Raw genomic sequence first — 115,343 nt, forward strand, 5'->3', positions numbered from 1 at the left:
GCCGGCCATTTGCCATTTGTCGAACCACAGACCCTTGACCGGCGTGTCGAGGAAAGGCTGCAGCGCGCCGATGGCCCTAAGGCCGGAGGTGAGGTAACGCTGCCGCTCCTCGCCATTCGTGACGCTCGCCAGCCGCACCGCCGCCTTCAGCCATTCCGTCTGCGGCCACAGCCGCGCCAGCCCGTCATGCACCGAAAAATCGTCAAAGAGGCTCATCACCGCCACCTTGCGGCGCGGGCAGATGCCATGCCCTTCGCCGATCTCGAACAGTCTCTTGGCCTTTTCAATCGCCTCGCTATTACCGCGCAGGCTGCCCCAGCGCACCAGAAGCCAGGCCCATTCGAACTGGTGGCCCGGCTCCATGATGCGGCCCTTCTCGGCCTCGTAGGGTTTCCAGTCATGGCCGAAGAATTCGCGCAGGCCACCATTGCCGCCATCGATGAAGCGGGTGAGCGCCAGGTCGGCGATCTCGTCGGCCAGCGCCGACCACGGACCATCCGGATCCTGTTCTTCCCATGCCAGCATCGCCTCGAAAAGATGCATGTGTGGATTGGAGCAGAGCGGTGCGCGCGGCGGGTTTTCCTCCTCGAAGCCGGCGAGGGGGTGCCTATAGTCGCGTTTAAGGAGCGCAAGAATATCGAGCGCCCGGCCACGCATCTCGTCCCGGCGCTCAGGCAGGCTCGTGGCGGCCTGAGCGGAGACGAAAAGCGCAAAAGCCTGATTGTAGAGATCGAAGGAGGGATCGATCAGCCGGCCGGTCTGGTCGGCAAGGTTGCCGTAAAGGCCGTTATCGAGGCGGTAGACCTTCTCGAACCAGCTTAAGCCATGCAGGAGTGCGTCTTTCCACGGCCCCTGCCAGCCATGCTGGCCGGCGGCGGCGAAACAATAGGCCTGGCGCGGCTGCACACGGGCGCGGCGATCGTCGGAAAAGACCGGTTTCGCATCCTGGCCGAGGCGCTCGTAAAATCCGCCATCCGGGCGGGCCGCTCCTGCCTCCCACCACAAAGGCAGGGCGTCCTTGTCCAGCCATTTGCGTAAGGCCGCGATCTCTTCGGCAAGCGTCTGCGCGATGCTCGGAAATTGCACAGTCATCCGGTAACTCTCTGTTTTTAAAGCGGAATGAAAAAATAGACCAATAAAAATACGTAATTATGGAGGCAAATAGATCATGGGACATATTGCGCTGCAACCGTAAAAATTATCGATCCTACGCTGGGCCAACCCATGGCGGCGTGAATGGTTCCATTATTGTGCAAGTCTGGACTGCTGCGCAGATGATTCGTAAGCCACAAAGTATCAGAAATTACAACGCAAATTTGAGATTGCTTATTCGTAGTCCTCACGTATTTCGTAACAATGGTCTGGTCATTAGTGATTCGGTCTCCTTTTAACCTGGGCGGCGTTGGGGAAATAAAGGGGCGCAAGGCAGTGAGATTTTCTGCCTATACTTCATTGCTGTTCTCCATTGCGGTTCTTTCGGGCTGCAATACTCCCGCGGGCGTTCGATCGTTCGGGGGGGCGCAGATGTTGTCGCCGTCCGAAGCGCTGGTTTTTCCGCCGCCGGGCGGTCCTGAAATCGTCACCGTGGTCAACCGCACCTATTCCAACGCGGTGGCGCAGCAGGTCATCTTGCGCTCCGAGGCCGCCACGCCCGGGCAGAATTATATCAAGGCGGAGTTTTTCGGTCCGCAGCAGGCCGGCGATACCGATGGTGACGCCCTGGCTTTCACCGGTTTTAGGGCATCCTCCGTCGCCCGTGAAATCCGCGCCGAATTTCCGGGCGAAAGCATCGCCATGTCGGCAAACTACTTTCAGAACGGTTATGGCGCCTTTTCCTATGCCGCCGGCAAGGGGCGCGGCGACGATACCTGTCTTTATGGCTGGCAGGACATACGCTCGCCGGAGAGCATGCGGCAGGATTTCCGCAACCTCGGACGCATCAAGGTGCGACTGCGCCTTTGCCAGTCCGGCGCAAGCGTCGAGCGGCTGCTGGCGGTGATGTATAATTACACGATCACCGGCACCTATGCTTCGCCAAGCTGGAACCCCTACGGCACGCCGCAGGCGGTTGACAAAAATCTCGGCCGGCCGGGTCATCCGGTCTATCCCGTGAAGGCGGAAGATGTGCCGATGCGGCCGGGTGGTGGGGACGTGACGGCCAGCGTGCCGCCCCGGCCCGTTCGTCGCGTCGTGGCCGTCGCGCCAGTGCAGCCGGAACCGCAGCCGCTGCCGCCCGTTGCTGCAGTCAGTATTCCGTCGCCGGCCTCGGCCGGGGCGCCCGTCCAGCCGGCAAGGCCAGTGATGACGGGAAGGCGCATGGATGGCGGGGTGATGGAAAGCGGGCAGCAGCCATCACAGGTTCCGCAGGTATCCATTCCTTCGCCCTCATGTCTGTCCGGTTCGGGGGCGGTGCAGGGATGCAGATGATCGCCGGAGCCAGCGGGAAAGACGGCGCAGACGTGCAATTCGTGGTGATTCCGGGCCGAAACTCCGGGTGGGGAAGACAACGGAAAGTTTCTGGATGAGCAAGGCCATTACAATCATTGTCTGGTTACTTGTATCGCTTTGCGTTCTGGCCATCATCACGATGCCGGTCAGCCTGCAGACGCACCTGGTCGCCACCGCGATCTCGCTTATCCTTCTGGCGACGATCAAAAGCTTTAACGGGCAGGGGCCATGGCGACTGGTGGCGCTCGGTTTCGGCACGGCCGTCGTTCTGCGCTATGTCTACTGGCGCACCACCAGCACATTGCCGCCCGTCAACCAGCTCGAAAACTTCATTCCCGGCTTTCTGCTTTATCTGGCGGAAATGTACAGCGTCGTGATGCTGGGCCTCAGCCTCGTCATCGTGTCGATGCCATTGCCGTCGCGCAAGACAAGGCCCGGTTCTCCAGAATATCGGCCAACGGTCGATGTCTTCGTGCCGAGCTATAATGAAGATGCGGAACTTCTCGCCAATACGCTGGCGGCGGCTAAAAATATGGACTATCCGGCCGATCGGTTCACCGTCTGGCTGCTGGACGACGGCGGCTCCGTGCAGAAGCGCAATGCCAGCAATATCGTCGAGGCGCAGGCGGCGCAACGCCGCCACGAGGAGCTGAAAAAGCTCTGCGAGGACCTCGACGTGCGGTATCTGACGCGCGAGCGCAACGTCCATGCCAAGGCCGGAAATCTCAATAACGGTCTTGCCCACTCGACCGGCGAACTCGTGACGGTGTTTGACGCCGACCATGCGCCTGCCCGCGATTTTCTTCTGGAGACGGTGGGCTATTTCGAGGAGGATCCCCGGCTCTTTCTGGTGCAGACACCACACTTCTTCGTCAATCCCGATCCTATCGAGCGCAACCTGCGCACGTTCGAGACCATGCCGAGCGAAAACGAGATGTTCTACGGCATCATTCAGCGCGGCCTCGACAAATGGAACGGCGCTTTCTTCTGCGGTTCCGCCGCCGTGCTGCGGCGCGAGGCGTTGCAGGAGACGGAAGGCTTCAGCGGTGTCAGCATCACGGAAGATTGCGAAACGGCGCTGGCGCTGCATTCGCGCGGCTGGAACAGTATCTATGTCGACAAGCCGCTGATTGCCGGGTTGCAACCCGCCACCTTTACGAGCTTCATCGGCCAGCGCAGCCGCTGGGCGCAGGGCATGATGCAGATCCTGATCTTCCGTCAGCCCCTGTTCCGGCGTGGTCTCTCGTTTACGCAGCGTCTTTGCTACATGTCGTCGACGCTGTTCTGGTTGTTCCCGTTCCCGCGCACCATCTTCCTGTTCGCACCGCTGTTCTATCTGTTTTTCGACCTGCAGATTTTCGTGGCCTCGGGCGGCGAGTTCCTGGCCTATACGGCGGCCTATATGCTCGTGAACCTGATGATGCAGAACTATCTCTACGGCAGCTTCCGCTGGCCATGGATTTCGGAACTTTACGAATATGTGCAGACGGTTCACCTGCTGCCAGCGGTGGTTTCGGTGATCTTCAATCCGGGCAAGCCGACCTTCAAGGTAACGGCAAAGGATGAATCCATTGCCGAGGCGCGGCTTTCGGAAATCAGCCGGCCGTTCTTCGTCATTTTCGCGCTGCTTGTCGTGGCGATGGCCTTTGCCGCATGGCGCATCTACAGCGAGCCCTACAAGGCGGATGTCACGCTCGTTGTCGGCGGCTGGAACCTGCTCAACCTCATCTTCGCGGGCTGCGCGCTCGGCGTTGTTTCCGAGCGCGGCGACAAGTCGGCGTCGCGGCGCATCACCGTCAAGCGGCGCTGCGAGGTCCAGCTCGAGGGCAGCGATGCCTGGCTGCCGGCTTCCATCGACAATGTCTCGGTGCATGGCCTGCTGATCAATCTCTTCGACGGCGCCACAGGCATTGAAAAAGGTGCCACCGCCATCGTGAAGGTCAAGCCGCATAGTGAAGGCGTGCCGGAAAGCATGCCTGTTAACGTGGTGCGCACGGTAAAGGGCGAGGGCTTCGTCTCGATCGGCTGCACCTTTTCGCCGCAACGTGCCGTCGACCACCGGCTGATCGCCGACCTGATCTTCGCCAATTCCGAACAATGGAGCGAATTCCAGCGCGTGCGCCGGAAAAACCCGGGCCTCATCCGCGGCACGGCGATTTTTCTGGCGATAGCGCTCTTCCAAACCCAGCGCGGCCTTTATTATCTGATCCGGGGCTTTCGGCCCGCTCCCAAGAGCGTCAAACCCGTCGGAGCCGTAAAATGAGCGGCCGCAAATCCATCCGGGATTCTCTGACAGTGCTGATGTGGGGAGCCGTTGCGACCGGGGCTTTCGCGCAGTCCTCGCCCTTCGACATGTCGCCCGAAAGGCCGGCGCAGACGACGCCTGCGCCCGTGCCGCCGCCCGCCATTCCACCTGTCGCGCCGCGCCAGCAGCCTCCTGCCCAGATACCGGCCCAACCGTCGGCCCCGCCGCCCTTTGCGGTTCAGCCGCCGCCGCAACGCCCCGCTGTTCCGCCATCGCCACCGGTTCAGGTTCCTCCGCGCCAGGAAGGTGCAAGACCCGCCTCGACCTCGGCGCTCAATGCCGACAGCCGCCGGCGATATATCCTGCCCTATGAGAAGCTCAGCCTTTCCGGTGAGATAGACCGGCGGCAATGGAGCATCTATCTGACGCCCGAGCAGGTGAATGCCGCCGTCTCGCTGAATATCGGTTATCAGAACGCCATTGTGGTGGCGCCGGAAAGCTCGAATTTTCAGGTCAGCCTGAACAATGTCGCGCTGGAGGTGGCCCGCATCGAAGCGCCCGACAGCGAGGGGAACGTTTCCCTCAAGATTCCGCCGGGCGTGTTGCAGGTCGGTGCGAATGTCGTGACGCTCGGCGTGCAGCAGCGCCACCGAACCGATTGCACGATCCAGTCCACCTACGATCTCTGGACCGATGTGAACCCCGCGAACAGCTATATCGGCTTCAACGCGGATGTTGCCGGCAGTTTTGCCAACATAGACGACATTCAGGCGACGGGAGCGGATGGCAAGGCGGCAACGTCGATCGAAATTGTCGCGCCGGCGCTCGGCAACCCGGCCTTTGCGGATTCTCTTCTGCGCCTTTCGCAGGCGCTGGCACTGAGAACCCAGATGCCGAACCAGACGATCCGTTTCGTGACCGCCCCTTCCACTGAGCGCAAGGCGGGAACGCTCTCGGTCATCGTCGGTACCGCCCGCGAGATTGCCGGTATGGCCGGGACATTGCCGCCCGAGGCATCGGCAGGCGCCTTTGCCGGCTTCGGCGCGGCAGCGCCCGGCGGTTTTTCACCGCTGTTCGTCAGCGGCCCCACCCCGCAGGCGGTGCAGGCGGCAATAGAGACGCTGTTTTCCTCGATCTCGCGCACGCCTGGCACCCAGAGAACTACCTTTTCGACCCGCAGCTGGCATGCGCCGGATGTGCCGCTCGTCATGTCGGATCGCCGCATTGCGCTTTCCGAACTCGGTCTCCAAAGCACCGAATTCGGCGGCCGGCGTTTCCGCAATGAATTTTATGTCGGCATGCCCGCCGATTTTTACGCATCGGCCTATGGTGAAGCGTCGCTGCTGCTTGATGCCGCCTATTCGTCGCAGGTCCTGCCTGGCAGCCATGTCGATATTTACGTCAATGACCAGATCGCCTCGACCGTGCCGATTTCCAACAATGGCGGCGGCATTTTCCGGCATTTGCCGATCAAGGTGACAATGCGTCACTTCAAGCCGGGGCCGAACAGGGTGACCATCGAGGCGGTGCTGATGACGGCGCAGGATCAGGCCTGTGCGCCGGGCGCGCCCGCCAACACGACCCCGCGTTTCGCATTGTTCGATACGTCGGAAATTCATATTCCGGACTATGCCCAGATCGGCCGCAAGCCGGATCTCGCCGCTATGGCGGGTGCCGGGCAACCCTACCGAAGCGGCGGCGCGCCCGTTGCATTGTCGCTCGACCGTTTCGACACCGACACCATGTCGGCGGCCGCCACGCTCGTCAGCCGGCTGGCGAGTGTCGCGGGACATCCCATCAATATCGAGACCGTCGCCTCGCCGCTGGTGATCGGCGACCGCGACGCCCTGTTTGTCGGGACGATTTCTCAGTTCCCGCAAGCTTTGATCAGCCAGTTCAATCTTGTTCCCTCCAGCCAGATATCCTGGAAGGCGGGGACCGGCGTCCAGCAGCCCGCGCAAAGCAGCGAAACCCTCTTTAATGACTGGCGGGAACGGGTGGATGGTGGCGTCTGGGAGGGGCAGGTGTCCTCTCTCGAGGAATGGATGAAGCGGAATTTCGACCTGAGTTCGGATACGCTGCGCTTCCTGCCGGCGGCCGAACAGCCCTATGCGCCGCCCGGCAACGTTTCCTTCATGCTGGCGCAGGGGCTCAGCCCCTCCGGCGGTGGGGTCTGGACGCTTGCCACCGCGCCGACTTCGGCGGAACTTCTCGACGGCATGGCGGCGATGACGCGGGAAAACCGCTGGCGTGATGTTACCGGGCGTGTCGTGGCCTACGATGCCGCTGCCGGAAAGGTGGAAACGGTGGAGGTGGAACGGCCGTATTTTTATGGCACGCGGGCATTTTCACTCTCGAACGCGAGGTTGATCGCTGCCAACTGGCTGTCTTCCAATGTTCTGTCCTATTCGCTGGCATTCATCGGCTTCGTGTCGCTGCTCGGCTTCGCCACCTTCGTGATGCTGCGCCTGATGGGGCGGCATCGATGAAGAGCGGAATTTCAAAACTTGCCAGTCTTTTCTGCCTGTCGGTCATGATGCTGATTACGGGTATCTCCGTCAGTCGCGCCGCTTCCATTACGCCGGAGGCATGGGCGTCCTATAAAGGTGCGTTCCTCGATCCTGGCGGGCGCATCATCGATACCGGCAACGGCAATATCAGCCATAGCGAAGGGCAGGGTTACGGCATGTGGCTTGCCGTGCTTGCCGACAACCTGTCCGATTTCGAGCTGATCTGGAGTTTCACGCGCACCGAACTGCTGGTGCGCGACGACGGCCTTTCCGCCTGGAAATGGGATCCGCGCACCAGACCGCACGTAACAGACATCAACAACGCCACGGATGGCGATATCCTGATCGCCTATGCGCTGGCGCTGGCCGCTGGGCAATGGAACCGGCAGGATTATGCCGAGGCATCTTCTGTCATCGCATCCGCCATCCTCAGGAAGGCCGTGGCGCAGCGTGGCGGACGCACGCTGCTTTTGCCGGCTTCCAGCGGTTTTGGCGAGGGTGACCGGGATGATGGTCCGGTGGTCAATCCTTCCTATCTGATTTTTGAAGCCTTTCCGGTGCTCAATCTTGTCGCGCCATCGCCGCTCTGGAAAGCGCTTGCCGATGACGGCGTGGCGCAGATCGGCGCATTCGCCTTCAGCGATAAAAAACTGCCGGCCGACTGGGTGTCGGTGAAGACAAAGCCGCAGCCGGCCTCGGGTTTCCCGCCCGAATTCGGTTATAATGCGGTGCGCATTCCGCTTTATCTTGCAAGGGCACATATGGGCTCACCGGAGTTGCTCGCCCGGCTGAAAGACGGCATGACGTTGGAAAGCGGCGCTGCCGGCACCTTCGATCTGAAAAGCGGTGCGGTGAAGGATGTTCTCTCCGATCCCGGTTATCGCATCATTCCGGCGCTGGCGGCCTGCGTCGCGGGCGGTCCGGCCATTTCCGCCGAACTTAAAAATTTCCAGCCAACACTTTATTATCCTTCCACATTGCATCTTCTGGCATTGTCGTTTCTGGCAGGAAATAACGGGGAATGCCGATGAACAAGCCACTGTCGACCTCGGCTCTCATTCTGCTTCTGATCGGGCTCGCGGCCTTCCACTGGCGCGACAGCATTCTCGGTCGGGTGTCGGATGTGCATACGTCAGCGGTCGGCGATAACCGGGCGGTGCAGCGCATTTCGCCTGCCGTGGCCAATCCGGCGCAGATCAATGCTTTCCTTAAAGACCGCGAGATGGCGCAGCTAACCCAGCCTGCGACACCGCCGGTAACCGTGCCGGCGAGCGATCCGCTGCCGGTGACGCAGCCCGCCGGGCAAGCGCCGCAAGCGCAGATCGCGCAGGCACCGGTCTCCCGAGCGACGCAGCCGGCAGCTGGCGATATGCCGGAAGTCGATCTCAGCGCTTTGCGTTATTTCGCGGCCAAGGGCGATACCCAGCGCCTTCAGGCCGAAATCGCGCGTCTTCGCACGCTTTATCCCAACTGGACGCCGCCCGCCGATCCTCTTGCCATTCCCGAAAATGGCGACCCCAAACTCGATGCCATGTGGCAGCTTTATACCGATGGCCGCTATGCCGAGGTGAGAAAGGCGATCGCCGAGCGCCAGCAGGCGGAGCCCGGCTGGCAGCCACCTGACAATCTCATCGGTATGGTTTCGCTCGCCGAAGCCCGCCAGCGGCTCGTCAATGCTTCCGATCTCAAGCAATATGCGACGGTGGTGGATACGGCCGCCAATAATTCCGGCCTGCTGACCTGCAGCGAGGTCGATGTCCTGTGGCGGGTGGCGGATGCCTTTGCCAATACCGATCGAATGGGACGGGCGCGCGACGCCTATCTTTACATCCTCAACAATTGCACGGCCGCCAGCGACAGGCTCGCGACGATACAGAAGGCTTCCGCACTTTTGCCGGCGGAGGTGATGGATGAGTTGCTGGCCAAGGAGAAACCCGGAGCGGACGGCCAACTGGAATTCGAACCGGTCAAGAACGATCTCGCCCGCCAGTTCGTGGCCAAGGCCGGAGAAAAAGCGAAAGAGGGTGAAAAGGAGAGTGTCACCGTTCCTTCCGCCTATCTGATGCGGCTTGAGAGGCTTGCCGAGACCGACAAGCTTGCAAGCGACGCCCTGCTGCTCGGCTGGTACAATATCCGCCAGAAGAACATGACGGAGGCGGAAAAATGGTTCCGCAAGGCGCGCGAGGAAGAAGACAGCGCGTCGGCCTCGCAGGGGCTGGCGCTGGCGCTGATCGACCGTAACGAGCCGCGTGAGGCCGAGGACATCATGTATAAATGGCGCACGGCCTCCGACGATGCGCTTGCGACCTATCTTGCCGCGACGGCCAATCTTCTGGCGTTGCAGCCGCCTGTCGTTTTGCCGCCGGATGTGCTGCAGCGCATCGCGGCCCAGACGGTGGCGCGCAAGGATGCGGCGACCGCGCAGCAATTCGGCTGGTATTCGCTTGCATTCCGCCAGACGCCGCTTGCCTTGCAATGGTTCAGCACGGCCCTTGGCTGGAAACCCGATGATGAGCCTTCAGCCTACGGCATGGCCGTCAGCTATCACGATCTTCGCAATCTTGCCGGTCTGCGCGGCATCCAGCAGCAATGGGCCAGCCGCTCCCAACGTATCGCGGATGTCGGGACCGCGCGTATGGTTGACCAGTCCGGTCGGACGATTGCCCCCACAATCGCACCGCCCGCTGCCGCACAAATAACGGCGCCCGCGACGACCTCTGCGCCGCAGGGTGAGACGGTGGTGGTCTATGACCAGCCTGTCGTCCAGCAGCCGGAACCTTCACGCAAGCAGGCGCGCCGACCGGTGCAGGTGCAAAGAGAAACCAGCGCCGCCTCGCGCCCGCGTTCCTGCGCGGCCTATCCCGATCCGCAGCGTCTGCCGCCGCAGCAGGCGCTTGATCTCGGCTGGTGCCTGATGGAAACAAACCGGCCGGCAGAGGCGCTGAAAGCATTCGAATCCGCTATTGAAGGCGGTCAGTCCAATGTCAAAAGCGATGCGGCCTATGGCCAGAGCCTTGCCTATCTGCGCATGGGCTTGACGGACCACGCCGCCGTTTCGGCGACGAAATCGCGCATGGATCGCCCGCGCGCGACCGAGTTGCAGGTTTCGATCCTGGCCGACAGGGCAGTTTCCGCCTTCCAGTCGAAACGTTATGCGGAAACGCTCCTGCTGCTTGACCAGCGGGCGCGGTTGGCTGATGAGCGCGCGGACCTGATGGTGCTGCGTGGTTACTCCTACCTCGCCATGCGCCGTTATGGCGAAGCGGCGCAGATTTTCGAAAGCCTGACGGCCATCGGAAATCAGGATGGCATCAGGGGGCTGGCGGCCGTGCGCGCCGCCCGGCCGAGCAACGGCCCGCAGGGCGGGTGAGAGCAGTCGGTACAGTGCTGGCTTGCTGCTTACGCCACGTCCGTCAGGTTGCGGATGATGCGCATGAAGATGCGCGCGCCGATGCCGATCAATGCATCCGGAAAATCATAATCGGGATTGTGCAGGTTGGGGTAATCCCTGCCTGCGCCCAGAAAGAACATGGCTGATGACGAGACGGCGCGGAACCGGCCGAAATCCTCGGATGCCCGCATGGGCAGGCCTTCCGAATTGTGGGAGATTTTCTCCTCGTCAAGCGCCCGTCGGATATGCCCGACTGCTTCAGGTACATTTTCGCAATGCAGGAAAATATCGTCATAGGCGATGGCGAGCGTCAGCTGCTGTTCCTCTGCCACCTTTTTTGCCAGTGATTCCGCTGCTGCGCAGAGCTTTTCCATCCGGTCGTCGGTCAGCGTTCTGAGCGTCGCCCAGATTTCCGCATCGGCCGGGGAGATGCCGAAGGCGGCTTCGCCCATCACGGCATGGGTGATCGTGACCATCGAAAAATCGGGTTCGGGCGGGAAGCCGGAACCGAGCTCGGCCAGGGCCGGCATCAGCTCGGCCATCGCCCGCATCGGCGAAACGCCGTGTTCCGGTGAGGAAGCATGCGCGGTCTTGCCGGAAAGGCGGATTTTGATGCCGCGCGATGCGCAATTGACCGGTCCTTCCACCACGCTGACATGACCGAGCGGCAGGCCGGGCAGGTTGTGGAGCGAAAAGGAATAATCCGGTTTTATCTCGTGAAAGCGCGGATCGGCGAGAACCGCGGCGGCGCCCGCGCCGGTTTCTTCCGCTGGCTGGTATAAAAGGATGACGCTGCCGGTCTCGGGCCGCTGCCGGGAAAGGCCAAGCGCGAGTGCCGTCAGAATGGTGGAGTGGCCGTCATGGCCGCAAAGATGCCCCTTGCCGTCGATGCCCGAGCGGTATTCTGCCTCGCTTTTTTCATGAATGGGCAGGGCATCGAGTTCCGAGCGGATGAGGATCGCCGGACCGCTCTTGCCGCTGTCGAAGACCGCCGCCACGCCATGGCCGCCGAGATCGGCAAGAAGCCGGTCGGGCTTTGCCTGTTCGAGGAAGGTGCGGATGCGCTGCGCCGTTTCCTTTTCCTCCCCGGAAATTTCCGGATGGCGGTGCAGATCATGGCGAAGCTCGACAAGATCGAGCATGTCCTTGTTGGTCAGAAACATCGAATATCCTTGCAAGCCGGCCGGGAGGTTTTCCCGGCCGCAACTTACAGGGCATTGCCTTCAATGCAAAACCTTTGGCGGGTGCCAGCGCTTGGCCGTCGTTTTCGGTTTGACGGCGAGCGTGACGACATCGGCCGGCAGCAAAACCTTGGCCTTTGCCAGTTCCAGCCGCGCAAGCGCCGCACGGGCTTTCTCCGCATATTCCAGATGGGCCGCGTCATCCGAATGATAGTGCTGCAGCCTGTCGAGGATTTCCGCGCCTTCCACCGTTCTTTCGGCGGCAATCAGCGCCACGGCGCATTTATAAAGCGCTTCACGATGGAAGGGAGCACGATTGGTTACCTGGCGGAAGGCCTCGGATGCCTCATGATAATGCTGTTGAGCCATTCGCGTTTCGCCGATGCGCAGCCACAGGACAACGGGTTCCTGCCCGGCGGCCAGAAGGGAGAGGAAGGCGATTTCCGCTTCCCGGAACTCACCCCGGTCGAAGGAGAGATTGGCGAGGCCGAATTGCGCGCCAAGATGGTCGGGCGCTGCGGCCAGCACCTGCCCGAAGGCAATATGGGCTGCGGCCTTCTTGCCGGTCTTATAAAGTTTGAGGGCCTGTTCGTAAACGAAGCGGACGCTGCGCGGGTGCAGCCGGCCGCCGAGATTGTCGCCCGAGCGGGTGCGGAACAGCGTGCAGCTCAGCTTCTGCTCCTCTGGGCCGAAGAAATATTTATAGGGTTCGTTGCCGCGCAGGAAATCATAGGTTCTGAAGCCCTGCTCGATCGCCCTGCGGATGCAGTGCCCGTGCAGCACGAGACCGGGGGAAGGTGTCTTCCAGTTCTCGTCGCGGCCGGTGATGTAGAAGAGGACCGATTTCTTCTGTCGGTCGATGATGTTGGCGAGCGCGCCGAGCGGCTGGTCGCCGAACCAGAGCACCGGCACTTCCAGATCACCACGAATATAGACATCCATCAGCATTTGCCGCGTCGCGCCGATCAACAGTTCCGTGCGCTCCTTGCCCTTGTGCGGCGCCCAGCGGATGCGCCAGAAATCGAACAGGATGTCCATGTCCCGCTTGATCGTTTCCTTTGTCGCGAAGGTGATGCGATATTCGTCGCCGCCCTCCACCTTTCTCAGGAAGCGCCGGAGCTTCTGCCGTGTCTGGCTGCTCATATGGCTGTCGAGATAACCGTCGAACGTATCCGGCAGGGCCACTACCGGGCAGATGCAATTGTTGATGTTGTAAGGATTGGTCGGCATGTTGTCGCGGAACATGACGAGCGGACCCTGAAGGGCGCGGATCATCGCGTCGCGCCGTTCCGGCGGGCCGGAAAGATAGTCGAGCTTCAGCTCGGTCCAGTTCTGCTGGCGTATATAGGAGCAGAAACCGGCAACGGCGTGATTTTCATAGTCCGGCAGGGTGATGAAACCGGTGTAGTCCGCCGCTGCATTGCCGGCCATGACGATGCTGTCGTGAAAGTAGCCGGTTTTCTTGTCCGGTTCTGTGACGATGCGCAGCGGGAAAAACGCCACATAGGGTGAGCCTTCCGGGCGTTCACGGAGCGCGAGGATGAACCAGCGCCTGCGGCGCGGCATATAATCCCTGAGCCAGCCCCAGGAAAGGAAATGCCGGGCGTGGGGATCGGCCATGAACACCGCGTCCCAGTTTTCACGGATCGCCTCGAAGCCGGCATCCGTGTCGATGATGTCGATGCGCATTCGTCCCCCTCCCAATACTGATCACACATTCGGGAGGCCTCATTTTATGGGCAAATGGCAGGCTTCAAATATTCCCTTCGGGTGAAAGCTTCGCATCAAATAGGATTAGCCCGCCGCACGTTTGCCACCGCCACGCCGCGACAAAAAAGCCCTTGTCCGCCGGTTGTAACTCTCTAACATGCGGGCGGAATGCGCGGCCGGCTCAACGGTTCGCATGGCACGGGAGTTCTCGAATGGCTGTTCCTTTCATGCTTCTGACCGGCGCGAGCCGCGGAATAGGGCATGCCACCGTCAAGCTGTTTCAGGAAAAGGGCTGGAGGATTCTCACTGTGTCCCGGCAACCTTTTTCGGAGGAGTGCCGCTGGCCGTCCGCGCGGGAAAGCCATATCCAGGCCGATCTCGAAGATCTGTCGCGGATCGATGATCTGGCAGACGAGGTGCGCTCGCGCCTGCCGGAAGGCAAGCTTGCCGCTCTCGTCAACAATGCCGGTATTTCGCCCAAGGGCGAAGGCGGAAGCCGTCTCGGTGTGATGGATACGACGGCCGATATCTGGATGCGGGTGATGAATGTCAATCTCATCTCGACCGCGCTGCTTGCGCGTGCGCTGCTGCCGGAACTGGAGGCCGCCAGGGGTTCTGTCGTCAACGTCACCTCCATCGTCGGGTCGCGCGTTCACCCATTCGCCGGTGTTGCTTATGCCGCTTCCAAGGCGGCGCTTGCGGCGCTGACGCGGGAACTGGCGCATGAATTCGGCCCGCGCGGCGTGCGTGCCAACGCCATTGCGCCGGGTGAGATCAATACCGCCATCCTGTCTCCCGGAACGGCCGAACTGGTGGATGCGCAGGTGCCGCTCGGCCGCCTCGGAACCACCGCCGAGGTGGCGCAGACCATTTATTTCCTGTGCTCGGAACAGTCGAGCTACATCAACGGCGCGGAAATTCACATCAATGGCGGCCAGCACGTCTGACGCCTCAGCCCATCAACCGAAACGGAGCCCTTATCGATGACCATCCTGCCGAATTCCGTCGAGGCACGCGATATCGCCTACCAGATGCACCCGAATGTCAATCTGCGCAAATTCGAGAAGACCGGCGGTCTGGTGATCGAAAGCGGCGACGGCATCTATGTCACCGACAGCAGCGGCAAGCGCTATATCGAGGCGATGGCGGGGCTGTGGTCGGTGGCGCTCGGTTTCGGCGAAAAGCGGCTGGTGGAAGCGGCAACGAAGCAGATGCAGAAGCTGCCCTATTACCACACCTTCTCCTACAAGACCCATGGCCCGTCCGTCGATCTGGCCGAGTTGTTGATCGAGCTTTCGCCGGTACCGATGTCCAAGGTGCATTTCACCTCCTCCGGCTCCGAGGCCAACGACCTCGTTGCGAAGATGGTCTGGTATCGCTCGAACGCGCTGGGCAAGAAGGACAAGAAGAAGATCATCGGCCGCATCAAGGGCTATCATGGCGTGACGATCGCGTCCGCCTCGATCACCGGCCTGCCGCGCAACCATGAAAGCTTCGACCTGCCGCTGGACCGCATGCTGCACACGGCCTGCCCCTCCTATGTGCATTTCGGTAAGGATGGTGAAAGCGAAGCGGAATTCACCGCACGTATCCTGAAGGAGCTCGAAGACCTGATCCTGCGCGAAGGCCCCGAGACCATCGCCGCTTTCTGGGGTGAGCCGGTTATGGGCGCCGGTGGGGTCCTGTTGCCTCCGGAAGGTTATTGGGAAGGCGTGCAGGCAATCCTGAAGAAATACGACATTCTTCTTGTCGTGGATGAGGTGATCTGCGGTTTCGGTCGCACGGGCAGTATGTTCGCGTGCGAGACCTATGACATCAAGCCGGATGTGCTGGTGGTTTCCAAGCAGATCTCGTCGTCCTACATGCCGCTTTCGGCGATCATCATGAACGACAATTTCTACCAGCCGATCGCCGATGAGTCAGACCGTATCGGCTCCTTCGGCCATGGTTACACCGCCTCCGGCCATCCGGTCGCGACCGCGGTAGGCCTCGAAAACCTCAAGATCATTCAGGAGCGTGATCTTGTCGGCAATGTCGCCCGGCTGGAGGGCAAATTTCTCGATCATCTGAAGGCGCTTGCGGATCATCCGCTCATTCATTCGTCACGCGGCATCGGCCTCATCGGTGCGCTCGAAGTGAAGCCGTGGGAGGGCATGAAACCGGGCGATACGACGCTGGCGCTCGCAGCGGCCATAGAAAGCGAAGGCGTTATCACCCGGCCGATCGGTGAATCCATCTGCTTCTGCCCGCCGCTGATCATCACGGCCGAGCAGCTGGATGAGCTGTTTGCAGGCGTCAAGCGCGGTCTCGACAAGGCCGCGGCTGCCCGCAGCTAAAGGTTCTATGGAGCACGTCAGCCGGGAACATGTGATAGGGGACGAAACCTCTCCTCCGTCATGCCGGCCTAGAGCCGGGGTGACGGAGTGAGGATGATGCGTTGCACCAAAGGCTCCGGGTCTGATCTATCCCCGGTAGGCCACAAGCACCGCGCCGCAGGCGATCAGCACGACGCCGAGCCAATTGGGCAGTGATAGCCTTTCTCCCAGAAACAGCACCGCAAAGACCGCGACGAAAACGACGCTCAGCTTGTCGATGGGGGCAACGCGGGCGGCATCGCCGAGCTTCAGCGCCCGGAAATAACATATCCACGAGGCACCGGTCGCCAGACCCGAAAGCACGAGGAACAACCAGGTTCGCCCGGAAATGCTGGAAGGCTGCTGCCAGTTGCCGGTGACATAAACCATCAGGCCCGCGGCGGCGAGAATGACGATGGTGCGGATGAAGGTGGCGAAATCCGAATTGACGTTTTCGATGCCGATCTTGGCGAGAATGGCTGTCAGCGCCGCGAAAGCTGCCGATAACAGCGCCCAGAATTGCCAGGCGAGAAACAGGTTCTTCATGCGTTGCTCCGTCCATCGTATTGCGCCCTGTCTGGCTCTATAGCACCGTCAGGCTGATAAAACCGTTTTCGTTCAGGGTCGGAACGATGAAAGGCCGGTGCATCCACAGGATACACCGGCCTTCATGCGAGGCCCGCCCGGACGGACCGGGACAGGCAGGACCTTGGGAGGTCGTATTATTCGGCGGGCTGTACCGATGCCGGCAGGGAATCCACATCGGCGATGCCGGTGAATTCTTCCTGGCCGCTCAGCACGCGGGCGAGCTGGTCCTGATCCAGTTCGCCTTCCCAGCGGGCGACGACGATGGTGGCGACAGCATTGCCGACGAAGTTGGTGAGCGCGCGGCATTCCGACATGAAGCGGTCGATGCCGAGGATGAGCGCCATGCCGGCGACCGGAACCGAAGGCACGACGGAGAGCGTGGCCGCAAGTGTGATGAAGCCGGCGCCGGTGATGCCGGCCGCACCCTTGGAGGAAAGCATGGCCACGAGTAGCAGCAGGATCTGCTCACCGAAGGAGAGGTGGATACCGGTTGCCTGGGCGATGAAGAGGGCCGCCAGCGTCATGTAGATGTTGGTGCCGTCAAGGTTGAAGGAATAACCGGTGGGAATGACGAGGCCGACGACGGAGCGCTTGCAGCCGGCCTTTTCCATCTTGCTCATCAGGCCGGGCAGGGCGGCTTCGGAAGACGAGGTGCCGAGAACCAGTAGCAGTTCTTCCTTGATGTAACGGATCAGCGCCACGATGGAGAAGCCGTTATAACGGCAGACGGCGCCGAGAACCACGAACACGAACAGGAAGGACGTGATGTAGAAGGTGCCGATCAGCATCGCGAGGTTGGTGACGGACGAGATGCCGTATTTGCCGATGGTAAACGCCATGGCACCAAAAGCACCGATGGGGGCGGCCTTCATCAGGATCGCGACCAGCTTGAAGATCGGATACATCAGGGCATGCATGAAATCGGTGACAGGTTTGCCCTTTTCGCCGACGACGCCGAGCGCGATGCCGAAGAGTACGGAGAAGAACAGCACCTGCAGAATGTCGCCGCTGGCGAAAGCACCGACGATGGTGGTCGGGATGATGTTCATCAGGAAGCCAGTGATGGTCTGCTCATGGGCCTTGTCGGCGTAGGTCGCGACGGCCTTGGCATCCAGCGTGGACGGATCGATGTTCATGCCGGCGCCCGGCTGCACGGTGTTGGCGACGATGAGGCCGACGATCAGTGCAAGGGTGGAGAAGACCAGGAAGTAGATCATGGCCTTGCCGGCCACGCGGCCGACCTTCTTCATGTCGTTCATGCCGGCGATGCCGGTTGCGACGGTGAGGAAGATGACGGGAGCGATGATCATCTTGACGAGGCGGATGAAGCCGTCGCCGAGCGGCTTCAGCTGTTCGCCGAAGGCCGGATAGAAATGGCCGAGCGCGATACCGGCGATGATGGCCACCAGAACCTGAAAATACAGGTGCTTGTAAAATGGCTGCTTGGCGTGGCCTGCGGCCACGGTTGTCGTATCGATCATGTTTTTTCCTCCTCGGCCTCACCCTGCCTTGATTGGCCTCCCGGGATCGCCGTGTCGTTGACGGCGTCGCGCCGATTGCGGAGTCATGTGCAATACGCATGCCAGACTTGCTTATTTGCCGTAACCGGCTGATTTCAAAAGTAGTTTTTATTGAAGCTTTGCTGGCTCACGGCCATTTGTGCGGAATTCCGGACAAAATCTCTTGCGATCCGTGCGTAAATCCGCACAATTATCCCATGACCTATCAGGATCGGGCACCTCATTCCCAGGCGAAACGGCGGGCGCAATGGCTGGCGCTGGCCGGCCTGTGGCTGCTGGTCAGCCTGGGCGTGCTGCTGGTGGCTGACGAGTTCGCCCGTCTTCAGGCGATGCGCACCGCTGCCTCCGAGGCTTCCACGGATGCCGAACTGAAGATCGCGCTCCTGAATGTCGCGCTAGAGCGGCCGCGCGCCATTCCGCTGGTTCTGTCCGGCGATCCCGATCTCGCGGCTGCGCTTGACGGCGGCGGTCCGCCCGCCCTCAACCGGCTGAACCGCAAGCTGGAAGGCCTGATCGAAGGCACGCAGTCCTCGGTGATCTATGTCACCGGGCCGACCGGCCTGACCATCGCCTCCAGCAACTGGCGACAGGACGACAGCTTCGTCGGCTCCAACTATGCCTTCCGCGAATATTTCCAGGCGGCGATGAAGACGGGCATGTCCGAACATTATGCGCTCGGCAATGTCAGCCGCCGGCCGGGTCTTTACATCTCCCGCCGCATCGATGCCAGCGACGGGCGGCCGCTGGGCGTCGTCATCGCCAAGGTGGAATTCAACCGTCTGGAAACGGACTGGAACATCGGCGGCAAACCGGTCTATGTGGTCGACGGGAATGGCGTCGTGCTGATGACGAGCGTGCCGGAATGGCGTTTCAAGACCGTTGCGCCAATCGACGAGGCACAGCGGAAGATCATTGCCGAAAGCCTGCAATTCGGCAATGAGACGCTCGCAACCCTGCCGTTCCGCGCTGCTCGTTCGTCGGGTGATGGCGTTCCACTCATCCATGTCGATGGACCGGGGCGCGAGCGCGGCGATTATCTGCAGCTGGAAATGCCGGTGCCGACGACGTCATGGACCTTGCATTATCTGCAGCCCGTCGCACCGGCGCTGAATGCCACAATCCGTGAGGGCAGGGTGGTGGCGCTGGCGACGTTGATGCCGCTGATGGCGCTTTCCGCACTCTGGCTGTGGCGCAGGCACAAGGCGCTCCGGGAGAAGGAAGAGGAACAGCGCGCCCGTGCGGAACTGGAAATGAAGGTGCAGGAGCGAACCCGCGACCTGACGAAAACGCGCGATCATCTGCAGGCCGAAATCGCCCTGCATGAAAAGACCACCGGCGAGTTGCGCAATGTGCAGCACGAGCTGGTGCAGGCCAACCGCCTGTCCATTCTTGGGCAGGTGGCGGCGGGCGTGGCACATGAAATCAACCAGCCTGTCGCCACCATCCGCGCTTTCGCCGACAATGCCCGCACTTTGCTGAAACGCGATCGTCTGGCCGAAGCCACCGAGAATTTGCAAGACATTGCCGCCCTCACCGAACGTATCGGCACCATTACCACCGACCTGAAGATACTCGCGCGCAAGGGCCGCACCGCCGCCGAACCTGTAAGCGCCAGGTTGGTCATAGAAGGCGCGGTCATGCTGTTGCGCAGCCGTTTTTCCGGGCAGATGGATGCGCTGGATATCGCCTTGCCGGATCAGGATCTGAAGGTGCTCGGCAGCCGTATCCGGCTCGAACAAATCCTCATCAACCTTCTGCAAAACGCGCTGGAAGCCACGGAAACAATTGAGACGGCGCGTGTCGAGGTGCGTGTACGAGAGGAGGGCGACATGGTCGTGATTTCGGTCAGCGACAATGGCAGCGGCATTCCGGAGGCTATCCGCGCCCAGCTTTTTTCACCCTTCAATACATCAAAGGAAAGTGGCCTCGGCCTTGGTCTCGTCATCTCCAACGATATCGCGTCCGATTATGGCGGACGTATCGAGGTGGTAAGCAGCGCGGCCGGCACGGCTTTTTCCGTATATCTGAAGCGAGCGAGCATGACATGACGACGGATGGAACCATATTCCTGGTGGATGACGACTCGCAGCTGCGCAAGGCAATGGTGCAGACGCTGGAACTCGATGGGTTGCCGGTCACTTCTTTTTCAAGGGCCGAACAGGCGCTTGCGGCTTTGAGTGAGGATTTCGACGGCGTCGTCATCACCGATGTGCGCATGCCCGGCATGACCGGGCTCGAATTTTTCGACCATGTGCGCAAGATCGATGCCGATCTGCCGGTCATCCTCATCACCGGCCATGGCGATGTGCCGATGGCCGTCGATGCGCTTCACAACGGCGCTTATGATTTCATCGCAAAACCTTTTCCCGCCGAACGCATGGTGGAAAGTGCACGTCGGGCACTGGAAAAGCGCCGTCTCGTGCTGGAAAACCGCGCTCTTCGCCGGGCCGCCGGGCAGGCGGAAGACGATCTGCCGCTGATCGGCCAGACGCCGGCCATGGAGCGCTTGCGCACCACGCTGCGCCATATTGCCGATACGGATGTGGATGTGCTGGTGGCGGGGGAAACCGGCAGCGGCAAGGAAGTGGTGGCGACGGCGCTGCATCACTGGAGCAAGAAACGCGCGAAGGGTAATTTCGTGGCGCTGAATTGCGGCGCTTTGCCGGAAACGGTGATCGAGAGCGAGCTTTTTGGCCATGAGCCGGGGGCTTTTACCGGCGCGCAGAAAAAGCGCGTCGGCCGCATCGAACATTCCAGCGGCGGCACCCTGTTTCTGGATGAGATCGAAAGCATGCCGCTTGCGGTGCAGGTGAAGATGCTGCGCGTACTGGAAATGCGTGAAGTTTCACCGCTCGGGTCGAACGAGGAGCGGCCGGTCGATATCCGCGTGGTGGCGGCGGCCAAGGTCGATCTTGGCGATCCAGCCGAGCGCGGCAGCTTCCGCGAGGATCTCTATTATCGGCTGAACGTGGTGACCCTGTCCATTCCGCCGCTGCGTGAACGCAAGGCGGATATTCCGCTGCTGTTCTCGCACTTCGTCACCAAGGCGGCCAACCGTTTCAACATGCCGGTGCCGCAGATCAGCGCCGGCATTTCCCGCCGGCTTCAGGACCATGACTGGCCGGGCAATGTGCGCGAACTCGGCCATTTCGCCGAAAGGGTGGTGCTGGGGCTGGAGGCGGAACCTGCGGCTGCGCCCGCTTTGCAATCCGCGCTGCCTGCTTCCGGCACCCTGCCGGAGCGCATGGATGAGATCGAAGCGCGTATCATTCGCGAAACATTGGAACAATCGAACGGAGACGTGGCCGCGACCATCGCGTCGCTCGGTATCGCCCGCAAGACTTTTTACGACAAGCTGCAACGCCACGGCATCAACCGGGCGGATTATGTGAAGAACGGCATGGCGTGAGGCGGCCGTGACGTATTGGAGGCCTTCGGCTTGATCCGAAAACCTCTCCTGCGCCATGCCCGGGCCTCTCCCTACCCATTTACGATAGGTGACCAAATCCTCGGCACGAGGCCGAGGATGATGGAGAGCGCAAGGCAACAAGCCTTAAGCTGCGGTTTTACCCGATCAGCCGGCTACGCAGAAATGACGCTGGCCGTCATAATCCGTAAAGGTGCCGGTGCGGGAGTTGAAGCTCCGGTAACGCTGCGAGCAATAGTCGTACCAGGCATTGGTCCAGGGTTCGATGGTGCGATAGGTGCGGCGCTGGTTATAGACCGGGCGGCTGTCATAGACCGGCTGCGCGCGATAGACGGGCGCGGGGCGATAAACCGGCTGTGGTGCCGCACGATAATAACGGTAGTCCGGCTCATCATCGACATAACCCGGCTCATAGGCCTGGTAGCGGCGCGGTGCCGGATCGACATAGACGCGTTCCTCATACACCGGTGCCGGGCGGGAAAGGGCCGAGCCAACGGCCACGCCGGCGGCAAGGCCGAGCACACCGCCCACAATGGCGGCATCGCGACGGTCGTGACGGTCCCAGTCGCCAGCGGATGCGCTGTTGAAAGGAACGATGGCGGCGGCGGCGACGGCGATGGCCATAACGGTTTTGGCTGCAAAGGACGACATGTTGTGTTCTTCCATACAGGTGGCAGGGCGCTGCCAGTTGCAAATTCGATGGTTAAGGAAATACAGCCCGCCTGCTGAACGGGTGCTGAATGAATTGTGGCAGAGCGGTGCAGGCCCGCAATTCCTGTTTGCGCGGACCGCGCTTCGCGCTAGAACAAAGAACAAACAGGACACGCCCATGAGCCTTGCCCACATAACCGTCAGCCCCGATTCCTCCCATGAAGACCGCGCCCAGGCCATTCGCGACACGCTGCGCGATGCCATTGTCGACCGGCGGCTGGCACCGGGAACGAAATTATCCGAATCGGAAGTGGGAACCCTGTTCGATGTCAGCCGCACGGTGGTGCGCGCCGCCCTTCAGATGTTGGCCTATGAAGGGCTGGTGAAGGCAGAACGCAACCGGGGTGCTTTCGTTTCCAATCCGACGCCGGACGAGGCACGGCAGGTTTTCGCTTCGCGCCGGCTGATCGAACCGGGGGTCGTGGATGCTGCCATTGAAAAAATCACACCTGCGGCGGCGGCGCGGCTGAGGGAACATCTGGTGCAGGAAAGCCGCCATCAACACGAGCGCGGCCCGAACGCCAGGCGCGCGGAAATCAAGGCATCGGGCGATTTTCACCTGATGCTGGCTTCGCTTGCCGGTAATGCCATTCTCGAAAAGTTCATGGACGAGCTGGTCGCCCGCTCGTCGCTGGTCATCGCGCTCTACGGACGCTCGGGCGTTTCAAGCTGCGGCCACAACGATCATGCCGATCTGCTGGATGCGCTGGAGGCGAAGGACGGCGCAAAAGCCCGTGCGCTGATGTTGCGGCATCTCGACCATATCGAAGCCGATCTCGATCTTCGCATGAAGGAAGGGCTGGCGCTGAAGGATGCGCTGGCGCTTTGATCGCCGCCCATCCCGCCTTTCCGGCGGGAGTGGGCGTTTCTATTCGCTTCGGGCCGCGTAACGGCTGATGGCCAGATCGTGCGTGTCGATCTCCGGTTTTTCGCCACTGATCAGATCGGCGAGTACACGGGCCGAGCCGCAGGACATGGTCCAGCCGAGCGTGCCGTGGCCGGTGTTGAGATAAAGATTGCTGTAGCGCGTGGCGCCGATCACCGGCGTGCCATCCGGCGTCATCGGGCGCAGGCCGCACCAGAATTTCGCCTGGCTTTGATCGCCCGCACCGCCGAACAGGTCTTCCACTGAATGGGCCAGCGTTTCCTGGCGCGCGGCCGGCAAATCCTTGCTGAAACCCGCAATTTCCGCCATGCCGCCCGCGCGAATGCGCGAGCCGAGCCGGGTGATCGCCACCTTGAATGTTTCGTCCATGACCGTGGAGACGGGCGCGCGCTCCTCCTTCACGACCGGAACCGTGATGGAATACCCTTTCACCGGATAGACCGGCAGGGTCAGCCCAAGCTGCCGCACGAATTGCGGCGAATAGCTGCCAAGCGCCGCCACGAAGATATCCGCCTCCATCAGTCCGCGCGTGGTTTCCACGGCCTTGATGCGGCCGCCTTCAACGATCGGGCGCATGATGCCGGTATCGTAAAGGAAGGTAACACCGGCCTCTTCCGCCATGCGGGCAAGTTCGGTGGTGAACATGAAGCAGTCGCCGGTCTCGTCGCCGGGCAGTCGCAGGCCACCGACGATCTTCTCCTTGGCGGGCGCAAGGCCCGGCTCGATGGCGGCGCAACCGTCGCGGTCGAGAATCTCGAAAGGCACGCCGCCCGCCGTCAGCACGTCCACATCCTTGCCGATGGCGTCGAACTGCTTCTGGGTGCGAAACACCTCGAGTGTGCCCTGCATGCGCTGGTCATATTCGATGCCGGTCTCTTCGCGCAGCGCCATCAGGCAATCGCGGCTATATTCGGCAACGCGCACCATGCGGCTCTTGTTGATGGCATAACGTGCCGAGGTGCAGTTGCGCAGCATCTGGCTCATCCAGCGCCATGCCGCAGGGTCCGCCGTCGGGCGGATAATGAGGGGCGCGTGTTTCATGAACAGCCATTTCATCGCCTTGACCGGGATGCCGGGTGCCGCCCATGGAGAGGAGTAACCGGGGGATACCTCGCCCGCATTGGCGAAGCTGGTTTCGAGGGCTGCGGCCGGCTGGCGGTCGATCACCGTCACCTTGTGCCCGGCTTTGGCCAGATACCAGGCGGATGTCACGCCGACGACGCCGGCTCCGAGGATAGTGACGTTCATGATCGTCTCACTTGTGATTTGCTGATGTTGAAGCGGTTGCCGGGGTTTCGCCCGGCTGAATGTAACTACGGCGATAACGGCGACCGAGGCCGGTCAGGATTTCATAGGCGATCGTGCCCGCGTCCTCGGCAATATCTTCCAGCGTCTGGTCTGGCCCGATCATCTGCACGAGGCTGCCCTGGGTCAATGTTCCCTCGGGCAGGGCGGATATGTCGAGAATGATGCTGTCCATCGAAACGCGCCCGGCAATCGGCAGGCGCACGCAGTTATACCACGCCGCGCCGCGATTGCTGAGAGAGCGTGGCAGGCCATCGGCGTAACCGGCGGCGATGGTTGCAAGACGCGTCGGGCTGGTCGCTTCGAAAGAGCCGCCGTAACCGACCAGCGAGCCGGCAGGGACGGTACGGGTCTGGATGACGGCGAGATCGAGACGGACGACTGGTTTCATCGGGTTGGGGCGGGCAGCGGAAGGGGCGCCGCCATAAAGCGCGATGCCCGGGCGCAGCAGAGCGTTGTGATAGTCATTGCCGAGAAAAATGCCGCCCGAATTGGAAAAGCACACCGGCACATCCGGGAAGGCCCCGGCTGCTTTATGCATTACCGAAAGCTGCGCGGCATTGGCGGCATGATCCGGCTCGTCGGCGCAGGCGAGGTGGCTCATCACGAAGGCGATGTCGATACCATCGAGCCGTTGCGGCTGCGCGGCAAGGACTTCAAGCTCTTCGGGTGACAGCCCAAGGCGGCACATGCCGGTATCGATCTGCACGGCGGCGGGGAGCGTCTTGCCAAGCTTTCCGGCACGGGCCGACCATTGCGCGATCTGCTCCAGCGAATTCAGGACCGGGGTGACCGCCATGGCGGCGCAGGAGGTCTCATTGCCGGGCTGAAGCCCGTTGAGAACGAAAATCCGCGCCTCTGCCGAAAGCCGCAGCCTGAGAGACAATGCCTCATCGATATGGGCGACGAAGAAATTGCGGCAACCCGCCTCGAACAGGGTCTGCGAGACGATATCCGCACCGAGGCCATAGGCATCGGCTTTCACGACCACCGCCGTCTGCGAGGCTGGCGCCATCGCCGTCAGGGTCAGATAATTGTCGCGCAATGCGCCGAGATCGATGGTCAGATGGCCGCTTGCACCACCGGCTGCCTGCTGGCGGCTGATCTGCATGTCCATGGTCGTTCACCCTTATTTTTATCCTCTGAGGGTATTGCAACGATTATCGAATTTCTTGGCGATTGTTCGAAGAAAATGCGATAGAATTAGAAATCACGCAATTTTCGTTGATCAATTGGAATCTTCTATGTCGTCACTGGATGCGACCGACCGTCACATCATCCGCCTGCTTCGGCTCAATGCCCGCATCAGCAATGCAAAACTGGCAGTGGAAGTCGGACTTTCGCCCTCCGCCTGCCTTCGCCGGGTCGATATTCTCGAGCGGGAGGGGATTATCCGCGGTTATACCGCGCTGACCAGCGGCCTTGCCGGCGGCGAGGTAATTTCGGTCATCGTGCAGATCACGCTCGACCGGCAGACGGAGGATTTTCTCAACCGTTTCGAAAATGCGGTGCGGCGCTATCCGGAAATCCGCGAATGTTATCTGATGACCGGCGGCTCGGACTATTTCCTGCGCTGCGAGGCGGAAAGTGCGGGGGATTTCGAGCGGATTCACAAGGAGATATTGTCGAAACTGCCAGGGGTTTCGCGCATTCATTCGAGTTTTGCGATCCGGAATGTGCTGGCGACGCCGAAGGCGCGGTGAGGGGGGCGTTGAGTCTGCGGCCACCCCCCCTCTGTCCTGCCGGACATCTCCCCCTCAAGGGGGGAGATCGACAAGCGGCTTGCTGATCATCCAGCAAAATATCTCATATTGAGAGGATTGCGTGGGACTGAGGCACAAGCCCCATCTAATCTCCCCCCTTGAGGGGGAGATGTCCGGCAGGACAGAGGGGGGTAAGCCGCAAACTCCAGGGGTTGATATCACCCCCACCACCGGTAAAAATGATGCACCGGCCCCCGCCCATGTCCAATGGCAAGCCCCCGTCCGGCATCGAGCGCCCCGTTCAGATAATCCTTCGCGAGCCCGACCGCTTTCCGCAATTCGTGCCCCATCGCCAGATGCGCCGTAATCGCAGCCGCCAGCGTGCAGCCGGTGCCGTGGTCGTTTTTCGTCTCCACCCTCGGCGCAGAAAGTGCCTGCATGGTCCCGTCCGCAAACAGATAATCCGTGCTTTCCGGCCCGTCGCCATGGCCGCCCTTGATGAGCACGGCCTTCGCACCAGCCTTCAGGATCAGCTTGGCCTGGCGGGTAATCTCCCGCTCCGTCTCCGCCATCGGCGTGCCGGTCAGCAGCGCCGCTTCCGGCAGGTTCGGCGTGACGATGGCGGCGAGTGGCAGCAGGTCGCGCCGCAGGGTCTCGATGGCATCCTCATGCAGCAGCCGGTCGCCGGACGTCGCCACCATGACCGGATCGAGCACCACCGGCTGCGATTGCCGCCGGAGCCGTTCCGCGATGGCTGTGATGGTTTCGATCCGCGAGACCATGCCGATCTTCACGGCATTGACCGCGAGATCGGAAAAAACCGCATCCATCTGTGCGACGATGGTGGCGACCGAAATATCCTCCACGGCAGTCACGCCCCTGGTGTTCTGGGCGGTGATGGCGGTGATGACGCTGGCGGCATAGGCGCCGAGTGCGGAAAAGGTCTTGATGTCGGCCTGGATACCTGCGCCGCCGCCGCTGTCGGAGCCGGCAATGGTCAATGCAATGGCTGTCATGGCTGTCTCGCTTTCAGCGCGGCGTCAATTGCGGAGCGGAAATCCCTGGTTGCGCTGGCGATATCGGCTGCGCGGAAAATTGCGGAAATGACGGCGACCCCATCTGCGCCGGCGGCGACAACGGCGGGCACACGGGCAAGATCAATGCCGGCGATCGCACCCACCGGCATATCCGGCCGCCACTCCTTCAACAGGGCGCGCAGCGTCGTAAGGCCATCGATGCCGACCGGCTTGTCCGGGTTGACCTTGGAAACGGTCTCGAACACGCCGCCGATGCAGGCATAGTCGGCGGACATGGAGGCTGCCCGTTCGGCATCGGCGCGGTTCTTGACGGTAAGGCCGATAATTGCCTTTTGCCCGAGAATACGCCTTGCGGTCTTTGCATCCATATCGTCGGCACCGAGATGCACCCCATCGGCCCCCGAAGCGAGCGCCACATCCACCCGGTCGTTGATGACCAGCGGCACGCCAGTGCCAGCGATGGCCTCGCGAATGGCACGGGCATTTTCGATCATCTCCCGCGTCGAGCCATGCTTGTCGCGATATTGCAGGATTGTTGCCCCGTTGAGCGCGGCCGCCAGAGCAAGCTCCGGCAACGGCGCGACATCGGCAAGACTGGTATCGACCAGCGCATTAAGGCGGTAATCAACCTTGTTCATGCTCAATCCTCGCGTGATTTATGATGTCCTCACCGGAGATTTCGGAAAGAGCATCCAGAAATGCCGGTTCGAACGTACCGGGGCCTTTGGCCTGTTTCGCGGCGAGCTCGGCGGAAACGCCTGTCACCGCAAGGGCGGAAGCCGCTGCCGTCAACGCGTCTTTTTCCACTGCCATGAAGGCGGCGACGACACCGCCCGAAAGGCAGCCCGTGCCGGTCACCTTCGCCATCCACGGGTGACCATTGACGATCCTGACATTACGCGTCGTGTCGCGGAGATGATCCACCGGTCCGGTCTCGATCCGCACCGCGCCCGGCACACCGCCGATCAGGCTCATTTCTGCGCGGTTGCCACGGACGATGGTGGGCGAATGGGCGATAAGTTCCCGGGCGAAATCCAGCCGCGAGGGTGAATAGTCGACATGCACGGGGTCGACGATCCACGGCTTGCCGGATGCATTGGCGATCTCGATCGCCAGCCGGATGACCTTGCGTCGTTCGGCGTCCAGCGTGCCGAGATTGACGGTCAGTGCATCCGCCTTGGTGACGAAGCTCTCGATCTCTTCCAGCGAGGTGGTCATCGAGGGAATGCCGCCGATGACGGTGATGCCGTCGGCGGTGAATTTCTGCACCACGGTGTTCATCAGGCAATGCACGCGCGGACGCTTCTGCCGCACGCGTTCCAGAATCTCGGCGGCTTTTGCCGCTGTCGGAAAATTGCCGGTCATGGCTGTTGCAGCTCCACGGCGATATCGTCTGCTGCGGGCGCCTGCTTGATCAGCTGCATCTCCTGCATGAAGGCGCCGAAACGGGCATAACGGGCGCGGTCCAGTGCGGCGGGACGCTTGGCGAAACGTGGCAGCGTGTCGAAAAAGGCCTGTTTGTTCAGGGCATCGTCAAGGTTCGGATAGGCCTTGATGAAAAGCTGCCAGGCATCCTGCGGATGGTTGGTGATAAAGATCGCGGCTTGCTCCACGGCGGAGAGGAAACGCGGCAGACGGCTGTCCTTTGCGAGATCACGATGGGTGACGAAGATCAGCTCGTCATAGGCCGGTACGCCATGTTCTTCGGGGAAGAAGGAGCGGCCCTCATGTCCTTCGAGTTTCATCTGAGTCAGTTCGAAATTGCGAAAACCGCCGAGCGTGGCATCCACCTTGCCGGCGATCAGGGAAGGCGACAGCGAGAAATTGACGTTGACCAGCTCGACGTCGTCCTTCGTCAGCCCGTCCTTCTCCAGCATGCGCTTCAGCATCGCATCCTCGAAACCGGAAACGGAAAAACCGACCTTCTTGCCCTTCAGATCTTTCAGGCTCTTGATCGGCCCATCCGCGAGAACCGTGACGGTGTTGAGCGGGGTTTCGACCAGTGTGCCGAAACGCACGAGCGGCAGGCCGGCTTCGTGGTCGAGATAGAGGTTCGGCTGGTAATGCACGCCGATATCGGCCTGTTTTGCCGAGACGAGGCGCGGCACCGTGGAAGGGTCAGCCGGAGGAACCAGCTCCACTTCCAGTCCCGCATCGGCAAACAGGCCGCGTTCCTTGGCGATCACCATCGGTGCATGATCGGGGTTCACGAACCATTCGAGCAATACGGTCAGCTTGTCGGCCGCCTGGGATTGCATGGGCGCAAGCACGCTTGCCGCTGCGATGGCGAGGGAAAGAAGCGTTCGTTTCATGGTCCCGAAAGTCTCCGTAAATATCTGAAAGGAATGGTGTGTTCTGTTTCTTTGGCCCAGGGGGCGAGATTGGCCGTCGCCTGGTCGACGATGAGCCGGAGCAGCACGGCCATGACGGCGAGAATGGCCATGGCGGCGAACATGGTGTCGGTCTGCATGCGGGCATTGGACTGGATCATGACGAAACCGAGCCCGGCCGATGCGCCCACCCATTCGCCGATGACGGCCCCGAGCGGGGCAAGCGGCGCAGCCACCCTCAAGCCTGAAATCAGTGAGGGGAGCGCCAGCGGCACGCGCAACCGGGTGAGGATCTGCCAATGGCTCGCCTCCGTCAGCGAGGCGGCGTCGAGGATGGCGCGATCCGTGCGGTTGAGGCCGTCGGTGAAAGAGGAGGCGACGGGGAAGAAAATGATGATTGCCGTCATGACCACTTTCGAGGCCATGCCGAAGCCGAACCAGAGGACGAGAATGGGGGCGAGCACGAAGACCGGAAAGGCCTGCAACACCAGAACCATGGGCCAGACGAGGCGGCCAAGGCGCGGGATGGCGGCCGTCGTGAAGGCAACGAGAATACCAGCGGCAATGCCCGCGGCAAGCCCGAGCGCCATTTCGCCAAGCGTCACGAGGGCCTGACCGAACAGGAAACCCGGTTGGCGCAGGAAGGCGGCGGCGACATCGGCGGGCGACGGCAGGATGTAACGGGGCGGCGAAAACAGCCACGTTCCCGCCTGCCAGAGAAGGAGCAGAAGACCGACACCGTTCAACGCATGGGTGGCACGCATGAGCCGGGCCTCAGATGCAGATGCACCATGTGCGAAGGGCAGAAGGTTTCAGCATCATCGGTCGTCTCCAGATGTGGCAATCACGGAGATCAGGCATAGCGGAGAAGAGAAAGGGCAGCGCCTCCATGGCGCGACAGTTCCGTTCCTACGCCGGCATGACCCGGATCAGGTTCAAGGGTCCGGCTCATCGCCATCTCAGCACCGTGCGGTGCTCCCCTCGGAAGAGCTTGTTTTGTAGGTCAAGTTTTAAAAATGTCAACGGTCTCTACCAACCGGTGATCGGTACCCCGCCATTATGCGGCCGGGGGAAATATAGTTATTAGGTATATCGAATTTATCGACAATTAGTTATATCAATAAACTATATTGCAACGTCGTTCGAGTAACTAAGCCCGCATTCAGAGAAGCTCGGAGACTAACTTGAAAAGCATCTGGCGGGACAAGTCCGGAAATTTTGCCATTCTCAGCGCCTTGTTGATCATACCGCTCATCGGATCCGCCGGTGTTGCGCTCGACATAACACGCGGCCTCAGCGTCAAATCCGATTTGCAGATGGCGGCCGATTCCGCTGCTCTGGCAGTGGTTGCCGATAGTTCGGCAAGCGCCCAGGCTGCAAAACGGATGGCGAGCAATGGCGTCATTGCCGTCGGCGAAGAAGAAGCCGCCGCTTTCTTCCATGGCAATCAGCGGGGCAACCGGGACTATCAGCTATTGTCTCTCGATATATCTGTCATCAAGCGCGGGACCATCATCGAGTCTTCGGTCAATTTTACGGCCTCAGTGAATACGACGCTTTCCAGAATTCTCGGAAAGGACTTCCTGACGGTCTCGGGGAGTGCAACCGCCAAATACGAGACGGAGACCTTTACCGATTTTTACCTCGTCCTCGACAACTCGCCTTCCATGGGCGTGGGCGCCACGCCTGCCGATGTCGCGGTGATGGAAAAGACGATAGGATGCGCCTTCGCTTGCCATCTCACAACGAAAGACGGCGCGTCAGACCCGACCAGCACCTATTTCAGGATCAAGAACAAGGACACCGATGCCAAGGGTCGCATAAACGCGACCACGCGCATCGACGTGGTTGCCAAGGCAACCGCGAGTTTGATGGATACGGCAGCTGCCACGCGCAAGAGCAACGATCAATATCGTATTGCCGTCTACACTTTCGGGAAAACGGCAGTCGATGTTGCGTCAGGCGGGGATTTGCTCGAAGTTGTGCCGCGGACTTCGGATTTGCAGGAGGCCAAGAAGAAGATTGCCGAAATCGAACTCATGTCGGTTCCTTCCCATATGTATAAGAACGATCAGCACACCGATTTCGACCGGGCGCTTACCAAGATCGAGAAAAAGATGGGAAATTCGGGTAGCGGCGCCAGTTCAGCCAGCCCGGAAAAAATAGTGTTTTTCGTCTCTGACGGTGTTGCCGACAGCTACAAGCCAAATAACTGCACAAAACAAACGACGCAGGGCGGGCGTTGCCAAGAGCCGATCGACACAAGGCTCTGCACCAAGCTCAAGGAAAAGGGCTTCCGTATCGCCGTGCTTTATACGACCTACCTGCCGCTATCGGGCAATGGCTGGTACAGGCTCTGGATACAGCCGTTCCAGACGGAAATCAGTTCGCGCATGCAGGCCTGCGCTTCTCCGGGGCTGTTCTTTGAAGTCAGCCCTTCGCAGGGCATCAGCGATGCGATGTCGGCCCTTTTCAAAAAGGCAATCAGCACGCCGCGCCTGACGAGTTGAATGGCCGCGCGTCCGATGCCGGGCTGCTGTTCAACACGCTGTCCATCGCGCCTGTCGGTGTGACGGAAAACGCTTTTGAGCGCAATATTAGTTATTCCGGAAATTAGATTTATCGAAAATTAGTTATTCCTTGAAACTGCCTTTCAATAATCTTTGGCTAAGTCTCGCCTCCAGCAGGGTTCCGGGGGCGAATTTGAAAAATATCTGGCAGGATGAATCAGGGAATTTTGGCATTCTCAGCGCCTTGTTGATGGTGCCGTTGATCGGAGTGGCCGGCGTGGCCCTGGATGTGACACACGGCATGGCCGTGAAGTCCGATTTGCAAATGGCGGCCGATGCGGCGGCCCTCGCGGTGGTGGCGGATACGTCGGCGAGCGTCAAGGCTGCAAAAGAAATGTCGGGAGATGGCGTCATCAGCCTTGGCAGTAGCGAGGCCTCGGCTTTCTTCGAAGGCAATCAGCGCGCCAATGCCGACTACAAGCTTCTGTCGCTCGATATATCGGTGATCAAGCACGGTAATGTCATCGAGTCTTCCGTCAGTTTCACGGCTTCCGTCGGCACGACGCTTTCGCAGGTTCTCGCGAAGGATCTCATCACTGTTTCGGGCAAGGCGACCGCCAAATACGAGACGGAGACCTTCAGTGATTTTTATGTCCTTCTGGATAACACGCCCTCGATGGGTGTCGGCGCCACCCCCGCCGATGTTGCCACCATGGTTGCGAATACCAGCGACAAATGCGCTTTCGCCTGTCACATCGTGAAAAACGGGGTGGTGGACACGGGCAGCTATTATTACAGGGCCAAAAGCCTTGGGGTCACGACGCGCATCAATGTGGTAGCACAGGCCACGGCAAGCCTGATGGACACGGCAAAGGCCACGCGGAAAAGCAGCAATCAATATCGCATGGCGGTCTATACCTTCGGGGAGAAGGCGGAAGACACCAAGCTGCTCGAAGTTGTTCCCCTGACGTCGGATCTGGCGACCGCGAAGAAAAAGGCGGGCGAAGTCGACCTGATGTCCATTCCCTATCAGGGATATAATAACGACCAGCAGACCGATTTCGATCGGGCTTTGACCCAGATAGGCGACAAGATCGGCAGTTCGGGGACCGGCGCGAGTTCGGCGAGCCCGGACAAGATCATTTTCTTCGTTTCGGATGGTGTCGGCGATAGCTACAAGCCGTCCACATGCACCAAAAAAACGACAAGCGGCCGCTGTCAGGAGCCGATCGATATCAAATATTGCACGAAGCTGAAGGAAAAGGGTTTCCGGATCGCGGTGCTCTACACCACCTATCTGCCGCTGCCGACCAACGACTGGTATAATAGCTGGATCAAGCCCTTCCAGTCGGAAATCGGCGCACGTATGCAGACATGCGCTTCACCCGGCCTGTTCTTCGAGGTCAGCCCGTCGCAGGGCATCAGCGACGCGATGTCGGCGCTTTTCAAAAAGGCCATTACATCGCCCCGTCTGACAGGCTGAGCGCGGCGTTTCCACTGGAATCCGCGCAGCCTTCTTCAACCGATGGTGCGAAACTGCTCAAACAGCGGCACATGGAGGCTATCGGCACGGTAAAAGACCGCCGGCTGACCGAGCGGAGCTTCGACGATGATTTCGCGCCCGCCGGAATGGCGTGCGCCACTCCACAGATGCACCCATTCGCCGTCGCCCGGAAGATAGAGCGCACGTTGCGTTTCGCCTGCCTTCCAGACGGGGGCAACCAGCATGTCGGCACCGTAGAGATAGCAATCCTGAATGGCGTAGGTCTGAGGTTCATCCTCATAATGCAGGAAAAGCGGGCGCTGCACCGGCAGGCCCGTCTTTGCGGCCTCGGCGGAAAGTGACTTCAGATAGGGGGCGAGCGCGACATAGATCGCCGTCATGCGGGCAAAATGGGAAAGAACCGTTTCATCCTGATCGATCTGGAGGTTGTCGCGTGGCCGGTTGCCCTCATGAGTGCGCATGACCGGGGTGAAGGCGGCCATCTCCGTCCAGCGCATGATGAGTTCGGCCGTCCGGACATTGCCGAACAGGCTGGTATAACCGCCGATATCGGAGTGGTGATAGGCATTGCCCATGAGCCCGGAGGAGAGCGCACCGCAGATGACGGTGACAAGCCCATCATGGCGGGAGAAGTCGACAGACTGGTCACCGCCCCAGATCAGCGGGCAATGGGCCTGAACGCCGGTGAAGCCTGCGCGCATGAAGAACAGCGCCTCGCCGGTCTTGCCACGACTTTCGACGCCCTTCGCATTGACCTCTGCCCAGAGTGTGGGCCAGGCATTGTGCATCAGCCTGGCGTCGACACCATTCGAAAGCTTGATGTCGATCGGCAGATATTCGCCGAAATCCGCCATCCAGCCGGAAAGGCCGAAATCCAGCATGTTCCTGCCGATGATCTCTTCGGCGAACCAGTCGGCGGCAGCCGGATTGGTGAAGTCGACCACGCCGCAATGGAACTCGCCGAAGTCCACCAACGCCGTCTTTCCATCCGCATCGGTGGCGAAATAACCGGCCGCTTCAGCGACAGGAAAGAGTGGGCCGTCGACGCAGAGATAGGGGTTCACATAACCCAGGAAACGAACGCCCTGATCGGCAAGCTCGGCGATCTTCTGGCGCAGATGCGGGTAGCGGGTCTCATTCGCCTGCCAGTCCCAGAAGAGGCGAGCGCCAAAGGACGTCTGGCGAAGCCCCACCCAGTCCTCACACCAGAGGCCGGACACCTTCGTTCCGGCCGCACGGATTTTCTCCAGTCGCGCAAAGGAGTTGGCGCCATCCTTTAACCCAATGATCGCGCCGTTATAGACCCAATCAGGCAATTCCGGCTGGCGTCCGAACCGCAGCGACAGGGCCGAGACGATATCGGTGAAGTGGTCGCCGGCGAAAAATTCGATCTTTTCGGGGATGGCCCAGATTTCGATCTCGTGGAAGTCGCCATTGCGGAAGTCGAAGACCGAATAGGCACTCGTTTCCACATGCAGGGCATATTTGCGCGAGGAGAGCCAGGTCGGCTGCGGATAGTTGGTGTTGTAATAATCACCGCCCGCCTTGCCGCTGACATCAGACTTGAAGGTGATCTCGGTGGTCTTGTCGCGACCGACCCCGGGCTCGGAGGTCCAGAGCGGGAAACGCCGGCCGCGCATGTCGAAATAGGACATCTGCTCGCCGCCGCCCCAGACATGCTCGTCCGTTTCCGCGACGATACGCAGCCAGAGGCGATTGATGGTCTCATCCAGCGCCGTCAGCATGACGGCGTTGCCATCGAGCGTCAGGCGAAGGCGCGGCGCCTGTCCCGGTGCGGATGAGAGCGTGACGCTGTCGCCACTCACCTCGGCATGGCGCAGGGCTGTTCTCTCGATGACATAGTCTTCGATCTCGAAATTGCCGCGATACATATCCATCCGTTCCTTGCCGAAACCGGCAAAGAAGACTGGGTTTTCGGGCGAATGGGAAAGGATGGTGCGATTGCCGATCGCAAGCGTGAAGCCGTCTTTGGTCGTTTCGAAATGCATGACTTACCCTTTTAGCCCTTGAGACCACCGGCGGTGAGGCCTGAGACAACCCGTTCCTGGAAGATGACGATCAGGATCGCAACCGGCACGATGCCGACCACGAGTGCTGCCGAAATCACCGGCCAGGGGAAAGCGAACTCGCCCTGATAAAGCTGGATGCCAACGGGCAGGGTGCGCAGTGCCGGGTTGGAGTTGAAGGAGAGCGCCAGCAGGAACTCATCCCAGGCATTCACGAAGGCAAGAATGCCGGCGGTGAAGACACCCGGCGCGCAAAGCGGCACGACGACCTTGAACAGGGCGCCGATGCGGGTACAGCCATCGATCATGGCGGCGTTTTCGAGGTCGCGCGGAATGCTTTCGAAGAAGGAGACCAGCATCAGCGTACAGACCGGCAGCGACAGCACCGTGTAGGGCAGGATCAGCGCCGTCCAGCTGTTGAGCAGGTTCAAGGCACGCATGATTTCGAACAGTGGCACCAGAAGCGTGACAAGCGGGAAGGTGGAAACGGCGATGATGAGCGACAGGATCAGCGCCCGGTATTTGAGGTTCAGCCGCGCCAGCGCATAAGCCGCCAGCACAGAAATCAGGATGGTGAGCGCGGTGGAGAGCAGCGCCACCATGAAGCTGTTGAACAGGAAGAGATGCAGCGGCTGGTCTGAAAAGGCCTGCATGTAGTTGGCGAGCGTCGGCGCGTGCGGAAACCAAGTGATCGGTTTGACCGTCAGTTCCGCTTCGGTCTTCAGCGAGGTGAAGAGAATCCAGATCGCAGGGAAGAGGCCATTCACCAGAAGAATGGAGGCAGCGATGAAGCGCAGCGGCTTGCCGGAGAAAAAGGAGGACAGACCGGAGGAGGTGGCAACGGTGCTCATGGCTTTAGTCCTTCGTCCTGATAATGCGGAGGTAAACGGCGGTGACGCACATGGAAAGGGCAAACATCATGACCGCCAGCGCCGAGCCATAACCGAGATCGAGGAAGGACACGGTGTTCTGGTGGATATACATGGCAAGTGTGGTGGTGGAGGTACCGGGGCCGCCGCCGGTCATCATGTAGGGAATATCAAAGGTTTGCAGCGCCGTGATCGTGCGGAAGATGAGGGCGACGACGATCGAGGGCTTCAGCAGCGGCAGGGTGATCTCGAAGAACTGCCGGATCTTGCCGGCGCCATCCACATCCGCTGCCTCGTAAAGCGAGCGCGGAATGGTCTGCAGCCCGGCAAGGATCATCAGCGCCATGAAGGAGGATGTCTTCCAGATGATCGTCAGGCAGATGGCCGCAAAAGCCCAGTTCGGCGAGTTGAACCAGATGATGCCTTCAAAGCCCAGCCGGTTCAGCACATCGTTGACCACGCCATATTCGTAATGGAAGAACCACGCGAAGATGAGGCCGGCAAAGGAGAGCGGCAGCGCCCAGGGAATGAGAAGCGAAAGCCGCATCGGCCACTGCATGGAGAAAGGCAGGTTGGCGAGCAGCGCGAGGCCAAGGCCCATGAAGAGCGCGCCGGGCACCGTGATCAGCGTGATGAGAACCGTATTCCAGGTCGTTTCCCAGAAGATCGGATCATCGAACATCGCCGTGTAATTTTCAAAGCCGATAAATTCCGCCGGCAGGCCTGAGGTCAGCGAAAGGCTGAAGAAGCTCGTGTAGACAAGTCTTGCCACCGGATAAACGATGATGAGCGACAGCAGGATCGCGGCCGGCGCGAGCAGAAGCACGGCCAGTGACCGGTCGCCGAGATCGAGCCACCGCGTCCAGCGCGGCAACTTCTTTTCGTCCACCCGGACCATGGTTCTTTCCGGCATCGTCACGTTTGCCGCTCCCGCAACTGGATTCACGTCATCGTCTCCCGATCGGACCGGTTTATGCCCGGCCCGTTTATCGCGCCGTTCAGGCGGCTTTATTCCTGTCAGTCGAAACGGCCGGAAAGGGCATGGCACGCATGCCGCCTTCCGGCCTGAAGTTTAGCGCAGAACGCGCCGCAGACGGCTTTCCATCTGTTTTGCGCCATCCTCCGGTGTCATCACGCCGGCAAGCACACCGTTGACGGTGGTGCGGATCGTTTCGCTGACCTCGTTGTAACGCGGCGTCACGGGGCGGGCCTTTGCCGTTTCAACGACGGGCAGGGCATCCGCGAACCACGGGATGGTCTTGGTCACATCCGCATCCTTGTAGAGTGCGGCATAGGTGGGCAGAAGCGCTGCGTTGATGGCCATGAACTTCGAAACATCCTGACCGGAGAGATATTCGACAAGCTTTTTGGCTTCATCCTGCTGCTTGGAATAGGCGGAGACGCCGAATTCCCAGCCGCCGAGGCAGGTCGTCTGCTCGCCACCCTTGACGGCCGGCAGGCGGGCGACGCCGACCTTGTCGTTCACCTGCGATTCCTTGCCCTGGAAATGGGTCCAGGCGTAGGACCAGTTGACGGCGAAGAGCACCTTGCCGGCCTGGAATTCCTTGCGGGTGTCGTCGGTCGCGACTTCCGAAATGTTCTTCTTGGAAATACCTTCGTCGACAAAGCTCTTCCAGAGCTTCAGGGAATCCACCGCAGCCTTGTTGTCGAAATTCAGCTTGCCGTTTTCAACTAGAGACTTGCCTTCGCTCCAATAGGGCAGGAGGAAGGTGCAGACCGCGCCTTCGATCGCCTTGCCCTGGAAGGAGAGGCCCTGAAGTTCGGGGTTCTTCTCACCTTCCATCACCTTCTTGGAGGCTTCCTTCAGCTCATCCCAGGTGGTCGGCGGCTTGATACCGTATTTGTCGAGCAGGTCCTTGCGGTAATAGAGGAACATGGAGTCGGCGAAGGCGGGCAGCGCTACGATCTTGCCATCCACCGTGTTGGCTTCGGCATAGGTCGGCAGATAGGCCGACATGTCCTTGCCGGAAAAATCGCTGGTCCAGCCGGCGGTGGCGAATTGTGCGGGACGGATGACGTCGAGCATCAGCACGTCGAGGCTCGAATCCTTGGCCGACATGACGGTGTTGAGATATTGCGCCTGCATTTCCGAGGTGTTGCCGCCGGTCTCGATGACCACCTTCACGCCCGGCGTCTTTGCCTCATATTGGTCCAGCGCCTTGCGCCAGACATCAGGCTGATGCTGGCTGGAAACGAAAATCTTCAGTTCGGCATCGGCAAAGGCCTGTCCCGAAAAGGCAAGCATGGTTGCGCAGAGTGCGGCACCCATCAGGGCTTTGCCCCGGATAGCTTTGAATGTCATGTGTTCCTCCCGTTATTAAATCCTTGGTCGCAGCGTTTTTCGCCCGGCAATCAGTGGATAGAGCGTTCCGTCGTCGCGTCGAAAAGATGGACCTTGGATGGATCGACGCCGATCCGCAGTTCCTCGTTCGGCGTTGGCCGAAGCTGTGGCGGCATCCGTGCGGTCAGCGCTGCATCGCCAAGGCTGAAATGGACGAGCGTGTCCGAACCCAGCGGCTCCACCACCTGCACCTTCACGGCAAGCTGGCTGTCGAAGCCCTCGGCAGGACCGAAATGTTCCGGACGAATGCCAACGATGACTTCGCGGCCTTCGAGCCCCGTTTCGCGCGATGGCCGGATGGCCGCCATCGGCAGTGAATTGCCGTCGGAGAATGTCAACCGGTCGCCGTTCACCTTGGCGCGGGCAAAATTCATGGCGGGCGCACCGACGAAACCGCCGACGAAGACACTTTCAGGGCGGTTGTAGACCTCATCCGGCGTGCCGACCTGCTCGATATCACCGCCGCGCAGGATGACGATGCGGTCGGCGAGCGTCATGGCCTCTACCTGGTCATGGGTGACGTAGATGATGGTGGTGCCGAGTTGCTGGTGCAGGCGCTTGATTTCCGTGCGCACCTGTCCGCGCAGCTTGGCGTCGAGGTTGGAAAGCGGCTCGTCGAACAGGAAGACCTGCGGGCGGCGCACGATGGCGCGTCCCATGGCCACACGCTGACGCTGGCCGCCGGAAAGCTGGCCGGGCCGCCGGTCGAGAAGATGCTCGATGCCGAGCATCTTCGCCGCTTCATCGATGCTGGCATTGGCCTGGGAGGCGCTGACGCCGCGTACCTTCAGGCTGAAACCCATGTTCTCACGCACCGTCTTGTGCGGATAAAGCGCATAGTCCTGAAACACCATGGCGATGTCGCGTTCGCGCGGCGGGAGCTTGTTGACGACGCGGTCGCCGATCTTCACCTCGCCGCCGGTAATGCTCTCCAGCCCCGCGACCATGCGCAGCGTCGTGGATTTGCCGCAGCCGGAAGGGCCGACGAACACGACGAATTCGCCATCGTTGATTTCAAGGTCTATGCCCTTGACGATGCGAAGCGCACCGTAACTCTTGTCCAGCTTGCGCAGGCTGACCGAAGCCATATTTTCCTCCTCACGACCGGCGCGCCCGAATTTTGAATGGACGCAATAGCCGGTATCAACCTTCAAGTTCCCCGTATCGCATCTTCGAAAATCGATCCCGATTGTCCGGCGATATCGTGGGATGGCAAAACGCCTGTCTCCCTGAGGTCGTGATATTACCTTTCATAAAAAGGAAATCAATAGTGTATCAATTTTATTTCTGACAGAAATCAAAAACTACTAAGCCATTGATTCGAAGAAATATAACTGCAAAACTACCTGCTGAGCAGGCAACGGCTTGCTTGCCTCCCGTCAAATTCCTTCACCCATGTAGATCACGCGAAATTTGCGCAATCTCAACGTATGCGAGAAACATAGCGCGCCACGGTATGGTCGAACCAGGTCCATGAAACTTCAGCCACCGCGCCATCCTGCGCCTGGCTGAGGCGCAACACCCTGGGCACAGACACGCCCGGTTTCTGGCCGAAAACCTCAGGCGCCCATTCGGGCACTTCACCCAGATCGACGCGGTCTTCGGCCTTCGATATCCAGAGATTGAGGCGGGTACGGTAATAAAGATAAAGCGATTCCGACATGTTCTCGATGGCGATCGCATCGACATAGGAACCGTCCAGCCAGATTTCCTCTATAGCCGCCGGTTTTCCGGCGATGCGGCGAAGGCGGCGAATCCTGTGTCCCTCGGTCGATGTGCCGAAGGCGGGCAGGTCGGCTGGCTTGGCAAGGCGCGCCACATCCAGAACCTCCGCCGTTGGCAGGCCGCCGCCCTCGATCAGTTCAAGCCGGAAGAAGGCGTAGACGCTCTGCGGGTCACTGACCGCGCGGATGTAGTTGCCTGACCCTTGCACGCGCTCGAGAAGGCCGCGCTCCTGCAATTCGGCAAGCGCCTTGCGCAGCGTACCGACGGCAATGCCGAGATCGGCCGCCATATCGCGCTCAGGCGCTAGCTTTTCGCCGTCGATCAATCGGCCGGCAGCCACCTCGCGCACCAGCATTTCGGCGATCTGCATATACATGGGCAGGCTGCCGCCAGTGTGTTTCATGATGCCGTTTCCTCCCCGAAACAAAAATTGATACATCATTGATTTACATATTTCTTGATGTTATGCAAGAAAAACGAGAGCGGCCTTGAGGAGGAATTGCATGACCGTCGTACCCGTTACATCCGCTGATCTCGATGCTGCCGAGGTCTCCTGGTTTTCCGCTTTGTGTTCCGATGACTACGCCTATCTCGGCGTGCCGGATGGCAGCCTGCGTTCCAGCTTCGAACATTGTTCCGATATCGTCAAAAAAGCAGAGGAACTCGGTTTCCGCAACATTCTCTGCCCTTCGTCCTATCAGGTCGGACAGGACACGCTGAGCTTCGTTGCCGGCTGCGCGCCGATCAGCGACCGCATCAACTTCCTTGCGGCAATCCGCTGTGGCGAGATGCAGCCGATCATGCTGGCGCGGACCGTGGCAACGCTCGACCATATGCTGAAGGGTCGCCTGACGCTCAACGTCATCAGCTCGGATTTTCCCGGCGAAGTTGCTGACAGCGCCTTCCGTTACAAGCGCAGCCACGAGGTCGTCGAGATTCTGCGTCAGGCCTGGACGCGTGATACCATCGACCATGACGGTGAAATCTACCAGTTCAAGGGCGTCTCCACCGAACCCGCAAGACCGTACCAGCAGAATGGCGGGCCGCTTCTCTATTTCGGCGGTTACTCTCCGGATGCGCTGGAACTCTGCGGCGCACAATGCGACGTCTATCTGATGTGGCCGGAGACCAAGGACCAGCTGGCAGACCGCATGCGCGCCGCCAATGAGCGCGCCGCCGCCCATGGCCGCACGCTGGATTATGGTCTACGCGTTCACATGGTGGTGCGTGATACCGAAAAGGAAGCCCGCGAATATGCCGACCATCTGGTGTCGAAGCTCGATGACGAATATGGCCAGCTGATCCGCAACCGCGCCCATGACAGCGGCTCGCTCGGCGTCTCGCATCAGGCACGGGCCCGCGAACTTGCCGACAAGTTCGGTTATGTCGAGCCCAATCTGTGGACCGGCATCGGCCGGGCACGCTCCGGCTGCGGTGCGGCGCTGGTGGGTTCGACGGATCAGGTCCTTTCGGCGCTGGAGGAATATCAGAAGATGGGTATCCGCGCCTTCATACTCTCCGGTTATCCGCATCTTGACGAGGCGGAACATTTCGGCACCAAGGTTCTGCCGCAGATGAAAACCTGCTCCCTGCCGCATGCTTACGGCCGGGTACCTTCTGAAACGCCAGCCACGCCGCTCGGCAACGGGGAACGCCACTGATGGAACGTATCGCTCTTTCTGACAAACTCGAACTCAGCCGCATTGTTTATGGCATGTGGCGCATTGGTGACGATACCGACACCTCGCCGGCGCATGTGCAGGCGAAGATCGAGGCTTGCCTCGCGCAGGGCATCACCACCATGGATCAGGCCGACATCTACGGCGGATATACGGCGGAAGCCATTCTCGGCGATGGCCTGAAGGCGGCCCCCGGACTGCGCGACAAGATCGAAATCGTCACCAAATGTGGCATCGTTGCACCGGCCGGCCGTCACTCCGCCGCCCGCGTCAAGCACTACGATACGACGGCTGGCCACATCAATGCTTCGGTCGAGGCATCGTTGCGCGACATGGGAACCGATCACGTCGATCTGCTGCTCATTCACCGTCCGGACCCACTGATCGACGCGGAAGAAACCGGCAAGGCGCTCGATGCGCTGGTGGCTTCCGGCAAGGTCAAGGCTGTTGGTGTATCGAACTTCCGTCCATGGGATTTTTCGCTGCTGCAATCGACAATGAGCAACCGGCTCGTGACGAACCAGATCGAAATGAGCCTTCTTGCCACCGATTGCTTCACCAATGGCGATCTGGCCTTCCTGCAGGAAAAGCGCGTCTCGCCCATGGCATGGTCGCCGCTCGGCGGTGGCTCACTGTTCTCCGGCGCGCATGGTGGCACCATGGCTGCCCTGCAGCGCATCGGCAAGGAACAGGGCGTCGATGCAACAGCTGTTGCGATCGCCTGGCTGCTGCGTCATCCGGCAAAGATCGTGCCGGTACTGGGCACCAACAATATCGAGCGTATCAGAACCGCTGCCGATGCGCTTCGCGTGACGATGGACCGCCAGACCTGGTTCGAACTCTACACCCTCGCGATTGGAAAAGAGGTGCCGTGATGACAGTTGCAGAGGCGATGAAAATGCCCAATGAGCATGTATTCGTTCCCGGCGGCGAAAACAGCCGCAGCTTTCGCAATGCGCTTGGCGCTTTCACCACTGGTGTCACGGTGGTGACCGCCACGACGCCGAACGGTCCTATCGGCATGACGGTCAACAGTTTCGCGTCCGTTTCTCTCGATCCGCCGCTGGTCCTGTGGTCACCGGCGAAAAGCTCGTCCCGTTATTCAGCTTTCAGTGATGCGACCCATTTCGCCATTCATGTGCTGAGCGCCGATCAGGACGTTCTGAGCGCCCGGTTCACCCGCAATGGCCGTGCCTTTGATGATCTGGACTGGGAAATCAACGACGAAGGTGTGCCGGTCATTCCCGGAACGCTCGCCCGTTTCGAATGCCGCCGGGCTGCGGCCCATGATGCGGGCGACCACACCATCATCGTTGGCGAGGTGCTGCGTGCCGCCCATCGCGATGGTGATCCGCTGTGCTTTTCGGGCGGGGCCTTCGGCCGGTTCTCCCGGCAATAGGCAGGGGTGGTCCTTTCTGCCGTTGCGGTAAAATATCTACTGGAAATGCAAGGCGTGATGCCTGCTTTTCTTTCGCTTCATCTTGGCATCGATAGTAAAATAGGGTCGTCATGATGTTATAGCTGGCGTTAACCTTCCGAAATGGCTTAATGCACTTGGTTCGGCGAAAAATGATTCGCCGAATCATAGACATAGTGCGCCGCTCCATTGAGGAAGATTGAATGTCCGGTTGTTTCTGCCTCTTTTTGGAAAGGGAAACCTCTCCGGAAAGACGCGCGCGCAGAACGGCGTTCGGCCGGATCGCGACCAGCGGCGCGACCGGATTTTTGTCAGTCGTGCTTTGCGTCGCCGCCAGCCAGAACGCCACGGCGCAAACACTGAACTGGGCCGGTGCTGCGGGCGGCGATTGGTCGACCGGTACGAACTGGGCCGCTTCACCCCGCGTGCCCACGGCCGCCGACGATGTGGTGATCGACAGCGGTGGGCCGACGGTCGCAATCGGCTCGGCCGCCGTCGCCAATGCCGTTTCGGTGGGGCAAAGCGCGTCCGGCACTCTGGTTGTAAACGGCGGCCTGCTTTCCAACTCGCTCAGCCTCGGCATCGCCAATGGTGTTTCCGGTACGGTGACGATGTCCGGCGCGGATATGGAGAATCGTGGTGTGTTGTCCATTGGTGGCGATGGGACTGGCAGACTTGACCTCCTGCACGGAACTACCGCGTCGTCCGGCACCGTCTATATCGGCGAAGGGCCGACGGGAAGCGGATCGCTCACGCTGGACAATTCGTCCAGCCTCGCCAGCTTCGGTACTGTTTTCGTGGGGTACGGTGGCAGTTCCACACCCTCTGGCACTGGCGGGCAGGGTAATCTGAACATCCTTGCAGGGAGCACGGTTGGCGGTAATAAAGCCGTCCTGGGGCAGGGGCTCGGGACGGAAGGCACGGCGCTCGTCTCAGGTGCAGGCAGCCGCTGGACGGTCGCGGACGGCATGGTTGTCGGCAATGCCGGTATAGGCACACTGACGGTCACGGGCGGCGGGAAACTCGTCAGTCAGACCACAACCATCATCGCCAATCTTGCCTCCGCATCGGGGGGCGAAGTTACGCTCAGCCGACTTGGTTCGTCACTGGAAAGCGGCGGGCTGATCGTCGGAAATGAAGGGGACGCGCGCCTGACCGTTGAGGCGGCAGCGACAGCCACCAGTGGCAGCGCGATCATCGGCCGCCATTCCACATCCGTGGCGACGGTAACCGGTGACGGTTCGAGCTGGACGACCGGCGACCTGCAGGTCGGCGGCGATGTTGCCGTTTCCGGCGGGGCGGCAGGGAACGGGACCTTGAACATAACTGCGGGCGGAACGGTACAAAGCACCTCCGCCCGGCTCGGCGCGGTTGCCGGGGCAACAGGGGTCGCCGTCGTTGACGGGCAGGGGTCGGCCTGGAATGTCGGTAGCGGCGGCCTGAATATCGGCGCCGAAGGGGCGGGATCGTTGGCCGTCACCGGCGGAGGCCTCGTCGAAGCCCAAAACGTTGTGCTTGCCAACGGTGCCGGCAGCAGCGGCTCCGCCCGGATTTCCGGCGCTGGCAGCACGCTGCGCAGTGACGGTGACCTCACTGTGGGACGCGGCGGCAACGGCACGCTGGTGGTCGAGGCTGGTGGTACTGTGGAGAGCAATGACGGTATCGTTGCTGCGCTCGGCGGTTCCTCTTCATCGGTCACCATCACCGGCGGCGGTTCCAGCTGGAAGATGACCGGCACCTTGATTGCGGGTTATCAAAACACCTCTTCGGCAAATGTCATGGTTAGCGCTGCAGGAAACATCCGGGCAGGACAGGTGGTCCTTGGTGATCTCATCGGTTCTTCCGGGACAATGACCATTACCGGCGCAGGCTCGAATGTCACCGCCTATGTCGATAGCGGTCTCGGCACTTCCGGTCGCATGACGGTCGGACAATCCGGTTCCGGCGATCTGACGGTCACGAATGGCGCATCGCTGAATGCCTATCAGCTTTATGTCGGCTCGGCGGCGGGGTCGGATGGAGCCGTGCTCGTCAATGGCACGGGTTCGCGCGCTTCGGTCGGGGACATGCTGGTGATCGGCGCTGCCGGAAGTGGCTCCGTCGAGGTGACGGGCGGGTCGGCGCTTGCCGCATCTACGGTCGTCATTGCCTCGGCAGCGGGTTCGACGGGTGTTTTGAACATTGGTGCCGCGTCCGGGCAGACGGCCCGTTCGGCTGGCACCGTGGATGCGCGGACAATCAGCTTCGGCGCCGGCAATGGCAGGATTGTGTTCAATCATTCCGAGACGGCTTATTTGCTCTCGGCCGATGTTTCCGGGGCGGGCAGCGTCGTTGCGGAAAACGGCGTCACACGGCTTGCGGGCAATAACAGCTATTCCGGTGGCACCACGATTTCGGGCGGTACCTTGCAAGGCACGGCAGGAAGTTTCGGTTCAGGCGATATCGCCAATAATGCGCGGCTCATCGTGGAGGGGGCCGGCACGTTTTCGAACATGATGAGCGGCAGCGGCAGTTTTGAAAAGACCGGCGAGGGCAATCTGGTCCTGACGGGAGACAGCACCTATACCGGTACGACCGCCGTTTCAGCCGGAAAACTTAGCGTCAATGGTTCGCTCGCAAGCGCGGTTTCGGTGGCGAGCGGCGCGACGCTCGGCGGTTCCGGCACGATTGGTGGCGTGACGGTCGGCTCGGGCGGCACGCTCGCACCGGGCAATTCGATCGGCACGCTGACCTCCACGGGTAACGCGACATTTGCGAGCGGCTCAGGCTATGCGGTTGAAATAGACGCCAATGGCAATTCCGACAAGCTCGCCGTGACCGGCACCATCACCATCGATAACGATGTCAGCCTTGTCGTCACCCCGCTGACGAACCATTCCGCCTTCAGTCTCAATACGCGCTATGCGATATTGACCGCGACGGGCGGCGTAACCGGCACCTTTTCCCGCATCGACGAAAATTTTGCCTTTCTTACCGCCAGCGTCGCGAAAAGCGCCGATACGGGCACCGCTTATCTGTCGTTCAGCCCGACATCTAAGGCTGCCGGCTTCCTTGCAGCGGGAGAATCGACAGCCAACGCACGTGCCGCCGCCAATGCGGTCGAAGCGCTTGGAGAAAACGCGCCTTTGTACCAGGCCGCCGTCTTTCTCCAGGAGGGCGAAACGCAATCGGCCTTTTCGCAGCTTGCCGGAGAAATCCATCCTTCACTCGCCATGGCCTTGATCAATCGCAGCGGGCAAACCCGCGATGTCATTCTCAACCGGCTGCGCAGCGCTTTCGAGGGGGTCGATGCGCGGCCGATCCTGCCGGTGGCTTATGCGGAAGGCGGTGAGAACCCTGTCGCCCTTGATGAAGGCGCGCTTACCTTCTGGTCCAGCGGTTTCGGGTCGCGCGGGCGTATCGATGGTGACGGCAATGGTTCGTCCGCCGATATGAGAGGCGGTGGTGTTCTCTTCGGTCTGGATGGAGAAGTTGGTGAAAGCTGGCGCGCCGGGGTGGCGGCCGGTTATGGCCATGACGATATCAACCATACGGCGCTTGCCGCCTCGGCCGATGTCGACAGCTATTATGTGGCCGCTTATGCGGGCACGGCGATAGGTCCCGCCTCGCTGCGGCTTGGCGCAATCCACGCTTTCCAGAATGTCGAAACCCGTCGGTCGATTTCCTTCTCCACGCTGGAGGAAAGCCTTTCCGCCAACTACGGCGGCTCCACCTCACAGGTCTTTGCCGAAGCCGCCTGGCGCTTCGATTTCGACCTCACCCATATCGAGCCCTATGCCAATATTGCCTATGTGAATAGCCGCACGGATTCCTTCCGGGAAAATGGTGGCATTGCAGCGGTTTCCGCCGGCTCCGCGCGCTACGATCAGTTTTACACCACGCTCGGTGCGCGGATCAGCCGCGATATCGCGCTTGAAGGCATGCTTGGCCGCGCGATGTTCGATCTGGCGTGGCGCCACAATTATGGCGACCCTGCCGTGGGCAGCAGCCTGTTCTACGAGGGTGGCGGTTCATTTTCAGTCTCAAGTACGTCGAGCCCGCGCGATGCCGCAATATTGAACCTGGGGCTGAGCTACGATCTCATCCCCTCCGCCACTTTGACATTTCGTTATGGTGCGGTTTTCGGGGCTGGCGTGCTGGATCAATCCGCTGCTGCGGAACTTGGAGTTCGTTTCTGATGGGACATCGTCGAAACCGCATCGCGAAAACGGCCCTTGCGGTTCTTTTTCATGCCGGTGTCACGGCGAGTGGCGCGGCTGCGCAGCAGGCGGCGGAAAGCGCAGTGCCATTACATGAGGCTTACGGAAGCTGGCAGCTTGCCTGTGCGGCTCCCGCAAAAAAAGACGGCGCCGATGCCGCACCCTCCACAGGGGGAGAGACGAAGCCGGTTTGCGCCATCGCCCAGGTGCAGCTGGAGGAAAAAACCCGCAAGCTGGTCGTTTCCGTCGAGTTCCGGATAGACAATGCGGCAGCGCCGGACAAACTCACCGGCACCATGGTGCTGCCGTTCGGCCTGGCCGTCACCAAGCTGTTTTCGGTGAAATCGGGAAATATGCGCCTTCAGGAAGTACAGGTCAGCACCTGTCTGCCGGTTGGCTGCATCGTGTCCTTCACGCCGTTCATCGAGCTGGTGTCGGCGCTGAAGGCGGAACAGACACTCACCATCGAGGCGCCCGATCTGCAGGGCCGTATCGTGTCGTTCCAGCTGCAGGGCAAAGGTTTTCCCGAGGCGCTGAAACGCCTCGGGGAAGTGCGTTAGGCCGCCACGGAATCCGGCTCGGTCTTGCCTTGCGGTTTTTGCTGCTCAGCATGGGGTTCGACGTTCTTCCGGCGGGAAAATAGCCCGGTGAGGAAGTGGCCGAACCGGTCCATCTCCACGAAGATGACGGGTGTGATGAACAGTGTCAGCAATTGCGAGACGATGAGACCACCGACCACGGCGATGCCGAGCGGCTGGCGCAGTTCCGAACTTGCGCCGGAGCCGAGCGCGATGGGCAAAGCGCCCAGCAATGCGCAGAAAGTCGTCATCATGATCGGCCTGAAACGGCGCACGCAGGCCTCGTGAATGGCGGTTGCGGGCGGTTCCGCTTTTTCGCGCATCAGCTCCACCGCCACGTCGATCATCATGATCGCGTTTTTCTTCACGATGCCGATCAGCATCAGCAAGCCGATGAGGGCGATGATCGAGAAATCCATGCCCATCACCTTCAGCGCCACGAGAGCGCCGAAGGCGGCGGCCGGCAGGCCGGAAAGGATGGTCAGCGGGTGGATGAAGCTTTCATAAAGCACGCCCAGCACCACATAGATAGTCAGCACCGCCGCCAGAATGAGGATGCCGGTATTGCCCTGGCTCTGCTGGAAGATCGCCGCCGTGCCGCCATAGCTGGTGAACACATCCTGCGGCAGGCCGATCGTGGTCTTGATCTGGTCGATCCGGCTTGTGGCATCGGAAAGCGCCACACCATCCGGCAGGTTGAAGGAGATGGTGGTGGAGACGAGCTGGCCCGTCTGGTTGATGGTAACCGGTGCCTGCGTGCGGGTCAGCGAGGCGAAGTTGGAAAGCGGAACCAGAACCCCGGATTTCGCGGAAAGAATGTTGATATCGCTGAGGAAATCATCATTCCAGGGTTTCGAACTGTCGAATTCCACGATGACATCGTAGCTGTCACCGGTCGACTGGATTTGCGCCGCCGTATAACCGCCAAAGGACATTTCCAGTGTCTTGCGCAGCTGGTCATTGGTGATGCCGAAGGCAGCCGCCTTTTCTGAATCGACAGAGATCGTGGCGGCGATCGCACCGTTCTGGGCGTCGGAGGTGACCGAGGTGAATGTATGGTCGCGGCGCATTGCCTCCATCAGCTTGTTCGACCATTCATTGGTCGTATCGGCATTCAGGCCCTGAACGACGAGCTGGTACTGGCTGGCGGAACTGCGCCCGCCGAAACGCAGGCTTTGCTGCGGGTTGATATAGGTGCGAATGCCAGCCACTTTCGAGGTGGCCTGACCGAGTTCGGTCAGCACCTGGCTGAGCGGCGCGCGTTCTTCCTTGGGTTTCAGTTCCACGAACATCGAACCGTTGTTCAGCGGATTGCGCGAATTGCCGCCGACGATGGAGGTGACATGCACCACGGCCGGGTTCTTGCGGATCTGATCGGCAACCTGTGCCTGGAGATCGCGCATTGCCGTGTAGGAAATATCCTCACGCGCCTGTGTCGAGACCGAAAGACGGCCGATATCTTCCTGCGGGAAGAAGCTGGAGGGAAGGGTTTCGAACAGGAAGACCGAAGCAGCGACCGAGGCGAGAAACGAGGCAAGCACGGTGCGGCGATGGGAAAGGCACCAGCCGACCGCCTTGCCATAGAGGCGAAGCGTGCGCTCGAAGCCGGCATCGAACCAGCGGATGATGGCTGGCGGCCGGGAGGAATGGCCCGACAGGCGCGAAGCGAGCATGGGCGTCACCGTCAGCGAAACCAGTGCCGAGGCCATGATCGCCAGCGTGACGACCATGCCGAACTCGTTAAAGAGCCGGCCGATCACTCCGCCCATCAACAGAATGGGAATGAAGACGGCCACCAGCGAGATGGACATGGACAGGATGGTGCCGCTGACTTCTGCCGCACCTTGCAGCGCCGCCTCGCGCATGGGCAGGCCTTTTTCATGCAGGCGCAGGATGTTTTCCAGCATGACGATGGCGTCATCCACCACCAGACCCACCGATAGTGTCAGCCCGAGCAGCGAGATGTTGTCGATGCTGTAGCCCAGAACATACATCATGCCGAAAGCGGTGATGAGCGACAAAGGCACGGCAAGGCCCGGAATGATGGTCGCCGTCAGGTGCCCGGTGAAGAGATAGATGACCGCAACCACCAGCCCGATGGTGAGGAACAGGGTGAACTGGACGTCCGAGATCGCATCCTTGATCGCGGTCGAAGCGTCATTCATGACGTGGATATTGACGGATGGCGGCAATTGCTGGTGAAGCGCCGGCAGCTTGGCCTTGATGGCATCAACCACTTCGACGGTATTGGCGTCCGGCTGACGCTGCACGGCGAGAATGATGGCCTGTTCGCCATCGAACCAGCTTCCGGCATTGGTATTGTCGATGCTGTCGGTGACATTGGCGATATCGCTGAGATGGATGGGCGCGCCCTTGTTGGTCGAGACGACCAGCGAGCGGAAGGCGGCCGCATCGGTGCGCTGGGTATCGGCCTCGATCGTCAGGCGCTGGTTATCGTTCTGCAGGGCGCCAACGGGCACCTGATTATTCGCCTGGGCGATGGCCGTTGTGACGGTATCAACGCCGAGCCCTCTTGCCTGAAGCTGCGTCGGATCAAGGCCGATACGCACGGCATAGGTCTGTGCACCATAGATGCTCACCTGCGCAACGCCGGAAATGGTGGAGAGAAGCGGCGAGATGATGTTCTCGGCGATTTCATCCACCTTGCTGGTCGGCATTTCCTTGCTGTTGACGGCAAGCAGCAGCACCGGCGCATCGGCCGGATTGGTCTTGCGATAACTCGGCGTCGTCGTCATGTTGCTCGGCAATTGCCGTTGCGCGCGAGAAATCGCGGCCTGAACATCGGCCGCAGCCGCATCGATATTGCGGTTGAGATCGAATTGCAACACGATCGAGCTGTTGCCGAGCGTGTTGGTGGCGCTGATTTCGCTGACGCCCGGAATGGTCTCGAACTGCTTGACCAGCGGCGTGGTGACCGATGTGGCCATGGTTTGTGGCGAAGCGCCGGAGAGCGACGAAGAGACGTTGATCGTCGGAAAATCCACCTTCGGCAGGGCGGCAACGGGCAGCAGGCGGAAGCCGGCAAGCCCGGCGAGCACGAGGCCGATGGCGAGAAGTGTGGTGGCGACGGGCCGGTTGATGCAGAAATTAGGGATCATTGGCCGCCAACCTGTTCCTGCGGAATATTGGCGGCCAGATTGCCGGCCGCTCCGCCCTTGTCGGAAAATTGCTCGACCACGAACTGGCCGTCGGCAAGTTCGGATTGACCCTCGACGATGATATGTTCGCCGCCATTGAGGCCGCTTGCAATGGCGGTGAGATCGCCATTCGAGCGGGCGACTTCCACCGGCGTCATATGGGCATGGTGGTCGCTATCGACGGTATAGACGAAATTGCCCTTTGGACCCGGCCGCACTGCAACCGTCGGCACCACGATCATTTCCACATCCGAAATGAAATGCGCGGTGACATTGACGGATTGGCCGGGCCATAAAAGACCGCGATCGTTCTTGAATTCCGCCTTGGCCAGCACGGTGCCGGAGGTCTGGTCCACCGTGTTGTCGTAAAACCGCAGCACGCCGCGCATGGGCTCGCCGCCCGTCGCGGCGGGGTCGACATCGACGGCGGTGTCCTTCGCCACACCTTCGCGCAATTGCGGCAGGTAACGCTGAGAAAGGCGGAAACTGACCGAGATGGGATCATATTTCGTGATTGTCACGATATTGATGCCGGCGCTGAGATAGGCGCCGGGACTGACGCTGATATCGCCGAGTCGCCCGTCGAAGGGGGCACGGATTTCCATATGTTCGAGCGCCACTTCGTCGGAGGCAAGCATTGCGCGGTCGGCATCGATCTTGGCGCTGGCACTATCGCGCGCCGCCCTTGCCTGATCCAGCACCTGCTGGGATTCGGCGCTTTGCTTCACGAGATTGGCGGCGCGCTGGAAGGCGGCTTCCGTCTGCTCCAGCGTTGCCTGATCGGCGGCGATATTGGCCTTGTCCTTGTCGACGGCGGCACGGGCGATGCGGTCATCCATCTTGAGGATCAAATCGCCCGCCTTGATATGCTGGCCGTCCTTCGCTTCGATTTCGGTGACGAGACCAGCCTGAAGCGGTGCGATATTGGTGATGTCGGCGGCAATCGCCCACCCCGTCGCCGTTGCATCCATCGGCAGCGTTGCCTTGCTGACCGCGATGGTGCTGACGGTGGGTGGTCCGCCATTGCGCCGTCCGCCGCCCTGTCTTTGTCCCTGCTGCCGGGCTGGCTGGCCGCTCTGGGAGGACTGTGTTGCAGTTTCGGTGCCGGCCTGCGGAGAAACGCTGGCGAATTGTTTAAGGTAGGGAATTTGGTCGAGCGGCAGGCGGTCCTTGAAGTACCAAGCGCCGGCGGCGGCGATGGCAAGAACGCTGAGGGCGGTCCAGAAACGTTTCATCTGACGATTCCGCGAAATGAGAGCGATACATGTTTCCCGAACATGTGCGGCAAGCCTTGGGAGCAGCTTTCCCCCACAAGACACCCAATGCGCTGCGAAATCACCTTAAACTTTTGTAATGGCCGCGACAATGTCCGTGGCTCGATCGCCCTGCGATGCAGGGGCTGGAGTGATTTTCGGGCCAGGTGCCGGCCTACTCTGTCGCGCTTCCTGTCGCCGCGGGTTCTGGCCAAAGAAAAAGCCGCCTCGTTTCCGGGGCGGCTTTGGTATGCGTATGGGCATGCCGAAGTCAGAAGGCCCGGATGGCGTTGCGCGTCGTAACCACGTCGTCGGCAATATTGCCCGTCGTTGCCGGAACAGAGCCGACAAGATCCAGGAACTTGTAGAGTTCGGTGGCCTGCGAATTGGTGACGTAGATGATGTCGCGATCCTGCATCGGGAACTTCGTGCTGGCGAAGAAGGTCGACGGGTCGCGCAGATTGGCGCGGAAGATGACCGGAACGTCCTCCCCGGGGAATTTCGACGTATTGATGCCGAGCTTCACGAGAAGGTCGCGTTTGACGATACGATAGACATAGACCTGTGCAGGGTCCGCACGGGAATCGACCAGTCCGCCCGCTTTGCCGAGCGCATCCGAAAGCTTGAGATCGGCATCTTCGAACTCGAAACGTCCATTCAGGCCGGAAGCGCCAAAGGCGAGATAGGTGCGGCGTTCCCGCTCCACCATGATCGTATCGCCCGGAACCACATAGATGTTTTCGGACGGCGTGCTGACCAGGTGGTTATAGTTGACGCGGGCGGTCTTTCCGCGACGGATCAGCGTGACGTAGGATTCGATGTTCGGCGCGCTGAGGCCCTTCGCATAAGAAATGACGTCGAGAACACGGTCACCCGCTTCCGAAAGCTGAACCTTCGTTGCTTCCTTGACGTCGCCGAGCACGGAGGCCTGCGCGGAGCGGCTGGAAATCTTGGTGATGAGAACCTGCGGTTCGATGGCGCGGTTGGCCAGCCGCTCCTCGATTTCGCTCTGCACGTCCTCGACATTGCGGCCGGTGGCGCGGATCTTGCCGGCATAGGGAACGCTGATATTGCCTTCGCGGTCCACCGTCTGGTTCGGCAGGCTGATGAAGTTTCCGGGACGGCTGCCGGCGTCGTTTGGAATGAACAGGCCACCCGCCTGGCTTTCAAAGATCGCAACCTGGACCACGTCGCCGACACCCATGGGCAGCGCCGGAACGCCACCCTTGCCACCGCCGAAGCTGCCGAGCAGGGTAGAGGAGGTGGTATCGCCGACGTAATTGAGAACGGAGCTGTTTATGTCGATCAGCGCGTAGTCGACACCTGCGGTTTTCTTCTTGTCCTTGGAGGTGAACTTCACGGAGGCGTTGGATTCGATTGACGCGGCATCGGGGCCGGATGCCGCGGTAACCGTGCAACCGGCCAGCGCTGCAGAGGCAAGCAGAATCGAAACATTCAATAAACGCATTTGGTCCTCAAAATGAATATCGTCCAAAAAGCGGGAACAATCCGGACATCGTATAGGTTTCTAAAATAATCACTTTATAAAATAATTTGGTAAAGAAACCCCCGCCGACATTACCAATCGATCAGCAGAATCGCATTGTGAAATAATAACGCTTTCCTCAGGGCATATGCCCAAGTTCTGGCGACGCTTCAAGTTTATTCATTGCTAAATCGCGTTGGAAGAATCCACGCCATTTTCAATATTCGCGTTCCCGAATGTTTTCAGTATCGCCGCTCGTCAATATTCGGTTGTCTGCAATAATCCCCGCAATGGCTACATTGCGCTAGTGCAGTTTTGTCACGCTTGCGAGGTTTCTTACCTGTCGGTCTAAAAATCTTTCTAATTAATTGTTGCGTAAAGATTTTTTAATTTTACCAGCGCTGGTCAGGCCCTTTCGGCGAGCGCAAAATTCACGGTATCGGCGAATTCCCGCAGGAACCTTTCGCGTGAGAAGCGTGCGGCATTGTCGATGCAGGCGCTTTTGTCGAAACTGTCTGAATTGTCGACGAATTCCTGCACGGCGCCACGGATTGCTTCGGGCGTCTGTTCGCGGAAATAAAGACCGGTCGGCTGATTGGAGGCGCCGAGCGGGATGACGGTTTCGAGCGCGCCGCCCTTGCCATAGGCGATAACAGGCGTGCCGAGCGCCTGGGATTCGACCGGTACGATGCCGAAATCGTCTTCAGCCGCAAAGACGAAGGCCTTGGCTTCGGCCATGTATTTATGAAGCTCCTCATTGCCGACAAAACCAAGGATTTCGACATTGGGCGTCGCGATTTCGCGAATGCGTTTCATGTCCGGCCCGTCGCCGATGACGACCAGTCGCTTGTCGGGCATCTTCGCAAAGGCTTCGACGATGAGGTGCACCTTCTTGTAGGGCACCAGCCGGGAGGCGGTGACGAAATAGTCGCCCTTGCGGTCGGAAGGAGACAGGTGGGAGGTGTCCACCGGCGGATAGATCACGGTGGAATCACGGCCATAACACTTGCGCACCCGGTTGCGGATGAACTTGGAGTTGACCGTCATCAGGTCGACGCCATTGGCGGTGCGGATATCCCACATGCGGATATAATGAAGAATGGCGCGGGCGATCCAGGAGGTGAAGCCGCGCGTGAGCCGCGTTTCCTTGAGATATTGGTGTTGAAGATCCCAGGCGTAGCGAATGGGACTGTGGATATAGGAAACGTGGAACTGGCCCGGGCCGGTGATGACGCCCTTGGCGACCGCATAGCTTGAGGAAATCACCAGATCGTAGCTGCTCATGTCGAATTGCTCGATGGCAAGCGGCATCAGCGGCAGATAGGAGCGATATTTTTTTCGGGCGAAGGGCAGTTTCTGGATGAAGGAGGTGTGGACCTGCCGGCCGCCGAGAAATCCCCGGTCGCGCTCGCTCATGAAGTCGACAAGGCAATAAATATCCGCGTCCGGATAAATCTCCAGGAGATTGTGAAGCACCTTTTCGGCCCCACCCCTGTCGGTGAGCCAGTCATGCACGATTGCCGTCTTCATGATTTCCTCAATAATTTCAACGTAATAAAAAATTTATGATCCGCCTTTGGATAAAGTTCGGCGGTGTGGAATATCGGCTTTGTCTGCAGCCCTTAAAAACACGGCTGATGGAAACGAATGACGTAATTATAATATCAATGGCAGGCGATGTCTGTCGGAATTTTGTCTTTCCAGCTATTCCAATAGCACTTTGTTCGCAGATGCGAAATATCCCGCCTTCTTAATTCGCTGTCTGCCATCGATCTTTATCGTCCGGCTTCCTTGAGCCCCCTGTCGATGCGGCGTGCAGCCACTCGTTTTCCAGCAAAAATCACCGTTATTTTTGCCCCTTGTCCTCCCTTCTCGCAAAGCCTCCTTCTCCTATCGGCGCCCCCCGGCTTCCATCTTCCCCGGTGAGGGTCATTGACAAGGCGTCTTATCGGGATATTCTGTTATAAAGATGCATATAACATAATAATGGAACATCAGGTTGGAACAAAGAGCTGGGAGCTTGACCATGAGACGTAAACTTGCATTTCTCGCCACCGCCGCCTTGCTGCTTGCGCCGGGGGTGATGATGGCTCAGGAAAAGGGCGGCGTGATCAACGTCGCGACGATCGGCGAGCCGCCGACACTCGACCCCATGGCCTCGACCGCCGATCTCGTCGGCATCGTCACGCAGCATATTTTCGAGACGCTCTATACCTTCGACAAGGGCTGGAAGGTGACGCCGCTTCTGGCCGAAAGCCTGCCCGAGATCAGCGCGGACGGCAAAACCTACACGATCAAGCTGCGCCAGGGCATCAAGTTCCATGACGGCAGCGACATGACGTCTGAAGACGTCGTCGCCTCGCTCGGCCGCTGGATGAAGATCGCCTCGCGCGGCAAACAGGCCGCCGGTTTCATCGACAACATTTCCGCACCCGATGCCGGAACGGTGACGATCACCCTCAAGCAGCCCTATGCGCCGCTGGCCTCGCTGCTCGCCTTCAACAATTCGGCGGCCATCATCCTGCCGGCGGAAAAGCAGGCGGAGCCGATGGCCGAATTTATCGGCACCGGTCCCTATATGCTGAAGGAACGCAAGGCGGATCAATATATCCAGCTCGTCCGCTTTGACGGCTACAAGTCCCGCGAGGGGGATAGTGACGGTTACGGTGGCGCACGCCACCAATATCTCGATGAAATTCGCTTCGTTCCGGTGCCTGATCCGAACACCCGCGTCGAAGCCGCCGTTTCCGGGCAATATGATTACGTCGATTCCATTCCGGTCGAATCCTTCGACAAGGTGAAATCCTCGTCGGCCTCGCAGCCGCTGATGCTGAAGCCTTTCGGTTATCCGGTCTTCGTGTTCAACACAAAGGAGGGGCTGTCTTCCAAGCTTGAGGTCCGCAAGGCGGTAACCGAAGCGCTGAACATGGAAGACATGCTGGCGGCCGCTTTCGGCAGCACGGATTTTTATGCGCTTGATGGCGCCTATTATCCTGACAATTTCTCCTGGCATTCGGAAGAGGGTGTCGAGGGCAATTATAATATCGGAAACCCGGAGGCCGCTGTCGAAAAGCTGAAGGCGGCCGGTTATAATGGCGAGCCGCTGCGTATTCTCACCAGCCGGCAATATGAATTCCACTACAAGATGGCGCAGGTCGCCGCCGAATATCTGAAGCTTGCCGGTTTCAAGGTGGACATGCAGGTGGTGGACTGGGCGACGCTGACGCAGCGCCGCGCCGATTCGAAACTCTGGGACATCTACATCACCCACAGCCCCTTCCTGCCGGAACCGGCGCTGATCGGTGCGCTCTCCACCGGCTCGCCGGGCTGGTGGGATACGCCGGCGCGCAAGGCGGCGGTTGATGCCTTCACTTCCGAGGCTGATCCGGACAAGCGCGTCGCACTCTGGGCCAATGTGCAGAAGACGATCTATGCGGAGCTGCCGCTCATCAAGATCGGCGATTTCAACGCCGTGGCCGCCAAGTCCAACAAGCTGGAAGGCGTCGATCCGGCTCCATGGCCTTATTTCTGGAACGCCTCGGTTAAGAAGTAGGATCAGCTTGGTCTCGGGGTGCAGGGTATTACATCCGCACCCCCGTCATCCCGGCCTTGAGCCGCGATCCAGCGCGATCAAGTCCTTGATCGCAAGAGTCTCTTTCACCACGCGGACGCGTGGTGGCTGGATGCCGGATCAAGTCCGGCATGACGGAAGCAAGCGTTTTTCCCGACCCTGAGTGCGAGGTGCCGACACTCATCGTCAACCCAGTTCAACCGTCGCCTGGTTGCGGCAATCACGCGCTTCGGAGCTTTCATACGTGATACGCTATATTTTCCAGAGACTTGCGGGAATGATCGTGGTGATGTTCCTCGTCGTCACCATCGTTTTCGTCATCCTGCGCGTCACACCCGGAGACCCGGCCGCCGTGATGCTGGGGCCGGATGCCTCGGCGCAGGACATTGCGGAACTGCGCACCCGGCTTGGTCTCGATCAGTCGCTCGGGGTGCAATATGTCTATTATATTGGCCAGTTGCTGAAGGGTGATCTCGGTCAGTCGATCTTTCTCAACATGCCGGTCGGCTCAGCGCTTCTTGACCGGGCGGAACCGACCTTCTTCCTGACGATATTTTCACTGCTGATTGCCAGTGTCATCGCCCTTCCCATCGGCATCTATGCCGCTTACCGGCGCGGTTCTTTCGTGGATCAGGCGGCGACCACGGTGGCGATGCTGGCGGCAAGCATTCCGAGCTTCTGGCTCGGCCTCATCCTCATGCAGGTCTTCGCCGTCCGGCTCGATATGTTCCCGGTGTCGGGTTACGGCGGGCCGGGCGCAAGTTTCCTCGAGCGCATGTATCACCTGACCCTTCCGGCAATCGCGCTCGGCCTCGTTTCCTCTGCCCTCATCCTGCGCTTCACCCGCGCTTCGATGCTGGATGTTCTCGGCGACGATTATGTCCGCACCGCCAGAGCCAAGGGCGTCAAGGAGCGCCGGGTGGTGATGAAACATGCGCTGAAGAATGCGCTCATTCCCATCCTCACCGTGCTTGGCCTCACCGCCGCCGTGCTGATTTCCGGGGCGGTCGTCACGGAAACCGTCTTCGGCCTGCCGGGTGTCGGCAACCTCGTCGTCTCCGCTGTGCTTCGGCGTGATTATCCGGTCATTCAGGGTGCGCTTCTCGTTATCGCCGGGCTTTACGTGCTCATCAATTTTGCAATCGACATGCTTTACCTGCTGGTCGATCCGAGGGTTCGTTACTGATGGCCGATATTGTTTCCACCACCCCACCGGCGCGCAACCCGACCATCCTGTTCCTGCGGCGCTTTCTCAAACGCAAGACTGTGGCCGCCGGCGTCATTGTTCTCTTCGTTTTCGTGCTGCTCGCCGTCTTCGCGCCGATGATCGCACCCTATTCGCCATCGAAATTGTCGATCGTGAACCGCCTGAAGCCGCCAAGCGAACTCTACTGGTTCGGCACCGACGAGTTCGGCCGCGACGTCTTTTCCCGCACCATCTATGCCGGAAGGTTGTCGCTTCTGGTGGGGGCCGCCGTGGTGGCGCTTTCGGCGCTGATCGGCATCACCCTCGGGCTGCTTGCCGGTTTCTTCCAGAAGCTGGACACGCCGATCGCCCGGCTGATCGATGCGATGATGGCCTTTCCGGATATTCTGCTGGCGATTGCGCTGGTGGCGGCACTCGGCCCGTCGCTCACGACTGTCATCATCGCGCTGGCTGTCGTCTACTCGCCGCGCCTTGCCCGCATCGTGCGCGCCTCGACACTGGTGATCCGTGAATTGCCCTATGTGGAGGCGGCCAAGGCGCTCGGCATTTCCACCTTCCACATCATGACGCGGCATGTGCTGCGCAATCTGGTCTCGCCGATCCTCGTGCAATGCACCTTCCTTTTCGCCAGCGCCATGCTGGCCGAGGCCGGCCTGTCGTTCCTGGGGCTTGGCGTCAGCCCTGAAATACCGACCTGGGGAACCATGATTTCCGCCGGCCGCCAATATATCGGCCAGGCCGACTGGATGACCTATTTCCCCGGCTTTGCCATCATTCTTTCCGTACTGTCGCTGCAAATGGTTGGCGACGGGCTGCGGGACATGCTCGACCCAAGACTGCGAAGGGATTTGTAATATGTCGTCCGGCGAACAGGCGAAAACGCCTCTTCAAGCTCCCATTCTTCTCACCAATGTCAAACCCGTCGGTTTCGGAAAGGGCGCATCACAGGCTTCGACCGATATTCTGATCGGCGGAGACGGCAAGATTGCCGCGGTAGGCTCTGCCCTGCAGGCGCCTGCGGATGCCCAGCGCATCGATGCCAAGGGCGCCTTCATCTCGCCCGGCTGGGTGGATCTGCACGTGCATATCTGGCATGGCGGCACCGATATCTCCATCCGTCCCTCCGAATGCGGAGCTGAGCGCGGCGTGACCACGCTGGTGGATGCCGGCTCGGCGGGCGAAGCGAATTTCCATGGTTTCCGGGAATATATCATTGAGCCTTCGAGAGAGCGCATCAAGGCCTTCCTCAATCTCGGCTCCATCGGCCTTGTTGCCTGCAACCGCGTGCCGGAACTGCGTGATATCAAGGACATTGACCTTGATCGCATTCTCGAAGTTTATGCCGAAAACAGCGAACATATCGTCGGCATCAAGGTGCGGGCGAGCCATGTCATTACCGGCTCCTGGGGTGTGACGCCGGTCAAGCTCGGCAAGAAGATCGCCAAGATCCTGAAAGTGCCGATGATGGTGCATGTGGGCGAACCGCCCGCACTTTATGATGAAGTGCTGGAAATTCTCGGCCCCGGTGATGTCGTGACCCATTGCTTCAACGGTAAGTCAGGCTCCAGCATCATGGAAGACGAGGACCTGTTCAACCTTGCCGAACGCTGCGCCGGTGAAGGCATCCGGCTGGATATTGGCCATGGCGGGGCATCCTTCTCCTTCAAGGTGGCGGAAGCGGCGATTGCGCGTGGCCTTTTACCTTTCTCGATCTCGACGGATCTGCACGGCCATTCGATGAATTTCCCGGTCTGGGATCTGGCAACGACCATGTCGAAGCTGCTGTCGGTTGATATGCCCTTCGAAAATGTCGTCGAGGCCGTTACCCGCAATCCGGCCTCCGTCATCCGCCTCGATATGGAAAACCGTCTCGATGTTGGCCAGCGCGCCGATTTCACGGTTTTCGATCTGGTGGATTCCGATCTGGAAGCGACGGATTCCAATGGCGACGTCTCGCGTCTGAAGCGCCTGTTCGAGCCGCGTTACGCGGTCATCGGTGCCGAGGCGATTGCCGCCAGTCGTTACATTCCAAGGGCGCGCAAGCTGGTGCGCCACAGCCATGGTTATTCCTGGCGCTGAACCCGAATGGAAAGGCGGGAGCATGCCCTCCGCCTTCCGCAGACATTACGGGATACAAGTCCCGGCATTATGAGGAATTCGCGTGAAACAGTCTTCGCTTGATGCAGAAGGGCACCTTTCGCCCTATGACCGGCTCGCTGCGCTCGGCATCTCCCTGCCGCCGCCGCCGCCGCCGATTGCCAATTTCGTCACGCATGTGGTGGAGGGCAACATGCTTTATCTCTCTGGGCAGGGACCGCGGGAGGAAAACGGCCATCTTTACGCCGGCAAGGTGGGCGCGGAAATCGGGCTGGAAGAGGCCTATAATCATGCACGCCTCACCGGCATCAACCTGCTTGCCGTCATGCATGAGGCGCTGGGCGATCTGTCGCGGGTGAAGAAGGTGGTCAAGCTGCTCGGCATGGTCAATGCCGTCAGCGATTTTCGCGATCACCCGAGCGTCATCAACGGCTGTTCCGATCTCTTCATCGATGTGTTCGGCGATGCCGGGCAGCACGCCCGCTCCGCCGTGGGTTTTGGCTCGCTGCCGGGCAACATCACCGTCGAGATCGAAGCCATCGTCGCACTCAAGGGTTGAGGCTATTCAATGGTTGCGCCAGCCCATCAGCTTCTCGATCCGTTCCGCCGAGACCCTGACCTGTTCGGTATAATGGTTCTCGTCCGCCAGAACCTTCTGTTCAGGCAGCACGATCGAAATCGTCGCGACGCATTCGCCCCTGTTGTCGCAGATCGGCGAGGCGATACAGGCGACGGCATAATCGGATTCGGCGACCTGTATCGACAGCCGGTCATGAAAAGCGGCTGCGGCCGATTGCGACAGGGTCTCGGGATTGATTTCCGCACGGCCGGTCGGCGAGGAGCGGGCGCAGCGCCGGAAAAGTTCGAGGCGCTCCGCCTCCGGCAGATGGCCGACGAGCAGACGGCCGGACGCCGTCCAGTTCAGGGGAACGCGGGTGCCGACGCGGGACGCAACCTGAAAATGGCTGGGCCCATCGGCCATGGCCAGCACAAGCATATGGTCGCCATCGCGGCCGCAAAGCTGCACGGTCTCGCCCGCATGGCGGCACAGATCGTGCATTTCGTGGGTGGCGACACCCATGAAATCCAGAGAGCGGGCATAGGCAAGGCCATAGTGGTAAAGCCGCGCGCCGAGCCAGATGTTGCCATCGGCATTACGCGCCAGCATGTTCTTTTCGACGAGATCGTCGATGATCACATAAACGGTGGAAAGCGGCGCCTTGATCGCCTTGGCGATGGCGTAAGCGCCAGCAGGAGAACCGGTTTCGTAAAGATAATCAATCACCTGAAGAGCGCGGTCGATGCCGCTGACGCGCGAGCGCTTGGCCGCCTTCGTGTCCGCGTTTTCAGCGGCGTCGGGCAGGGCGGTTGAAGGCATTTCGTCCAGTTTATGGGCGTCCAATTTTGGCTCCTCATGAATTCTGAGAAGCTATTACATTATTATGGCATATATGTCGATGCCCATCGCATCGCAAGAACAGGAGAAAGACATGACCGAGGATATCAGAAGCAGGATCGGTCTTCGCCCGGTCATCAACGTCTCGGGCACCATGACCTCGCTCGGCGCTTCGATTGTCGTTCCCGAGGCCGTTCAGGCCATGGCGGCCATCCTGCCGCAATTCGTCGAGATCAACGATCTGCAACGCAAGGCGAGCGCGGTAATATCAAGGCTGACGGGCGGCGAGGCCGGTTTCGTCACGGCCTCCTGCTCGTCCGGCATCAGCCTTGCGGTGGCGGGTGCGATCACCGGCAATAATCTGCTGGCCATCGAAAAGTTGCCCGATGCCGCGCCTGAGAAGAACGAAGTGCTGGTGCAGATGGGTCATGTGGTGAGCTATGGCGCGCCGGTGGATCAGGCGATCCGGCTCGGCGGCGGCAAGGTAGTGCTGATCGGGCAGGCGACATCGACCCACCGTTTTCACATGGAAAACGCCATCACCGAAAAAACTGCGGCGGCGGTTTATGTCGTCTCGCATCATGTGGTCGACTACGGCCTGCTGCATCTTTCCGAATTCGTCGAGATTGCCCATGCCAGGGGCGTACCTGTTATCGTCGATGCGGCTTCCGAATATGACCTGAAACTGTTTCTGGCCACCGGCGCGGATGTGGTACTTTATTCCGGCCACAAGTTCCTCGGCGGCCCCACGTCGGGCATCGTTGCCGGCAAGAAGGAACTGGTGCGCCATGCCTTCCTGCAGAATATGGGCATCGGCCGCGGCATGAAGGTCGGCAAGGAAAGCATCTATGGCGTCATGGCCACGCTGGAAGCGTGGGAAAAGCGTGACCATGCCGGTATTCGCGAGCGGGAAACAGGTTATCTCAACCTCTGGAAAAAGACGCTGGACGGACGCCCGGGCGTGACGGCGCTGATCGAACCGGACCCGACCAACAACCCGCTCGACCGGCTGCGCGTCATCATCGATGCCGAAGAAGCGCATATCACCGCGTGGGACCTGACGACGGCGCTGGCGAGGGGTAATCCGCCGATCATTACCCGTGATCACGAGGTCGAGCATCGCTATTTCTATCTCGACCCCTGCAACCTGCATCCCGGCCAGGAGACCATTGTTGCGTCTCGTCTGGCGGAAGAGCTGGATAAGGCGCGCGCCTCCAACGAGGTGATCGCCACGCCGTTCGAAGACCGCAGCCGCCACCGTTTCGACGGCATGCTGCGCTGGCCGGACTGAGTGGAACGAGCGGGTGCCGCGAGCTTCTTCTCCCCGAGGGGAGAAGTCCGCGGCAGCGGGATGAGGGGGCACCCCCGCCGGATTTCGGAAACCTTGCCCCCCTCATCCGACTCTTCGGGCCACCTTCTCCCCCCCCCCCGGGGAGAAGAAGCAGGCCGCGACGCCGTGCCTGAATTCAAACGAGAAGAAAAGAAGGGAACGATCATGACAATGCCGCAGGTCGCACCGCTTGGTGCCGAAGATGCCGTGCTTTCCGTCCGCAATCTCACCACGTCCTTCTTCGTGGATGGTGGCTGGAAACCCGTTGTGCGTGATATTTCCTTCGATGTGGGCCCCGGCGAGACGGTCGCGATCGTCGGCGAAAGCGGTTCCGGCAAAAGCGTAACCTCGCTCTCCATCATGCGGCTGCTGGACCGCGAAAGCAGCAGGGTAAAGGGTGAAATCCTGCTTGGCGGTCGCAACCTGCTCTCCCTTTCCGAAGACGCCATGCGGCGGGTCAGGGGTAACGAGGTCGCCATGATCTTTCAGGAGCCGATGACCAGCCTCAATCCGCTCTTCACCATCGGCGACCAGATTTCCGAAGCTTTGCTGTGCCATCAGCCGATGTCGAAAGCAGAAGCAAGGGCGGAGACGGTCCGCCTTCTCGAAAAGGTACGCATCCCTTCCGCCGCCTCGCGTTTCGATGAATATCCGCACCGCTTTTCCGGCGGTATGCGCCAGCGTGTAATGATCGCCATGGCGCTGGCCTCGCGGCCGAAACTGCTCATCGCCGACGAGCCGACGACGGCGCTCGATGTGACCATTCAGGGCCAGATTCTCGACCTCATCAAGACGCTGCAGGAAGAGGAGGGCACCTCCGTCCTGTTCATCACCCATGATATGGGCGTGGTGGCGGAAATCGCCGACCGAACGGTCGTCATGTATCGCGGCGAGCAGGTGGAAGTCGGCGCGACGGCGGATATCTTCCATCGCGGCAAACATCCCTATACCCGGGCGCTTCTGTCCGCCGTTCCGGTTCTGGGGTCGATGAAGGGCGAGGAAAGACCGCTGCGGTTTCCCATCGTCAACACCACCACGGGGGAAACACAGGAACCGGCCCGCCCGGCCGATACCGTCGATGCCAGCGCGCAGCCGGTGCTCAAGGTGGAGGGGCTGACCAAGCGCTTCGACATCCACTCCGGCCTATTGGGACGACTCAGCGGACGCGTGCATGCGGTGGAGAATGTGTCGTTCGATCTCAGGGCTGGTGAAACATTATCTCTCGTTGGCGAAAGCGGTTGCGGCAAATCGACGACCGGTCGCGCCATCATGCGACTGATCGAACCGGATGCCGGTTCGGTGGTGGTCAATGGCGAGAATATTCTCACCCTCGACAAATCAGGCATGCGTGAGATGCGCAAGACGGTGCAGATGATCTTTCAGGATCCTTTCGCCTCGCTCAATCCGCGCATGACGGTGGGGGCGGCGATTGCCGAACCGTTTCTGGAACACCGCATGGGAAGCACCCGCGAAGCGAAGGAGGTGGTGGCCGACATGCTGAAGAAGGTCGGCCTCTCGCCCGATATGGCGGCGCGTTACCCGCATGAGTTTTCCGGCGGCCAGCGGCAGCGTATCTGCATCGCCCGCGCGCTGGCATTGCAGCCGAAGGTCATCGTCGCCGATGAAAGCGTTTCGGCACTGGATGTTTCCATCAAGGCGCAGGTCATCAACCTGATGCTGGATCTGCAGCAAAGCCTCGATCTCGCCTTCCTGTTCATTTCCCATGACATGGCCGTGGTGGAACGCGTCAGCCATCGGGTGGCGGTAATGTATCTCGGCGAAATCGTCGAAATCGGCCCGCGTGCTGCCGTCTTCGACAATCCGCAGCACGACTATACCCGCAAGCTGATGGCCGCCGTGCCGGTGCCGGACCCGGACCGCCGCAACACAAGGCGCGGTGCGGCGAATGACGAGCTGAAAAGCCCGATCCGCGCTGTCGATTATGCCGTCAAGCCGCGTGAATATCGCGAGGTTTCGCCCGGCCATCTCGTGGCGCTCTAACTGCTGCCCCGTTTTCCCAGAGCGCGGCGCTTTACACGGGGGGACATTCTTCTATACCGCTTCTGGCCGCGTGACACCGATCACGCGCGGAAGGCGGATTATGGCTGTGGCGGAAAAGCAGTGGCGCAAAAGCTTCGAGACGGCAGCGGCGGTGATGCTGTCACGTTTCGATGCCGTGCTTGGCGCGGTGGCCGCATTGATCCTTGCGGCCCTTCTCGTGGTGGTGCTGGTCAATGTCACCCTGCGATATCTGCTCCATACCGGCTTCATCGGCGCGGAAGATCTCGGCATATGGCTCAATGTGGCGATGATCGCCGTCGGTGCACCGCTCAGCCTCAAAAGCGCATTGGCAATGCGGCTCGATGTCTTCGTGCGCTTCCTGCCGCAGCGGTTTCATGCCGTCACTGAAATTCTCGCCGATGCTTTCTCCTTTGTTGCCGCACTCATCCTTGCTTTCGGCGGGGTGGAGATCGCGGCCATGCTGGGCGGTACTTCGCCGACGCTCGGCCTGCCGGAATGGGTGCGTTTCGGCTTTCTTGGCGCGGGCGGCGGGCTGATTTTTGTCTATCTGGCGTTTCAGCGTTTCAGCGAAGGCAAGATGCTCGCCGTCCTGCTGTCCATGGCCATCGCACTTGCGACCTATGTTGGCCTGCCGGCGGTGTTTATCGATACGAGCCTGCCGCCGAGCTTGTTTCTGGCACTGACGGCGGCGTTGGGACTGGTTCTGGCGGCACCACTCGCTCACGCTTTTCTTGCCGCTGCTTATGTGGCGATTGCCTTCGGCAGCACCTTGCCGGAGCCGGCCATCGTTTCCTCGACCGTGACCGGTATGTCGAAATTCCTGCTGCTCGCCATCCCCTTCTTCCTGCTGGCCGGCAGCCTGCTGACGGTATCCGGTGTCGCCAACCAGCTCGTCCGCTTCGCCGCTTCCGTCGTTGGCCACCGCCGGGCGGGTCTGGCGCAGACAACGCTTCTGACCAGCGTGCTGTTTTCCGGCGCATCCGGCTCATCGGTCGCCAACGCCGCCTTCGGCGCTTCCACCTTCCAGCCGGAACTCGTCAAACATGGCTATCCGCCGGCGCAGGCGGGCGCGATCATCGCCGCGACATCCGTGCTGGACAACGTCATTCCGCCCTCTATCGCTTTTCTGATCCTCGCCACCGCCACCAATCTTTCGGTCGGTTCGCTGCTGGTCGGCGGCTTCTTCGCCGGCGGGCTGATGGCAGCCTGCCTCGGCGTGGCGATCCATTTGAGCGTGCGCAGCGTCGATACCCTGCCGCGCGCCACCGGGGCAGAGCGATGGCGCTCAGCCATCGCCGCGATACCGGCCTTCGGCCTTGGTGTCATCGTGGTGGTCGGCATCCGTATCGGCATCGTCACCACCACGGAAGCGGCCGCCCTTGCGGCACTTTATACGCTGCTTCTCGGCCTCGGTTACCGGCTGGGCGCCGGCCGCATTTTCGCGACCTTCCGGCAATCGGCAGGGGAGGCGGCGGCGATCGGCCTTCTGATCGGTACGGCCGGTCCTTTCGCCTTTCTGCTGGCGGTGGACAATGTCTCCGGCCTCGTCACGGATTTTGTCACTTTGCTTGGCGGCAGCAAGATCGCGGTGCTGCTGCTCTCCAACCTCATCCTGCTCGCGGTCGGTCTGGTGCTGGATATCGGCGCGGCGATCCTGCTCTTCGGGCCGATCCTGCTGCCGGCTGCTGTCGCAGCTGGCATCGATCCCATTCATTTCGGTGTCATTCTGGTGGTCAATCTGATGATCCACGGCCTGACGCCGCCGCTCGGCATGCTGATCTTCGTGGTCAGCGGCGTGACCCGTGTTCCGGCTTCCGCACTTTTCCGGGCGGTCATTCCCTATCTCGTTTCGCTGCTCGTTGCCCTCGCCATTTTGTGTGTCTGGGCCATATTCTTTTAAGTCAGGGGTTTTCGTCATGACCATTACCAATCGCCGTCATCTCCTCAAGCTCTCCGCCCTCGGTGCGGCGACGCTCGCCGCACCGGCCCTGGTGCGCACGGCGCATGCCAGAACACGCAGCCTCACGGTCGCGTCGCTGTTTGCCGACGATAAGCCGGAGACGAAAATCTGGGTCAAGATCAGCGAGCTGGTGGAGGCGAAACTGCCCGGCCGTTTCCGCTTCAACATCGTCAAGAGCGGGGCCCTGGGTGGCGAAAAGGAAGTGGCGGAAAACATCCGCCTCGGTTCGGTTCAGGCCAGCCTCTCCACCGTCTCTTCGCTGTCCGGTTGGGTGCCGGAACTGCAGATACTCGATCTGCCCTTTCTGTTCCGCGACGGCGAGCATGTGCGCAAGGTGGTGACGGGTGAGACCGGCGAAGAGCTGAAGGCGAAGCTCGCTGCACAGCAATTCATTGCCGCCGGTTTCATCAATTACGGCGCACGCCATCTTCTGACCAAGGAGCCTGTGACCCGGCCGGAACAGTTGAAGGGCAAGAAAATCCGCGTCATCCAGAGCCCGCTGCACACCAGATTGTGGAGCGCTTTCGGCATGACACCGGTCGGTATTCCGATCACTGAGACCTATAATGCGCTGGCGACCGGCGTGGCCGACGCCATGGACCTCACCAAATCGGCCTATGCCGGTTTCAAGCTCTACGAAGTCGTGCCCTATCTGACAGAGACCGGACATATCTGGGCCTCGGGCGTGGTATATTATGGCGCAGCCTTCTGGAACCAGCTGGATGACGAGGAAAAGAAGGTACTCACGGAAGCCTCCAGCGAAGGTGCCCGTTATTTCAACCAGTTGATCGTTGAAGATGAAGTAAAGTCCGTCGACCTTGCGCTCTCGAAAGGCGGCAAGGTGCTGCAGCCGGAAATGCCGGATGAATGGCGCAAGGGCGCGCAGGGTGTCTGGCAGGATTTTGCCGGAATTGTCGGCGGCCTCAAAAAGATCGAGGCGATACAGCAGGCCTGAGGCCAGCGCATCGGAACTGAAAGGGAAGGCGCTTTTGCGCCTTCCCCTTTGTTTTAGCGGATATCCTGCGGCAGAACGTCCGAAGGAATATTCTGGTAGGAAACCGGGCGCATGAAGCGGCGGATCGACATGGTGCCAACAGAGGTTGCGCCGAAGTTCGTGGAGGCCGGGTAGGGGCCGCCGTGAACCATGGCCTCGGAGACTTCAACGCCGGTCGGGAAACCGTTGGCGAGAACGCGGCCCGCCTTGCGCTCCAGGATCGGCAGCAGCTTGCGGCCGAGTTCGGCGTCGCCGGCATCGAGATGCAGGGTTGCCGTCAGCTGGCCTTCGAAGCTCTTTGCCACTTCCAGCATTTCTTCGGCGCTGTCGACTGTCACGATCAGGCCGAGCGGTCCGAAGACTTCTTCAGCAAGCGCGTGGTTGGCAACCCAGTCCTTGCCGGAAACCCGGTAGAGATAAGGCGTTGCGTTGCGCAGGTTGCAGGTGGTGGTCAGCACGTCGCGCACGCCATTGCCAGCGGCGATACGGTCACGGCCGTCGCGATAGGCGGCGGCGATACCGTCCGTCAGCATGACCTGCGGGCCGACTTCGGAAAGTGCTGCGCGGGCGGTTTCAGCAACTGCGTCCGCCTGCTCGGAGAGAATGACGGCAATGCCCGGATTGGTGCAGAACTGGCCTGCACCCATGGTGAGCGAACCGGCCCAGCCCTTGGCGATGGCTTCGCCACGGGCGGCAACGGCTTCCGGCAACAGGAACATCGGGTTGACCGAACCGAGTTCGCCGAAGAAGGGGATCGGCTCGGGGCGCTGGGCGCAGAGATCGAACAGCGCGCGGCCGCCGGCGAGCGAACCGGTGAAACCGACCGCCTTGATGCGCGGATGCTGCACGAGCGCGGAACCGACATCGCGGCGGCCGCCCTGGATCAGCGAGAAGACGCCGGGATGCAGATTGTGCTTCTTGACGGCTGCGAGAACGGCTTCGGCAACGATTTCGCCGGTGCCGGGATGGGCGGAATGACCCTTGACGACAACAGGGCAGCCGGCTGCGAGCGCGGCGGCCGTATCACCACCTGCCGTGGAGAAGGCGAGCGGGAAGTTGGAAGCGCCGAAAACGGCGACGGGGCCGATCGGGCGCTGCATTAGGCGGATATCCGGGCGCGGCAGCGGCTGGCGATCCGGCAGGGCTTCATCGTGGCGGCGGTCGAGATAGTCACCCTTGCGGATATGCGACGCGAAAAGGCGGAGCTGGCCAACGGTGCGGCCGCGCTCACCCTGCAGGCGGGCAGCGGGCAGGCCGGTTTCCGACGAGCCGATTTCGGTGATGGCGTCGGCGCGGGCTTCGATCTCATCGGCGATGGTGTCGAGGAATGCGGCGCGCTCTTCGCGGGTGGTGTAACCATAGCTCCAGAAAGCGTCTTCGGCTGCCTCACAGGCGGCGTTCACCAGATCGACGGTGCCGACCGAAAAATCGAAAGCTTCGCCATGTGCAGGCTCGCTGCGGAATTTTGCTTCCGTTGCGACCCATTCTCCTGCAACCAGATGTTTGCCGTGCGGCTTGAAACTCATTGTGCTCTTCCCTGAAAATCTGATCCTGTGTGGAAAATCCACCCGACACCGTGACATCGCACCGAAAGGCGACAGCGCCAAGGCCATCAGCCGCGATCCTTGTCCGGTTGCCTTCTGCCTTAGCCCGTGTGAGGCCTGAGCGAAAGCCGGTTTTTCGACTATTTGGCCAAAAAGTGTGATTAATTGGGCGAGACGTAAAAAAGACCTGCTTCCGTTTACGCGCACGGCGTTTTATATGACGTCATGATGACAAACAGACTTCCGAAATATGTCGCCTGGTCGGTTCTTCTGCTGATCGTGATCGTTACAATCTGCCCGATCGGCTTTCGTCCGCACACGCTGACGACTGTTGGCCTCGACCGCGCCGCCGCCTTCGCCTTCTGTTCGGCGGCCTTCGTGCTGGCCTATCCGCGTTATTGGCTGGCGGTCATCGTGACGGGTATTGTCGCGGCTTTCGGTATCGAGGCGCTGCAATTCCTCTCGCCGACGCGTCACCCGCATCTGATGGACGCCGCCGTCAAAGCCGCTGGAGCGGTTGCCGGCGGACTGGCAACCTTCTCCTATCTCACGTTGCGGGCACGGTTGGCTGCAGGCTGACGTAATAGCCCGCGGTCAAGTTTCCCTGCTCAGTCTCTGCCGCTCGCAAGCCCGAAACGGCCGTGGGACAGCGTGCGCTCGATACCGCGCAATTCCGCCAGCCCCTTCAGCCGACCGATGGCGGGGTAACCGGGCTGCGCGCCGCGCGTCAGGTCGTCGAGAATTTCCTGTCCATGGTCGGGCCGCATCGGAATTTCGTGGTCTTCGCGCCCCTCCGCCCGGCGACGGGCCTCTTCGGTGAGGAGTGCGGCGATAACGGCGACCATGTCGGTTCCGCCTTCCAGGTGCTCGTCCTCGAAGAAGGAGCAGGGCACGGTATCGGTATCGCGCGTCACATTGCGCAGATGCACGAAATGGATGCGATCGGCAAAACGGCTGGCGATGAAGGGCAGGTCGTTATCGGCCCGTGCGCCAAGGGAACCGGTGCAGAGCGTCACGCCATTGGCGCGGCTGTCGACTTGGGACAGCATATGGGCATAGTCCGCTTCCGTTGACAGAATGCGCGGCAGGCCGAGCAGCGGCCACGGCGGATCGTCGCCATGGGCGCAGATATTGATGCCAACCTCTTCCGCAACCGGCGTCACCGCGGAGAGAAAGTCGATCAGGTTCTGTTGAAGCCGTTCCCGGTTGATGCCGTGATAGGAACGCAGCTTTTCCAGAAGCTCAGCAAGCGTATAACCATCCGCCGAACCCGGCAGGCCCGCGCCGATGTTTCGCCCGAGCGCGGTGATTTTGGTGTCCGGCATCTCGGCGAAGCGTTTTGTCGCTTCTTCGATCAGCCAGTCCGGGTAATCGGCCTTCGCGTTTGGGCGCTTCAGGATATGGATGTCGAAGGCGGCGAAATCGGTGAGATCGAAACGCATCGCCTTGGCGCCGTGCTTCGTTTCCCAGCGCAGGTCGGTGCGCGTCCAGTCCAGCACCGGCATGAAATTATAACAAACGGTGCGGATGCCGGAGGCGGAGAGGCGGCGCAGCGTCTCCTGCCAGTTGGCAATGTGGCTTTTCCAGTCACCGGTCTGGGTCTTGATATCCTCGGAAACCGGCACGCTCTCCACAACGTCCCAATATAGCCCGCCGGCCTTGATAGCCTCATGCCGTTTGGCAATCTCGTCTACCGGCCAGACATCGCCGGTGGCGATGTGATGCAGCGCGCTGACGATGCCTTCCGCACCCGCCTGAGCCGCATCCTGAACCGTGACCTTGTCGACCGGGCCAAACCAGCGCCATGTATGTCTCATCTTTTATCCTCAAATATCATTCTGCGGAAAATGTCAGTTGCACCTTGCAGGCGGCGGAGCGGTCTCCGGCCTGTTCGAAGGCTGCTTTGGCTTCCCCGAGGGGAAAGCTGTGGGAAATGATCGGTCGCACATCGATCTTGCGCGACGAGATGAGCCCGGCGGCGATGGCGAATTCATCATGAAAGCGCTGCGAGCCACGCCAGACGATCTCTTTGCCCACCAGCGCATTGAGCGGAATGGTGATGTCACCCGTGACGCCCACCTGCACGATGGTGCCTCGCGGGCGCACGCAGGCGAAGGCGCTGCGAAGTGCGGGGCCGGCCGCGGAGCAATCGAAGATGACGTCGAAATAACCCTTATTGTCCTGATAGGGCAAAAGCGGCTCGGCGTCCTTCGCGACATTGATGGTGCGGTCGGCACCCATGGCGGGCGCGCGTTCCAGCGCCGCATCGGTAAGATCGGTCGCGACGATAATGCCTGCACCAGCATGACGGGCAGCGGCGATGGTCAACAGGCCAATCGGGCCGGCGCCCGTCACCAGCACTTTTGCGCCCGTCAGGTCACCTGCCTGGGTGACTGCATGCAGGCAGACCGCGAGTGGCTCGGTGCAGGCGGCCTCGGCGGGTGAGGTGGCATCTGAAAATGTGGCGCATTGTTTCGCGGGAACCACCAGCCTGTCGCGGAACATGCCCTGTTCATGCGGCAGGCGCATGGCGCTGCCCATGAAGCGCATGTCGAGGCAATGGATCGGCTGGCCCTTCAGGCAGAACTGGCAATGGCCGCAGGGTTGCGAAGGGTTGACGGCGACGAGCTGACCAACGGTCAGTCCGCTCACACCCGCGCCCAAAGCCGCGACATGGCCGGACGCCTCGTGGCCGCAGATGATCGGTTCGCGCACCCGCACAGGGCCGAAACCGCCATCCTGATAATAATGCAGATCGGAGCCGCAGATGCCGCCCGCCGCCATGGCCAGCAGCACTTCGCCGGGGCCGGGGGCCACCACGTCCTGCGTTTCGACGCGGATATCTTCACGGGAGTATAGACGTGCCACGCGTGTCTGCATGACGATGCCCTCATATATATGGAATGAAAGAAGCCCGCGCGGCGAACCGCGCGGGCAGGGATGTTTTCGTTAGCGGATCAGGCCCATTTCCGTCGGCAGCCACAGTGTGATGGCCGGAATGAAGGTGATGAGCAGCAGCGCCACGAACAGCGGCACCAGCCAGGGCAGGATGGCCACCGTCGTGCGTTCGACGGAGAGTTTCGCCACGCGCGAGAGCACGAACAGCACCATGCCGAGCGGCGGATGCAGCAGCCCGATCATCAGGTTGAGCGTGATGATGAGGCCGAAATGCACCGGATCGATATGGAACTGCAGCACCAGCGGCAGAAGGATCGGCACGAGGATGGTGATCGCCGCGATGGTGTCGAGGAAGCAGCCGACGAACAGCATCAACAGGTTGACCAGCACGAGGAAGATCCATTTGCTGTCGGTGATCGTGAGGATTGCTGCCGACAGAAGCTGCGCTGCCTGGCTGACCGTCAGCAACCATGCGAAGACCGATGCCGCCGCGACGATGAAGAGCACCGAAGCGGTCGTTTCGATCGTATCGAAGGTCGATTTCGCCAGTGTCTTGAACGTCATGGTCCGGTAACGGACAAGGCCGAGGAACAGCGACCACAGAACGGCCGCGACGGCTGCCTCCGTCGGTGTGAACCAGCCCATGGTCATGCCACCGATCAGGATGACCGGTGTCATCAGCGCCATGACGGCGGAAAAGTCGAAATACCAGTCGCAGGCGAGCAGGATGACCAGCACGATCAGGATCGACAGGTTAAGCGACAGGCCGAATGCCGTGAGGATATAGATGCCGAGCGGCACCATCATCACGACGAAGACTTCGATCGACGCGCCGAAGATGGTCCTGAGGCTGAAGGGTGTGTCCGAACCCCAGCCCTTGATATAGGCGAAGACGGCAACCGTGATCATCATCAGCAGCGTCATGACGACGCCGGGCACGATGCCGGCCATGAACAGCGCGCCAATCGAGACATTGGCCATCATGCCGTAGATGACGAAGGGCAGCGAGGGCGGGAAGATCGGGCCGAGCGTTGCGGAAGCGGCGGTGACGCCGACGGCCGCCTCGACCGGATAACCGTGATCCTTCATGGCCTTGATTTCGATGGTGCCGATACCGGCGGCATCGGCAAGTGCGGTGCCGGACATGCCGGAGAAGATCACCGAGCCGATGATGTTGACCTGCGCGAGACCGCCCTTCATCCAGCCGACGAGCGCCACGGCGAAGGAATAGATACGTCCCGTCACCCCTGCCGTGTTCATGAGATTGCCGGCAAGGATGAAGAAGGGGACGGCAAGGAGCGGAAAGCTTTCCACGCCCGCGATCAGTCGCTGCGCCGCGATGATATCAGGCGCGACATTATAGAACACGATGTAGAGCAGCGAGGCCGAGGCCATGGAAATGGCGACCGGCAGGCCGATCAGCATCAGCAGAAGAAATGAACCGATAAGAAGCAGCATGTGATCAATCTCCCGCGCTCTGGAATTCTTCAGGCCGTTCCAGAACGGAATAACCGCGCCGCATATTGGCGATGAAGACCTGTACGGACCGGAAGAACATCAGAACGAAAGCGGCCAGAACCGTATAAAAAACAATGCTGCGCGGAAGCGCCACGGTGACCATTTCCTCGTCCGCGACGATTTCCATATACCGCCACATCAGCCAGGAGGTGTAGGCGAAGAACAGGATACGCAGCACGTCGACAAGGATCGACATGACGCGGGCCACCTGCGGCGGCACATAGTGATAAAGCACATCCACCTGGATGTGGCGCGACATGCGCACGCACATGACAGAACCCAGAAACACCACGCCGATCAGGCAGTTGACGGCGATTTCTTCCGTCCAGGCGTAGCTGTCGTTAAGCACGTAGCGGGTGAAGAACTGAAGGAACACACAGCCCGTCATCAGCCAGAAAAGGCCAAGCGTGACCCAGTCCTCGAATGAATAGACCTTGAGATCGACCTCGGGCGGCGCCTCATCGAATGTATGGGCGAGCTCCTCAGGCGTGACCTGAGTATGGATTTCCTGCGACATTGAGATATCCCGTCTGGAGAGAAAGGGCGGTGCGGCAAAGGAGCCGCACCGGATCTTGCTTCACTTGACGGCGCGAATGGCTTCCCAGTCGGCCTTGTCGTAACCGAAGTCCTCGAACTTCACTTTTTCGATGACGTTCTTTTCGAAGTCGGCCTTGTCGACTTCAGCGACGGTCAGGCCGCGCTTCTTGAAGTCTTCGACGAGGCTCTTCTCGCGTCCCTCGATGGTCTTGGTGGTGCGCTCGGCGGCCTGCTGCATGACCTCGGTGAAGATTTTCTTGTCGTCATCCGAAAGCTGCGACCACAGGTTTTTCGAGACCACCGTGTTGAGATGGTCGACGATGTGGCCGGTCAGGACGATGTTCTTCTGCACTTCGAAGAATTTCTTCGCCTCGATGGTGGTCAGCGGGTTTTCCTGCGCATCGACGGTGCCGTTCTGCAGCGCCAGATAGACTTCCGCGAAGGCGATCGGCGTGGTGTTGGCGCCGCAGGCGCGCGGCATGGCAAGATAGGCCGGCACATCGGGAACGCGCATCTTCAGCCCCGCCATGTCGGCGCAGGCGGCAATCGGCTTGTTGGATGTGGTGTGGCGCGTTCCGTAATAGCTGACGGCGGCGATGTGGTTGCCGGTCTTGTCTTCATAACCCTTAGCGAGACGCTTGAAGATATCGCTCTTGGTATAGGAGATGAGGTGGCTCGGATCGCGGAAGATATAGGGGAAATAGGTGACGCCGATGGGCTTGAAGTCACGCGCGGCGAAGCTCGAACCGGAAATGATGATATCCACGGTGCCGATCTTCAGGCCCTGGTTGATATCGGCTTCCTTGCCGAGCTGCGAGGCCGGGAAGACATCGATCTTGTAGCGGCCGTCCGTCCGTTTGGCGATTTCTTCCGCGGCCCAGACCGAATCCGTGTGGAACGGCTCGGAGGTTTCGTAGACATGGGCCCATTTCAGCGTGGTCTGCGCCTGCGCCGCCAGGGCGGAAAGCAGGATGGCGGCTGTTGCACCCATCAAAGTCGACAATCTGATTTTCATTCTTAACTCCTCCCGAATTAAAGCCAGATGTGTTGTTTTTTCCGTCGCCGGTCGCGGCAACGGTCACTCTTCTCCGATCGTTTCCTCCCCGAAACTCTCGGAAAATCTCTTTTGCGACAGCGTCAGATGCTGCCGCATCGCCTCGCGGGCCCCTTCCGGGTCGTTGGCGGCAATGGCGTCGCGGATCGCTCGATGTTCCTGCACGGCAAGGTTCCAGGTGTGCGGACCCTCGAAATAGCTGGCGAGCTTTTCGAAAAAGGGTGACAGGCTGCGCTCGTCATAGATCAGGCCGGTGAAGCGATTGAGCGCCGAATTGCCGATGATATCGGCGATGGCGGTGTGGAAGGCCCGGTCGAAATTGAGCGCCTGCGGCGAGCTGTTGAGCGCGCCAGCCATGCGTTCGATGATATCATCGAGTTTGGCGATGCATTCGGGCGTGGCAAGCCGTGCCGCCTCTTCGGCAATCGCGCTCTCGATGATGCAGCGCGCCTGCAGGATTTCGAACGGCCCATGCGCATCCGGCACCGGCGGCTTTTCCTTGGCCTGCTTGCCGGCAGCGCTGACGTAAACGCCCGAACCCATGCGGATATGGATATGGCCTTCCACTTCCAGAACGATCAGGGCTTCACGAACGGTCGGGCGCGATACGCCAAAGCGCTCCGCAAGGTCCCGTTCCGCCGGCAGGCGCTGACCCTCGGTCAGCTCCCCGCTTTCGATGAGCAAGCGAATTTGCTCCGCGACCAGCCGGTAAAGGCGGCGCGGCTCCAGAGCCACAAACATGATTTCCCTCCCAGCGCGAAAGTCTCCCCCGATCGCGCAAGCGGTAAGATGGTCTTACCAATTTCATTAGGGCGCATTTATGCGACGCTGTCAATTAGCCGTTTCGGAAAAGTCTTTGGGCTATGCCTGAGGGCGGTTCAGCGGGTCGGTGGTCGCCGGCCGCTCTTCAGACTTTGCTGCTTGTCAGCTTCAGGCCGCCATTCTTATCAGCCACCACATCCAGCTCACCGTAACCACCGATGGAAAGATGCGGTGTTTCGATCGGGTGGGAATGGGTCACGTTGATAACCACCACCGCAGCCCCCATGCGTTCGCCGGCCTGAATACCTGCGGGCGCATCCTCGAAGACGACGCAACGTTCCGGCGCAACGCCCAGCCTTTCGGCGGCCTTCCGGTAACCTTCGGGGTCTGGCTTGCCGTTGACCACATCGTCTGCACAGATCATGACGGGTGGCGGCGTAATACCGGCCGCAGCAAGCCGGCGCTCAGCCAGTTCGCGCACGGCGGAGGTGACGATGGCCCACTTTCCCGCCGGCAAAGAGGCAAGAAAAGCTGCCGCACCCGGTATCTGAATGATGCCTTCCACATCATCCATCTCGGCGCGCAGTATCATATCGGCCTCGGCATCCACATCGAGACCGGGAACGGCCTCGCGGCGGATCACCTCGGAAGCCCGCATGCCGTGAATGCGCTGCAGGAAGGCATTCGGCTCGATGCCGTTTGCAACGGCCCATTCCCGCCAGACCCGCTCGACGACGGCGATCGAATTGACCAGCGTTCCATCCATGTCGAACAGGAAGGCCGCAAAATCTTGCGAAAAAATCTGGTTCTGCGGCGGGATTTTGCTGTGCATCTCATTCTTCCGTTGGAACTGTCGGGACAGACTGTATCTACAGTATCGGAAGACATAACGGAATCGCTTTTCCACCCCGGAATCGATGGCCGGCTCAAGGCGGGTCGGAAATGTTGTGCCAGAATCGGACGTGTCGGGATCGTAGCGAGTCGAGCGGAAGGGGCAGGGGAGGCGGAAGAGGCGTGCGACGCCGCGGGGACGTCAGCCTGCAGCAAGGATGACGTGTCACTATAGGCATTCACAGAGGGCAGAACATCGTCAAATCAAAAGGTAGCGGAAGTTTTTGAAAGTTCCGCGTGAGGATGCTCGCGAATGGAATTTTCTTAACGGTTTCCCCTCTTTGGGACTGGCGTTAACCATTTGTTAACCATATTCGAGGTACCTAATTGTCAACGATTTGTTTACCAAGATGACCAAAGTGCTAACAGACCAGCGTTCGATCCGTATCAAAGGCCGCTCCTTCCTCGCAGTCGTCCTGTCCCCCGAATCTCCGGTCGATCAGTGGCTGGAAAGGCTCGATGACCTGGCCGCCCGATCGGCCGGTTTCTTCCTGTCGCGTCCGGTGGTTCTGGATGTGTCGGAGCTGTCGCTCGACAAGGCGGGGCTGAAGGAGCTGCTGGCGGCGCTGACCGAACGCAATGTCGGCATCATGGGCATCGAGGGTGTTCGCCCTTCGATGATAGAGCCGGGCATGCCGCCGTCGCTGAAGGGCGGCAAGCCCGCTTCCGATGTCGAGGTGGAGCCGGTTACCGTCGCTGCCGAATTGCCGGAAGAAAAGCCGCGCGCTTCGGGTGAGGTTCGCGCCGTGGTGCAGTCGCTGGTCATTAATGAGCCGGTGCGCTCTGGCCAGTCGATCATGTTCCCGGAAGGCGACGTCACCGTCATCGGTTCGGTCGCTTCGGGGGCGGAAATCATCGCCGGCGGTTCGGTGCATATTTACGGCGCGCTGCGCGGACGGGCCATGGCCGGTTCGCTCGGCAATGTCTCGGCACGCATCTTCTGCCGCAAGCTGGAAGCGGAGCTGTTGGCCATCGATGGCGTCTACAAGGTCGCCGAGGACATTGACGACAAGCTGCGTGGCCAGCCCGTTCAGCTCTGGCTGGAAAACGATACGATCAAGGCCGCGAAACTCGGCTGATAACAGATAAACACACAGGAACAGGAGAGAGCCATATGGGGAAGGTAGTCGTTGTAACTTCCGGCAAGGGCGGGGTCGGCAAGACCACCTCGACCGCAGCGCTTGGCGCCGCATTGGCGCAGAACAAAGAGAAGGTCGTGGTTGTCGATTTCGATGTCGGCCTGCGCAATCTCGATCTCGTCATGGGTGCTGAACGCCGCGTGGTTTACGATCTCGTCAACGTCATCCAGGGCGATGCCAAGCTGACGCAGGCGCTGATCCGCGACAAGCGCCTCGAGACGCTGTTCCTCCTGCCGGCCTCGCAGACGCGCGACAAGGACAATCTGACGCCGGAAGGTGTCGAATGGGTCATCAACGAGTTGAAGAAACACTTCGACTGGGTGATCTGCGACAGCCCGGCCGGTATCGAGCGCGGCGCGACGCTGGCCATGCGCCATGCGGATGTGGCCGTCGTCGTGACCAACCCGGAAGTCTCTTCGGTACGTGATAGCGACCGTATCATCGGCCTGCTCGATTCCAAGACGCTGAAGGCTGAACGCGGCGAGCGCATGGAAAAGCACCTGCTCCTGACGCGTTACGATTCCGCCCGCGCCGAACGTGGCGACATGCTGAAGGTGGACGACGTTCTGGAAATCCTCTCCATCCCGCTGCTCGGTATCATTCCGGAAAGCACGGATGTACTGCGCGCCTCGAACGTCGGTGCGCCCGTCACGCTGGCGGATGCCCGTTGCGCGCCGGCCATGGCCTATTTTGACGCCGCCCGTCGCCTCTCCGGCGAGGAAATTCCGGTCGTCATCCCGGGTGAGAAGCGTGGCATCTTCTCCAAGATCTTCGCAAGGAGGGCTGCATGAGCATCTTCAGTCTTTTCCGCAAACAGAAGTCGGCACCGCTTGCGCGCGAACGCCTGCAGGTGCTGCTCGCCCACGAAAGGGCGTCGTCGGGCTCCGATCTCGTCGCCATCCTCAGGGAAGAAATTCTCGGCGTCATCGCCAAACATGTGCAGATCGACAATGACCGGGTGCATGTGAAGATGGATCGCGACGAACATGTCTCCATCCTGGAGATCGATGTCGAAATCCCGCTGGGCGCCGATCTGCGCGCTGCGTGAGGTCTTCGATGAAGGACGCCGCCCGCTACCGGGCGGCGCCAAACTGTCGGCGAAGTGAGAGCGATGTGATTAGATCCCTGGGACAAGCCCAAGGGATGACGTCGAGTGTGAGGGCAAGCCTACTCATTACACTCACGCTTGCCGCCGTTTCCTATTCCGCCGTGGTATCCACGGGTCTTCGAAACGCCTCGGCCAGATCGCCGGGCAGGGGACGCTGGAGGTTCATCCCGTTTGGCGGGATCGGCTTGTTGAACCATTTGTCGTAAATTTCCTCGATTTCGCCGCTGGCGTAGATTTGCTTCAGCGCTTCATTGACCGCATCCCGGAAACCGGTATCGCCGTGCCGCAGCATCAGGCCATAGGGCTGTGGCGGCGCGAGATATTCGTTCGAGATGACATAATCTCCCGGTCTGCCGGTCTCGGCGACGAAGGATCGCAGGAGGATATCGTCCATGACGAAAGCCGATGCGCGGTTTTCCGTCACCATGTCGAAACCGCCTTCCGTGCTGTCATTTTGCAGAACGGCGATGTTCAGTCCCAATTTGCGATTGAGCACATTCAACTGGCTGATATTGATGGTTCCCGTCGTCACGACCACGGTGCGGCCGGCAAGATCGGCGACGGTGTTCAGACCGCTGGATTTCAGCGCGACATAACGGGTGCCGGTGATGAAATGGCTGTAGGAGAACCACACGGCCTTGCGCCGTTCCTCCGTATTTGTGCTCGCCACGCATTCCATGTCCATCGTGCCGTCATTGAGAAGCATGATGCGGTTGCTGGGCGTGCGCTTGACGAACTCGACCTTCAGTTCCGGCAGGCCGAGTTTCTTCTTGATGGAATCCGCTACCTTCAGGCACAGCTCGATGCTGTAGCCGATCGGCTCCGGGCCGGTGCCCAGATAGGAAAACGGAATATTCCGGTCGCCATAGCCGAGCCGGATGGTGCCGGTTCTGGCAATGGTTTCCAGTGTCGGCGGTTGGGCATCATTGCTGACCGCAGGGGCCGGCAGAAGACTTAAAAAAACAGGCAAAAGCCACAATGTCGATCTCTGCATCGCGCATCTCCAGCCAAAATAATCCATCAAAACATTTTCATGAAAATCAATGCGGGTTGGCGCCCAGCGCTCTCAGTCCTGGTATTCGCTCGGGTTTTCGTAGGCCTGTTTCAAAGAGGCGGCCATCGGCAGGTTCAGATTCATGCCGTTTGGCGGAATGGGTTTGGTGAACCATTTCTCATAAAGCCCGTGGATGGCGGGTCCGGTGAAGATATGCCGAAGGCTTTCATTGACCGCCGCCTTGAATGCCGGGTCGTTGCGCCGGAAAACCAGACCATAGGGTTCGGGCGCGCTCAGCGTTTCTTCCGAGAGCGCATAGAGGTTCGGGTTCTCCGATGTTGCCGCCAGCGCGGCGAGCAATATGCCATCCATGACGAAGGCGGATGCCTTGCCGGAAACGACGAGTTCGAAGGCCTCCTCATTGGTCTTTGTCGGCATCACCGAGATATTGAGGTTCTTTGCCCGGTTCACCGCATTGAGCTGCTCGATATTGACGGTGCCGGAGGCGGATGTGACGGATCGGCCGGCGAGATCTGCGAGGTTTTTCAGATTGTCCTGCCTGCGGGAGAGAAACTGCGTTGCGGTCATGAAGTTGGGATAGGAGAAATCGACGATCTTGCGGCGTTCGCTATTATTGGTCGTTGCTGCGCATTCAATGTCGATCTGGCCGCTGCGAACGAGAATGAAGCGGGTGGCGGGCGTCGCCTTGACATATTCAAGTTCGAGCCTCTCGAGCTTCAGCTGCCTGCGAATATCGTCGCTGATCGCCCGGCAGAGATCGGTTGAGAAACCGGTGACTTCGCCACTCGGCAATTGATAGGAAAAGGGAGGCTCGGCCTCGCGGTAGCCGATACGGATTTTTGCGGTCCTGGCGATCTGCTGAAGCGTATCGACTTCACCGGCGGCCTGTAGCGGGGTGATGGGGGCAAAGCATGTGAGGAAAAGGCAAAATACTGAAAGGCGCATTTCATGTCCTCTTGGCCGGCGGCCGGTTTCTCAAATGGCTTTTTGTGGGGGGCAATAGGTTTCCTGTGTCGGCCGGACGATATCGCTGAATTCATCTTTCCCGATCGGGGCGATGACGGCGCGGTTTTTGAGAATCCGGGCAAGCGGTGCGGGCTGGGCAAAATAATAACCCTGCGCTTCGTCGCACCCGGAAAGCTTGAGCGCTTCGAGCTGCTCCAGGTCTTCCACACCCTCGGCAGTGACCTTCAGGCCAATCTGTTCTGCCATATCGATGATGGTGTTGACGATGGCCGAACACATCGGATTGGCCGGCAGGCCGGAGACGAATTCGCGGTCGATCTTGATCTTGTCGAAGGCGACATGGGTCAGCGTGCTGAGCCCGGCATAACCCGTGCCGAAATCGTCGAGCGCGAGGCGGACGCCCCTTTCCTTCAGCAGCTTCAAAGCTCTCGCACTGCTGTCGCGTTCCAGCATGGCGGTTTCCGTCACTTCCAGTTCAAGTCGCTCCGCCGGGAAACCGGATTTCTCGAGCGCCCGGTCGACTATCGGGACGATGTCGTCATTGCAGAGCTGAACGGCGGATAGATTGACGGCGAGCCGAATATCTTTCGGCCACGTCATCGCGTCCATGCAGGCCTGTGCCAGAACCCATTCGCCCAACGGCTTGATGAAGTTGTTTTCTTCGGCAAGTGCGATGAAGCGATCGGGCGAGATGAGGCCGAGCTTGCCATGCCGCCAGCGAGCCAGCGCTTCATAAGCGACGATGCGGCCGCTCTGCAGATTGACCACGGGTTGGTAATGCAGCTCGAATTCGTGGTTTTCGAGCGCGGATTTCATGTCTATTTCCAGCGCATGCTTGTGCTGCACCGCCATGTCCATGCCCGGTTCATAAAACACAAAATAACCGCAGCCCATGGATTTCGCCCGGTAAAGGCCGAGATCGGCATGTTGCAAAAGCTGCGTGGCGGACGTGCCATGGCCCGGTGCGCAGGCAATGCCGATGCTGGTATCGATGCTGATGTCGCTGCCTTCCAGGCTGAAACTGCGCGAGACGGCATGCACCACCCGCGCGGCCAGCATAGCCGCATCGCTCTCGCAGTCACCGTTTGTCGCTTGTATGATCGCGAACTCGTCCCCGCCGAGGCGGCTCACCATGTCGTTTTCACCGAGGACGGAAGAAATCCGCGAGGCCACGGCCACCAGCAGGGCATCACCGGCAGCGTGCCCGAGCGTATCATTGACGGCCTTGAATCGGTCGAGATCGAGCAGCATGACATTGAAAGGCTGGCCCGATGCGGAAAGATGTTCGAGCCGGTTTTCCAGCGTCTTCATCAGCAGCACGCGGTTGGGCAGCCCGGTCAGCGCATCATGATGGGCCATGTGCTCCAGTTGCTGCGCCATGTCGCGTATCTGCCGCAGGCGCCCGCGTTCCAGAACCGCCTCGCGCAGTGTTTCGATGGCGGTGGCCATGTCGCCGATCTCGTCCCGCCGCTCCTGAAACGGCGTAGCGACATCGGTTTCCTCGCGGGCGATCCGGAGCGTCGCCTGCACCAGTGCCGGGACCGGTTTGAGGAAATGCCTTGCGATAACCGTTACCAGCACGCCGGTAACGGTCAGCACCACGATCAATGCGGCGAGCGAATTGTAGATCAGCTTGCGCTGCGCGCCATAAAGCGCGTCCGAACCGCCGATGCTGACGGCGACGGCGCCGATCGGCTTCTTCGTTTCCGTGCTGATGATCGGCAGCAGGCCGATATAATGGCTGGATTCGCCGATGGTCGCAAAACCGGTGGAAAAGCGCGCGGCGACCGCATCTCTGGAAAAGATCGGATCGGTGGCAAGCGGTTTTTCATCGTCATCGGTGGCGTTGTCGAAGGCGGCCGCAATCTGCCGGAAGCCGGAATCGGCCTCGTCATAACGGAAAAGCCAGACCGCATTTTTGGTCTGCGCGCCGATAAGCGCGAGAACGTCGCTGGGATTGAAGCCGGTGACGAGAATGGATTCGTCATCACCGATCGGCTTGTCGGTCAATATGCCGTTGACCTGTCCGTCGGTATCGGCCGTGACGCTGACATAGGTATAGATGCTGCGCAGCGTGGCGCTGGCGATCTGTGAATTGACGCGGGCCTGGTTGAGCCATTGTTCGCTCGCCGCGGCAACGAACATGTACCAGCCGACGAGCGCGCCGATGCTGTAGGAAAAGATCACGCCGCCGAGGAATATCAGGGTTATCTTGCTGGCGAGCGAGCGCCGTCGCGAAAACCGGCCTGTTTCCGGTTGCGTCGTTGAGCGAAGCGTGTGGCCCGGTTCAACCTGTCTATCCCCGCGATAGGCAGTCTCTTCCATTCGCGATAGTCCCCCGCGATGTCGCGTTATAATTGTTTTATGGAATTTTATAGGGCATGCATTTCAATGGTGTCTGCTAAATAATTCAACAAAGTTTAGATGCGATTAAGAATTAATCCGTCTTTTTATAGTCGTAGCTTATATAAGAAACTGCGACGCTACACCTCCGGTTGAAAAAATCATGGATTGAAGACGGTTGCGATGCCCGCAGCCCAAAACGTCACGATCTCCTCGCCGGATCATCAAAGGCGTGGTGACTGGCCTTGCCAATCCGCCGCCAAACGGCATGTTGTGCGTAACACGCCGTTTTCAGGGAAGATATCATGGCATACAGGGGCAAAAACATCGCGCAGCTTTCCGTTCTCATCCAGAGCGGCCATCTCGATCCGCGTACCTTGGCGGAAGAGACGCTCGACATGATCCGGGAAGAGGATGATCAGGCGATCTTTGTCGGGTTGATGGCGGAGCGGGCCATGGCGGAGGCGGAAGCGGCTTCGAAACGCATTCGCGAGGGCCGTTCCTGCGGCGTGCTCGATGGTATTCCGGTGGCGTGGAAAGACCTCTTCGATCTTGAGGGCATGGCGACCACGGCCGGATCGACGGTGCTGGCGGAGAATGCTGCGGCATCTCGCGACGCGGATGTGGTAACGGCGCTGCAACAGGCGGGCATGGTCTCCATCGGCCGCACCAATATGAGCGAATTCGCTTTTTCCGGCCTCGGCATCAATCCGCATTACGGTACACCGCGCAACCCCGCTTCCACGGATGGCCACCGTCTGCCCGGCGGCTCTTCCTCCGGCGCGGGTGTGGCCGTGGCCGCTGGTCTGGTGCCGGTGGCGATCGGCACGGATACCGGCGGATCGGTACGCATTCCCGCCGCCTTCAATGGCGTGGTGGGTTACAAGGCAAGCCGCGGCCGTTATTCGATGCGTGGTGTTTTTCCGCTGGCAAAAAGCCTCGATTCGCTCGGGCCTCTCACCCGCACCGTGCAGGACGCCGTCTGGGTGGATGCCGCCATGCGCGGCAGGACGGCAGCCGATTTGCAGCATGCATCTCTCTCCGGCCTGTCACTGGTGGTGCCGGAAACGGTGTTTTTCGATGGTATTGAGGCGGGTGTCGCGGCCGCCTTCGAGCAGGCCGTGGAACGGCTGGCGCGTGCCGGCGCCTCGGTGCGGCGGCAGGCATTTCCGGTCTTTTCGGAATTGTTCGATCTCATCAAGGAAAAGGGGGCGCTGGTAACGGCGGAAGCCTTCGCCTTGCATAAAGCCCGGCTGGAAGGTGCGGATGCCGCACGCATGGACCCGCGCGTTGTTGCCCGAACAAGGCTCGGCGCGAATATCTCAATGGCTGACTATATCGCCATTCTCGAGGCGCGCGAACGCATGACGGCAGCGTTTTCCGGCATGATCGGCAGGGATGAGCTTCTGGTTTCGCCGACTTTGCCGCATGTCGCGGCCAAGGTGGCGCCGCTGCTTCAGGATGACGACGCCTTTTTTGCCATGAATGCCAAGACCTTGCGCAACACCCAGATCGGCAATTTCCTGGATCACTGCGGCGTGTCGATCCCCTGTGGGACAGGCGAGGCGGGTATGCCGGTCGGCCTGCTGCTTTCCGGGCTGCATGGGACGGATGATCGCGTTCTGGGTGTGGCGATGGCTGCGGAGGAGATCGTGCGGGGCTGAGACGGGGGCTGTAGCTCACCCCACGAGTTCGTGAAAACCTCTCCTCCGTCATTCTCGGGACAAGCCCGAGGATGACGTCGAGTGAGCGGATAGCGCTTTGGTAAAGGCTGTCGCTCCGATAACCTCACCGTGCCGCCCAGTTGGCGCCGCGGCGGAACATGGTCTTCATCTGCGGCACGGAAAATTCCTTGGCCTGATGGCCGAGTGCCGAATAAAAGACGCGGCCCTTGCCGTATTTGCGCTTCCAGACCACCGGCATCACAACACCGTCGATCCACCAGGCATGGTCGCCGGTGAATTTCGTTGTCGCCAGAACCTCGTTCGACGGATCGATATGCATGTAATATTGTTCCGACGTATAGGGAAAATCGGAAATGCCCTGCATCAACGGATCATCCGGCCGGGTGATATTGACCGTGTAATCGATGATATTGCCGGGATGCGCGACCCATTGGCCGCCGATCATGAACTGATATTCCACGCATTCGCGGAAACTGTCGCCTGCGCCGCCGTGGAAGCCGGCAATGCCGACGCCGTTCTCGACGGCGGCCGTCAGGTTCTTGATTTCTTCCTTCTCGATCTTCGACATGGTGACGATCGGCACCACGAGGCTGAGATCATGCACGGAAGGATCGGCAAAGGCTTCCGTGCTATGCTCGACATAGACCTTGAACCCGTCTTCCTCCAGTATGTCCTTGACGATGGTGGCGCATTCCTGTGGCTCATGGCCGCTCCAGCCGCCCCAGACGATGAGTGCTTCGCGCATTTATTTCCTCCTCAGGATTATTTGCCGAGCTGGCCGTCGACCAGCGATGTTTCAAGCGGAGCAGGGCGCTCCACCTTGGTGGTGATGGAAACGGTGGTGCCGCTGTCCGATGCCGTCTGGAAGGCTTCCATGACCTCCAGCACATGCAGGGCAAGATCGCCATTGGCGCGGTGAGGGCGATTCTCGCGGATGGCATGGGCCATGTCCGCCACGCCGATGGAGCGGTAATTGCCGTCGGCATAGGGGGATGACAGCGTCTGTGGTTCGAACTGGCCGCCCTTTTTCAGCAATTGCACCTCGCCGCCGAAGTGGTTGGGATCGGGCACGATCAGCGTGCCTTCCGTGCCGTAGATTTCCAGCGGCACATGTTTATGGCCGGCAACATCGAAGCTCATTCCCACCTGCACCACGGCGCCATTCTCAAAAGCCAGAACGCCGGAGACATGGGTCGCGACATGGACCGGGACTTTCTCGCCGTTTTTCGGTTCGCTGGTGATGAGGCGCTCATTGCGCGGTGCAATGGCAAAACCCGCCACCTTGGCGACCGGGCCGAACAGATTGACGAGATCGGTGATGTAATAGGGGCCCATATCCAGCATCGGCCCGCCCCCAACCTCGTAATAGAAAGCAGGATTGGGGTGCCAGCGCTCATGGCCGGGGCACATGAAGGTGGCCGTTCCGCCGACCGGCTGGCCAAGCACGCCCTCGTCGATCAGCCGGCGTGCGGTCTGGTGGCCGCCACCGAGGAATGTATCGGGGGCCGAGCCGATGCGCAGGCCCTTCGCTTTTGCGGCATCCGCAAGACGTTTGCCTTCAGTGAAATTGATGCCCAGCGGTTTTTCCGAATAGGCATGTTTACCGGCATCCAGCGCCCGCAGACCCACTTCCACATGCGCCTTGGGGATTGTCAGGTTGACTATGATTTCCACCGAAGGGTCAGAAAGAAGCGCGTCGACGCTCGTTGCCTGAAGGCCAAATTCTGCGGCGCGGGCCTTCGCCACCTCCTCGTTCATATCCGCAAGACCGCGAATATCGAAAATCGGAAACGAGGCCATGGCCTTGAGATAGGCGCTGGAGATGTTGCCGCAGCCGATGATGCCGATACCGACCTTTTTCATGTGATTCCTCCCGTAAATCAGAAATGCCGAATCCCGTGCTCAACCTTGTGGGCTAAAGCGCCGGTCCCGTGGTGTTCCATGGCGATTCGTAAAGTTCATAAAGCGCGACGGCCGCAGCCCCCTGCGCCCATAATTCGTCGCTCGCAACGTCGAAAACCAGTTCCGCGACACCGGCCAGCGAGGGCGGTACGGCAGCGTTGTAGCTGTCGCGAATGCTGGTGATGAATGGCTCGCCCAGTTCAAGGCTGGAGCCGGTGATGATGACCCGTGGTGGCGCAAACAGCGTGACGATATTGGCAAGTGTCAGGCCAAGCGCAGCTCCGGCGCGCAAAGCGGCCGCGATAAGATCGTGGTCTTCCGCCGCAATCAGCGCATGGGCATGCTGCATGCCGCGACCGAGCCGGATCGCCTCGGCAAAACGCCCGTCCGCCGGGCGCGAGCCCAAAATGGCATTTTCACCCGCCTGGCTCGCCAGCCGCACCGTGCCCTCATTGGCAAGGCCGATGACGAGGTCGCCGAGATTGTGGCTGAGGCCGCCCGCGCCGCGGAAGAGCTGGTTCTGATGCAGCACGCCAAGTCCGAGCGTCTGTTCGAGCGAAATCAGCACCATGTCTTCCAGATCGCGCGCATGGCCGAACCAATGATGGGCGAGCGTGATGGCGTGTGCGTCGCTTTCGATGATGGTTGGCGAATTCAGCCGCGCCGTCATTTCCTCGGCGAAATTGACGTTCACCTCCCGCAGGATCGGGCTGCTGCGGATCTTGCCCGTGCGATGCTCGATGACGCCGGGCAGGCCGAGACAGACCATGTCCACGTCCTCAAGCGAAAAACCGGCATCGACGACGCAGCGGCGCACCCCGTCCTCCACCAGATCTGCGATGACGCCGATCGGCTGGCGATCGACGCGGATCGGCAGGGAAAGGGTAGACAGCACATTGCCGCAAAAATCGGTGACGACGAAGACCATGCGGTTCGCGGCGATCTTGGCGCCCACCACGCGGGCGGCATCCGGGTTTAGCTCCAGCATCACGCGCGGTCTGCCGCGTGCGCCTTCCGTCCGGATATCGCCGATATGGCGGGTGAGGATAAGCCCGTCATCCAGCAGCGAAGCGGTGATTGCCGAAACGGTCGTGGTGGAGAGCTGTGTTCTTTCGCTGATTTCCACCCGCGAGATTGGCCCATGGCGGCGGATGCTGTCCAGCACGCTCAGCCTGTTGATCGCGCGCATCAATTCGGGGTCTGCGGTCTTCATGAGGTCCTGCTGCGATCGGGTGCGATCTAAAACGAATTTATATCGGATTGCGGATTAAATAACGTCTCTCGGGAGGGGTGTGTCAAGCCATTCGCGTAAAAAATCGGCGCGCCGCCTTGACATCGGGCAGGGTGTGGGGTGAATTAATCCGCATTGGGGAATAAATGGTGAGGAACCCCAGGGAGGATCACGATCATGACGATTTGGCACGCAGGCGCAAGCCTGAGCGGCAGGCGGATTGCCTTTGCCGCAACGACAAGCATTGCTCTCATGCTCGGCGCCGCAAGCGCCTCGGCCGCGACGGTCGTAAAATGGATGCATGTGGAATTGGACCCCAAATCCGTGGCCGTCTGGGAGGAGATTGCCAAGGAATATGAGGCCAAGCACCCCGATGTCGATATTCAGCTGCAGTTCCTCGAAAACGAGGCATTCAAGGCAAAGTTGCCGACGCTGCTGCAATCCAACGACGTGCCGGATTTCTTCTACAGCTGGGGCGGCGGCGTCCTTGAGGAACAGTCCAAGACCGGCGCGTTGAAGGATCTGACCGAGGTTTTCGATGCCGACGGCGGCAAGCTGCGTCAGGCCTATAATGCATCGGCCATCGATGGCCTGTCTTTTGACGGCAAGGCCTGGGCCGTGCCTTATCGCGTCAGCCTCGTCAGCTTCTTTTATAACAAGGCGCTGTTTGCCAAGGCCGGTGTGAAGGCGGAAGACATCAAGACCTGGGCCGATTTCAGCGCCACGGTCAAGAAGATCAAGGAAGCGGGCATCGTGCCGATCGCCGGTGGCGGCGGTGAGAAATGGCCGATCCATTTCTATTGGAGCTATCTCGTCATGCGCAATGGCGGGCAGGCCGTTTTCGATGCCGCGCGCAAGGGAGAAGGCGAAGGCTTCATGGACCCGGCCATCATCAAGGCGGGTGAGCAGCTGGCCGAGTTCGGCAAGCTCGAACCCTTCCAGCCTGGTTATCTCGGCTCCACCTGGCCACAGGCGCTCGGCGTCTTCGGCGACGGCAAGGCCGCCATTATTCTCGGCTTCGACAATACTGAAGCCAACCAGCGCAAGAATGCCGGCGACGGCAAGGGTCTCGCCCCTGAAAATATCGGTCGTTTCGCTTTCCCGGTCGTTGAAGGCGGTGCCGGCAAGGCCACCGATACGCTGGGCGGGTTGAACGGCTGGGCGGTCACCAAGAATGCTTCCAAGGAAGCGATCGATTTCGCAACCTTCCTGACCAGCAAGGCAAGCGAAGAGAAGATGGCGACCGCCGGCATGATCCTGCCGGTTGCGACGGGTGCTGCCGGTGCGGTGAAGAACCCGCTGCTCGCGGATTCCGCCAAGCAGCTTGCCGCCTCTACCTGGCACCAGAATTTCTTCGACCAGACACTGGGTGCCGCCGTTGGCCGCGTCGTCAACGATATTTCGGTCGAGATCGTGTCCGGCCAGATGACCGCGGAAGAAGGTGCCCAGCAGATTCAGGACGCATTCGAACTGCGCTGATCTGACGATTTCCATGGTGGCGCCGCCGAACATGCGGCGCCGCTTATCTGCCTCAATGAAAGCGGATAGAGATGACGGATATTTCCATGACTTCTGCGTCCATACCGGCGCGCGGCGCGACAAAGACCAGGCGCAAGCAAAGTTCGGTCGCGCATGACCGGGCGCTGACCCTGCTGGTGTTTCTGCCTCCGGCGCTGCTGCTTTTTACCCTGTTCGTCATCCTGCCCATGGGCGAGGCGGCGTGGTACAGCCTTTACCGCTGGAACGGTTACGGCACGCCGACCGATTTTGTGGGTTTGAAGAATTTCCAGGTCCTGTTCGGCAATGCCGCCTTCTCGCAGGCCCTGATCAATAACGGCCTGATCATCCTTATCTCGATCCTGATCCAGATTCCGCTGGCGATCTGGCTTGCCATGATGCTGGCGCACCGTATTCCCGGCGTCGTCGCCTTCCGGCTGGTGTTTTTTCTACCCTATGTTCTGGCTGACGTCGCGGCAGGTCTGATCTGGCGTTTCGTTTATGATGGCGATTACGGTCTCTTCGCCGCCATCTCCAATTTCTTCGGCTTCGCCAATCCTTACGTGCTGGCCGACAAGGATGTGGCGATCTATGCCGTGCTCGGTGTCATCGTCTGGAAATATTTCGGTTTCCACATGATGCTGTTCATCGCCGGCCTTCAATCCGTCGACAAGAACGTGCTGGAAGCGGCCGAAATCGACGGCGCGTCCGGCTGGCAGAAATTCCGTTACGTTACGCTGCCGATGCTCGGCTCCACGGTGCGCCTTTCCGTGTTTTTTGCGGTCATCGGCTCGCTGCAGCTGTTCGACATGATCATGCCGCTTACCGGCGGTGGCCCGTCCAACTCCACGCAGACCATGGTCACCTTCCTCTACACCTACGGCGTCATGCGCATGCAGGTGGGGCTTGGCAGTGCGGTCGGCGTCGTTCTCTTCGTCATCTGCGTGACGCTCGCCTTCGGTTACAAAAGGATTTTCATGCGCCATGACTGACACATCCACTTCCGTCCGCATGCCGCTGCAAACCAAGCTTTATCTTTATATATCGCTGAGCCTGATTGCGGCCATCGTGCTCATCCCGCTTCTGACGACGGCGCTCGGCGGCTTCAAGACGCTGGGAGACCTGCGCGTCAACCCCTTCGGCATTCCGGCCGAATGGCAATGGGCCAATTACGGGGACATTCTGCTCGGCAAACGCTACTGGCTGCAGATATTCAATTCTCTGGTCATCGCGCTGTTGACGGTGTTCCTGACGCTCACCGTCTCGGCTATGGCGGCCTTCACCTTCGCGCATGTGAAGTTCTTCGGCTCGTCCTTCCTGCTCAATTATTTCCTGCTGGGGCTGATGTTCCCGGCGGCCACCGCCATCCTGCCGCTGTTCATCCGCATTCGCGATCTCGGCCTGCTCGATACCTATTGGGGCGTGGTTCTGCCGCAGGTGGCCTTCGGGCTTGGCATGAGCATCCTTCTGTTCCGCAATTATTTCCGTAATCTGCCGGACGAGCTGTTCCAGGCGGCCTTCGTGGATGGCTGCGGTTATCTGCGCTTCTTCTGGCATATTTCCGTGCCGCTTTCGCGGCCGATCGTGGCGACCGTCGGCATCGTCTCCTTCGTCGGCAGCTGGAACAGCTACATCCTGCCGCTCATCATGCTGAATTCGGAATCGAAATATCCCTGGCCGCTCGGCATCATGGTTTATCGCGGCGAATTCGGCACGGAATGGCAGCTCGTGCTCGCCTTCATCACGCTGACGATCCTGCCGACCGTTATCGTCTTTTTCCTCGCACAGAAACACATCATCGCGGGCCTGACGGCCGGTGCCGTCAAATCGTGACGTGAAAGGAGCAAAACATGGCTTCCGTCGAACTTAGGGATATCCGCAAGTCCTATGCCGCGCTCGATGTCATTCACGGCATCTCGCTTGATATTACGGACGGTGAATTCATCGCGCTGGTCGGGCCTTCCGGCTGCGGCAAGTCCACGTTGCTGCGCATGATCGCCGGGCTGGAGGAAATCACCGATGGGGATATTCTCATCGGCGACAAGGTGGTCAATGGCATGACCCCGCGCGAACGCAACATCGCCATGGTGTTCCAGTCCTATGCGCTTTATCCGCATATGACGGTGGCCGAAAACATGGGCTTCAACCTGAAGCTTGCCGGCCAGCCGAAAAACGTCATCGAAGAGCGCGTGGCGGAAGCCGCCCGCATGCTCGATCTCGGCAAGCTTCTGGATCGCAAGCCCTCGCAGCTTTCCGGCGGCCAGCGCCAGCGTGTCGCCATGGGCCGCGCGGTGGTGCGCAATCCGGCGGTCTTCCTGTTCGATGAGCCGCTGTCCAACCTCGATGCGAAGCTGCGTGTACAGATGCGCAGTGAAATCAAGGCTCTGCACCAGAAGGTCGGTACGACCTCCATCTATGTCACCCATGACCAGATCGAAGCCATGACGCTGGCAGACCGGGTGGTGGTGCTCAATCACGGTCGTATCGAACAGCAGGGTACACCGCTCGAGCTTTACAAGACACCTGCCAATCTCTTCGTCGCCGCCTTCATTGGTTCGCCCGCCATGAACCTCATCGAAGGCGTGGTCGATGGCGAGGGCGACCAGCCGGCCGCCCGGCTGAAGGATGGAACCGCGATCCGCATTGCGGCTTCCAGAAAGGTCAAACGTGGCCAGCCGGTGACGATTGGCTTGAGACCGGAACATATCGGCTCGACCATCGGCGGTGATATTTCGCTATCCGGCAGGACGCTGCTGGTGGAGCCGACGGGCGCGCAGACGCATGTGGTCTTTGAACTGGCGGGTGATCAGGTGACGGCGGTGGTGAATGGCGAGCAACCGGTGAAGGTCAATACGCCCTTTGCCGCCACCGTGCATCATGAACGTGTGCATGTCTTCGACAGGGCCAGCGGCCTGGCGCTTTAAGCGCCACGCGCATTTTTAATGAAGTGCGAAAATTCTTTTGTCCCTCCGCTTTTGGGGCTTGTTTGAAAATCACGAGCGGTTAGCTTGGCGCTGGAGAAAAAAGCGGGTTACCGCGCAACTGTATCGATGCAGGAGGAGATTTTTATGAGAACGATCAAGGGGCCGGGTCTTTTTCTCGGCCAGTTTGCCGGTGATGTTGCCCCCTTCAACAGCTGGGATGCAATCACCAAATGGGCGGCGGAAAAAGGCTATGTCGGCGTTCAGGTGCCAAGCTGGGCAGGCCAGCTGATCGATCTCAAAAAAGCGGCGGAATCGAAGGATTATTGCGATGAATTCGCCGGCGTGGCGCGCCAGAACGGCGTGGAGGTGACTGAGCTCTCCACCCACTTGCAGGGCCAGCTCGTTGCCGTTCATCCCGCTTATGACGAGGCCTTTGACGGTTTTGCCGCACCGGAAGTGCGCGGTAATCCCAAGGCGCGCCAGCAATGGGCGGTGGAGCAGGTGAAGCTTGCGCTGAAAGCCTCGAGAAATCTCGGCATCAAGGCGCATGCGACATTCTCCGGAGCGCTTGCCTGGCCGTTCGTCTACCCGTGGCCGCAGCGCCCGGCCGGTCTGGTGGAAACCGCCTTTGACGAACTGGCGAAACGCTGGACGCCGATCCTTGATTATGCCGACGAGCAGGGTGTGGATGTCTGTTACGAAATCCATCCGGGCGAAGATCTGCATGACGGCGTCACCTTCGAGATGTTCCTGGAACGGGTGAAGAACCATCCCCGCGCCAACATGCTCTATGACCCCTCGCACTACGTGCTGCAATGCCTTGATTATCTTGACAATATCGACATCTACAAGGATCGCATCAAGATGTTCCACGTCAAGGATGCGGAGTTCAATCCGACCGGACGGCAGGGCGTTTACGGCGGGTATCAGGGCTGGGTGAACCGGGCCGGTCGTTTCCGCTCGCTGGGCGACGGGCAGGTTGATTTCGGTGCGATCTTCTCGAAAATGGCGGCCAATGATTTCGACGGCTGGGCCGTGGTCGAGTGGGAATGCGCGCTGAAACACCCTGAAGATGGCGCGCGCGAAGGTGCCGAATTCGTCAAGGCGCATATCATCCGCGTCACGGAAAAAGCCTTTGACGATTTCGCATCTGGTGGCACCGACGATGCGGCCAACCGCCGTATGCTTGGGCTTTGAAAGCATTTCAGGGGAGATATTATGGCTATTGAAGGAAAGACAACCGACGGGGCGAACAAGCGGATTCGCCTTGGTATGGTCGGCGGTGGTTCGGGCGCATTTATCGGTGGCGTTCACCGCATGGCGGCGCGGCTCGACAATCGCTTCGATCTTGTGGCCGGGGCCTTATCCTCGACACCAGAAAAATCCCTTGCTTCCGGCCGTGAGCTGGGGCTCGACCCTGAGCGTTGCTACGGTTCGTTCGAAGAAATGGCCGAAAAGGAAGCGCTGCGGGAGGATGGTATCGAGGCGGTGGCGATCGTCACGCCCAACCATGTGCATTATCCCGCTGCAAAGGCTTTTCTGGAGCGTGGCATCCATGTCATCTGCGACAAGCCGCTGACCTCCAATCTGGAAGACGCGAAAAAGCTGAAGGACGTGGCCGACAAGGCCGATGCGCTGTTCATCCTGACGCATAACTACACCGGTTATCCGATGGTGCGACATGCGCGCGAGCTGGTGGAGGCCGGTGAACTCGGCACCATCCGTCTGGTGCAGATGGAATATCCGCAGGACTGGTTGACGGAAGCGGTGGAACAGACCGGCGCGAAACAGGCGGTCTGGCGCACCGATCCGGCCCAATCCGGCGTTGGCGGTTCCACCGGCGATATCGGCACCCATGCCTATAATCTCGGCTGTTTCATTTCCGGTCTGGAAGCGGATGAACTGGCAGCGGATGTGCACACCTTCGTCGAAGGCCGCCGCCTGGATGACAATGCCCATGTGATGATGCGCTTCAAGCCGAAGGGCGGCAAGCAGGCCGCCAAGGGCATGCTTTGGTGCAGCCAGGTGGCGGTTGGCCATGAAAACGGGCTGAAGATCCGTATTTATGGTGACAAGGCCGGTATCGAGTGGACGCAGGCCGACCCGAATTACCTGTGGTTCACGAAGCTCGGCGAACCGAAGCAGTTGATCACCCGCGGCGGTGCCGGGGCAGGAGCCGCCGCAGCGCGGGTTACCCGCATTCCCTCCGGCCATCCGGAAGGATATCTGGAAGCCTTCGCCACCATCTATACCGAGGCGGCGCATGCCATCGAGGCGCGCCGCACCGGTTCGGCGCTGGACAAGGCGGTCATCTATCCGACGGTGGACGACGGCGTAAAAGGTGTCGCCTTCGTCACGGCCTGCATCGAATCCGGCAAGAAGAATGGCGGATGGGTGAAGCTGTAAAACGACATTGCCGCGTCTTTCTTCTCCCCGCCGGGGAGAAGGTGGCCCGAAGGGTCGGATGAGGGGGCAACGCTAGCGACATGCGGAAAGCTTGCCCCCTCATCCCGCTGCCGCGACCTTCGCCCCCTCGGGGAGAAGAAGCAAGCGGCATCCGCTTGCTTCCTTTGTCATCGCTCAGTTCTGCTCGGGATGGATCGCAGTCGGAAGCTGGCGGCTATGGCGTACGCCTCCGCGCTCCAGAGCCCGGTCTGCTGCCATCTGACGGCGACATCAATTAACGCGTGTCGACTGCGGCTGCGTCCGCTCTGTCACCGGGCAACCATCCTCGATCTTGGTCCAGGATGACACGTTGAGCTTCATCTCGCAGCGCGCGAGATAAGAAACGCCATCGACCTTCAGGCAGGATGTCTGGCCGAGTTCGAACATGGTGCCGCGATTACGGCATTTGCAATTATGGGCATCCGCCAAAGCGGGGCTAAGGGCCATGATCAGGCCGGGTACGAGCACTCCAAGACGCATGGCTGAGGCTCCCAAAGATATGTCGCTAATTTATACCTGTCGGGCGGCATAGTCAAAACGGCCCCTGCCTGGTGACGCGCGCGACCGGGCGGGAGAGCCGGCCCGAAGGCTTCCGCTTTCAGCCGATCAAAATCGCCCTGATATCATTGACATTCGTCAGGGTCGGACCGGTCACGACAAGATCGCCCGCCGCCTTGAAGGCGGTATAGCTGTCGTGGTTCACCAGCGACTGGCGCGGATCGGCACCGGCGGCGCGCATGCGCGCCAGCGTATCCGGCGTCACCACGGCACCCGCCGCATCTTCTACACCGTCTATGCCGTCGCTATCGCCGGCAATCGCCCATATGTCGGCTGCGCCTTTCAGTGTCAGCGCGAGGCTTAACAGGAACTCCGTGTTGCGGCCGCCCTTACCGGCTGGTCCCTTGCCAATCGTGACGGTGGTTTCGCCGCCGGAAAGCAACACGGCCGGGCCTTTGACCGGCAGACCCTTGCGGCTGGCGGAAAGCGCGATGCCGGCCATGACGGCACCCACATCCCTGGATTCGCCTTCGAGGGAATCCCCGAGGATCAGTGGCGTAAGGCCGAGCTTTACGGCCTCATCCGCCGCGGCCTGCAGCGCAAGCGAGGGCGCCGCGATCATCCTGACATCCTCTTCGATATCACCGGTCTTTGGGGTCTCCTCACCTTTTTCCAGCACGCTGCGCACGGTTTCGGGAAGATCGAGCGCATACCGGGCGACGATTTCGCGCACGGTCGCTATATCACTCGGATCGGCAACCGTCGGGCCGGAGGCGATTTCGGAGGGGTCGTCACCCGGCACGTCGGAAATCAGCAGCGAGACCACCTTCGCCGGTTTGGCAGCCAGCGCCAACCGTCCGCCCTTGATGCGGGAGAGGTGTTTGCGCACTGCATTCATCTCGGAAATCGTCGCGCCGCTGGCCAGAAGGGCACGATTGACGGCCATCTTGTCGGCAAGCGTCATGCCTTCGGCGGGGGCGACCATCAGCGCGGAACCACCGCCGGAAATCAGTGCGATCACCATGTCGTCGTCGGTGAGCCCTTCGACTGCGGCGAGAATGCGTTTGGCCGCCTCTGCGCTCTTGTCATCAGGTACGGGATGCGAGGCCTCGATGATCTCGATACGGGAGGTTGGGACCGCATGGCCATAACGCGTCACCACCACACCCGAGAGATCGACATGCGGCCATGCCGCTTCCAGTGCTGCGGCCATGGCGGCCGATGCCTTGCCGGCCCCAACCACCACGCAGCGCCCCTTGGGCGGGGAGGGAAGATGCTGTTGCAACACCTTCGCCGGATCAGCGCTTGCGACTGCCGCCATGAATATCCGGTTGAGGGCGTCTTTGGCTTGGCTATCGTTCCATGCGGTCATCGGTTCATACTCCAATCCAGAGCGCGCCAAGCGCCAAAAGGGCGGGCAGCGCCTGAATGAACAGGATCTTCATAGCATTGGCGGTAACGGCGCCGAAAATACCGGCCACCAACACACACAGCAGGAAAAACACCTTGAAGCTCAGCCCTTCATCGCCCTGTGCGAGCCCATAGATCAGCCCGGCCGCCAGAAACCCGTTATAAAGCCCCTGATTGGCGGCGAGCACTTTCGTCTGCCGGGCAAAATCCGCTGAAAGACCGAAGGCCTTGCGGCCGGCCGGCTTTTCCCACAGCAGCATTTCCAGAATGATGATGTAGATATGGATGGCCGCAACCACGGCAATTAGAATGCTGGCGATCATCGGCAGGCTCCTCCAAACCATGATGCCCCCGCCGCGTTTTTTACGGCGAACGGACAATTCCGTTTTAACGGTGGGACGAAGAGCTGCAAGGCCAGAATCTCCTCTTCCCGTGCAAACTGTTGAAGAGCGGCAGCTCGTTGCTTGACTCTTGACTGAAATAGGAACAAAACAAGAACAATAAGGATGAATAACCGGAATTGAAACCTGTCATGCCATGCAAAAGCGCGCGGACCAGTTGCTCGTTGTCGAAGAGCTGCGTGAAAGGCTGGAAAGGATCGGTAACGGCCCTGAGCGGCTGCACGAGACCTTGCCTTTCGGCGTGGATGCCATCGACCGTCACCTGCCGGGAGGCGGGCTGAAGCTCGGTTGCCTGCATGAGCTGAGCGGTGGCGGCAATGGCGCTGCCGATGGCGCGGCGGCAGCGCTGTTTGCGGCCGGTGTGGCGGCACGGCTTTCCGGCAAGGTTTTGTGGTGTGTCACCCGTCGGGATCTGTTCATGCCGGGCCTGATGCAGGCGGGCCTGTCTCAGAACCGGCTCATCATCGTTGAATGCCGTGATGAAAAAGGCGTGCTCGACTGTTTCGAGGAGGGACTGCGCTGCAATGGTTTCGGTGCGGTGATGGGTGAATTGGCGAAGTTGCCGATGACCGCCTCGCGGCGGCTGCAACTGGCGGCGGAAACCTCCGGTGTGACCGGCATCGCCATCCGCCGTTTCCGGCGTCCGGCCGATGCGGCGTTGTTCGGCGAGCCGACGGCGGCCGTCACCCGCTGGCGCATCTCCGTGCGGCCCTCATCGCCCCTGCCGGTGCCGGGAGTGGGCAGGCCGCGCTGGTTTCTGGAACTCTTGCGATGTCGCGGCGGCGAAAGTGCCGAATTTGAAGTGGAAGCCTGTGATGCAAAGGGTCGTCTCGCTCTACCTGCCGACATGGCCGACGGATCGCTTCCAGCGTCTTTCGGGGAAGGACGCGCCGCCGGTTGAAAAGCCGCTGGTCATGATCGGCCGCCAGGGCAGCCGCCGGCTGGTGCTGGCGCTCGACAGGGCGGCAAAGGCGGCGGGCATCCGGCCCGGCACGCCGGTCAGCAAGGCGCAGGCGCTGGTGCCCGGTCTTCTCGTCGAAAATCTGGACGCAGTGGCCGATGCACGCGCCCTGCAGCAGCTGGCCTTTCATTTCCTGCGCATCTATGCCCCGATCGTTGCCGCCGATCCGCCGGACGGGCTGGTGCTGGACACGGCGGGTGCGGACCATCTTCACGGCAACGAGACGCTGATGCTGAGCGGCATGGTCAACCGCCTGCATGCCGCCGGTTTCGCCGCCCGCGCCGCCATTGCCGATAGCTGGGGGGCGGCCCATGCGCTGGCGCGCTTCGGCCGTGATGAGATCAGCATTGTACCGCCGGGTGGCCAGAAAGCGGCGATCAGCGGTTTGCCGCTTGCTGCGCTGAGGCTGGAGGAGCGTATCATTTCCGGGCTGAAGGTGCTCGGTTTCCGCAGCATCGGCGAACTTGCCGAAGCCCCGCGCGCACCGCTGACCCTGCGTTTCGGCCCCGAACTCGTCCGTCGTCTTTCCCAGGCTTTCGGGGAGATCGGCGAACCCATCGAACCGGTGCGCGTGGCCGAACTGGTGGAGGTGCGGCGCGCCTTTCCCGAACCGATTGCGGCGGCGGAGACGATTGCCCGTTATACGCAGAAGCTGGTAACGGGGCTTTGCACCGCGCTGGAAAAGCGCGGCCTCGGCGCCCGCCGGGTCGATCTGGTGCTGCATCGTGTGGATAGCGGCCTGCAAGCCATACGGGCTGGCACGTCCAGACCGGTGCGCGATGTCAAACAGCTTGTCCGGCTTCTGACCGACCGGATCGACACCATCGATCCCGGTTTCGGCATCGAGATGATGGTGCTGACCGCCACCCATGCCGAGCCGCTTGTCGCCGCGCAGGCCCGTTCTTCGTTGCTGGAGGAAGGGCGTGCGGAAATCGCCGATACGGTCGATGTCATCCTCAATCGTGGCCACAGGGTCTATCGTTATGCGGCGGTGGCAAGTGATGTGCCGGAACGCTCCATTGCCCCCGTTGCGGCGCTTGCGCCTGAGGATACGCTCGGCTGGCCCGGCCACTGGCCGCGCCCGGTCAGGCTTTTTGCAAGACCGGAACCCATCGAGACGCTGGCGCTGCTGCCGGACCACCCGCCGCGTTATTTCCTCTGGAAGGGCGTGCGCCATAATGTGCGGCGCGCTGATGGGCCGGAACGCGTGTTTGGTGAATGGTGGAAACGTGACCGGGAGAAGGCCGCGGTACGCGATTATTTCACGGTGGAAAATGAAGGCGGCGAACGTTTCTGGATTTTTCGCTCCGGTGACGGCGAACATGCCGAAACGGGCTCGCAGGGCTGGTTCATCCATGGGGTTTTCGCATGAGCACGCCCCGTTATGCCGAACTTCAGGTGACCACGCATTTTTCCTTCCTGCGCGGGGCCAGCTCCTGCGAAGAACTTTTCGAACAGGCCAAAAGCCTCGGCATAGAGGCGCTGGGCATCACCGACCGCAACAGCCTTGCGGGCATTCCCCGCGCTTACGAGGCGGCGAACAATTTCGGCATCCGTCTCGTCATCGGCTGTCGCCTCGATCTGGATGACGACCTTTCCGTGCTTGTCTACCCCATGGATCGTCCGGCTTACGGGCGGCTTTGCCGGCTGCTTTCCGTGGGTAAGAAACGGGGCGGCAAGGGCAAGTGCCGGTTGACATGGGATGATCTCGTCACCTATGGCGAAGGCCTGATCGTGGTGCTGCTCGCTGATCTGGCCGACGATCTCTGCGCGCTTCGCCTGCGCCGGCTCAAAGCTGCTTTTGCCGACCGGGCCTATATGGCGCTCAGCCTCAGACGACGTCCCAACGACCAGATGCGGCTTTTCGAACTGTCGGGCATGGCGGAAGCCTCAGGTGTGCCGACTGTGGTGACCAATGACGTGCTGTTTCATGTGCCGGAGCGGCGCATGCTGCAGGATGTCGTCACCTGCATAAGGCATAATTGCACCATCGACGAAGCGGGTTTCCGCCGCGAACGCCACGCCGACCGTTACATGAAACCGCCGGAGGAAATGCATCGGCTGTTTGCCCGTTACCCGGAAGCGCTTTCCCGCAGCCTCGAAATTGCGAAACGCTGCAAATTTTCGCTGAAGGAGCTGGTCTATCAATACCCTGAAGAGCGCACCCTGCCGGGGCTGACGGCGCAGCAGGCTTTGGAAAAGCTGGTCTGGGAGGCGGTGCCGGTTCGTTATCCGGGTGGTTTGCCGGAAAAGGTGGAGAAGGCACTGCATCATGAGCTTGGCCTGATCGGCAGGTTGGAATACGCCCCTTATTTCCTGACGGTGAACGCCATCGTCCAATTTGCGCGCGGGGAGGATATTCTCTGTCAAGGGCGCGGCTCGGCGGCCAATTCCGTGGTCTGTTACGTGCTTGGCATCACCGCCATCGATCCCGTCAAGGTCGATCTCCTGTTCGAACGGTTCGTTTCGGAAGAGCGGCGCGAACCACCTGACATCGACGTGGATTTCGAGCATCAGCGGCGCGAGGAAGTCATCCAGTGGGTTTATAACACCTATGGTCGCGACAAGGCCGCACTGTGTTCAGTCGTCACCCGTTATCGCGGGCGCGGGGCGCTACGTGATGTCGGCAAGGTTCTGGGACTGCCGGAAGATTTGACGAAACTACTCTCTTCTCAGGTCTGGCGCTGGAGCGAAGGGGTGGATGAAAAACAGGTGAAGGAGCTGAACCTCAATATGGAGGACCGCCGCCTCAAGCTCGCCTTCGAACTGGCCAACCAGCTTGTCGGCACACCGCGCCACCACAGCCAGCATCCGGGCGGTTTCGTCTTGACCCATGATCGGTTGGACGAACTGGTGCCGATCGAACCCGCCGCCATGGATGATCGCCAGATCATCGAATGGGACAAGGACGATATCGATGTCATGAAGTTCATGAAAATGGATTGTCTGGCGCTTGGCATGCTCTCCTGCATGAAGCGCGGCTTCAACATGCTGGAGGAGCGTTATGGTAAAAAATACGATCTTACCTCAATGCGTGATGATGATCCTGCCACTTTCGCAATGATCCAAAAGGCCGATACGCTCGGCACATTCCAGATCGAAAGCCGGGCGCAGATGTCGATGCTGCCACGCCTGAAACCTGCAAAATTTTACGACCTTGTCATTCAGGTCGCCATTGTCCGCCCCGGCCCCATTCAGGGCGATATGGTGCATCCCTATCTGCGCCGCCGTGACAGAAAAGAGGAAGAGCATTATCCGAAAGAAGAACTGAGAGGTGTTCTCGGCAAAACGCTCGGCGTGCCGCTGTTTCAGGAACAGGCCATGCGCGTCGCCATAGAATGCGCTGGTTTTTCACCCGGCAAGGCGGATCAGCTGCGCCGGGCCATGGCCACCTTCAAGAATGTCGGCACCATCTCCAAATTCAGGCAGGATCTGATCGATGGCATGGTGGAGCGCGGTTATGAGCAGGACTTTGCCGAGCGCATCTTCAAGCAGCTTGAAGGGTTCGGCAGCTATGGTTTCCCCGAAAGCCATGCGGCCTCCTTCGCATTGATCGCCTATGCTTCCTCATGGCTGAAATGCCATCACCCCGATATTTTCTGTACGGCCATTCTCAACTCGCAGCCGATGGGGTTTTACGCTCCGGCGCAGATCGTACGCGATGCACGCGACCACGGCGTGGAGGTGCGCCCCGTCTGCATCAATAACAGCCGTTTCGATTGCTCGCTGGAACCTACGGGCAGGAAGGATGCGGAAGGGGAGGAGCGTTTCGCCGTGCGGCTCGGCCTGCGCATGGTGAAGGGGCTTTCCAACAAACATGCTGCCGATATCGTCGCTTCCCGTCAGGATAGAGCCTTTGCCTCCGTCGACGATCTCTGGCGAAGGGCGGGCGTTCCCGCTGCCGCACTGGTGTGTCTGGCCGAAGCCGATGCCTTTCTGCCGTCGCTTTCGCTTTCCAGGCGTGAGGCGCTCTGGGCCATCAAGGCCCTGCGGGATGAGCCGCTGCCGCTTTTTGCCGCTGCCGCCAGCCGGGAAAACGCCGTGGTGGACGAGCTTCAGGAACCCTCCGTCACGCTCAGGCCCATGACGGATGGCGGCGAGGTGGTGCAGGATTATGGCCATGTGGGGCTCACCCTGCGCGAGCATCCCATGTCCTTCCTGCGCCGCGATCTTTCCCAACGCCGCATCATGACTTGCGCGGAGGCGGTGCGTGCCCGGGACGGCGCATGGCTGGAAACGGCCGGTCTGGTGCTGGTGCGCCAGCGCCCCGGCTCGGCAAAGGGGGTGATCTTCATGACGCTGGAGGATGAGACGGGCATTGCCAATGCGGTGCTGTGGGTCAAAACCTTCGAAAAATACCGGCGCGTGGTGCTGTCCGCCGGCATGGTCGGCATTTATGGCAAGATCCAGCGGGAAGGCGAGGTGGTGCATCTGGTCGCCCACCGGCTGACCGATCTGTCGGAGGCACTGGCCAGCGTGGGCGAGCGCAATCGCGCCTTTCCCCTGCCACATGGGCGCGGCGATGAGTTCCACCACGGAATTCCGCCGGAGGATCATCGCAATATCAAAAAACGCCCGCCACCTGCTGACCATGATGACGATGCGGTGGAGCAGATAAAGGTGATTTCCCGTAATTTTCACTAGCGCATTTTCAGGAAAGGTAGATTCCGGTTCTCCGTCCGGAAATGCGCCAAAATGCTCTAAGGCGGCGGTTCAGCTCACCTTTTGCGCCACGATATAAGGGCGATTATCATTGCCCCGTGTGGCGTGGATTTCCATAGCCAGAATGTCGAAGCCGCCGGCGCCTATATGCCGGCAAAGCTCAGGCGCGCTGAAGACGCCGGCATAGGGGGCTTTGCCGATCGCGCGCATGGCCGGCAAAACAAGGCGGATGAGCCGGTTCATATCTCCGACGCAGGGTGTCTTGGTGATGAAGAGCCCCTGCGGGGCTAGCAGGGAATGAATGTGCTTCACTGTGCCGGGCAGGTCGCGAACCAGATGAAGATAGTTGAAACCCAGAACCGCGTTAAACGGCTGAGGGCCGGGTTCAAGCGTTTGTGCGGTCGCGGTGCTGAAGACGAGGTTCGGGAAAGAGCCGGCGGCGTGTTTCCTCTCCTCGGCAATTGTGATCATGCCGGCGGAAATATCCGTCGCCAGATAGTCTTTGACACCGCCCGCCAGCCGGATCGCCGTTGTGCCGGTGCCGCAGCCGAGCTCCAATACCCTGTCATTTGGTTTCAGCAGGGCGCGAGTCCGCTCCAGTGTGCGCTCATATCCGGCTTCATCCGAAATCCTGCCCTTGGCATATTTCCGGGCGGTTCGGTTCCAGAAACGGGCGTCGTCGGCAATGCTCATGGTGGATGCTCCCCGGACGGCGCCATTCCGCTTCAGACGGATCTGTCCTCACGCAATATCCTTATCCGTTTTGTCCGACGCTTTTAAGCGGCATCCTCCAGCCCGGCCGTGTCTTTCCTGCGGAACTGGCTGGGTGGCGCGCCGATCACACGTTTGAAGGCGCGGCTGAAGGAGGCTTCGGAATCATAACCGAGCTTTTCCGCCGCCAGTGTAACGCGCATGCCTTCGCGTAGCCACAGCCGCGCCTGATGCATGCGCACGCGCACCACATAACGCGCCGGGCTTTCGCCCACCACGCGGGTGAAGCGTTCCGCGAAACTGGAGCGGGATGCGCCCATCAAGGAGGCAAGCTCTTCCACGTTCCAGTCCTTTTCGGGGTTGAGATGGATGGCGGCCAGCACCCTGCCGAGTTCGGGATTGCGCACGGCGGCCAGCCAGCCGCTGGAATCGCCGCAGCCATATTCCACCCATGTGCGGATCAGGGTCGCCGTCAGCACATCGGCAAGCCGCGCCAGAATGCCGCCCGCGCCGACGCGGTTCAATTCCACCTCGCGCGCCATGGCCTCCAGAAGATGTGGAATGGCCGGGTCGCTTTTGGCCAGATCGCTGGTCAGCATCACATCCGGCATCAGTTGCAGGAGCGGATGCAGATTGTCCATGTTGAAACGCATGGAGGCGGTGAAGGCAATGGTATCCCCGCCGGCGCATGCGCATTCCATGTCGAAAATGCCCTGGCAGACTTCCTTCTTGCCGAACCGGTCAAAGGGGGAGGGCGTCACCTCCTCGCTGCTGGCGAGCACATGGGCGTGTCCTCGCGGCAGAAGCACGGCATCGCCGCATGTCAGCGTCAGCCATTCGCCGGAGGGTTTTTGCAGTTTCGCCTGGCCCACGCCGATGAAATGAAAGCGCGCTGCCTCCTGCTCGGGAAAAGCCGTCGCCCAGGGTGTGGCCATGCGGCAGCGGCCATATTCCACGCCATCAAGCCTCAGGCCGCGCAGCATTTCCGTCAGGGCATCATTCATGGCAGCTCTCGCAAATTCGGACGATTGGTTAAGGAATATGGATTTTCTAGCATGGAAACGCCGGGCTGTCACGCGTAGCTTGGGTGCATCGATTTGCGGGCCCTGAACCTGCCTCCCCATCGGCCTCACCACTTTGCGTTTCCGTTTCAGCGCGCATTTTTTAACGATGCGCATCAGGAGATTTTGATGAACAACCGGACCATAAACGAACTCGAATATGTTCCGCGTCAGACGGAGCCGGACGCGAAGTGGGCCGCCGTGGTTTCGCTGGCGCTCGGCGTCTTCGGGCTGGTGACGGCGGAATTCCTGCCGGTCAGCCTTCTGACGCCGCTTTCGGCCGATCTTGCCGTCAGCTCCGGTATTGCCGGTCAGTCGATCACCGTCACGGCGCTGGTTGCGGCGGTTGCCGGCCCCGGCGTTGTCATCGGCACACGCAGTATCGACCGCCGCTGGACGTTGCTTGGGCTCACCACACTGCTGATCATTTCCAGCGCGCTGGCCGCCTTTGCCAATGGTCTCGTCATGCTGTTTGCCTCGCGCGTCCTGCTGGGCATCGGCCTTGGCGGCTTCTGGGCCATGTCGGCGGCGCTGGCGCTCCGGCTCGTGCCGCTCGATAAAATGCCGCGCGCCATGGCCATCATCCTGACAGGGGTTTCCGTTGCCACCGTCTGTGCCGCGCCGGTCGGCGCATGGATCGGCGCGACGCTCGGCTGGCGTTCGGCCTTCGTCGTTTCGGGTGCGCTCGGCGTTATCGCACTCATCGTGCAATTGCTGACCGTGCCCTCGCTGCCCCCGGCCGGCGCTCCCGGGCTTTCCACCATGTTCCGGCTGTTGCAGCGTCCACAGGTCCGCATCGGTCTTTTGACGACGCTTTTCATCGTTGCGGCCCACTTTGCCGGCTTCACCTATGTCCGCCCCTTCCTGGAAAATGTGACGGGATTTGGCGTAGAGGCGATTTCGCTCGTCCTTCTGGCTTATGGTATCGGCGGCTTTTTCGGCAATCTCTTCGGTGGTTTCCTCGCCGAGAAAAACACGGCATGGGCGGTAACCTTCGCCGCGACACTGATTGCCGCATCGGCTTCCGTTCTGGTCGTTGCGGGTGCCTCACCCCTGATCGCCGGCCTTGCCATCGCCTCCTGGGGTTTTGCCTTCGGTGCGGTGCCGGTCAGCGTGCAGAGCTTCATCACCCGCGCTGCTTCCGATGAGGCGGAAAGTGCCGGCGCGCTGCTGCTCACCACCTTCCAGATCGCCATTTCCAGCGGTGCGGTTCTGGGTGGTCTGCTGATTGATCTTCATGGCGCGACCATGGTCTTCGTCTTCGTGGCGATCTCCGCCCTTCTTGGCGCATCGCTGATGGCGTCACGCCGGGGCGCGGTGCCGCAGGTCGAGGCCTCGCAGGGGTAAGATGCTGGTCGAAGAAAAAGGACCCACATCCGTGCGGGTCCTATTTCGTGATGAAAACCTCTCCTCCCGTCATGCCGGATTTGATCCGGCATCCAGTCACGGCGCGTCTGCGCCGTGAAAAGAGTTTTTTTGCGATCAAGGGCTTGATCGCGCTGGACTCCGGATCAAGTCCGGGGTGACGACGCGAAAACCTTGATCTGTTCCTCAAACCGTCTTGATCGCCTTCTGCGTCCGGTCTTTTCCCACCTCGATCACGTGTCGCATGGCCTTCACCGCCGCATCCGCGTCACGCGCGGCAATTGCATGCACGATGCGTAGATGGTTGGACGCGATCTCGGCAATGGTGCCGGGCGAAGCGGCCGGTGACGAAAGCTGGAAGGAAATCGCAAGTGCGGCTTCGATCAGCCCACTCGCCGAACGCATGAAGGGATTGCCGGACATATGCGCCACGGCAAGGTGGAATTCGAGATCGACCTTGGCAATGCTTTCCGGCGTATGGTTCGGATTGTCGAATTTGGCGGCGATCACGTAGAGGGAAACAATATCGTCATTGGAGGCCTGCAGGGCCGCCGCCGCTGCCGCCGCCGGTTCCAGCGCCAGTCGGATTTCCGCCAGATGCTTGACGAATTCCTGGTCAATGCCGGCCTCGCAGCGCCAGCCCAGCACGTCAGGATCGAAGAAGTTCCAGCTCGAACGGTCGAGAACGCGGGTGCCGACCTTGGCCTTGGGTTCCACCAGCCGTTTGGCCGCCAGCGTCTTCATGGTTTCGCGCAGCACGGTGCGCGAGACGCCGAAACGCATGGAGAGCTCCGCATCATTGGGCAGCAGCGAGCCCTCCGCGATCCTGCCCGAGACGATGGCGCTGCCGAGTTCGGAGACCACATGGGCGTGGCTGTTCCGGCGTTTTCGCCCGCTAATCGTCGTTTCGAGCAGCCCCAAGCAAGCCTCCGTTTGCCGTTATGCCGGATGCGGTCCGGCCAGTCTCCTGTTTGAATACCAGATGATTGCGCGCTGCAACACGATGAAGACGAAAAGCAGCACACCGATGACGATTTTCGTCCACCAGGAGGAAAGCGTCCCGTCAAAAACAATGTAGGTCTGGATCAGCCCCTGGATCAGAAGGCCGATGAAGGTGCCCGCCACCAGCCCCGTGCCACCGGTTAAAAGCGTGCCACCGATGACGACGGCGGCGATGGCGTCGAGTTCAACGCCGACCGTCGCCAGCGAATAACCGGAAGAGGTGTAGAGCGTATAGACGATGCCGGCGAGCCCCGACAGGAAACCGGAGAGCGCATAGATGCCGATGGTCGTTGCGCCGATCGGTACGCCCATCAGCTCGGCCGATTGCGGGTTGCCACCCAGCGCATAGACATTGGCGCCGAAGCGGGTGCGGCTGGCAATCAGCATGCCGGCGGCAAAGACGAGAAGCATCAGCATGGCTAGCGCCGTCAACCTGCCGCCGCCGGGAAAACGGTAATAGAAGCCCTGTATCGCGTCGATGAAGGGATGCGAGATCGGCACCGATTGCGTGGATATAAGATAGGCCGCGCCGCGCGCCAGAAACATGCCCGCCAGCGTCACCACGAAGGGCGGGATCGACAGGAAGCGGATCATCGCCCCCATCAGGCAGCCGAACAGCGTGGAAATTGCCAGCACGATGGCGAAGGCCAAAAGCGGATGGATATTATAGGTGCCGACCATCACCGCTACGAAGACACTGGTGAAGGCGATGACCGAGCCGATGGACAGATCGATGCCGCCCGACAAGATGACGAAGGTCATGCCGACGGCCGCAATGCCGAGAAAGGCGTTGTCGGTCAGAAGATTGCCGATCACCCGCGTCGAGAAGATCGCCGGATATTGCAGCACGCACAGCAGATAGGCGATGACGAAGATCGTCAGCGTGGTGAGGAAGGGCAGGTTGCGGCTGTGGATCATCGCGCGGTTCCTTCCTTGGTCATGCCGTTGGCGGCGGCCGGTTTGGCGTGCGGCTTCGGCGCTTTCACGAAACCGAGGACGGCCATGATCGCCGGCGATTGCAGCGTCAGAACCACCATGATGATGCCCGCCTTGATAATGAGGTTGAATTCCGGCGGGAAGCCCGAGACGAGAATGCCGGTATTGATGGTCTGGATGATGAGCGCGCCGATCAGCGAAGCGGTGATGGAGAAGCGGCCGCCATTCAGCGAGGTTCCGCCGATCACCACCGCCAATATGGCGTCCAGTTCCAGCCACAGGCCGGCATTGTTGGCATCCGCGCCGCGAATATCGGCGGTCACGATCATGCCGGCGATGGCCGCGCAGAGACCGGAGACGGCATAGACGAAAAACAGGAGGAAGCGCGCCCTGACGCCGGCAAGCGCTGCCGCACGGCGATTGATGCCGGTCGCCTCGATCAGGAAACCGAGCGCGCTCTTGCGGACCAGAAGGCCGATGATGAGCGCCGCCGCCAGCCAGATGATGACGGGCAGCGGAATGCCCGCAAATGCGCCGGAGCCGATGGCGGAAAAGCTGTCATTGTTGAAGGTGAGGATGACGCCTTCGGTGATGAGCTGGGCGATGCCGCGTCCCGCCACCATCAGGATCAGCGTGGCGATGATCGGCTGTATGTCGAGAAGGGCGACCAGCACGCCGTTCCACAGACCGCAGGCAATGCCCACCGCAAGCGAGATGGCGATGACGGAAGGGATGGAATGGCCGTTGCTGATGAGCGTGGCGGCGACCGCGCCGCAGATGGCGATCACCGCGCCGATGGACAGGTCGATACCCTTGGTGGCGATGACCAGCGTCATGCCGATGGTCAAAAGCGCCACGGGGGCGGCGCGCACGAGAATATCCACCAGACTGCCATAGAGCCGGCCGTTCTGGAATGAAACATGAAGAAAGCCCGGCGAAATGATTGTAATCGCTGCCAGAATGATAAAGAAGGCCGCGAGCTGGGGTGCAAGCCTTTTCAGCCGTCGGGTTACAGCCACCATCACGCCGCCTCCGTTCTGGCCGCATCCGCAATCGTCCGCATGATGTTGTCGGCCGTCACCTCGCCGCCCTTCAATTCGCTGACATGGCGGCGGTCGGACAGCACGACGACGCGATGGGCAACGGCGGTGAGCTCTTCCAGTTCGGAGGAAATGACAATGAGCGACATGCCCTCGCTACAGAGTTTTTCAATCATTTTCAGAATTTCCGCATGCGCGCCGATATCGATGCCGCGTGTCGGCTCGTCGAGGATCAGAAGCCGGGGATGGGTGGCGAGCCAGCGGGCCAGAATGGCCTTCTGCTGGTTGCCGCCGGACAGGAATTTTATCGGCCGGTCGGGATCGGCGGGGCGAATATCGAGAGATTTGATGAAGCTTTCGGCCAGTTCCGCCTTCTGCCGGCGAGACAGCGGTCGCGCCCAGCCCTGCCGGGCCTGCAACGCCAGGGCAATATTGTCGGTGACGGAAAAGTCGCCAATGATGCCGTCCGTCTTGCGTTCCTCCGGGCAGAAGCCGAAGCCCTCCGCAATCGCCGCCTCGGGAGACGAAATCGTCACCGCCTTGCCGTCGATCGTTGCCGTGCCGGTATCGGGCCGGTCGATGCCGAACAGCAGGAAGGCCGTTTCCGTCCGGCCGGAACCCAGAAGGCCGGCGACGCCGACGATCTCTCCTGGCCGGATGCCGAGATCGAAGGGGGCGATGCTGCCGCGTTTGCCGTAACCTTCGAACCGGATCGGCGGTTCACCCTCGGCGACGGTATCGTCGGTCGCCTGGTGCTCATGGGTAATGTGCTGAAGCTCGCGGCCCAGCATCATGGAAATGAGTTCGGATCTCGGCAGGCTGCCGATCTCACGCGTACCGACAAGGCGGCCGTTGCGCAGCACCGTCACCCGGTCGGCGATGTCATAGACCTGATTGAGGAAATGGGTGATGATGACGATGCCAATGCCGCGGGCGCGCAGGTTCTTCAAAACGCCGAACAGCAGCTCGACCTCATGGGCGTCGAGGCTGGCGGTGGGTTCGTCCAGCACCAGAACCTTGCCGGAAAGATCGACGGCGCGGGCAATGGCGATGATCTGCCGGATGGCGACGGAATAACTGGAAAGCAGGGCATTGACGTCGATGGAAAGCCCATATTGGGCAAGCAGCGCCTGCGATTTTTTCTGCATCGTGCCGCGGTCGATCAGCCCGAAGCGGCGCGGCTGGCGGCCGAGAAACAGGTTTTCGGCAACCGTCAGGTTTTCGAGAAGGTTTACTTCCTGATAGACGGTGCCGATGCCGAGCGCCTGCGCTTCGCCGACATTGGCGGGCGAAATCTCGCCGCCCTCCAGAAACACCGAACCGCTGTCGCGGTGGTAAACTCCGGTCAGAATCTTGATCAGCGTCGATTTGCCCGCGCCGTTTTCGCCGAGAAGCGCATGGATTTCACCGTGCCCGAGCGAAAAATCGACATTATCGAGCGCCGTGATCCCGAGAAAGGATTTGCCGATGGCGCGTGCTTCCAGAAGTGGTGCCGTTTCGGACATTGAGCAGGTTCCGTATCGAAATATAGGTCTCGCCATAAGGGCGCCTGGTGATCGCGTGAAGCGGCGCCGGCCCGCTCCATACGCAATCACTCTGCATGCTGAGCCGGAAAGTTTTCCCTTTCCCCAAACAGCCGAAAGAAACGGCGCAAACCTTGCGCCGTTCCTCCGAAGAAATGGCTCAGTAGCCCAGGCCCTTCTTCGCCTCGTAGACCTTCATCGGGTCGTCGGACGCCGTGTAGAGCTTGGATTCGGTCTGAATCCACTTTGGCGGCGCCTTCTTGTCTTTCAGATAGGCTTCGAGCGCGTCAAAGGCGGGGCCTGCCATGTTGGGCGTCAGTTCCACCGTTGCATTGGCTTCACCGGCGGCCATGGCCTTGAAGATATCAGGAACGGCATCGATGGAGACGACCTTGATGTCGGTTCCGGGCTTCAGACCGGCTTCCTTGATGGCCTGGATAGCGCCGACGGCCATATCGTCATTGTGGGCATAGACGGCACAGATATCCTTGCCGCCGCCTTCGGCCTTGATGAAGCTTTCCATCACTTCCTTACCCTTGGTGCGGGTAAAATCGCCGGTCTGCGAACGCGCGATCTTGATGTTCTTGTGCGAAGCAATGGCTTCTTCGAAGCCTTTCTTGCGGTTGATGGCAGGGGAAGAGCCGGTCGTGCCCTGAAGTTCGACGACCTTGCAGTCCTTCGAGCCGACATCCTTGACCAGCCAGTCGCCGGCAACCTTGCCTTCGTGGACCTGGTCCGAGGTGACAGCGGTCAGGTAAAGATCGTCCGAAGCCTCGATCTGGCGGTCGAGCAGGATGACAGGGATTTTTTCTTCCTTGGCTTCCTTCAGCACGGCGTCCCAGCCGGTTGCGACGACGGGTGCGATCAGGATCGCATCCACGCCCTGCGCGATGAAGCCGCGAACGGCCTTGATCTGGTTTTCCTGCTTCTGCTGCGCATCGGCGAATTTCAGCGTGACGCCGCGTTTTTCGGCCTGCTGTTTCGTGACGGTGGTTTCGGCCGCGCGCCAGCCGGATTCCGAACCGATCTGCGAGAAGCCGACGGTGAGCGATTTTGCGGAAACACTGGATGCAAGGCACAGCGAAACGGCGACAGTGGCTGTCGCGAGAGCTTTTCTCATCTTATTCCTCCCAGAGATGATGTCAGCGTGACGGCCACACTATGAGCATATAGTAATACTCTTGAAAAGGGGCATTTTCGCATATTTCAATTTTAAAGTGACATTCTGAGTGCGGGATTCTGAAATAAATCAATGAAAATCAATATAATAAGCATTTCATGTTTTCTGGTTTGAACAACCGGCATTGCCGCTTCGTCAAATGCCATATCGCTTGACAGGGTGCGGTAACGTCTAATAGTAATACAAATAAGAAGATGTTTTTTGTCGGGATTTATCGGTCGCAGGACCACGATTGAGCCGGCAAAATAGGGAGGGAGATTCCGTTGCGCAGTCCCGCGATGGCCGTAAATGCCGAAAAATATTCGGTTAAAGCCGAAGAGCAGCCTAATGCCACTCGTCTGGGCCTGCACTGTCGGTTATGCGTGATCTCCGAGACGCTGATTCCATTTTTCTTGCGCACAACATAAGCTTGTCGCAATTCGTAATATTTTACCGTTGGCCACTTCCGGCTGGAGACCCGCATCATGACGACATCCGATAATCTTCCTGCAACTCAGGGCAAGCTGCGCTCGCGCGCCTGGTTCGACAACCCCGCCAATGCGGACATGACCGCGCTTTATCTCGAGCGTTACATGAACTTCGGTCTCAGCCAGGCCGAGCTTCAGTCCGACCGCCCGATCATCGGTATCGCGCAGACGGGTTCGGACCTTTCGCCCTGCAACCGCCACCACCTGGAGCTGGCGAACCGCCTGCGTGAAGGTATTCGTGAAGCGGGCGGCATTGCAATCGAATTTCCGGTCCACCCGATCCAGGAAACCGGCAAGCGCCCGACGGCGGGTCTCGACCGCAACCTTGCTTACCTCGGCCTCGTGGAAGTGCTTTACGGTTATCCGCTCGATGGCGTCGTTCTGACCATCGGCTGCGACAAGACCACGCCTGCCTGTCTTATGGCGGCGGCCACCGTCAACATCCCGGCCATCGCCCTTTCCGTCGGCCCCATGTTGAACGGCTGGTTCCGTGGTGAACGCACCGGCTCCGGCACCATCGTCTGGAAGGCCCGCGAATTGCTGGCGAAGGGTGAGATCGACTACCAGGGCTTCGTCAAGCTCGTCGCCTCGTCGGCCCCGTCCACCGGCTATTGCAACACCATGGGCACGGCAACGACCATGAACTCGCTCGCCGAAGCGCTCGGCATGCAGCTTCCCGGCTCCGCCGCCATTCCGGCGCCATACCGTGACCGTCAGGAAGTCTCCTACCTCACCGGCCTGCGTATCGTCGAAATGGTCAAGGAAGACCTGAAGCCTTCCGACATCATGACCAAGGATGCCTTCATCAACGCCATCCGCGTCAATTCGGCCATCGGCGGCTCCACCAATGCGCCGATCCATCTCAATGGCCTTGCCCGCCATGTCGGCGTCGAGCTGACGGTGGATGACTGGCAGACCTATGGCGAAGACGTACCGCTGCTCGTCAACCTGCAGCCGGCCGGCGAATATCTCGGCGAGGATTATTACCATGCCGGCGGCGTACCCGCTGTCGTCAACCAGCTGATGAGCCAGGGACTGATCATGGAAGACGCCATGACCGTCAACGGCAAGACCATCGGCGACAATTGCCGCGGCGCGATCATCGAGGACGAGAAGGTCATTCGCCCCTATGAGCAGCCGCTCAAGGAGCGTGCCGGCTTCCGCGTTCTGCGCGGCAACCTGTTCTCTTCGGCCATCATGAAGACAAGCGTGATCTCGGAAGAATTCCGTGGCCGTTACCTCTCCAACCCGAACGATCCGGAAGCCTTCGAAGGCCGCGCCGTGGTGTTCGACGGTCCGGAGGATTACCACCACCGCATCGACGATCCGTCGCTGAATATCGACGCCAACACCATTCTGTTCATGCGCGGCGCCGGTCCGATCGGTTACCCGGGTGCGGCGGAAGTGGTGAACATGCGCGCGCCGGATTATCTTTTGAAGCAAGGCGTCAGTTCGCTGCCCTGCATCGGTGATGGCCGCCAGTCCGGCACGTCGGGCAGCCCATCCATCCTCAATGCCTCGCCGGAAGCAGCGGCTGGCGGCGGTCTGGCCGTGTTGCAGACGGGTGACCGCGTCCGTATCGATGTGGGTCGCGGCAAGGCGGATATCCTGATTTCCGGCGAGGAACTGGCCAAGCGTTACGAAGCGCTGACGGCTCAGGGCGGTTACAAGTTCCCCGACCACCAGACGCCATGGCAGGAAATCCAGCGCGGCATCGTCAGTCAGATGGAAACCGGCGCGGTTCTGGAACCGGCCGTCAAGTACCAGCGCATTGCCCAGACCAAGGGCCTGCCGCGCGACAACCACTAAAGGCAGGGCCGTTTCGGCGGATCGCTTTTTTCAATCAGCCCCGGGCTCAACCCCGGGGCTGAAACATTTTGAGTAACGTTTTCCGCAACCGCGGGAGCCAGCCCGTCGCTTATCTGCTTACTTTCTCGAAGGGGCCTGCGGCTTTCCCGGATATGGCAGGAAGAACAT

91 protein-coding genes and 1 riboswitch are annotated in these 115,343 nt (G+C 60.4%); of the genes, 43 read left to right on the top strand and 48 right to left on the bottom strand.

Translation table 11 applies throughout. The features are described 5' to 3' along the window. A partial coding sequence (locus tag QD336_RS18490; RefSeq protein WP_499171672.1) for an AGE family epimerase/isomerase occupies positions 1–1,092 on the bottom strand: 1,092 nt, incomplete at its 3' end. Positions 1,093–1,524: 432 nt separating this feature from the next. Between QD336_RS18490 and bcsN the strand changes: the two genes are divergently transcribed. The 5 genes from bcsN (at position 1,525) to QD336_RS18515 (ending at position 10,573) form a co-directional block, all read left to right on the top strand. Next, a complete protein-coding gene (bcsN, locus tag QD336_RS18495) occupies positions 1,525–2,427 on the top strand; it encodes a cellulose biosynthesis protein BcsN (protein WP_499171674.1) in 903 nt (300 codons plus the stop codon). 94 nt (positions 2,428–2,521) lie between these two features. Then, entirely contained in the window at positions 2,522–4,711 is a 2,190-nt protein-coding gene (bcsA, locus tag QD336_RS18500; protein WP_499171675.1) for a UDP-forming cellulose synthase catalytic subunit, read from the top strand. After that, positions 4,708–7,182, top strand: coding sequence for a cellulose biosynthesis cyclic di-GMP-binding regulatory protein BcsB (locus QD336_RS18505; RefSeq protein WP_499171677.1), 2,475 nt, complete (start codon positions 4,708–4,710; stop codon positions 7,180–7,182). Before bcsA ends, QD336_RS18505 begins: the two co-directional genes overlap by 4 nt. Further along, entirely contained in the window at positions 7,179–8,234 is a 1,056-nt protein-coding gene (locus QD336_RS18510) for a family 8 glycosyl hydrolase (protein ID WP_269342882.1), read from the top strand. Before QD336_RS18505 ends, QD336_RS18510 begins: the two co-directional genes overlap by 4 nt. Then, the gene (locus QD336_RS18515) at positions 8,225–10,573 is read left to right on the top strand and encodes a tetratricopeptide repeat protein (RefSeq protein WP_499171679.1); all 2,349 of its coding nucleotides are present in this window, start codon (positions 8,225–8,227) and stop codon (positions 10,571–10,573) included. Before QD336_RS18510 ends, QD336_RS18515 begins: the two co-directional genes overlap by 10 nt. 29 nt (positions 10,574–10,602) lie before the next feature. Here QD336_RS18515 and QD336_RS18520 read toward each other — a convergent pair whose 3' ends face one another. Both QD336_RS18520 and QD336_RS18525 read right to left on the bottom strand, forming a co-directional pair. After that, positions 10,603–11,757, bottom strand: coding sequence for an amidohydrolase (locus QD336_RS18520; RefSeq protein ID WP_499171680.1), 1,155 nt, complete (start codon positions 11,755–11,757; stop codon positions 10,603–10,605). 60 nt (positions 11,758–11,817) lie between these two features. Next, positions 11,818–13,464 (bottom strand): GNAT family N-acetyltransferase, encoded by a 1,647-nt coding sequence (locus QD336_RS18525; RefSeq protein ID WP_499171681.1) that lies wholly within the window; start codon positions 13,462–13,464, stop codon positions 11,818–11,820. Between the two features lie 233 nt (positions 13,465–13,697). On the opposite strand from QD336_RS18525, the gene QD336_RS18530 reads away from it, so the two are divergent. Both QD336_RS18530 and QD336_RS18535 read left to right on the top strand, forming a co-directional pair. After that, positions 13,698–14,432, top strand: coding sequence for an SDR family NAD(P)-dependent oxidoreductase (locus QD336_RS18530; protein ID WP_499171682.1), 735 nt, complete (start codon positions 13,698–13,700; stop codon positions 14,430–14,432). A 36-nt stretch (positions 14,433–14,468) separates the two neighbouring features. Further along, the gene (locus tag QD336_RS18535) at positions 14,469–15,821 is read left to right on the top strand and encodes an aspartate aminotransferase family protein (protein WP_499171683.1); all 1,353 of its coding nucleotides are present in this window, start codon (positions 14,469–14,471) and stop codon (positions 15,819–15,821) included. Positions 15,822–15,947: 126 nt separating this feature from the next. Here the strand turns inward: QD336_RS18535 and QD336_RS18540 are convergent, their stop codons facing one another. Together QD336_RS18540 and QD336_RS18545 are read right to left on the bottom strand one after the other, a co-directional pair. After that, complete coding sequence (locus QD336_RS18540) at positions 15,948–16,385, bottom strand: EamA family transporter (protein ID WP_499171684.1); 438 nt, start codon at positions 16,383–16,385, stop codon at positions 15,948–15,950. Between the two features lie 176 nt (positions 16,386–16,561). Continuing rightward, complete coding sequence (locus QD336_RS18545; RefSeq protein WP_499171685.1) at positions 16,562–17,908, bottom strand: dicarboxylate/amino acid:cation symporter; 1,347 nt, start codon at positions 17,906–17,908, stop codon at positions 16,562–16,564. Positions 17,909–18,144: 236 nt separating this feature from the next. On the opposite strand from QD336_RS18545, the gene QD336_RS18550 reads away from it, so the two are divergent. Further along, on the top strand, positions 18,145–19,995 hold the full coding sequence (locus QD336_RS18550) for a sensor histidine kinase (RefSeq protein WP_499171686.1): 1,851 nt from the start codon (positions 18,145–18,147) through the stop codon (positions 19,993–19,995). Continuing rightward, the gene (locus QD336_RS18555) at positions 19,992–21,356 is read left to right on the top strand and encodes a sigma-54-dependent transcriptional regulator (RefSeq protein ID WP_499171687.1); all 1,365 of its coding nucleotides are present in this window, start codon (positions 19,992–19,994) and stop codon (positions 21,354–21,356) included. The genes QD336_RS18550 and QD336_RS18555 overlap by 4 nt, the downstream gene beginning before the upstream one ends. Before the next feature lie 165 nt (positions 21,357–21,521). Here QD336_RS18555 and QD336_RS18560 read toward each other — a convergent pair whose 3' ends face one another. Beyond that, the gene (locus QD336_RS18560; RefSeq protein WP_499171688.1) at positions 21,522–22,025 is read right to left on the bottom strand and encodes a BA14K family protein; all 504 of its coding nucleotides are present in this window, start codon (positions 22,023–22,025) and stop codon (positions 21,522–21,524) included. A 178-nt stretch (positions 22,026–22,203) separates the two neighbouring features. Here QD336_RS18560 and QD336_RS18565 point away from each other — a divergent pair, with 178 nt between their 5' ends. Further along, complete coding sequence (locus tag QD336_RS18565) at positions 22,204–22,914, top strand: GntR family transcriptional regulator (protein WP_269342901.1); 711 nt, start codon at positions 22,204–22,206, stop codon at positions 22,912–22,914. 39 nt (positions 22,915–22,953) lie between these two features. Here QD336_RS18565 and QD336_RS18570 read toward each other — a convergent pair whose 3' ends face one another. Both QD336_RS18570 and alr read right to left on the bottom strand, forming a co-directional pair. Further along, positions 22,954–24,219, bottom strand: coding sequence for a D-amino acid dehydrogenase (locus QD336_RS18570; RefSeq protein ID WP_499171689.1), 1,266 nt, complete (start codon positions 24,217–24,219; stop codon positions 22,954–22,956). 7 nt (positions 24,220–24,226) lie between these two features. Beyond that, positions 24,227–25,393, bottom strand: coding sequence for an alanine racemase (alr, locus tag QD336_RS18575; RefSeq protein ID WP_499171690.1), 1,167 nt, complete (start codon positions 25,391–25,393; stop codon positions 24,227–24,229). Between the two features lie 127 nt (positions 25,394–25,520). Here alr and QD336_RS18580 point away from each other — a divergent pair, with 127 nt between their 5' ends. After that, the gene (locus tag QD336_RS18580; protein ID WP_269342905.1) at positions 25,521–25,979 is read left to right on the top strand and encodes an Lrp/AsnC family transcriptional regulator; all 459 of its coding nucleotides are present in this window, start codon (positions 25,521–25,523) and stop codon (positions 25,977–25,979) included. Between the two features lie 218 nt (positions 25,980–26,197). Here QD336_RS18580 and thiD read toward each other — a convergent pair whose 3' ends face one another. The 5 genes from thiD to QD336_RS18605 are packed head-to-tail and all read right to left on the bottom strand — an operon-like array spanning position 26,198 to position 30,110. After that, the gene (gene thiD / locus QD336_RS18585) at positions 26,198–26,995 is read right to left on the bottom strand and encodes a bifunctional hydroxymethylpyrimidine kinase/phosphomethylpyrimidine kinase (RefSeq protein ID WP_499171691.1); all 798 of its coding nucleotides are present in this window, start codon (positions 26,993–26,995) and stop codon (positions 26,198–26,200) included. Continuing rightward, positions 26,992–27,654 carry a thiamine phosphate synthase gene (thiE, locus tag QD336_RS18590; protein ID WP_499171692.1) on the bottom strand — a complete coding sequence of 221 codons (663 nt, stop codon included), beginning with the start codon at positions 27,652–27,654 and terminating at the stop codon, positions 26,992–26,994. The genes thiD and thiE overlap by 4 nt, the downstream gene beginning before the upstream one ends. Next, positions 27,641–28,381, bottom strand: a complete 741-nt coding sequence (locus QD336_RS18595) for a hydroxyethylthiazole kinase (RefSeq protein WP_499171693.1) — start codon at positions 28,379–28,381, stop codon at positions 27,641–27,643. Before QD336_RS18595 ends, thiE begins: the two co-directional genes overlap by 14 nt. Continuing rightward, positions 28,378–29,328: an ABC transporter substrate-binding protein gene (locus QD336_RS18600; protein WP_499171694.1), complete on the bottom strand. Its 951-nt coding sequence runs from the start codon at positions 29,326–29,328 to the stop codon at positions 28,378–28,380. The genes QD336_RS18595 and QD336_RS18600 overlap by 4 nt, the downstream gene beginning before the upstream one ends. Next, the gene (locus tag QD336_RS18605) at positions 29,325–30,110 is read right to left on the bottom strand and encodes an ABC transporter permease (protein ID WP_499171695.1); all 786 of its coding nucleotides are present in this window, start codon (positions 30,108–30,110) and stop codon (positions 29,325–29,327) included. The genes QD336_RS18600 and QD336_RS18605 overlap by 4 nt, the downstream gene beginning before the upstream one ends. A 125-nt stretch (positions 30,111–30,235) precedes the next feature. After that, positions 30,236–30,338: riboswitch (TPP riboswitch) on the bottom strand. Between the two features lie 192 nt (positions 30,339–30,530). On the opposite strand from QD336_RS18605, the gene QD336_RS18610 reads away from it, so the two are divergent. Both QD336_RS18610 and QD336_RS18615 read left to right on the top strand, forming a co-directional pair. Next, positions 30,531–31,856, top strand: a complete 1,326-nt coding sequence (locus QD336_RS18610) for a TadE/TadG family type IV pilus assembly protein (RefSeq protein WP_499171697.1) — start codon at positions 30,531–30,533, stop codon at positions 31,854–31,856. A 193-nt stretch (positions 31,857–32,049) separates the two neighbouring features. After that, positions 32,050–33,339 (top strand): pilus assembly protein TadG-related protein, encoded by a 1,290-nt coding sequence (locus QD336_RS18615; protein ID WP_499171699.1) that lies wholly within the window; start codon positions 32,050–32,052, stop codon positions 33,337–33,339. 35 nt (positions 33,340–33,374) lie between these two features. On the opposite strand, the gene QD336_RS18620 is transcribed toward QD336_RS18615, so the two are convergent. From QD336_RS18620 to QD336_RS18645, 6 genes are all read right to left on the bottom strand, one after another. Then, positions 33,375–35,369: an alpha-glucosidase gene (locus QD336_RS18620; protein WP_499171700.1), complete on the bottom strand. Its 1,995-nt coding sequence runs from the start codon at positions 35,367–35,369 to the stop codon at positions 33,375–33,377. An 11-nt stretch (positions 35,370–35,380) separates the two neighbouring features. Continuing rightward, positions 35,381–36,238: a carbohydrate ABC transporter permease gene (locus tag QD336_RS18625; protein WP_092771274.1), complete on the bottom strand. Its 858-nt coding sequence runs from the start codon at positions 36,236–36,238 to the stop codon at positions 35,381–35,383. 4 nt (positions 36,239–36,242) lie between these two features. Continuing rightward, on the bottom strand, positions 36,243–37,154 hold the full coding sequence (locus tag QD336_RS18630; protein WP_499171808.1) for a carbohydrate ABC transporter permease: 912 nt from the start codon (positions 37,152–37,154) through the stop codon (positions 36,243–36,245). A gap of 174 nt (positions 37,155–37,328) precedes the next feature. Further along, positions 37,329–38,579: an ABC transporter substrate-binding protein gene (locus tag QD336_RS18635; RefSeq protein WP_499171701.1), complete on the bottom strand. Its 1,251-nt coding sequence runs from the start codon at positions 38,577–38,579 to the stop codon at positions 37,329–37,331. Between the two features lie 50 nt (positions 38,580–38,629). Then, entirely contained in the window at positions 38,630–39,706 is a 1,077-nt protein-coding gene (locus QD336_RS18640; protein WP_499171703.1) for an ABC transporter ATP-binding protein, read from the bottom strand. A 335-nt stretch (positions 39,707–40,041) separates the two neighbouring features. After that, positions 40,042–40,746, bottom strand: a complete 705-nt coding sequence (locus QD336_RS18645) for a GntR family transcriptional regulator (RefSeq protein ID WP_269342923.1) — start codon at positions 40,744–40,746, stop codon at positions 40,042–40,044. 100 nt (positions 40,747–40,846) lie between these two features. On the opposite strand from QD336_RS18645, the gene QD336_RS18650 reads away from it, so the two are divergent. From QD336_RS18650 to QD336_RS18670, 5 genes are all read left to right on the top strand, one after another. Continuing rightward, complete coding sequence (locus QD336_RS18650; RefSeq protein WP_269826753.1) at positions 40,847–42,004, top strand: LLM class flavin-dependent oxidoreductase; 1,158 nt, start codon at positions 40,847–40,849, stop codon at positions 42,002–42,004. Beyond that, a complete protein-coding gene (locus QD336_RS18655; protein WP_499171704.1) occupies positions 42,004–42,897 on the top strand; it encodes an aldo/keto reductase in 894 nt (297 codons plus the stop codon). Before QD336_RS18650 ends, QD336_RS18655 begins: the two co-directional genes overlap by 1 nt. Next, complete coding sequence (gene smoA, locus QD336_RS18660) at positions 42,897–43,421, top strand: NADH-dependent FMN reductase SmoA (protein WP_499171705.1); 525 nt, start codon at positions 42,897–42,899, stop codon at positions 43,419–43,421. The genes QD336_RS18655 and smoA overlap by 1 nt, the downstream gene beginning before the upstream one ends. Positions 43,422–43,642: 221 nt before the next feature. After that, complete coding sequence (locus QD336_RS18665) at positions 43,643–47,617, top strand: autotransporter outer membrane beta-barrel domain-containing protein (protein ID WP_499171706.1); 3,975 nt, start codon at positions 43,643–43,645, stop codon at positions 47,615–47,617. Then, positions 47,617–48,198, top strand: a complete 582-nt coding sequence (locus QD336_RS18670) for an invasion associated locus B family protein (RefSeq protein WP_499171707.1) — start codon at positions 47,617–47,619, stop codon at positions 48,196–48,198. Before QD336_RS18665 ends, QD336_RS18670 begins: the two co-directional genes overlap by 1 nt. Here QD336_RS18670 and QD336_RS18675 read toward each other — a convergent pair. The 4 genes from QD336_RS18675 to QD336_RS18690 all read right to left on the bottom strand — a co-directional run bounded on the left by QD336_RS18675 (position 48,195) and on the right by QD336_RS18690 (position 55,643). Then, positions 48,195–51,335: an efflux RND transporter permease subunit gene (locus QD336_RS18675; RefSeq protein ID WP_499171709.1), complete on the bottom strand. Its 3,141-nt coding sequence runs from the start codon at positions 51,333–51,335 to the stop codon at positions 48,195–48,197. The genes QD336_RS18670 and QD336_RS18675 overlap by 4 nt on opposite strands. Beyond that, complete coding sequence (locus tag QD336_RS18680) at positions 51,332–52,609, bottom strand: efflux RND transporter periplasmic adaptor subunit (RefSeq protein ID WP_499171710.1); 1,278 nt, start codon at positions 52,607–52,609, stop codon at positions 51,332–51,334. The genes QD336_RS18675 and QD336_RS18680 overlap by 4 nt, the downstream gene beginning before the upstream one ends. 289 nt (positions 52,610–52,898) lie before the next feature. Further along, the gene (locus tag QD336_RS18685) at positions 52,899–54,095 is read right to left on the bottom strand and encodes a polysaccharide biosynthesis/export family protein (RefSeq protein WP_499171711.1); all 1,197 of its coding nucleotides are present in this window, start codon (positions 54,093–54,095) and stop codon (positions 52,899–52,901) included. Between the two features lie 423 nt (positions 54,096–54,518). Beyond that, a complete protein-coding gene (locus QD336_RS18690) occupies positions 54,519–55,643 on the bottom strand; it encodes a glycosyltransferase family 4 protein (protein WP_269342937.1) in 1,125 nt (374 codons plus the stop codon). Between the two features lie 496 nt (positions 55,644–56,139). Here QD336_RS18690 and QD336_RS18695 point away from each other — a divergent pair, with 496 nt between their 5' ends. The 5 genes from QD336_RS18695 (at position 56,140) to QD336_RS18715 (ending at position 61,547) form a co-directional block, all read left to right on the top strand. Further along, positions 56,140–57,666 carry an ABC transporter substrate-binding protein gene (locus QD336_RS18695; RefSeq protein WP_499171712.1) on the top strand — a complete coding sequence of 509 codons (1,527 nt, stop codon included), beginning with the start codon at positions 56,140–56,142 and terminating at the stop codon, positions 57,664–57,666. A gap of 262 nt (positions 57,667–57,928) precedes the next feature. Further along, positions 57,929–58,870: an ABC transporter permease gene (locus tag QD336_RS18700; protein WP_265612558.1), complete on the top strand. Its 942-nt coding sequence runs from the start codon at positions 57,929–57,931 to the stop codon at positions 58,868–58,870. Next, positions 58,870–59,745 (top strand): ABC transporter permease, encoded by an 876-nt coding sequence (locus QD336_RS18705; protein ID WP_269342942.1) that lies wholly within the window; start codon positions 58,870–58,872, stop codon positions 59,743–59,745. The genes QD336_RS18700 and QD336_RS18705 overlap by 1 nt, the downstream gene beginning before the upstream one ends. 1 nt (position 59,746) lies before the next feature. After that, complete coding sequence (locus QD336_RS18710) at positions 59,747–60,970, top strand: amidohydrolase/deacetylase family metallohydrolase (RefSeq protein ID WP_499171713.1); 1,224 nt, start codon at positions 59,747–59,749, stop codon at positions 60,968–60,970. An 82-nt stretch (positions 60,971–61,052) separates the two neighbouring features. After that, positions 61,053–61,547, top strand: a complete 495-nt coding sequence (locus tag QD336_RS18715; protein ID WP_020011822.1) for a RidA family protein — start codon at positions 61,053–61,055, stop codon at positions 61,545–61,547. A gap of 6 nt (positions 61,548–61,553) precedes the next feature. Here QD336_RS18715 and QD336_RS18720 read toward each other — a convergent pair whose 3' ends face one another. Beyond that, on the bottom strand, positions 61,554–62,366 hold the full coding sequence (locus tag QD336_RS18720) for an IclR family transcriptional regulator (RefSeq protein ID WP_499171809.1): 813 nt from the start codon (positions 62,364–62,366) through the stop codon (positions 61,554–61,556). 112 nt (positions 62,367–62,478) lie between these two features. On the opposite strand from QD336_RS18720, the gene QD336_RS18725 reads away from it, so the two are divergent. The 4 genes from QD336_RS18725 (at position 62,479) to QD336_RS18740 (ending at position 68,651) form a co-directional block, all read left to right on the top strand. Continuing rightward, entirely contained in the window at positions 62,479–63,675 is a 1,197-nt protein-coding gene (locus QD336_RS18725; protein ID WP_499171714.1) for an aminotransferase class V-fold PLP-dependent enzyme, read from the top strand. A gap of 204 nt (positions 63,676–63,879) precedes the next feature. After that, positions 63,880–65,715 carry an ABC transporter ATP-binding protein gene (locus QD336_RS18730; RefSeq protein ID WP_499171715.1) on the top strand — a complete coding sequence of 612 codons (1,836 nt, stop codon included), beginning with the start codon at positions 63,880–63,882 and terminating at the stop codon, positions 65,713–65,715. A gap of 154 nt (positions 65,716–65,869) precedes the next feature. Beyond that, on the top strand, positions 65,870–67,636 hold the full coding sequence (locus tag QD336_RS18735; protein WP_499171810.1) for a TRAP transporter large permease: 1,767 nt from the start codon (positions 65,870–65,872) through the stop codon (positions 67,634–67,636). Positions 67,637–67,652: 16 nt separating this feature from the next. Then, positions 67,653–68,651 carry a TRAP transporter substrate-binding protein gene (locus tag QD336_RS18740; RefSeq protein WP_499171716.1) on the top strand — a complete coding sequence of 333 codons (999 nt, stop codon included), beginning with the start codon at positions 67,653–67,655 and terminating at the stop codon, positions 68,649–68,651. A gap of 53 nt (positions 68,652–68,704) precedes the next feature. On the opposite strand, the gene QD336_RS18745 is transcribed toward QD336_RS18740, so the two are convergent. Continuing rightward, a complete protein-coding gene (locus QD336_RS18745; RefSeq protein WP_269342950.1) occupies positions 68,705–70,216 on the bottom strand; it encodes an aldehyde dehydrogenase (NADP(+)) in 1,512 nt (503 codons plus the stop codon). Positions 70,217–70,462: 246 nt separating this feature from the next. On the opposite strand from QD336_RS18745, the gene QD336_RS18750 reads away from it, so the two are divergent. Next, positions 70,463–70,813 (top strand): antibiotic resistance protein VanZ, encoded by a 351-nt coding sequence (locus QD336_RS18750; RefSeq protein ID WP_269342951.1) that lies wholly within the window; start codon positions 70,463–70,465, stop codon positions 70,811–70,813. 29 nt (positions 70,814–70,842) lie between these two features. Here QD336_RS18750 and uxuA read toward each other — a convergent pair whose 3' ends face one another. The 7 genes from uxuA to QD336_RS18785 all read right to left on the bottom strand — a co-directional run bounded on the left by uxuA (position 70,843) and on the right by QD336_RS18785 (position 77,835). Beyond that, positions 70,843–72,051, bottom strand: a complete 1,209-nt coding sequence (uxuA, locus tag QD336_RS18755; RefSeq protein WP_499171717.1) for a mannonate dehydratase — start codon at positions 72,049–72,051, stop codon at positions 70,843–70,845. A gap of 16 nt (positions 72,052–72,067) precedes the next feature. Further along, positions 72,068–73,114 carry an L-idonate 5-dehydrogenase gene (locus QD336_RS18760; protein WP_499171718.1) on the bottom strand — a complete coding sequence of 349 codons (1,047 nt, stop codon included), beginning with the start codon at positions 73,112–73,114 and terminating at the stop codon, positions 72,068–72,070. Between the two features lie 69 nt (positions 73,115–73,183). Beyond that, the gene (locus tag QD336_RS18765; RefSeq protein WP_269342956.1) at positions 73,184–74,590 is read right to left on the bottom strand and encodes a TRAP transporter large permease; all 1,407 of its coding nucleotides are present in this window, start codon (positions 74,588–74,590) and stop codon (positions 73,184–73,186) included. Between the two features lie 4 nt (positions 74,591–74,594). Then, the gene (locus QD336_RS18770) at positions 74,595–75,167 is read right to left on the bottom strand and encodes a TRAP transporter small permease (protein ID WP_269342957.1); all 573 of its coding nucleotides are present in this window, start codon (positions 75,165–75,167) and stop codon (positions 74,595–74,597) included. 60 nt (positions 75,168–75,227) lie between these two features. Next, on the bottom strand, positions 75,228–76,202 hold the full coding sequence (locus QD336_RS18775; protein ID WP_269342958.1) for a sialic acid TRAP transporter substrate-binding protein SiaP: 975 nt from the start codon (positions 76,200–76,202) through the stop codon (positions 75,228–75,230). Positions 76,203–76,265: 63 nt separating this feature from the next. Continuing rightward, positions 76,266–76,982 (bottom strand): FadR/GntR family transcriptional regulator, encoded by a 717-nt coding sequence (locus QD336_RS18780; protein ID WP_448735804.1) that lies wholly within the window; start codon positions 76,980–76,982, stop codon positions 76,266–76,268. Positions 76,983–77,148: 166 nt separating this feature from the next. Next, positions 77,149–77,835: an HAD family hydrolase gene (locus tag QD336_RS18785; RefSeq protein WP_499171719.1), complete on the bottom strand. Its 687-nt coding sequence runs from the start codon at positions 77,833–77,835 to the stop codon at positions 77,149–77,151. Positions 77,836–78,244: 409 nt separating this feature from the next. Here QD336_RS18785 and minC point away from each other — a divergent pair, with 409 nt between their 5' ends. The 3 genes from minC to minE are packed head-to-tail and all read left to right on the top strand — an operon-like array spanning position 78,245 to position 80,081. Beyond that, positions 78,245–78,973 (top strand): septum site-determining protein MinC, encoded by a 729-nt coding sequence (gene minC / locus QD336_RS18790; RefSeq protein WP_269342962.1) that lies wholly within the window; start codon positions 78,245–78,247, stop codon positions 78,971–78,973. Between the two features lie 35 nt (positions 78,974–79,008). Then, complete coding sequence (gene minD / locus QD336_RS18795) at positions 79,009–79,824, top strand: septum site-determining protein MinD (RefSeq protein ID WP_269342963.1); 816 nt, start codon at positions 79,009–79,011, stop codon at positions 79,822–79,824. Further along, positions 79,821–80,081, top strand: coding sequence for a cell division topological specificity factor MinE (minE, locus tag QD336_RS18800; protein WP_020809474.1), 261 nt, complete (start codon positions 79,821–79,823; stop codon positions 80,079–80,081). Before minD ends, minE begins: the two co-directional genes overlap by 4 nt. A gap of 151 nt (positions 80,082–80,232) precedes the next feature. On the opposite strand, the gene QD336_RS18805 is transcribed toward minE, so the two are convergent. The 3 genes from QD336_RS18805 to QD336_RS18815 form a co-directional block, all read right to left on the bottom strand. After that, positions 80,233–81,135, bottom strand: a complete 903-nt coding sequence (locus QD336_RS18805; protein ID WP_499171720.1) for an amino acid ABC transporter substrate-binding protein — start codon at positions 81,133–81,135, stop codon at positions 80,233–80,235. 72 nt (positions 81,136–81,207) lie between these two features. Next, positions 81,208–82,101, bottom strand: coding sequence for an amino acid ABC transporter substrate-binding protein (locus QD336_RS18810; protein ID WP_499171721.1), 894 nt, complete (start codon positions 82,099–82,101; stop codon positions 81,208–81,210). Between the two features lie 30 nt (positions 82,102–82,131). Continuing rightward, entirely contained in the window at positions 82,132–84,447 is a 2,316-nt protein-coding gene (locus QD336_RS18815) for an EAL domain-containing protein (RefSeq protein WP_499171722.1), read from the bottom strand. 323 nt (positions 84,448–84,770) lie between these two features. Here QD336_RS18815 and QD336_RS18820 point away from each other — a divergent pair, with 323 nt between their 5' ends. After that, positions 84,771–86,129, top strand: a complete 1,359-nt coding sequence (locus tag QD336_RS18820) for an amidase (protein ID WP_499171723.1) — start codon at positions 84,771–84,773, stop codon at positions 86,127–86,129. A 124-nt stretch (positions 86,130–86,253) separates the two neighbouring features. Here QD336_RS18820 and QD336_RS18825 read toward each other — a convergent pair whose 3' ends face one another. Genes QD336_RS18825 through QD336_RS18835 form a run of 3 tightly spaced genes read right to left on the bottom strand, consistent with a single transcriptional unit; the run spans position 86,254 to position 89,265 of the window. Further along, complete coding sequence (locus QD336_RS18825; protein ID WP_499171724.1) at positions 86,254–86,895, bottom strand: ThuA domain-containing protein; 642 nt, start codon at positions 86,893–86,895, stop codon at positions 86,254–86,256. 17 nt (positions 86,896–86,912) lie between these two features. Then, the gene (locus QD336_RS18830; RefSeq protein WP_499171725.1) at positions 86,913–88,013 is read right to left on the bottom strand and encodes a Gfo/Idh/MocA family protein; all 1,101 of its coding nucleotides are present in this window, start codon (positions 88,011–88,013) and stop codon (positions 86,913–86,915) included. 52 nt (positions 88,014–88,065) lie between these two features. Continuing rightward, on the bottom strand, positions 88,066–89,265 hold the full coding sequence (locus tag QD336_RS18835) for an ROK family transcriptional regulator (protein WP_269342976.1): 1,200 nt from the start codon (positions 89,263–89,265) through the stop codon (positions 88,066–88,068). Positions 89,266–89,460: 195 nt separating this feature from the next. Between QD336_RS18835 and QD336_RS18840 the strand changes: the two genes are divergently transcribed. The 6 genes from QD336_RS18840 to QD336_RS18865 all read left to right on the top strand — a co-directional run bounded on the left by QD336_RS18840 (position 89,461) and on the right by QD336_RS18865 (position 96,110). Further along, on the top strand, positions 89,461–90,762 hold the full coding sequence (locus QD336_RS18840) for an ABC transporter substrate-binding protein (protein ID WP_499171726.1): 1,302 nt from the start codon (positions 89,461–89,463) through the stop codon (positions 90,760–90,762). Between the two features lie 71 nt (positions 90,763–90,833). Next, a complete protein-coding gene (locus QD336_RS18845; RefSeq protein ID WP_269342979.1) occupies positions 90,834–91,772 on the top strand; it encodes a carbohydrate ABC transporter permease in 939 nt (312 codons plus the stop codon). After that, positions 91,765–92,613, top strand: a complete 849-nt coding sequence (locus tag QD336_RS18850) for a carbohydrate ABC transporter permease (RefSeq protein ID WP_022563716.1) — start codon at positions 91,765–91,767, stop codon at positions 92,611–92,613. The genes QD336_RS18845 and QD336_RS18850 overlap by 8 nt, the downstream gene beginning before the upstream one ends. Positions 92,614–92,630: 17 nt before the next feature. Beyond that, positions 92,631–93,704 (top strand): ABC transporter ATP-binding protein, encoded by a 1,074-nt coding sequence (locus tag QD336_RS18855; RefSeq protein ID WP_499171727.1) that lies wholly within the window; start codon positions 92,631–92,633, stop codon positions 93,702–93,704. A 144-nt stretch (positions 93,705–93,848) separates the two neighbouring features. Next, positions 93,849–94,901: a sugar phosphate isomerase/epimerase family protein gene (locus tag QD336_RS18860; protein ID WP_269342984.1), complete on the top strand. Its 1,053-nt coding sequence runs from the start codon at positions 93,849–93,851 to the stop codon at positions 94,899–94,901. Positions 94,902–94,922: 21 nt separating this feature from the next. Continuing rightward, entirely contained in the window at positions 94,923–96,110 is a 1,188-nt protein-coding gene (locus QD336_RS18865; RefSeq protein ID WP_499171728.1) for a Gfo/Idh/MocA family protein, read from the top strand. A gap of 270 nt (positions 96,111–96,380) precedes the next feature. On the opposite strand, the gene QD336_RS18870 is transcribed toward QD336_RS18865, so the two are convergent. The 3 genes from QD336_RS18870 to QD336_RS18880 all read right to left on the bottom strand — a co-directional run bounded on the left by QD336_RS18870 (position 96,381) and on the right by QD336_RS18880 (position 98,380). Continuing rightward, the gene (locus QD336_RS18870; protein WP_269342986.1) at positions 96,381–96,629 is read right to left on the bottom strand and encodes a hypothetical protein; all 249 of its coding nucleotides are present in this window, start codon (positions 96,627–96,629) and stop codon (positions 96,381–96,383) included. A 118-nt stretch (positions 96,630–96,747) separates the two neighbouring features. Further along, positions 96,748–98,019: a glycerate kinase type-2 family protein gene (locus QD336_RS18875; protein WP_499171730.1), complete on the bottom strand. Its 1,272-nt coding sequence runs from the start codon at positions 98,017–98,019 to the stop codon at positions 96,748–96,750. A gap of 4 nt (positions 98,020–98,023) precedes the next feature. Beyond that, positions 98,024–98,380, bottom strand: a complete 357-nt coding sequence (locus QD336_RS18880) for a DUF1304 domain-containing protein (protein ID WP_499171731.1) — start codon at positions 98,378–98,380, stop codon at positions 98,024–98,026. Positions 98,381–98,594: 214 nt separating this feature from the next. Here QD336_RS18880 and QD336_RS18885 point away from each other — a divergent pair, with 214 nt between their 5' ends. The 3 genes from QD336_RS18885 to QD336_RS18895 are packed head-to-tail and all read left to right on the top strand — an operon-like array spanning position 98,595 to position 104,063. Then, entirely contained in the window at positions 98,595–99,359 is a 765-nt protein-coding gene (locus QD336_RS18885) for an ImuA family protein (protein ID WP_499171732.1), read from the top strand. Further along, positions 99,274–100,791: a Y-family DNA polymerase gene (locus tag QD336_RS18890; protein WP_499171733.1), complete on the top strand. Its 1,518-nt coding sequence runs from the start codon at positions 99,274–99,276 to the stop codon at positions 100,789–100,791. The genes QD336_RS18885 and QD336_RS18890 overlap by 86 nt, the downstream gene beginning before the upstream one ends. Then, entirely contained in the window at positions 100,788–104,063 is a 3,276-nt protein-coding gene (locus QD336_RS18895) for an error-prone DNA polymerase (protein WP_499171734.1), read from the top strand. The genes QD336_RS18890 and QD336_RS18895 overlap by 4 nt, the downstream gene beginning before the upstream one ends. Before the next feature lie 69 nt (positions 104,064–104,132). On the opposite strand, the gene QD336_RS18900 is transcribed toward QD336_RS18895, so the two are convergent. Further along, positions 104,133–104,774, bottom strand: coding sequence for a class I SAM-dependent methyltransferase (locus QD336_RS18900; protein ID WP_499171736.1), 642 nt, complete (start codon positions 104,772–104,774; stop codon positions 104,133–104,135). 83 nt (positions 104,775–104,857) lie between these two features. Continuing rightward, complete coding sequence (locus QD336_RS18905; RefSeq protein ID WP_269342997.1) at positions 104,858–105,796, bottom strand: AraC family transcriptional regulator; 939 nt, start codon at positions 105,794–105,796, stop codon at positions 104,858–104,860. 186 nt (positions 105,797–105,982) lie between these two features. On the opposite strand from QD336_RS18905, the gene QD336_RS18910 reads away from it, so the two are divergent. Continuing rightward, positions 105,983–107,200 carry an MFS transporter gene (locus tag QD336_RS18910; protein WP_499171738.1) on the top strand — a complete coding sequence of 406 codons (1,218 nt, stop codon included), beginning with the start codon at positions 105,983–105,985 and terminating at the stop codon, positions 107,198–107,200. Positions 107,201–107,404: 204 nt separating this feature from the next. On the opposite strand, the gene QD336_RS18915 is transcribed toward QD336_RS18910, so the two are convergent. The 5 genes from QD336_RS18915 to ytfQ all read right to left on the bottom strand — a co-directional run bounded on the left by QD336_RS18915 (position 107,405) and on the right by ytfQ (position 112,839). Beyond that, complete coding sequence (locus tag QD336_RS18915) at positions 107,405–108,139, bottom strand: FadR/GntR family transcriptional regulator (protein WP_269343001.1); 735 nt, start codon at positions 108,137–108,139, stop codon at positions 107,405–107,407. A gap of 18 nt (positions 108,140–108,157) precedes the next feature. Beyond that, a complete protein-coding gene (gene yjfF / locus QD336_RS18920) occupies positions 108,158–109,138 on the bottom strand; it encodes a galactofuranose ABC transporter, permease protein YjfF (protein WP_499171739.1) in 981 nt (326 codons plus the stop codon). Then, positions 109,135–110,178, bottom strand: coding sequence for an ABC transporter permease (locus tag QD336_RS18925; RefSeq protein WP_499171740.1), 1,044 nt, complete (start codon positions 110,176–110,178; stop codon positions 109,135–109,137). The genes yjfF and QD336_RS18925 overlap by 4 nt, the downstream gene beginning before the upstream one ends. Beyond that, complete coding sequence (locus tag QD336_RS18930; protein WP_499171741.1) at positions 110,178–111,701, bottom strand: sugar ABC transporter ATP-binding protein; 1,524 nt, start codon at positions 111,699–111,701, stop codon at positions 110,178–110,180. Before QD336_RS18930 ends, QD336_RS18925 begins: the two co-directional genes overlap by 1 nt. Before the next feature lie 178 nt (positions 111,702–111,879). Continuing rightward, on the bottom strand, positions 111,880–112,839 hold the full coding sequence (ytfQ, locus tag QD336_RS18935) for a galactofuranose ABC transporter, galactofuranose-binding protein YtfQ (RefSeq protein WP_269343007.1): 960 nt from the start codon (positions 112,837–112,839) through the stop codon (positions 111,880–111,882). 524 nt (positions 112,840–113,363) lie between these two features. On the opposite strand from ytfQ, the gene QD336_RS18940 reads away from it, so the two are divergent. Beyond that, positions 113,364–115,175: an IlvD/Edd family dehydratase gene (locus QD336_RS18940; protein WP_269343009.1), complete on the top strand. Its 1,812-nt coding sequence runs from the start codon at positions 113,364–113,366 to the stop codon at positions 115,173–115,175. Positions 115,176–115,343: the final 168 nt, after the last annotated feature.

It is taken from the genome of Rhizobium sp. BR 250 (genome assembly GCF_047445855.1).
Classification (GTDB): domain Bacteria; phylum Pseudomonadota; class Alphaproteobacteria; order Rhizobiales; family Rhizobiaceae; genus Agrobacterium; species Agrobacterium tumefaciens_I.

Coding starts and splice junctions, on each gene's coding strand:
- bcsN (WP_499171674.1), top strand. CDS start 1,525: ATGTTGTCGCCGTCCGAAGCGCTGGTTTTTCCGCCGCCGGGCGGTCCT.
- bcsA (WP_499171675.1), top strand. CDS start 2,522: ATGAGCAAGGCCATTACAATCATTGTCTGGTTACTTGTATCGCTTTGC.
- QD336_RS18505 (WP_499171677.1), top strand. CDS start 4,708: ATGAGCGGCCGCAAATCCATCCGGGATTCTCTGACAGTGCTGATGTGG.
- QD336_RS18510 (WP_269342882.1), top strand. CDS start 7,179: ATGAAGAGCGGAATTTCAAAACTTGCCAGTCTTTTCTGCCTGTCGGTC.
- QD336_RS18515 (WP_499171679.1), top strand. CDS start 8,225: ATGCCGATGAACAAGCCACTGTCGACCTCGGCTCTCATTCTGCTTCTG.
- QD336_RS18520 (WP_499171680.1), bottom strand. CDS start 11,757: ATGTTTCTGACCAACAAGGACATGCTCGATCTTGTCGAGCTTCGCCAT.
- QD336_RS18525 (WP_499171681.1), bottom strand. CDS start 13,464: ATGCGCATCGACATCATCGACACGGATGCCGGCTTCGAGGCGATCCGT.
- QD336_RS18530 (WP_499171682.1), top strand. CDS start 13,698: ATGGCTGTTCCTTTCATGCTTCTGACCGGCGCGAGCCGCGGAATAGGG.
- QD336_RS18535 (WP_499171683.1), top strand. CDS start 14,469: ATGACCATCCTGCCGAATTCCGTCGAGGCACGCGATATCGCCTACCAG.
- QD336_RS18540 (WP_499171684.1), bottom strand. CDS start 16,385: ATGAAGAACCTGTTTCTCGCCTGGCAATTCTGGGCGCTGTTATCGGCA.
- QD336_RS18545 (WP_499171685.1), bottom strand. CDS start 17,908: ATGATCGATACGACAACCGTGGCCGCAGGCCACGCCAAGCAGCCATTT.
- QD336_RS18550 (WP_499171686.1), top strand. CDS start 18,145: ATGACCTATCAGGATCGGGCACCTCATTCCCAGGCGAAACGGCGGGCG.
- QD336_RS18555 (WP_499171687.1), top strand. CDS start 19,992: ATGACGACGGATGGAACCATATTCCTGGTGGATGACGACTCGCAGCTG.
- QD336_RS18560 (WP_499171688.1), bottom strand. CDS start 22,025: ATGTCGTCCTTTGCAGCCAAAACCGTTATGGCCATCGCCGTCGCCGCC.
- QD336_RS18565 (WP_269342901.1), top strand. CDS start 22,204: ATGAGCCTTGCCCACATAACCGTCAGCCCCGATTCCTCCCATGAAGAC.
- QD336_RS18570 (WP_499171689.1), bottom strand. CDS start 24,219: ATGAACGTCACTATCCTCGGAGCCGGCGTCGTCGGCGTGACATCCGCC.
- alr (WP_499171690.1), bottom strand. CDS start 25,393: ATGGACATGCAGATCAGCCGCCAGCAGGCAGCCGGTGGTGCAAGCGGC.
- QD336_RS18580 (WP_269342905.1), top strand. CDS start 25,521: ATGTCGTCACTGGATGCGACCGACCGTCACATCATCCGCCTGCTTCGG.
- thiD (WP_499171691.1), bottom strand. CDS start 26,995: ATGACAGCCATTGCATTGACCATTGCCGGCTCCGACAGCGGCGGCGGC.
- thiE (WP_499171692.1), bottom strand. CDS start 27,654: ATGAACAAGGTTGATTACCGCCTTAATGCGCTGGTCGATACCAGTCTT.
- QD336_RS18595 (WP_499171693.1), bottom strand. CDS start 28,381: ATGACCGGCAATTTTCCGACAGCGGCAAAAGCCGCCGAGATTCTGGAA.
- QD336_RS18600 (WP_499171694.1), bottom strand. CDS start 29,328: ATGAAACGAACGCTTCTTTCCCTCGCCATCGCAGCGGCAAGCGTGCTT.
- QD336_RS18605 (WP_499171695.1), bottom strand. CDS start 30,110: ATGCGTGCCACCCATGCGTTGAACGGTGTCGGTCTTCTGCTCCTTCTC.
- QD336_RS18620 (WP_499171700.1), bottom strand. CDS start 35,369: ATGCATTTCGAAACGACCAAAGACGGCTTCACGCTTGCGATCGGCAAT.
- QD336_RS18625 (WP_092771274.1), bottom strand. CDS start 36,238: ATGAGCACCGTTGCCACCTCCTCCGGTCTGTCCTCCTTTTTCTCCGGC.
- QD336_RS18630 (WP_499171808.1), bottom strand. CDS start 37,154: ATGGTCCGGGTGGACGAAAAGAAGTTGCCGCGCTGGACGCGGTGGCTC.
- QD336_RS18635 (WP_499171701.1), bottom strand. CDS start 38,579: ATGACATTCAAAGCTATCCGGGGCAAAGCCCTGATGGGTGCCGCACTC.
- QD336_RS18640 (WP_499171703.1), bottom strand. CDS start 39,706: ATGGCTTCGGTCAGCCTGCGCAAGCTGGACAAGAGTTACGGTGCGCTT.
- QD336_RS18645 (WP_269342923.1), bottom strand. CDS start 40,746: ATGAAACACACTGGCGGCAGCCTGCCCATGTATATGCAGATCGCCGAA.
- QD336_RS18650 (WP_269826753.1), top strand. CDS start 40,847: ATGACCGTCGTACCCGTTACATCCGCTGATCTCGATGCTGCCGAGGTC.
- QD336_RS18655 (WP_499171704.1), top strand. CDS start 42,004: ATGGAACGTATCGCTCTTTCTGACAAACTCGAACTCAGCCGCATTGTT.
- smoA (WP_499171705.1), top strand. CDS start 42,897: ATGACAGTTGCAGAGGCGATGAAAATGCCCAATGAGCATGTATTCGTT.
- QD336_RS18665 (WP_499171706.1), top strand. CDS start 43,643: ATGTCCGGTTGTTTCTGCCTCTTTTTGGAAAGGGAAACCTCTCCGGAA.
- QD336_RS18670 (WP_499171707.1), top strand. CDS start 47,617: ATGGGACATCGTCGAAACCGCATCGCGAAAACGGCCCTTGCGGTTCTT.
- QD336_RS18675 (WP_499171709.1), bottom strand. CDS start 51,335: ATGATCCCTAATTTCTGCATCAACCGGCCCGTCGCCACCACACTTCTC.
- QD336_RS18680 (WP_499171710.1), bottom strand. CDS start 52,609: ATGAAACGTTTCTGGACCGCCCTCAGCGTTCTTGCCATCGCCGCCGCC.
- QD336_RS18685 (WP_499171711.1), bottom strand. CDS start 54,095: ATGCGTTTATTGAATGTTTCGATTCTGCTTGCCTCTGCAGCGCTGGCC.
- QD336_RS18690 (WP_269342937.1), bottom strand. CDS start 55,643: ATGAAGACGGCAATCGTGCATGACTGGCTCACCGACAGGGGTGGGGCC.
- QD336_RS18695 (WP_499171712.1), top strand. CDS start 56,140: ATGAGACGTAAACTTGCATTTCTCGCCACCGCCGCCTTGCTGCTTGCG.
- QD336_RS18705 (WP_269342942.1), top strand. CDS start 58,870: ATGGCCGATATTGTTTCCACCACCCCACCGGCGCGCAACCCGACCATC.
- QD336_RS18710 (WP_499171713.1), top strand. CDS start 59,747: ATGTCGTCCGGCGAACAGGCGAAAACGCCTCTTCAAGCTCCCATTCTT.
- QD336_RS18720 (WP_499171809.1), bottom strand. CDS start 62,366: ATGCCTTCAACCGCCCTGCCCGACGCCGCTGAAAACGCGGACACGAAG.
- QD336_RS18725 (WP_499171714.1), top strand. CDS start 62,479: ATGACCGAGGATATCAGAAGCAGGATCGGTCTTCGCCCGGTCATCAAC.
- QD336_RS18730 (WP_499171715.1), top strand. CDS start 63,880: ATGACAATGCCGCAGGTCGCACCGCTTGGTGCCGAAGATGCCGTGCTT.
- QD336_RS18735 (WP_499171810.1), top strand. CDS start 65,870: ATGCTGTCACGTTTCGATGCCGTGCTTGGCGCGGTGGCCGCATTGATC.
- QD336_RS18740 (WP_499171716.1), top strand. CDS start 67,653: ATGACCATTACCAATCGCCGTCATCTCCTCAAGCTCTCCGCCCTCGGT.
- QD336_RS18745 (WP_269342950.1), bottom strand. CDS start 70,216: ATGAGTTTCAAGCCGCACGGCAAACATCTGGTTGCAGGAGAATGGGTC.
- QD336_RS18750 (WP_269342951.1), top strand. CDS start 70,463: ATGACAAACAGACTTCCGAAATATGTCGCCTGGTCGGTTCTTCTGCTG.
- uxuA (WP_499171717.1), bottom strand. CDS start 72,051: ATGAGACATACATGGCGCTGGTTTGGCCCGGTCGACAAGGTCACGGTT.
- QD336_RS18760 (WP_499171718.1), bottom strand. CDS start 73,114: ATGCAGACACGCGTGGCACGTCTATACTCCCGTGAAGATATCCGCGTC.
- QD336_RS18765 (WP_269342956.1), bottom strand. CDS start 74,590: ATGCTGCTTCTTATCGGTTCATTTCTTCTGCTGATGCTGATCGGCCTG.
- QD336_RS18770 (WP_269342957.1), bottom strand. CDS start 75,167: ATGTCGCAGGAAATCCATACTCAGGTCACGCCTGAGGAGCTCGCCCAT.
- QD336_RS18775 (WP_269342958.1), bottom strand. CDS start 76,202: ATGAAAATCAGATTGTCGACTTTGATGGGTGCAACAGCCGCCATCCTG.
- QD336_RS18780 (WP_448735804.1), bottom strand. CDS start 76,982: ATGTTTGTGGCTCTGGAGCCGCGCCGCCTTTACCGGCTGGTCGCGGAG.
- QD336_RS18785 (WP_499171719.1), bottom strand. CDS start 77,835: ATGCACAGCAAAATCCCGCCGCAGAACCAGATTTTTTCGCAAGATTTT.
- minC (WP_269342962.1), top strand. CDS start 78,245: ATGACCAAAGTGCTAACAGACCAGCGTTCGATCCGTATCAAAGGCCGC.
- minD (WP_269342963.1), top strand. CDS start 79,009: ATGGGGAAGGTAGTCGTTGTAACTTCCGGCAAGGGCGGGGTCGGCAAG.
- minE (WP_020809474.1), top strand. CDS start 79,821: ATGAGCATCTTCAGTCTTTTCCGCAAACAGAAGTCGGCACCGCTTGCG.
- QD336_RS18805 (WP_499171720.1), bottom strand. CDS start 81,135: ATGCAGAGATCGACATTGTGGCTTTTGCCTGTTTTTTTAAGTCTTCTG.
- QD336_RS18810 (WP_499171721.1), bottom strand. CDS start 82,101: ATGCGCCTTTCAGTATTTTGCCTTTTCCTCACATGCTTTGCCCCCATC.
- QD336_RS18815 (WP_499171722.1), bottom strand. CDS start 84,447: ATGGAAGAGACTGCCTATCGCGGGGATAGACAGGTTGAACCGGGCCAC.
- QD336_RS18820 (WP_499171723.1), top strand. CDS start 84,771: ATGGCATACAGGGGCAAAAACATCGCGCAGCTTTCCGTTCTCATCCAG.
- QD336_RS18825 (WP_499171724.1), bottom strand. CDS start 86,895: ATGCGCGAAGCACTCATCGTCTGGGGCGGCTGGAGCGGCCATGAGCCA.
- QD336_RS18830 (WP_499171725.1), bottom strand. CDS start 88,013: ATGAAAAAGGTCGGTATCGGCATCATCGGCTGCGGCAACATCTCCAGC.
- QD336_RS18835 (WP_269342976.1), bottom strand. CDS start 89,265: ATGAAGACCGCAGACCCCGAATTGATGCGCGCGATCAACAGGCTGAGC.
- QD336_RS18840 (WP_499171726.1), top strand. CDS start 89,461: ATGACGATTTGGCACGCAGGCGCAAGCCTGAGCGGCAGGCGGATTGCC.
- QD336_RS18845 (WP_269342979.1), top strand. CDS start 90,834: ATGACGGATATTTCCATGACTTCTGCGTCCATACCGGCGCGCGGCGCG.
- QD336_RS18850 (WP_022563716.1), top strand. CDS start 91,765: ATGACTGACACATCCACTTCCGTCCGCATGCCGCTGCAAACCAAGCTT.
- QD336_RS18855 (WP_499171727.1), top strand. CDS start 92,631: ATGGCTTCCGTCGAACTTAGGGATATCCGCAAGTCCTATGCCGCGCTC.
- QD336_RS18860 (WP_269342984.1), top strand. CDS start 93,849: ATGAGAACGATCAAGGGGCCGGGTCTTTTTCTCGGCCAGTTTGCCGGT.
- QD336_RS18865 (WP_499171728.1), top strand. CDS start 94,923: ATGGCTATTGAAGGAAAGACAACCGACGGGGCGAACAAGCGGATTCGC.
- QD336_RS18870 (WP_269342986.1), bottom strand. CDS start 96,629: ATGCGTCTTGGAGTGCTCGTACCCGGCCTGATCATGGCCCTTAGCCCC.
- QD336_RS18875 (WP_499171730.1), bottom strand. CDS start 98,019: ATGACCGCATGGAACGATAGCCAAGCCAAAGACGCCCTCAACCGGATA.
- QD336_RS18880 (WP_499171731.1), bottom strand. CDS start 98,380: ATGATCGCCAGCATTCTAATTGCCGTGGTTGCGGCCATCCATATCTAC.
- QD336_RS18885 (WP_499171732.1), top strand. CDS start 98,595: ATGCAAAAGCGCGCGGACCAGTTGCTCGTTGTCGAAGAGCTGCGTGAA.
- QD336_RS18890 (WP_499171733.1), top strand. CDS start 99,274: ATGCAAAGGGTCGTCTCGCTCTACCTGCCGACATGGCCGACGGATCGC.
- QD336_RS18895 (WP_499171734.1), top strand. CDS start 100,788: ATGAGCACGCCCCGTTATGCCGAACTTCAGGTGACCACGCATTTTTCC.
- QD336_RS18900 (WP_499171736.1), bottom strand. CDS start 104,774: ATGAGCATTGCCGACGACGCCCGTTTCTGGAACCGAACCGCCCGGAAA.
- QD336_RS18905 (WP_269342997.1), bottom strand. CDS start 105,796: ATGAATGATGCCCTGACGGAAATGCTGCGCGGCCTGAGGCTTGATGGC.
- QD336_RS18910 (WP_499171738.1), top strand. CDS start 105,983: ATGAACAACCGGACCATAAACGAACTCGAATATGTTCCGCGTCAGACG.
- yjfF (WP_499171739.1), bottom strand. CDS start 109,138: ATGATCCACAGCCGCAACCTGCCCTTCCTCACCACGCTGACGATCTTC.
- QD336_RS18925 (WP_499171740.1), bottom strand. CDS start 110,178: ATGGTGGCTGTAACCCGACGGCTGAAAAGGCTTGCACCCCAGCTCGCG.
- QD336_RS18930 (WP_499171741.1), bottom strand. CDS start 111,701: ATGTCCGAAACGGCACCACTTCTGGAAGCACGCGCCATCGGCAAATCC.
- ytfQ (WP_269343007.1), bottom strand. CDS start 112,839: ATGAGAAAAGCTCTCGCGACAGCCACTGTCGCCGTTTCGCTGTGCCTT.
- QD336_RS18940 (WP_269343009.1), top strand. CDS start 113,364: ATGACGACATCCGATAATCTTCCTGCAACTCAGGGCAAGCTGCGCTCG.